Source organism: Pseudomonas sp. B7, from assembly GCF_016735645.1.
Taxonomy (GTDB): Bacteria; Pseudomonadota; Gammaproteobacteria; order Pseudomonadales; family Pseudomonadaceae; genus Aquipseudomonas; species Aquipseudomonas glycinae.
The window spans coordinates 205264-316035 of record NZ_JAERRE010000010.1 but is presented as its reverse complement, the minus strand read 5'-3'; the positions used below and the strand labels follow the sequence as shown (position 1 = coordinate 316035).

Sequence of the window (110772 nt, the reverse complement as noted above, 5' to 3'; positions counted from 1 at the left end):
TAGCGCACGGTGTTGCTCTCCTGCGCGCAGGCGCCGCCGAGGGTGTCGTGGCGGCCGCAGGTGTCGGCGATGATGGTCAGCATCGGTTTGCCAAGGTTGGAATACAAAACGCTGCCGGTGCTCAGGTACACGCTGTTCTGCCGGCGCAAAGTGCGTTGCACGTCGTAGCGCTCGCGGGGATTGGCGAGGCTATAGAACAGCGTATCGACCGCCTGGTTGCCCTCAAGATCGAGGATACGCAGAGTCTGGCCGGCCTTGACCTCCATCAGCCAGGGTTCGCCGGCGGGAATGGTGGCGCGGTACACCGCAGCGTCGGGTTGTTTTTGCGAAGTGGCGATAGCAACTGACATGGCGATGATCCTCAGGCGAACAAACGGTCGGTGTTGATAAAGCCGCGCTCGTTCTCCGGGCGCGAGGTACGGCAGTGTTCGGCGACGCTTGGGTCGGCGTTCATCCAGCTCAGCTTCAGCGGTTTAGGCGCGTAGTCGGGCGACGGGTCCATCGGGTGTTGCAAGGCGGTGAGGACGACGAGGGTGTCCATCGGGGCGTACAGCTCGATGTAATCGCCGGCCTTCGAATGGCCTTCGACGAAATGGAAGCGCCCGGTTTCATCGACGTTGACCCGGCTGAACAGGTTGAGGGTCATCAGCAGGTCGGACAGGCCCAGGCCCCACTTGCCCAGTTCTACCAGCAGGTTGTCGGTGCCGTTGCGAAAGAAGCCGTTGCGCAGTTCCTGATAGCGGCCCTGGCCGTATTTTTCCGCGACCTCTTCAGCGCACAGCACACCGCCGAGGCTGTCGCTCCAGCCGCAGGTATCCGCCGTGATTGCCGCCAGCACGCGGCCCATGTCCGAGTACAGGCAATGGCCGGCGGTCAGCTTGGCGGTGTGTTGGCATTTGAGGCTGTCGGGCAGGTTCAGGCGTTCGGTTTTTTCGTTGGCGTTGAGTAAGGTCAGGCTGACGTTGGCCCCACCGCGCAGGTCGGTCAGGCGCAGCAGCTGGCCGCGTTTCAGGACGAAGGAACGGTGGCCGCCACCGGGCAGGGTTTCCTCGGCGAAGGGTCGAAACAGTTGGGTCGAATCAGTCATGGGAGCAGTCCTCTCAGGCAATACGAAGCGTGCCGGCCAGCTCGGCGGGCAGGGCGTCGACGGCGGCGCGTTGGGCGCGGCGGTCGCTGTTCAAAGGGATGTCGTAGGTGATGCGGGCGCCATAGGCGCCGGGGGCGTGCGGGTCGAGGCGGACCTTGTCGAACACCAGCAAACGGGTGCCGAGGCTGAAACCTTCGGACAGGTCGTGGGTGACCATGAACACCGTCAGTTGCGTCTCGCGCCATAGCTCCAGCAGCAGGGCGTGCATGTCCTTGCGGATGCCCGGATCGAGCGCACCGAACGGTTCGTCGAGCAACAACACGCGCGGTTTCATGATCAACGCCTGGGCGATCGCCAGCCGCTGTTGCATGCCGCCGGAGAGTTGCGCCGGGTACTTGTCCAGCGCATGGCCGAGGCCGACTTTGTGCAGCAGCGCCGAGGCCTCCTCGCGGGCGTCCCGTTTGGCGCCGCCGAACAGACGTCCAAGCAGTGGCGCGCGAGGCAGTTCGAGGCCGAGGGCGACGTTGTCCAGTACGCTCAGGTGCGGGAACACCGAGTAGCGCTGGAACACCACGCCACGGCTGGCATCCGGTTCGTGGGCGAGGGGCTGACCGTCGAGCAGAATCTCGCCGCGACTGGCGGTTTCCTGACCCAGCAGCAGGCGCAGGAAGGTCGACTTGCCGCAGCCCGAGGCACCGACCAGCGTGCAGAACTCGCCCTCGTTGACGTTGAGGTTCAAGCCTTCGAGCACCACTTGGTCGGCGTATTGCTGCCAGACGTTTTTCACCGTGATGAAGCTCATTTGGCGGCCCCCTCATACCAGGGAAATGCCCGACGGGTCAGGTATTTGAGGCCCCAATCCATCAGCCAGGCGAGCAGGGTGATCCAGACCACGTACGGCAGGATCACGTCCATCGCCAGGTAACGGCGCACCAGGAAAATCCGGTAGCCCAGACCGTCGGTGGAGGCGATGGCTTCGGCGGCGATCAGGAACAGCCACGCCGAACCGAGCATCAGCCGCAGCGAGATCAGCAGACGCGGCAACAGTTGCGGCAGCACCACACGCAGCATCAATGTCCAGGTCGAGGCGCCAAGGGTCTGCGCCTTGATCAGCAGTTCGACGGGGATGTCCCGGGCGCGCTGTTCCAGATCTCGGGCCAGGGCCGGGGTGATGCCGATCACGATCAGCATCACTTTCGACAGCTCGCCGAGGCCGAAGACGATGAACAGGATCGGGAGGATCGCCAGTGGCGGCACCATCGACAGCACCGTCAGCATCGGCGACAACGGTGCGCCGAACAGCGGCAGGGTGCCGGCGGCCATGCCCAGGCATAACCCGGCCAGTGCCGCGATGCCGAGGCCGATGGCCAGGCGTCGCAGGCTCGACGCGGTGTCCTGCCACAACAGGTATTCACCGGTGCGGCTGTCGGCGTTGAAGGCCAGGCGTTTCACCGCGTCGGTCATCTGCACCGCGCTGGGCAGCAGTTTGTCGTTGGGATTGTCCGCCAGGCGCTCGGCCGAGCCCATGAAATAGGCGAACAGCACCAGGGCGAACGGCAGGATCACCAGCAACAGGCGACTCGGGCGATCCGGGTGGCGATTGATCAGGCGCATGGCCAAATCCTCCGTGGCTTACAGCTTGGCGTCAGCGGCCATCTGCACGTAGGTCGGATCGAAACGCAGCTTGAGGTTGCCGGTGTCGCCGCTGGTCACGCCGTTGGCGAACGCCATGCCGACCGCGCTGGTGTCTTTCGCGCCTTCACCGAGCAAACCGTGCTGGAACGAAAACTCGGCAACCCTGCGCATGGTTTCCGGCAGTTGCTTGCTGGTGGCGAACGCCAGGGCTTCTTTCGGTGTGGCGAACAGTTTTGTGGTGTCCAGTTGCGCCTGGAATCCGGCCAGGTCGGTGCCCGAGGCCTTGGCCATGTGCTCCAGCGCGGCTTTGCCCGCCGCGTTTTTCGCGTTCATCAAGTCGACCACTTCGAACCACGCGCCGGTCAGCGCCTTGCCCAGCGCCGGGTTGTCTTTGAGGGTGGCACTGTTGACCACCATCATGTCCATGATTTCGCCGGGGATCTGGCTGGAGTTGAAGACTTCGGTCACGCCCGGTTTGGCCTTGATGTCCGAAAGCATCGGGTTCCAGGTGGTGACGGCGTTGACCTGCTCGGTGTTGAAGGCGGCGGAAATGTCGGCGTCGGAGGTGTTGACCACTTTCAGGTCTTTCTCGGTGAGATCCACCGAATCCAGCGCGCGGGCCAGCAAGTAATGCGAGACCGACAGTTCGACCAGGTTGACGTCCATGCCCTTGAGGTCGGCGACTTTCTTGCCTTCGCCCTTGAGGACGATGCCGTCATTGCCGTTGGAGAAATCGCTGACGATCAGCGCAGTGCTGTCGACGCCACCGGCGGCGGGAATGGTCAGCGCATCCATGTTGGTCATGGTGCAGCCATCGAACTGACCGGCGGTGTATTGATTGATCGATTCGACGTAGTCGTTGAGCTGGACCACATCGATCTTGATCCCGTACTTCTTCGCCCATTTGTCGACGATGCCCTGGCTACCGGCGTATTCCCATGGCATCCAGCCGGCATAGATCGTCCAGCAGACGCTGAAGTGGTCTTTCTGCGCGGCGGGCGATTGAGTGCTGATCAGCGCGGCGAACGCGGCGGCGAGCAGGGCGGGCAAACGTAGTCGGGACATGGTGGCTTCTCCAGTTGATCGAGGGCGGACAGGAAGGCAACGCGGCACCGCGAACGGTGGCTTGTCTCCCGGGCTTTTGTCCCGCCGTGTAACCTCAACTGGAGGTCGCCAACTCTCGGACCAGCCACTCGCAGATGCGAGCCGGAACCCTAGTCAGCCATTGCAAATTGTGGTGCCGCGAACCTTTGATGACTCCTGCACGAGTTTGCTAAAGCGAGAGGCGTGCCAAGTCGGGTCGGGCGCTCTGTTACGGGCTTTCGTGACGTTACGGCGGATGGCGAACGCCTGTGGGCGCTTTGTGTTGGTGCGCGGTTGCACCGTCATGCAGCGTCCGCTGCCGCTGATCCGATGCCCCTGAGGGTTGGGCACTCGGTAGCGGTCAGCCAGTCAAATCTGATGTCAGCCGGTCTGTGCCGACTGCTGTCACAGGTCTTTCAGGAGGCCGCCATGCGTATTTCAAAATTGCTGCGTCGGGTGCTGCTGGGAGCAGTGCTCGGTCTAGGGCTGTCCGGCTGTTACTACTACGCCGGCGGCTACGATGTTTACTCCACGCCCTACTACTATCCCGGCTATTACTCGCCCTATTACTACGGTGGTTATTACGGCCCGCGTTACTACGGTGGCGCCCGCTATTACTACGGCGGCCATGGCTATCGCGGCGGTTACGGACGGGGTTATCACGGCGGCGGATACCACGGTGGGCACCACTAATCAGCGGCTGAATGACGGCGTTTCTGCATGAACAAGGTTTCATCAATCACTTGTTTCAAGTTGTTGCAGAAACGCACCGGATGCCGAAATCGCTGTCAGATATTTCGTCAGTCGCCGAATAAAAGACTGACGCCTGCCAGCGTCGCTGGTGTGGCTACCCGCGGTCCAGGAGGCCGCCATGTATCGCCGAATTCTTCTGTTTACCGTGATGCTTTTTTCCCTTGGCGGATGCGTCCCTTATTCCTACGGAGATGGCTACTACAGCTCAGAGGTCTACACATCGCAGGCACCTTCGTACTACAGCGGCGGCACCTACTACAGCGGCGGCAGCACGTACTACTCGGCGCCGCGCTACTACCAGCCAGCACCGCGCTATTACCAACCGGCGCCCCGTTATTATTCAGCGCCCCGTTACTACCAACCGGCCCCGCGCTACTACGAGAACCGTCGCTGGCACGGTCATGATCGCGGACGCTGGGACGACCACCGTCGCGGTGGCTGGGATGACCGCCGGGGTCGTGGCAATTACGACCGTCACAGTGGACGTGGCGATTACGGCCGACACGGCAACCGCTGGTAACCCCCCGCAGAAAAAGCGGCGCATTGAGCGCCGCTTTTTTTGTGCCTGGATTTCAGTAACTGGAGAGATCCGCCAACGGATGCCGCCCCTCCCAGACTTTGTGAAAGTGCGCCTCGACCACCGCGTCCGGCACCCGGGCGATGTCCGGCCAGTGCCAGTGCGGTTTGTGATCCTTGTCGATCAGCCGCGCCCGGACTCCTTCGCTGAATTCCGGATGCCGGCAGCAATTGAGGCTCAGGGTGTATTCCATCTGAAAGACTTCGGCCAGCGACATGTGGCGGGCGCGGATGATCTGCTCCCAGACCAGATGCGCCGTCAGTGGCGAACCTTCGCTCATGGTTTTCGCCGCACGGGCAATCAACAGGTCGTTGCTGTCCCGATGCAGGCTGATGGCTTTCCAGGCGCACGTTACATCGCTGACATCCAACAGATCATCGATTACCTGGCGCCGTGGCAGCCATTGCGCTTCAGGCATCTGCGCCACGGCTTCCTGCTGCAGCGCCTTGAGCAGGCTGTTGAGCTGCATGGCAGTCTGTTCCTGCCAGTTCAACTGCAACAAGCCGTCGATCAGTTCCTGTTGCTGTTCGTCGAGCAGGAAACGGTCGGCCAGGTCCAGATCAATCGCATCGCGACCGTTCATGTGCGCGCCGGTCAAACCAAGGAACAAGCCGAGCTTGCCCGGCAGACGTGACAGAAACCAGCTGGCGCCGACATCCGGGTAAAGGCCGATGCTGATTTCCGGCATCGCCAGACGACTGCTCGGCGTGACGATCCGGATGCTCGCGCCTTGCAGCAGGCCCATGCCGCCGCCGAGCACATAACCATGGCCCCAGCAGATCAACGGTTTCGGGTAAGTATGCAGGCTGTAGTCCAGACGGTATTCAGCGTTGAAAAACTGTGCGGCCAGCGGCGGCACTTCGCCGGGATGGGCGCGACAGGCTTCCACCAGGCTGCGCACTTCGCCGCCGGCGCAGAAGGCCTTGGCGCCGTTGCCGCGCAGCAGCACGCAGACGATTTGCGGATCCTTGGCCCAGGCGTTCAGTTTGTCGCTCAGGGCGTGGATCATCGGCAGGGACAGCGCATTGAGCGACTTTTCGGCATCCAGCGTGGCCACGCCGATGCGCGCGCCGTCGGTGCCGGTGAGTTCTTCGAAGTGCAGATTCATCGTGACCTCGATCGGGAATTTGAACGATCAGTATGATCGCTGTGTGGGAAAGTGCCGGATCTGCGTCAGATCAATTGACAAGCGTGGTCGGCTTTCCTAGGGTTCGCCCCATTGTTTTTGCCGGGTATGACCATGACTGCTGACGACCGTATCAAACTCGAACCGAGCTGGAAGGAGGCACTGCGTGCCGAATTCGACCAGCCCTACATGGCAGAGTTGCGCACTTTTCTGCAGCAGGAGCGGGCGGCCGGCAAGGAAATCTATCCGCCGGGCCCGATGATCTTCAACGCGCTGAATTCGACGCCGCTGGACAAGGTGAAAGTGGTCATCCTCGGCCAGGACCCGTACCACGGCCCGGGCCAGGCCCACGGCTTGTGCTTCTCGGTGCAACCGGGCGTGCCGGCGCCACCGTCGCTGGTCAACATCTATAAAGAGTTGAAGCGCGACCTGAACATCGACATCCCCAACCACGGCTATCTGCAGAGCTGGGCCGATCAGGGCGTGTTGATGCTCAACACCACCATGACCGTCGAGCGTGCCAACGCCAACGCGCACAAGGACAAGGGCTGGCAGTTCTTCACGGACCGGATCATTGAGGTGGTCAGCCAGAAACAACCGCATCTGGTATTCATGCTGTGGGGCGCCCATGCGCAGAGCAAGCAGAAGCTGATCGATGCCACCAAACATCTGGTGCTGACCTCGGTGCATCCGTCGCCACTGTCGGCCTATCGCGGCTTCCTCGGTTGCGGGCATTTCAGCCGCACCAACAAATTCCTCGAGCAGAACGGCGAAGCGCCGATCGAGTGGCGCCTGCCGCCGGTGGTCTGATGCTCAGGGCTGGCGGTTCCAGTATTTGAATAACGGTTCCGCCAGAAACAGCACGAACAACAACCGCATCACCTGCATTGCCGTCACCAGCGGCACCGACAGTTGCAGGGTTTCCGCCGTCAGGCTCATCTCTGCGATCCCGCCGGGCATCATGCCCAACGTCAGCGAGCGCAGGTCCAGATGGGTCAGCGCACTCAATCCCAACGCCGCCAGTGTCGCGATCAACATGGTCAGCGCCGTGCCGATCAACGTGCGCCCCATGAACGATGGCGCGCGGCGGAAGAACTGGCGGTTGAAGTGACAACCCAGCCCACTGCCGATCAGCCACTGGCCGATCTGGCTGCCGCCATTGGGCAGGCCGATGTGCAGATCCCAGCCGATGCTCACCGCCGCGCTGACCAGCAGCGGACCGAACAGCCAAGGGTTAGGTTGACGCAGACGTTGCCAGAGCCAGGCGAGCAGGCCGCCCGCCGGAAAAAGAATCGCCAGCCAGCGCCAATCGACGCTGCCGGCGTGTGAAATCGGGGTGCCGTCACCCAGCAGATATTTGAACGCCGCCGGTACACACAACACCACCACCAGCACCCGCAGACTCTGCCCGGCCGCGACATGGCTGAGCAGCGCGCCGTTGCGGGCGCCGAGGTTGACCATCTCGCCGGAGCCGCCGGGCATGCTGGAGAAAAACGCTGTGGCGCGATCCTCGCCGGTGCGGCGCATCAGCCACACGCCGACCACCGCCGAGAGGCTGGTGACCAGTGCGCCGAAGAAGATCAGGCCGAAGTGGCCGAGTACCTGCTCCATCACCAGCGGGGTGAAGTGTAGGCCGATACCGATGCCGACGATCCACTGGCCGCACTTGCGGCCGCCAGGGATTTCTGTCAATTGCCACGGGGTCAGGCAGCGCACCAGGATGATCGCCAGCAACGAGCCGACCATCCACGGCAGCGGCCAGCCGATCTGGCTGGCGATGAAACCGCCAAGCAGACCGACCAGCGGGGTTCCCCACCAGGTTTTGAGGGAGAGCCGATCAGACATCGGCAACGGCGCGTTGCGCGGCCGAGCGTTTGCGCCAGATGCGCAGCAGCGGCATCAGCAACATGATCGCGGTCAGCACCCAGACGCCGAAGGTGATCGGGCTCGACCAGAGAATCTCCAGCGCACCGTTGGAAATCGACAGCGCCCGGCGCAGGTTCTGCTCCATCAGGCCGCCGAGGATGAACCCCAGCAGCACTGGCGACAGCGGGAAGTCCAGTTTGCGCAGGATGTAGCCGAAGATGCCGATGCCGACCATCAGGAACAGATCGAACGTGGTCGCGTGCACGGCGTAGACGCCGATCCCGGTAATGATCGCGATCACCGGCACCAGTGCCCAGTTCGGCACGGCGAGGATGCGGGTGAAGATGCGGATCATCGGGATGTTCAGGATCACCAGCATGATGTTGGCGATGAACAGCGAAGCGATCAGGCCCCAGACGATGTCCGGCTGTTGCTGGAACAGCAGCGGGCCGGGGGTGATGTTGTACAGCGACAGAGCGCCGATCATCACCGCTGTGGTACCCGAACCCGGAACACCGAGGGTCAGCATCGGTACCAGCGCGCCGCAAGCGGAGGCACCGATGGCGGTTTCCGGCGCAGCGAGACCGCGGGCGTCGCCCTGGCCAAACTTGCCGCTGGCACCGGCGATGCGTTTCTCGGTCATGTAGGCCACGGCGCTGGCGAGGGTCGCACCGGCACCCGGCAACACGCCCATGATGAAACCGAGCAGGCCGCAACGGATGTTCACCACGAACACCGACGCCGCTTCCTTGAAGTTGAACATCATCCGCCCGGTGGCTTTCACCGCTTCCTGGCCGCGGTGGGTTTTCTCCAGCAGCAGAAGAATTTCGCTGACCGAGAACAGGCCCAGTACCAGCACCACGAACTGAATGCCGTCAGTCAGGTGAATGTTGTCGCCGGTGAAACGGTACACACCGCTGTTGGCGTCGATGCCGACGCTGGACAGGAACAGACCGATCAACGCCGCGATAAAGGTTTTCACCGGCCGGTCACCGGCCATGCCGCCGAGACAGACAATCGCGAACACCATCAGTACGAAATATTCCGCGGGTCCGAAGGCAATCGCCCATTTCGCCAGCAGCGGGGCGAACAGCACCATGCCGCAGGTGGCGATGAAGGCGCCGATGAACGAACTCCACGCCGACAACGACAGCGCCACGCCGGCCAGGCCTTTGCGGGCCATCGGGTAACCGTCGAGGGTGGTCATTACGGTGGAGGCTTCGCCCGGAATGTTCAGCAGGATCGAGCTGATCCGGCCGCCGTATTCGCAGCCCAGATAGACCGCCGCCAGCAGGATCAGGGCCGATTCCGGCGGCAGTCCGAGGGCGAACGCGATCGGGATCAGCAGCGCCACACCATTGATCGGGCCCAGGCCCGGCAACAAGCCGACCACGGTGCCGATCAGCGTGCCGGTCAGGGCGGTGACCAGGTTGTACGGACTCAGCGCGACGCCGAAGCCCTGACCCAAATAACCGAGAGTATCCATATCAGTTCTCCAGAACGTCGAGCAGGCCGAGGGGCAGCGGTACGTCCATCACGCGGTCGAACAGCACGTACAGACCGATCGCCATCAGCGTTGTGACGATGACGCTCGGTAACCAGCGCCCGCCATACAGGCGCGCCATCGGAATGCCGATCAGAATGCTGCTGAGAATGAAGCCCAGCGGCTCGAACAAGCCGGCAAACACCAGCAGCAGGGCGACGCAGATCGCGATCTTGGTCAGGGTTTCGCGATCCAGCGGCGGTTCGTCATCGCTGTGTTTGATCGGCGCCGGGCGAAACACCATGTACAGCAGCGCCAGGCTCATCAGACCCAGCATCAACAGAGGGAATGCCCGAGGACCGACCGGTTCGTAGGAAAAAGCCGCCTGATACGGCCACGCCATCAGCGCCAGGCCGGCACAGGCCAGCAACAGCACCGAGGCAAAAATGCGTTGAATAAGCATGAGGGAACTCCTGCCATGGCCCCGCTGAAAGGGCCATGGACGCTAGACCGAGACGATCACTGAATCAGGCCGAACTCTTTGGCCAGTACCTTGTAGTCCGCCACTTGCTTCTTGACGTAGGTGTCCAGCTCGGGACCGGTCATGGCGAACGGGAAGAGTTCACGCTGATCACGCAGCTTGGCGAAGTCTTCCGAGGCCAGCAGTTTGTCGAAGGAGTCTTTCCACCAGGCGTAGTCTTCATCGCTGACTTTTGGCCCGAGGTAGAAGCCGCGCACCACCGGCCAGACGATGTCGTAGCCTTGCTCGCGAGCGGTAGGAATGTCCTTCATTTCCGGCTCGTCCAGGCGTTTCTCGGCAAACACGGCCAGCAGGCGCATGTCACCACTCTGGATGTGCGGCATGGAGTCGGAGATGTCGGTACTGCCGACCTGGATATGACCGCCGAGCAGCGCGGTAGCGATCTCGCCACCCCCTTCGAGGGCGACGTAGCGCAGGTCGCGCGGGTTGATCCCGGCGGCTTTGGCGATCAGCGCAGTCTGCATCCAGTCCTGGCTGCCGACGGTACCGCCGGAGCCGATGACCACGGAGCTCGGATCTTTCTTCAGCGCCTGCACGAGATCATCGAGGGTTTTGTAGGGCGAATCGCTTTTCACCGCGATGGCGCCGTAGCTGGTGCCGACCGCGGCCAGCCAGCGTACGTTGGTTTCATCGAACCGACCGAACTTGCCCTGAGCCAGGTTGAGCAGCGAGCCGCTGGACCACGCCACCAGCGTGCCGGCATCGGCGGGACGCTGCGCTACCACCGCGTTGTACGCTACCGCACCGACGCCGCCGGGCATGTAGGTCACGCGCATCGGTTTGGTCAGCAGTTTTTCGTTGACCAGCGCGCTTTGCGCCAGTTTGCAGGTCAGGTCGAAACCGCCGCCGGGGGAGGCGGGGGCAATGCATTCCGGACGTTTCGGTTCGGCCATCAGTTGGCCGGCGAACAGCACGCAACCGGCGGCGAGGGCGAAACGGCGCAGGGATCGGTTCATGAGTGTCTCCACGGGAGTTGTTGTTTTTGGGGATGTTTCAGGTGCGGCGGTTTCGCGCGCGCAGGCTAACAGGCTCAGACCCGGACGGGTTGAACGCCGCGCAGCCGAGGATGGCGCTGACAAGCGAAAACGGGGAAATTCGAGAGGAAGAATGAAACGGGTCAACCTGAAGCTGTGTCGACAGCATGGTGCAGTACCTCGTTATTGTTCTTATTGGCGAAAACGCATCGTGGCGTTTTTCGAGAGCTACGTTTTGAAGCTACGGTGCAAGTACAGGCAAAACGGCGAAGGTCGGCAGTCGGGACCTTCGGTGAAACGACTCTAACGGCCCAACCTTTCGCTAACCTTTCAGTATTCTTTCGCATGTTTTCGGGCTTCACAGTGGCGGTTGCGGCTGTAAACTCCGCCGCAAAGAATGGCGTCGGCCATCCCTGAATGAGGTAGAGATCCATGCGTGTCCTGCTCGTCGAAGACCATTTGCCGCTGGCCGAAAGCGTTGCCCAGGCGCTCAAGAGCACCGGTCTGACCGTGGACGTCTTGCACGATGGCGTGGCTGCCGACCTGGCTCTGGGCAGCGAGGAATACGCGGTGGCGATCCTTGATGTCGGCCTGCCACGCATGGACGGTTTTGAAGTGCTGGCGCGCCTGCGGGCTCGGGGCAAGAATCTGCCGGTGCTGATGCTGACCGCTCGTAGCGACGTCAAGGATCGGGTCCACGGGCTCAATCTCGGCGCCGACGATTACCTCGCCAAACCGTTCGAACTCACCGAACTCGAGGCGCGGGTCAAGGCCCTGTTGCGCCGCAGCGTGCTCGGCGGCGAACGCCAGCAGCGTTGCGGTGTGCTGGCCTATGACCTCGACACCCGGCGCTTCACCCTCGGCGATGAATTGTTGACGCTGACTTCTCGCGAACAGGCGGTGCTCGAAGCGCTGATTGCCCGTCCCGGTCGGGTGATGAGCAAAGAACAGCTGGCTGCGCAGGTGTTCGGTCTCGACGAAGAGGCCAGCCCCGACGCCATCGAAATCTACGTGCATCGCCTGCGCAAAAAGCTCGACGGCCATTCGGTGGCTATCGTGACCTTCCGCGGTCTGGGCTATCTGCTGGAAAGCCGCGATGCATAAGCCCAGCAGCTTGCGCTGGCGGTTGCTGTGGAACCTCGCGTTGCTGCTGGTGGTGTTGATGCTCGCCAGCGGATTGAGCGCCTACTGGAACGGTCGCGAGGCCGCCGACACCGCCTATGACCGCACGCTGCTGGCCTCGGCGCGGACCATCGCCGCCGGTCTGTCGCAGCGCGATGGCAGTCTCAGTGCCGACGTGCCGTATGTGGCGCTCGATACGTTTGCTTACGACAGCGCGGGTCGTATCTATTACCAGGTCAACGACATCAACCAGAAGTTGATTTCCGGCTATGAAAATCTGCCGGGCCCGCCGCCAGGCACGCCGAGAACCGACAGCTATCCCGCCCTCGCGCGCTTTTACGACGCGAAATATCAGGGGCAGAACGTGCGTGTGGTGAGTCTGCTCAAGGCGGTCAGCGAGCCGAACATGAACGGCATGGCGGAAATCCGCGTCGCCGAAACCGACGAGGCGCGTGTCAGCATGGCTCGGAGTCTGGCCGCCGACACCTTGCTGCGATTGGGCATGCTCGCGATTGGCGCGTTGTTGCTGGTGTGGTTTGCGGTGAGTGCGGCGCTGCGGCCGATCGAACGTTTGCGCACGGCAGTGGAAGAGCGCCAGCCCGATGACCTGCGGCCGTTGCCGTTGGTCGAGGTGCAACACGAGTTGTGGCCGCTGGTGCGGGCGCTCAATCACTTTACCGAACGCCTGCGCGGGCAATTCGAGCGACAGGCGCAATTCATCGCCGATGCGGCCCATGAACTGCGCACCCCACTGGCAGCGCTCAAGGCTCGTCTTGAACTGGGCTTGCGCTCGAACGAGCCGCAGACCTGGCGCGACACACTGGAATCCTCGGCGCAAAGCACGGATCGCCTGACCCATCTGGCCAACCAGTTGTTGTCGCTGGCGCGGGTGGAAAACGGCGCCCGGGCGATCGCCGAGGGCGGGGCGCAGTTGCTCGATCTGAGTCAGCTGGCGCGGGAACTGGGCATGGCCATGGCGCCGCTGGCCCATGCTCGCGGCGTTGCCTTGGCGCTGGAAGCGGACGAGCCGGTGTGGCTGCGCGGCGAGCCGACATTGCTCAACGAGTTGCTGAGCAATCTGGTGGACAACGCACTGGCGCACACGCCGCCGGGCGGCAACGTGATTCTGCGGGTCACTGCGCCCGCGGTGCTGGAGGTTGAAGACGATGGGCCGGGCATTCCGCTGGAAGAGCGGGATCGGGTGTTCGAACGTTTTTACCGGCGCAACCAGCAGGTCGCTGGTTCCGGGCTGGGGCTGGCGATTGTCGGGGAGATCTGCCGCGCGCATCTGGCGCAGATCAGTCTGCACGATGGTGAACAGGCGGGTTTGAAGGTACGGGTGAGTTTTGTCGCCGGTTGATCAGTAGAACATCGACCGCGATTCTTCCAGATCGGTGCACAGCGCCTTGTTCTCCGGGTCGATGCCGAGCTTGCGGAATGCCGGCACGCTGAACGGATCGATGCGGGCCAGCGGGTGATCGGTGTCCTTGTGGCAATACAGGCTGGCCACTTGCACGATGTCGACGTAATCGATCTGCTGCGATTCGCGCTTGAGGTCCTGATACAGCCCCGGCAATTCCACCAGACGCTCCGGAAACTCCCAGACCCGCAGTAATTTGTCGCCGAGCAACGGGTGAATGTGATCGATCACATGGTTGAGGCTTACCGGATCGGACAGCAGTTCGTAGTGATCTTCGGCATAGGTCAGGATCGGCAGCACGCCGATCTGATGAACCAGTCCGCCGAGCGCGGCCTGATCGGGCTTGAGCTGGGTATACCGACGGCACAGGGCGTAGCTGACGCCGGCGATTTCCAGGCTTTTGCGCCAGACTTCGCGCATCTTCTGTTCGACCACGTCGGAACGGGCGTGAAAGATCTGCTCCATCACCAGACCGATCGCCAGGTTGCTGCTGTAATTGACGCCGAGCCGGGTAATGGCGGTGTGCAGGTCGGTGACTTCCTGGGTGGCGCGCAGCAGCGGGCTGTTCACCACTTTGATCAGGCGCGCCGACAGCGCCGTGTCGCGGCCGATCACTTTGCTCAGGTCGCTGACGCTGATATCCGGATCTTCAGCGGCCTTGCGAATCTGCAGGGCCACTTCCGGTAACGTTGGCAGAACCAGGTCATCGTTATCGATGGCCTCAACCAAATCCTGTTGGACCTTATCCGCCAGCTCACTCATGTCGTTTCTCTAGGGTGTTGCAACAAATGCTGCGATCAACGCTGGATTTCGCGGTCGCGATCCAGTTCGTATGGCAGGTCGAGCAAGTGCAGCGCCGGACCTTCGGCCGAGCCCAGATGCAAGTCGCCCGCTTCGGCAGCTTCGGCCTGCAACACCGCCAGCAGTTCAATATTCTTTTCGGTACGGGCGGCCAGCACCACTTCGCCGATCGAACTGCCGTGGCTCGGGGCGAACAGCGCGGTGCCGGGCTCCGGCAACTCAGCGGCATCCAGTTTCACGCGATACAGGCGACGTTTGAGTTTGCCCAGGTACTGCATGCGCGCGACGATTTCCTGGCCGGTGTAGCAGCCTTTCTTGAAGCTCACACCGCCGACGGCCTGCAGATTGAGCATCTGCGGGATGAACAGCTCACGGGTGCTCGGCATGACCTGGCCGATACCGGCGCGGATCTGGCCCAGCAGCCATTGATTGAGTTCGGCTTCGGTCAATTGCGCGCACAGCTTGCCTTTGACGGTGTCGGCCTGATCGGCAGGCACCCAGAGTTCGGCACGATTAGGGGAGACGCGAATCGCGATCAGCCCTTCGTGGCGGGCCACGCTGTCTGTTTCTGCCGGCAGTTCCAGACCCAGGCTGCTCAGGGCCGCATCGCCATGATCCAGACCGAAGCGCACCCAGGAGGCGCTTTCGTCGGTCAGTTTCGATTTGGAGAACACCGCGTACTTCTTCAGATCCGCCAGTTGCGGTTCCAGCAGCGCGCCGGCCATCGCCAGCAGCACGCCGTCGCCTTCAAGCACGATGCGGAAACTCGACTGCATCCGGCCTTTCTGTGTGCAACGGGCACCAAGGCTGGCCTGGGTTTCACTCAGGTAATTGATGTTGCAGGTCAGCTGGCCTTGCAGGAATTTGCCGGCATCCGCGCCGCGAACCGCGAGAACGCCTTCATGAGACAGGGTGCAGAAAAAAGCAGAATCGGCCATGGGTCATCGCAGGGTAAATAGACTGGGGCACATCATAAGGGGGTGGTGTTGAAATGGGTAGTTGATAAAGGATCGATGGCGCCCGACCAAAGCCGACTGTTCGGCCCGCTTCGGGCCTGTATACTTGCGGCCTATTTCAGGAGGGCTCCATGGTCGAACAAGTTGAACTGAATCGCCTCTTTTGGCACAGCCGTCGCGGCATGCTGGAACTCGACGTGTTGCTGGTGCCGTTCGTGAAAGAGGTCTACGCCAATCTGAACGAGGTGGATCGTGCGCTGTATGTCCGCCTGCTCGAGTGCGAGGATCAGGACATGTTCGGCTGGTTCATGGAGCGCAGCGAATCGGAAGATCCCGAGCTGCAACGCATGGTTCGCATGATTCTGGATCGTGTCCAGCCCAAGTAACACGTTCGAATGCCGCTGGCATGCCTCACGGCAGTTGCTGGCGGCGTATCTTCTGGCCCAGGCATTCGCGCTGGGTTCCCTGTTTCTATTGTCGATTTCTTTCTGGGCCGGTTTGCTCGGGGCTTTCGCGTGTCTCGGCCATGCTGCCTGGGTGTTGCCGCGGCAGATACTGCTGAGTCATCCCAAGGCATTTTGCGGATTGCGTCGGGACGCGGATGGCTGGCAGCTGTGGAACAAGGCCGATGGCTGGCAAGCGGTGCAGTTGCGCCCGGACAGCCTGGCGCTGCCACTGATCGTGGTGCTGCGCTTTAGATTGCGTGGTGAACGGCGGGTCAGGTCGATCTGTGTAACGCGGGACTCGCAGGCGGCGGATCTGCACCGACGCCTGCGGGTACGCCTCAAGTTCAGCCGACGTAGGTGGGCGGCACCAGAATAGTGTCGAGTGCTTCGGGCAGCAGGTCTGGGTAGTCGAGTGTGTAATGCAGGCCTCGGCTTTCCTTGCGCTCCATGGCCGAGCGGATCATCAGTTCCGCTACTTGCGCCAGGTTGCGCAACTCGATCAGGTCGCGACTGACTTTATAGTTGCTGTAGAACTCGTCGATTTCATCCAGCAGCAGACGCACGCGGTGTTGTGCCCTTTGCAGGCGCTTGTTGGTGCGCACGATGCCCACGTAGTCCCACATGAAGCGCCGCAATTCGTCCCAGTTGTGGGCGATGATCACGTCTTCATCGGAGTCGGTCACCTGGCTGGCGTCCCAGGCGGGCAGGGCGCGCGGGATCAAGACGTCGGGCAGTTGCTCGAGAATGTCCGCCGCTGCCGATCGGGCGTAAACGAAGCATTCCAGCAGCGAGTTGCTGGCCATGCGGTTGGCGCCATGCAGGCCGGTGAAGCTGGTTTCGCCAATGGCGTACAGGCCGGGCACATCGGTGCGGCCCTGTTGATCGACCATCACTCCGCCGCAGGTGTAATGCGCAGCCGGTACGACCGGGATCGGTTGCTTGGTGATGTCGATGCCGAATCCGAGGCAGCGTTCGTAGACGGTCGGGAAGTGCGATTTGATGAAGGCTTCGGGTTTGTGGCTGATGTCGAGGTAGACGCAATCGACACCCAGGCGCTTCATTTCGTGGTCGATGGCGCGGGCGACGATGTCTCGAGGCGCCAGTTCTGCACGTGAGTCGAAGCGTTGCATGAAGCGTTCGCCGTTCGGCAGCTTCAAATGGGCACCTTCACCGCGCAGGGCTTCGGTTACCAGAAAACTCTTGGCTTGCGGGTGGTAGAGGCAGGTGGGGTGGAACTGGTTGAACTCCAGGTTCGCCACTCGGCAGCCCGAACGCCAGGCCATGGCGATGCCATCACCGCAGGCGCCGTCGGGGTTGCTTGTATATAGATAGACTTTCGCGGCGCCGCCGGACGCCAGAATCACGAAGCGTGCACCGAAGGTATCGACTTCCCCGGTTTTGCGGTTGAGTACGTAGGCGCCGAGGCAGCGTTCGCCTTCCAGCCCCAGCCGACGCTCGGTGATCAGATCGACCGCTACCCGCTGTTCGAGCAGTTCGATGTTCGGGCGTTCTTTGGCCTGGGCCAGCAGGGTCGTGAAGATCGCAGCGCCAGTGGCATCGGCGGCGTGGATGATCCGTCGATGGCTGTGACCGCCTTCGCGGGTGAGGTGAAATTCGAAGCCGCCGTCTTCGGTGCCGGACTGTTCGTCGCGAGTGAACGGCACGCCCTGGTCGATCAGCCATTGGATCGCTTCCTTGCTGTGCTCGACGGTGAAACGCACCGCGTCTTCATGGCACAAACCGCCGCCAGCATTGAGGGTGTCATCGACATGGGATTCGACAGTGTCGGTGTCGTCCAGCACGGCTGCGACGCCACCCTGTGCCCAATAGGTCGAGCCGTTGGCAAGATCGCCTTTGCTCAGTACGGCGATGCGCAAGTGACCGGGCAGGGTCAGCGCGAGACTCAAACCGGCAGCGCCGCTGCCAATCACCAGAACATCGTGTTGAAACTGTTGGCTCATTTCAGGATTCCGCTCAAAGCGACCCGGGTCGGGGTTGGCGCAGGACAGGCGGATGGGCGAGTCGAGACAGCCACACAGCCCACTAGTATATAGAGGGGTTGGGCGGCACAATAGTCGGGCCGATATGGCATTGTGAAACTACCGTGACGAAAAAATACGGACGCTTTGTCGGGAAGTTTTTTTCATCGGTTTTAGGAAAAAGCGACTGTATCGCAGATGAAACACGCTTTTTCAGCTCACGGTTGCACAATGTCGGCGCGGCACGTCTATAAATATTTGGAACTTTTGCCAAAGGCCCAAGATCAATAGACAGTTGCCCGAAACAAGGGACAGTGTCGGCTTCAATGCGGAACCTGCGGTTGGGTTCTTGCCGGCGAGCCGATGACAAGATTATTCGCGCAGCCGGTTCATCCCGCGCTGCGTTTTTCGTGCGTGCCAAATCAGAGCCCGCAGGAAACTTGCTTGGAGGGGGAGAACTTTTGCGAAAAGCCCGAGTCTATGTTTGCAAGTCCGGTCGTTTGGTCATGCAAACCTCCTCCGAGTTTATCGAGGAGTGTTCATGCTAACCCAGGAAGAGGATCAGCAGCTGGTCGAACGCGTTCAGCGTGGCGACAAGCGAGCTTTCGATCTGCTGGTGCTGAAGTATCAGCACAAAATTCTCGGGTTGATCGTGCGTTTTGTGCACGACACCCATGAAGCCCAGGACGTCGCACAAGAAGCCTTTATCAAGGCGTATCGAGCGCTTGGAAATTTCCGTGGCGACAGTGCGTTTTATACGTGGCTGTACCGCATCGCCATCAACACGGCGAAGAACTATCTGGTTTCACGCGGCCGTCGGCCGCCGGATAGCGATGTAAGTTCCGAGGATGCAGAGTTCTATGACGGCGATCACGGCCTGAAAGATCTCGAGTCACCTGAACGTGCATTGCTGCGGGATGAGATCGAAGGCACCGTCCATCGAACCATTCAGCAACTGCCAGAGGATTTGCGCACAGCGTTAACTTTGCGCGAATTCGATGGTCTGAGTTACGAGGACATCGCGAGCGTCATGCAATGTCCGGTTGGTACCGTGCGCTCCCGGATTTTCCGCGCCCGGGAGGCCATCGATAAAGCCCTGCAGCCGTTGTTGCAGGAAAACTAAAGACAGCGGCGACAGCCAAGAGAGGAACGCCATGAGTCGTGAAGCCCTGCAGGAATCGCTGTCCGCAGTGATGGATAACGAAGCGGACGAACTGGAATTGCGTCGAGTGCTCAATGCACTGGACGATGTTGAAACCCGTGAAACCTGGGCTCGTTATCAGATCGCTCGGGCAGCCATGCACAAGGATCTGTTGCTCCCACGTCTGGATCTTGCTGCGGCCGTTTCTGCTGCGCTGGAAGACGAAGCAACTCCTGCCAAAGTGTCCCGCGGCCCATGGCGCAGCCTTGGTCGTCTGGCCGTAGCTGCCTCGGTGACCGTTGCCGTACTGGCGGGTGTTCGTCTGTACAATCAGGACGAAATCGCTGGCGTCGAACTCGCTCAGCAATCCAATCAGCCAGTGCTGGCTACCCCTCAGGTAAAAGGCCCGGCGGTATTGGCAGGCTATAATGAGAGTTCTGAAGCTACTGGCCCAATGGCCAATGGTGTACTGCAAGGTCAGCCAGGCTGGCACGATCAGCGTCTGCCAGGTTACCTGCGTCAACACGCTCAACAGGCTGCCTTGAAAGGCACCGAGAGCGCGCTGCCATATGCACGTGCAGCAAGCCTGGAAAACCGTTAAGGGGGATCATGCGCGCCATACCTCTACTTTCGCTTCTGCTCAGCGGCTGGTTCATTGTTCCAGCCCACGCCGACGAGGCTCAGGACTGGTTGACCCGCCTGGGCCAGGCCGAGCAGCAGCAAAGCTTTCACGGCACATTCGTTTACGAGCGTAACGGTAGCTTTTCTACCCACAACATCTGGCATCGCGTACAGAATGGCCAGGTCCGCGAGCGTTTGCTTCAGCTCGACGGTTCGGCTCAGGAAGTCGTGCGCATTGATGGACATACTCAATGCGTCAGCGGCACTCTGATTGCGGGGCTTGGGGATTCTCCCAATTCCGCCGCTCGCCCTCTCGATCCCCAAAAGCTGAAGAACTGGTATGAGCTTGCCGTCATTGGCAAGTCACGTGTGGCAGGACGCGAAGCGGTGATCGTATCGCTGACGCCCCGTGATCAGCACCGCTACGGCTTCGAACTGCATCTGGACAAGGAAACGGGTCTGCCGCTCAAGTCGCTGCTGTTGAACGACAAGGGGCAGTTGCTTGAGAGGTTCCAGTTCACGCGGCTGGATACTTCTGAAATTCCGTCCGATAAAGACCTGCAAGCCAACTCCGATTGCAAGACAGTCACTCTCGACAGCGACAAGGCTTCTGCGGTCAAGACCGCACAGGTCTGGCGTTCTGACTGGCTGCCTCCTGGCTTCGAACTCACCAGTAGTTCCTCGCACAAGGATCCGGAAACCAAGACCCAGGTCAACAGCCTGATGTATGACGATGGTCTTGCCCGCTTCTCTGTTTTCCTGGAGCCGCTGAATGGCGCAACCGTCACCGATACCCGAACTCAACTGGGCCCGACCGTTGCCGTATCCCGTCGTTTGACTACGCCTCAAGGCGAAATGATGGTGACGGTCGTCGGCGAGATTCCAATCGGGACCGCCGAACGGATTGCCCTGTCGATGCGCAATGATGGCGCTGCAACCAGCAAGCAGTGAGCTGATTCCAGCTATCTCCACTTCGTCGTCGAGACGTGAAATGTTTGCTGAGCATTTTCATTTGCAAAACACCCGAAAATTTTTTATAGGTCAGAGCCTCTCGGCTCTGGCCTTGTTTGTTGTTCCCGGAACAAAAATGCCGGCCTGTGGTTTCCGGTGTTCCTTGCTCCATATCGCTTAACCCTGCTCGTCGTAACGGGAGCTGTATGTCGATACCAAGCTTGAAGTCTTATCTCTCCATTTTCGCCACGGTGCTGGTGCTCGGTCAGGCTGTTCCTGCAGTCCATGCGGCTGAGGCGGCCAGCCCGGCCAACCTGCCGGATTTCACCCAGCTGGTCGAACAGGCCTCGCCTGCGGTGGTGAACATCAGTACCACGCAAAAGCTGCCGGATCGCAAAGTGAACCAGCAAATGCCCGACCTGGAAGGCTTGCCGCCGATGCTGCGCGAGTTCTTCGAGCGCGGCATGCCGCCGCAACAGCGTTCTCCGCGTGGTGATCGCCAGCGTGAAGCGCAGTCGCTGGGGTCGGGCTTTATCATTTCGCCGGATGGCTACATCCTGACCAATAACCATGTGATCGCCGATGCCGACGAAATCCTCGTCCGTCTGGCTGATCGCAGTGAAATGAAAGCCAAGCTGATCGGCACCGACCCACGCTCCGACGTGGCGCTGCTGAAAATCGAAGGCAAGGATCTGCCAGTGCTGAAACTCGGCAAATCCCAGGACCTGAAAGCCGGTCAATGGGTGGTGGCAATCGGTTCGCCATTCGGCTTTGATCACACCGTGACTCAAGGCATCGTCAGTGCCGTCGGTCGCAGCCTGCCGAATGAAAACTACGTGCCGTTCATCCAGACCGACGTACCGATCAACCCGGGTAACTCCGGTGGCCCGCTGTTCAATCTGAACGGTGAAGTGGTCGGGATCAACTCGCAGATCTACACCCGTTCCGGTGGCTTCATGGGCGTGTCGTTCGCCATTCCGATCGACGTGGCAATGGACGTTTCCAATCAGCTGAAAAGCGGCGGCAAAGTCAGCCGTGGCTGGTTGGGCGTTGTCATCCAGGAAGTGAACAAGGATCTGGCCGAGTCGTTCGGTCTGGATAAACCGGCCGGTGCACTGGTCGCACAGATTCAGGATGACGGCCCGGCTGCAAAGGGCGGCCTGCAAGTGGGTGACGTGATCCTGAGCATGAACGGTCAACCGATCGTCATGTCTGCTGACCTGCCACATCTGGTGGGTGCGTTGAAGGCTGGCGCCAAGGCCAACCTCGAAGTGATTCGTGACGGCAAGCGCAAGAATGTCGAGCTGACTGTCGGCGCCATTCCAGATGAAGACAAGGAACTGGATGCTCTGCCGAAATCTGGTGCTGAAACCAACAGCAATCGTCTGGGGGTATCGGTTGCCGAGCTGAGCGCCGAGCAGAAGAAAACCTACGACCTCAAAGGTGGTGTGGTGATCAAGGAAGTGCAGGACGGTCCTGCAGCCCTGATCGGTCTGCAACCGGGCGACATCATCACCCACCTGAACAATCAGGCCATCGGTTCTTCCAAGGAGTTCGCCGAGATCGCCAAGGCGCTGCCGAAGAACCGTTCGGTGTCGATGCGCGTTCTGCGTCAGGGGCGTGCCAGCTTCATCACGTTCAAACTGGCTGAATGATCCAGTTGTCTAAGAAGTGAAAAGAAACCGCCTCGAAAGAGGCGGTTTTTTTGTGTCCGGAATTTGCCTCGGCGCGGGTTAACCCATCATGTCCTTGACCATACGCTCTTGCTCCATCAGCTCGCGCTGACGGGCATCGATACGCGACGACAGCGGGAAGTTGCTGCCCGCCTTGCGCTTGGCGAAGTCCAGTTGCTGGATCGCCTGGCGATAATCGCCGACCAGCGCGAAATATTCGGCACGGGCCTGATGCAGGCCGATGATATTGCCGGACAGCCCGCGAGTTTCTGCGACCTGATACCAGACGTCCGGATCGTCGGGACGCGATTTCAACAAGCCCTCGAGTGCCTTCTCCGCATCGGCGGTTCGGTTCTGTTTCAGCAGCAGATCGACACGCACCTGATTCAGCGGATAGTTGCCAGGATACTGGCTGAGCATCCGGTCAACCCGTGACTGGGCATCGGCCAACTTATTGTTGGTGATGTCCAGATCGACCTGCGCCAGGTTGTAGATGATCTCGTTCGGCGATTTCTCCAGCAGTTGCTTGAGATTCTCCCGTGCTTCGTTCAACTGACCGCCCTTGATCTGGGCGATCGCCAGACCATAGCGAGCCACGTCGTTTTTAGGGTTCTCATCCAGTTGCGCGCGGAAGCGCTTGGCACCAAGGCCCGGCGTTTCTTCATAGGTCAACTGCACCCGCGCCCGGATCAGTTGGTAGCGCTTGCTGTCTTCGATACCGCCGGGTTTAGCCTGTTCGGCGCGGTTGCGGGTGTCGGCGATCCGTGATTCGGTGACCGGGTGGGTCAGCAGGAATTCCGGCGGTTTGGCATCGAAGCGGTACTGGCGCATCAAACGCTCGAACATGGTCGGCATCGAGCGCGGATCGTAGCCGGCCTTTTCCAGGTTGAGGATGCCGATGCGGTCGGCCTCCTGCTCGTTCTGGCGCGAGAAACGTCGTTGTTCCTGAATTGCTGCCGCCTGGGTACCGGCAATCGCAGCAATCCCGGCATCGCCTGCGCCTGCCGCGGCGATCACGATGCCGGCCAGCAGCGCCGCCATCATCGGCACCTGCATCCGCTGCGAAGCCTCGACGCCACGGGCGAAGTGGCGTTGGGACAAGTGCGCCAGCTCGTGAGCCAGTACCGAAGCATATTCGCCCTCGGTCTGGGCATTGAGGAACAGGCCGCCATTGACCCCGACAATCCCGCCCGGTGCCGCGAATGCGTTCAGCTGCGGGCTGTTGATCAGGATGAATTCCAGGCGTCGGTCATTGACCTGGCTGGTTTCCACCAGCTTATAGACGCTGGATTCGACGTAGTCTTTGAGCTGTGGATCGTTGAGCTGCGAAACCTGGCTGCGCAGCAACGCCAGCCAGGCGCGACCCAATTGATATTCCTGTTGTGGCGAGACGATGGCAGAACTGGCGTCACCGAGTGACGGCAGGTCGTCGGCGAAGCCCGGTGAGGCGAGCAGGCAAGCGAGCGTCAGCAGGGTAGGGCGCAGAAATGTCATGCACAAAGCCTTAGTCGACAAAGACCTTACTGTAGCCGGACACCGGGCCTGCGACCAGATATTCTAGGCAGCCTGACCACCTGATCCGGAGTGACGCATGACCGACGCTGTAGCCCATGACTGTGAACTGGACGCCAGTGGCCTGAATTGTCCGTTGCCGTTGCTCAAGGCCAAGATGGAGCTGAACAAGCTGCCTAGCGGCGCGATACTCAAGGTAATTGCCACGGACGCAGGCTCGCAACGCGACTTTCGCACCTTTGCCAAGTTGGCCGGTCATACGCTGCTGCGTGAAGAAGACGAGGCGGGTGTCTACCGTTACTGGCTGAAAAAAGCCTGAAACCGACCGCGTAAATGACCTAAGGAAAATTGATGTTCAAAGTGTTGCGCGACTGGATTCAGCGCTACTTCTCCGATGAGGAAGCAGTGGTGCTGGCGGTTTTGCTGTTTCTCGCCTTCACCGCGGTGCTGACACTGGGCGGAATGCTTGCGCCGGTGCTGGCCGGGATGGTGCTGGCGTATCTGATGCAGGGGCTGGTGGTCACGCTCGAACGTCTGCGCGTGCCCGGAGGGGCGGCGGTCGGTCTGGTGTTTGCGCTGTTCATGGGCGTGCTGATGGTGTTCATCGTCGTGGTGCTGCCGCTGCTCTGGCACCAGTTGATCACCCTGTTCAACGAGTTGCCGGGCATGCTCGCCAAGTGGCAATCGCTGCTGTTGCTGCTGCCCGAGCGCTACCCGCATCTGGTTTCCGACGAGCAGGTGCTGCAAGCGATCGAAGCGGCGCGGGGCGAGATCGGCAAGTTCGGCCAGTGGGCGCTGACGTTCTCGTTGTCGAGCTTGCCGCTGCTGGTGAACATCATGATCTATCTGGTGCTGGTGCCGATCCTGGTGTTCTTCTTCCTCAAGGACCGGGCAATGATCGGCGAGTGGGTGCGCGGCTATTTGCCGCGCGAACGGGCGCTGATCACCCGGGTTGCCGAGGAAATGAACCGGCAGATCGCCAACTACATTCGCGGCAAGGTCATCGAGATCGTGATTTGTGGTGGCGTGACCTACATCGCGTTCGTTGCGCTGGGGCTCAACTATTCGGCGCTGCTGGCCCTGTTGGTTGGCGTGTCGGTGGTGGTGCCGTATGTCGGGGCGGTGGTGGTGACCGTGCCAGTGCTGCTGATTGCGCTGTTCCAGTGGGGCTGGAGCGATCAGTTCATCTATCTGATGGCGGTCTACGGGATCATTCAGACCCTGGACGGCAACGTGCTGGTGCCGTTGCTGTTTTCCGAAGCGGTCAATCTGCACCCGGTGGCGATCATCTGCGCGGTGCTGTTGTTCGGCGGGCTATGGGGATTCTGGGGCGTGTTCTTCGCGATTCCGCTGGCGACCCTGTTCAAGGCAGTGCTGGATGCGTGGCCGCGCAAGGAGCCGGCGGTAGCGCCGCTGCTTTGAAAATGAAACGGCGCCCGCAAGGGCGCCGACAGCATCAGGCCTTGTTCAGCGCCTGAGCAGCAGCCAGCACTGCATCGACATGTCCTGGCACCTTAACGCCGCGCCATTCCTGACGCAGTACGCCGTTCTTGTCGATCAGGAACGTGCTGCGATCAACGCCCAGGTATTCCTTGCCGTAAAGTTTCTTCAGCTTGATCACGTCGAACAGCTGGCAGATGGCTTCGTCCTTGTCGCTGATCAACTCGAACGGAAACTCCTGCTTGCACTTGAAGTTCTCGTGGGACTTCAGACTATCGCGAGAGATGCCGAAGATTTCCGTGTTGGCAGCCTTGAACGCTGTGTATTGATCGCGAAAGCCTTGGCCTTCGGTGGTGCAGCCCGGGGTGCTGTCCTTCGGATAGAAGTAGATCACCACTTGCTTGCCCTTGAGGGCCGACAGGCTGACAGTCTGCCCGCTGGTGGCAGGTGCTTCGAAATCCGTAACCGGTTGGTCGATGACAACGGCCATGTAAAGCTTCCTTACATTGGGTTCTGTGGGCGCCAAGGTTCGATCAGTGCATCCAGGTTCATGGCGTCGGCGAAATCCAGGAACTGGTCACGCAGCCAGCTGATCTGGGTGCCGGCGGGCAGGGTCACGGTGAACGTGGCGTTGAGCATGGTGCCGCCGGTCTGCGGTGCCTGATAGGTATCGCACGTCAGGTTTTCCAGCTCGACGTTGTGATCCATGAAGAACTGGCACAGCTCGTTGATGATGTCCGGACGGTACGCCGAAGACACGTAAGCCACGTACGGCAGGGCTTGCGGACGGTTTTCCAGGGCGGCGCTGCGCACCACATTGACGGTGAACGCATGACGCTTGGCCAGCACGGGCAGGCTGCCTTCAAGGCGAGCCAGGGCGTCCCAGCTGCCGGAGACTTCGAGCACCAGCGCGCTGCACTCGCCGTGGCGGGTCAGGCGCGAGGTGACCACCGCGCAGCGGTTTTCATGGCTGGCGCGGCACAGGACGTTGGTCAGCTCCATGGGATTGGCGCCGAGGGCACTGATGACAAGGAATTGTTCGCGAACTGTGGGGGTGGACATGCAGCATTCCTAAAGCGATGAGCGGTCGGTAGGGAGAGGGCGTTGATTGCCGGGGCAATGCCTGTCCGGAAGACCCGATTCGTGTGGCGCTACGGCTCCATGAACAAGCAAGCGTACGGCAACGACACTGGAACGGGGCCCGGGAGGCCGAAACGGGAGACTGGAACCCGGCGTACAAGCTGATCAGTACCGATCAAAGTCTGAAGGGTAGCGAAAAGCGGCGCCAAGGGGAATGGCGGCACAGTACTTCGCTTGTGCAAGCATCTTGGCGCCAGTACCATTACCGCTCTCTTTTTCCGGCAGGAGCGGTTTCATGATTGCGGGCAGTATGGTGGCACTGGTCACACCCATGGATGCACAAGGGCGTCTTGACTGGGACAGCCTCAGCAAACTCGTGGACTTCCATCTCAAGAACGGCACCCATGCCATTGTCGCGGTCGGCACCACCGGCGAGTCGGCAACCCTTGATGTAGAAGAACACATCGCCGTCATCAAAGCCGTGGTCAAACAGGTTGCCGGTCGTATTCCGGTGATCGCCGGTACCGGCGCCAACTCGACCCGCGAAGCTGTCGAGCTGACCCGCAATGCCAAGGAAGCCGGCGCCGATGCCTGCCTGCTGGTAGTCCCGTACTACAACAAGCCGACCCAGGAAGGCCTGTACCAGCACTTCAAGCACATCGCCGAAGCGGTCGACATCCCACAGATTCTCTATAACGTTCCCGGCCGCACCTCCTGCGACATGCAGGCCGAGACCGTGATCCGCCTGTCCACCGTGCCGAACATCATCGGCATCAAGGAAGCGACCGGCGACCTGAAACGTGCCAAGGCGATCATCGACGGCGTGAGCAAGGACTTCATCGTGCTGTCCGGCGATGATCCGACCGCCGTCGAGCTGATCTTGTTGGGCGGCAAGGGCAACATCTCCGTCACCGCCAACGTCGCGCCACGCGAAATGGCCGACCTGTGCGAGGCCGCGCTCAAGGGCGACGCCGAGACCGCACGGGCCATCAACGAAAAACTGATGCCGCTGCACAAGGACCTGTTCATCGAAGCCAACCCGATTCCGGTGAAGTGGGCTTTGGTCGAAATGGGCCTGATGCACCAAGGCATCCGCCTGCCGCTGACCTGGCTGAGCGCTCCTTGTCATGAAACGCTGCGCTCGGCCCTGCGCCAGTGCAACGTCCTGGTTTAATTGAGGAAGTACAACGCATGAAGCGAATGGCCGGACTTTCCGCACTTGCCTTGATTATCTCCAGCACCAGTGGCTGCGGATGGATCTGGGGCCCGGAAGGTTATTTCCGTGACCGTGGTAGCGATTACCTGGAAGCGCAACAGACTGCACCGATGCAACTGCCACCGGACGTCAGCACCTCCAAGCGCCTGGATCCGCTGCTGCCGATCCCGCGCAACGTGGCCGACGACACCGCCAAGGGTGAATACATCGTTCCGCGCCCTCAACCGCTGTCGACCGTTGCCGATGCCAGCGACTACTCGCTGCAGAAGAGCGGTGATTCGCGTTGGGTCATGGCCCAGCATCCACCGGCCGAAGTCTGGCCAGTGGCGGTGCAATACTTCCAGGACAACGGTTTCCGTCTGGATGAACAGCGTCCGCAAACCGGCGAATTCACCACCACCTGGCAGCATTCCGACGAACTGTCCGCCGCCATGGCCAAGCGTCTGAGCGCCGCCGGCGTCAGCACCGACAGCGAAACCCGCGTGCGGGTACGTATCGAGCCAGGCGTGCAGCGCAACACCAGTGAAGTCTATGTGGTCAGCGCCGAGCGTCCTGCCGGCAGCACTGCCAATGTCGATTTCACCAACCGTTCGGTCAACACCGGTCTCGACGCCGCGCTGGTCGACGACATGCTCGCGAGCATGAGCCGTACCTCCGAGAAGGGTGGTTCGGTATCGATGCTGGCTTCGCGTGATTTCGACACCCCGAGCCGTGTCAGCCTGAGCGAAGACGGCAGCGGCAACCCGGTACTGAACGTCGGTACGGACCTGGATCGTGCCTGGTCGAGCGTCGGTCGTGCGCTGGAACAGGGCGAATGGCGCGTTGAAGACATCAACCGCAGCCTGGGTCTCTACTACATCAACTTGTCCGAAAAGGCCGAGAAGAAAGACGAGAAACCTGGTTTCTTCAGCAGCCTGTTCGGCAGCGCGCCGACCAAGGAAGAAGTTGAAGCTCGCGCCGAGCGTTATCAGGTTCGCCTGAGCAAGGTCGGCGAGAACGTTCAGGTCACCGTCGAGAAAAACATCAACACCGTTGCGCCGGCCGATGTGGCCCGCAAAGTGTTGAGCGTGATTCAGGACAACCTGGGCTGATCCAATGCGTTTTGCCGTTCTCGGCAGCGGTAGCCAAGGGAACGGCACGCTGATCGCCAGTGCTGATACGTATGTGCTGGTGGATTGTGGTTTTTCCCTGCGGGAAACCGAAAAACGCCTGTTGCGCCTGGGTGTGAACCCGGCGCAACTGAGCGCGATACTTGTAACCCACGAACATGCCGACCACGTGCATGGCGTGGGTTTGCTGTCTCGGCGCTACAATCTGCCTGTCTACCTCAGTCGCGGCACACTGCGCGGGATGCGCAAACCGATTGAACCTGCCGGTTTCGTGACCGGTGGCGAGCAGTTGCAGATCGGTGCTCTGAACATCGGGGTCATTGCCGTGGCCCATGATGCACAGGAACCGACCCAGTACGTATTCAGCGATCAAGAGCAGCGGCGCTTCGGCCTGCTGACCGACCTGGGTTCATACTGCGAGCGGGTGCTGGACGGCTATCGGGACCTCGATGCGTTGATGATCGAGTCCAATCATTGTCGCGACATGCTGGCCCGTGGTCATTACCCGTACTTTCTCAAGCAGCGGGTGGGCGGCGAGCTGGGACATTTGAACAACCATCAGGCGGCATTCCTGGTGGCCGAGTTGGGCTGGCAAGGCCTGCAACACCTGGTCCTGGCCCATCTGAGCAGCAAGAACAACCTGCCGCAGCTGGCCCGGCAATGTTTTGTCGACACCCTCGGGTGCGACCCGGACTGGCTGCAACTGGCCGATCAAGATTCAGGGCTCGACTGGCGCCACATCGCCTAGCCCATCTACTTAGCAAGCGGAGCCCATCATGGAAAAACGTGAAGAACTCTACCGCGGCAAAGCCAAATCGGTTTACAAGACCGACGACGCTGACCGCTTGATCCTGCTGTTTCGCAACGACACTTCGGCGTTCGACGGCAAGCGCATCGAGCAGCTCGACCGCAAAGGCATGGTGAACAACAAGTTCAACGCCTTCATCATGCAGAAACTCGAAGCGGCCGGCATTCCGACCCAATTCGACAAACTGCTGGCCGACAACGAAGTGCTGGTGAAAAAACTCGACATGATCCCGGTCGAGTGCGTCGTGCGTAACTACGCCGCCGGCAGCCTGGTCAAGCGTCTGGGCGTCGAGGAGGGCATGAAGCTCAACCCGTACACCTTCGAACTGTTCCTGAAGGACGACGCCAAGGGCGATCCGTTCATCAACGAATCCCACGTCGTGGCCTTCGGCTGGGGTACTGCCGAGCAACTGGCGCGCATGAAAGAACTGTCGCTCAAGGTCAACGAAGTCCTGAGCAAACTGTTCGACGACGCCGGCCTGTTGCTGGTGGACTTCAAGCTTGAATTCGGCGTGTTCAGCGACGGCTCCATCGTCCTGGGCGACGAGTTCAGCCCGGACGGCTGCCGTCTGTGGGACAAGGACACCAAGAAGAAGATGGACAAGGACCGCTTCCGCCAGGGCCTCGGTGACGTCATCGAAGCCTACGAAGAAGTCGCCAACCGTCTGGGCGTACCGCTTTAATCGACGCAAGCATCTGATAGCACGGAAAAAATTTCGTCTGGGGGTTTCCCATTCAGCGAAAGTGTTGTTATGATGCGCGCCGTTGGAGAGATGCCAGAGTGGCCGAATGGGACGGATTCGAAATCCGTTGTACCTTCACCGGTACCTAGGGTTCGAATCCCTATCTCTCCGCCATACATAGAAAAAGCCCCGTAGCTGAGAAGCTACGGGGCTTTTTCGTTTCCGATCCCGCCTAATTCGATACCCCAACTACTTCTGCCCCAAATCCACCACCTCCCAACTATCATCCGGATCAAACCGCTTCATCGCCTTCGCCACTTTCTCCCCATCCGGCCCGAGGTCCTTCTGAAACACCTGGCCTTCATGGCTGATCATGAAGCTCATCACCCCGGTGTCGGCATACTTCGCTGGCCAGGCGATCAAGGCGAACCCGCGGCTCATCTTGTCTCCAATCAGATAGCTGTAAGCGCCGCCCGGGGCTGACGGGCCTTGGGCGTCGAGGATGCGGAAGTGGTAGCCGTGCCAGTCTTCGTCGTTGATGGCCTGGCCGAAGGCGGGGCCGAGGGGGCTGATCTGGCCGCTGTCGTCTTCTGGCCAATAGAGGCCGTCGTGTTTGCCGGGGGAGCTGAAGATTTTCTGTGCGTATTCGAGGGCGCCGTCGCCGTCGCGGTCTTCCGAGGCGTAGTCCATTTGCGCGTCGTGATAGGCCAGCGCCGATTGCACTGCCGCCAGTTCGTTACGGCCGATGCGGCGGGCGCGGATTTCGACCTGGGCGGCGTTCATGTCGAAGCGCCAGCCGGTTTTGTCTTTGATGAGCGGGATGGGCAGCGTCCAGTGATCGGGCCCGACGGAGAGTACGGCCTTGCTGTCGCCGGTCTTTTCCAGGGTGTGCTGTTCGCGGTATTGCTGCAGGAAGGCATCGACATCGCTGCGCTGCACGCCTTCACGGGGAATGAAGCTGTGCCATTCCTCGCCCAGCAATTCCGTCAGGCGTTTTTGGTCGGCGTGTTGCGTGCCGAGGGCTTCGACGAAAGCTTCAGCAGCTTTTTCCGGGGTTGGAAATACCTGCTGGGCCAAGGTGAGGCTCGAAAATGCGAGGCCGGCCGCGAGGGTCAGGCAGCTCCTGAGCAGAGAATGAATGTTCATCGACGGCCACCTCCTCTCTGACGCATGCCCGCGCCGGATGGCCGGCTGATCTGATGTCCGGCGGCACGTGAGGGGTTGGGACGTTGCGCAGAAATCTGGCTGGCCCGGCCGCGATCAGCCTGGACTCGGGTCTGTGACGGGGAGCGCGCGCCGGCGAAGGCGTTGTTCCGTGCGCTGCCTGCTGCGGGTCGGGCTTGAGATGCACGGGTATCACGTTGATTCGCGCCCGGTTGCCGCGCTTCCCGCGTGTTGCCTTGAGCGCGGTCGGCGGCTCTGGGCCGGTCTGCACCACCTTGCATGCGGTTGCCGACATTGGCGGATTGCGCTTCGCGGACTTGATTGCGGGCTTCCCGATTGCTGGTGGCGGGGCGTTCGAAACCGGCCCTGTCCATCGAACTGCGCGCCCGTTCCCGAGCCTGCGCCCGCTGCGCGTTGTCGCCGCGATAGGCGTCACGCTGAGCCGCACCGTCCAGCTGCCGGCCATACTGGGCGCGGCTGCGGTTGTCACGATAGGGCACGCCATCGCGATGCACGGTGTTGTGCTGCCACTTGTTCTGGTTGTTGGTGATGCGGTTATTGCCGTTGATATTGTTGTAACGGTTCACATCGATGTCGATATCGTTGTTGCCCCAATCACAGTCGCCCCACAACGATGCGACGACTGCCACGCCCGTACCGAAGGCCAGCCCGGCTACCAGTGCCTGACCCGGGTAGTAAGCGGGTGGCGGCGGGTAATACACCGGCGGCGAGGCGGGATAAGGCCAGGTGCCATAAGTGGTGGTCGGGTTATAGGTCGGGACGTAGACCACCTGCGGATCGGCGGGCTGAATGATGATGGTCGTGTTGTCGGCCGGCTTGGTTGTCCCGGCAGAGATGGGCGGCGTTACGTTCTGCACTGTCACATTCTGATATTGATTGCTCTGCAGATTGCCCGCCGCCTGGGCCTGACGCCGCAAGCGCTGAACGCCGGCCATGAGTTCGTCAGACTGGGCCAGAAAGGCATCCCCCAGACGCTGTACCCAGACCGGATCCTGACCCAGTGTCGCCAAGACCTGCGGGAACGCCACCAAGGCCTGCACGCTCGGATCCCACGTCTGGCTGGCCACTTGCTTGACCGCATTATCGCCCTTGGCGTCCGGATGCGCCTTGGACCAGGCTGCGGCTTCGGCGACTTCTCCCGGATAGGTGGCGGCCATCAGCACTTGAGCGAGCAGTGGATCGGGATACAGGGCAATCGACGCGAGCATTTGGTCGAGCTGCTCCGTGGTAAACACGGCATCTTTGGCCGGAGCGGTGGTCGCCGCCTGGGCCGCAGGCGCATCGGCGGCCTGCAACAAGAGCGGTGCAGCGCTCAAGGCGAGCAGGAGCGACGCGGCACGCAAGAGCGAACTGTGCATGACCTCTTCCCCACATCCAAATGGCAGGTTTGCATCCAGCGAGACATCCACGGCCAACATCGGACGCTGCGCCGTGAAGGAGGATGGTTGGCGATTGGCGTTCCGTCAAAAACTGCACAGGCTTTTTCGAAATAAGCACGTTGTCTGTGACTTACTGCACGTTTCCTTGCGTTTTGCGATAAATGACTAAACTTTCCGGTTCCAGGTCATGCATTGCCAACGAGCCTGGCTGTCGTTCCAACCCGAGAGGTCTGGTCATGGCAAAGGGAAAGAAGAAAGACTCGCCCCGAGAAAAAACTGACGAACATACAAAACTGTCGAACAAGAACTACCTTGCCGAGCTGCGCCGCCTGCATATCGAACTGGTGAAAATGCAGGAATGGGTCAAGGCCGAAGGCATCAAGATCTGCATCATCTTCGAAGGCCGTGACGGTGCGGGCAAGGGCGGCACGATCAAGGCGCTGACCGAGCGGGTCAGCCCGCGGGTGTTTCGCGTCATCGCGTTACCGGCGCCGACCGATCGCGAGAAGAGCCAGATGTACATGCAGCGCTACTTGCCACATTTGCCGGCGGCCGGCGAAGTGGTGATCTTCGATCGCAGTTGGTACAACCGTGCCGGCGTCGAGCGGGTGATGGGTTTTTGCACGGACAAGGAGGTCGACAAGTTCCTCAAAGCCGTGCCGCTGGTGGAGCGCGCAGTTGTCGGTTCGGGGGTGATCCTGCTCAAGTACTGGCTGAATGTCAGTCAGGAAGAACAGACCCGGCGCCTGGAGGCGCGCATTGTCGACGGGCGCAAGATCTGGAAGCTGTCGCCGATGGACCTCAAGTCCTACAGCCGCTGGTATGACTACTCCCGGGCGCGGGACGACATGATCGAAGCGACCGACACCGATTACGCACCGTGGCTGGTGGCCAACTCGAACGACAAGCGCAGGGCGCGGCTCAATATCATCTCCGACCTGCTCAGTCGCATCCCCTATAAAGAGGTGCCGCGAGAGAAGGTGACATTGCCCAAGCGGCAGAAACCGGGGGGATACAAAGAGTCGGATTATCCCTTCAGGCACATTCCCGAAAGATTCTGAAGCAACTTCAGAAGTCGCCGGAGCTGCCAACTCAGGCAGCCCGGCGTCCTGGACAGTCCTCAGATCTCCTTGACCGGGGTCTCTCCCTGCACACTCTTGATCAACTCGATCACATGCAGACAATCCGCCTTGTTCACATACGATTCGCCACTGGCGACCGTCTCGTGGTTGCCCGCGCGTAGCCGCCAGCGCCATTGGCCCTTGCCGGTGCTCGGGGTGCCTTTGGATTGCCTGTAAATCTCGAAATACATTCAGTTCGCTCCATGCGATTTATGTGCGACAGCCTGTGTGACGCCTCGACGCAAGCCTAGCGGAGCGAGGGTGTTTGGCTATCGGGGATTTGTTTCCAATCGTTCGTGAATGTTTCTGGAAGGCGCGGGCCAGAGCGCAGGGATCGTCCTCCGGATTGGCCGGAACGCCCTCGTTTCACCCTTGCATGACGTTCCGGGCTGCTGCTTAATACGGAGCGGCTCATGGCGTCGAACAGCGTTCGGCGACCGACAATCACTATAAGAAAGAGCAGTCCATTGACCCATCCGCACGGAACGCAACACGCGGGCCCGGTGAAGTTGTCGCTGGTGATCCCCGTATTCAATGAAGAGGACAGCCTCGACGGTTTTCTCCTGCGCATTCGTCAGGTTTTCGAGCAAGAGACGCTGGTCGAACTGGAACTGGTGTTCGTCAATGACGGCAGTTCCGATACAACGCTGGAGCGCTTGCTGAACTGCCAGCAGAGCGACTCGCGCATCCGTATCGTCGATCTGAGCCGCAATTTCGGCAAGGAAGCGGCGCTGTCCGCCGGTTTGCAGACGGCCACCGGGCAAATCGTGGTGCCGATCGATGTCGATCTGCAGGATCCGCCCGAGGTCATCCTGCAAATGATCGAGCGCTGGCGCGAAGGGTTTGAAGTGGTGCTTGGCCACCGCATCAGTCGGCGCAACGACTCCTGGGCCAAGCAGACTTCCGCCGGTTGGTTCTATCGCCTGCACAACAAAATTGCCGAACAGGCATTACCGGAAAACGTCGGTGATTTCCGGCTGATGGATCGCTGCGTGGTCGACGCGCTGCTGACACTGCCCGAATCCCGACGCTTCATGAAAGGCCTGTTCGCCTGGGTCGGATTTCGCACCACCCAGGTCGAGTACGAACGCCCGGAGCGGGCGGCGGGGCAGAGCAAGTTCAATGGCTGGCGGCTGTGGAATTTCGCCCTGGAGGGCATCACCAGTTTCAGCACCGAACCGTTGCGGATCTGGACGTATCTGGGAGCGCTGGTCTCTCTGGTGTCGTTCGCCTTTGCGATGTTCATTGTGGTGCGCACGCTGATCCATGGCGTCGACATGCCCGGTTACGCCTCGCTGATGGTTGCCGTGACGTTTCTCGGCGGTTTGCAGTTGATTGGCATCGGTGTGCTCGGCGAGTATCTGGGCCGCACTTATATCGAAGCGAAGCGCCGGCCGGTTTTCCTGGTGCGCCGCATCTACGAATCCAAGGACTGACAGATGGATCTCAAGGAAACCGACATCCTCGGCGACAGCATCGGCGAACATTGGTATTACTGCTCCAAAGCGGCCGCGACCCGTCGTTTGCTGGGTGAAGCGCCGATCCAACGAATTCTCGACGTCGGCGCCGGTTCAGGATTTTTCTCCCATCATTTGTTGACCCACACGGCGGCGCGCGAAGCGTGGTGCGTGGACATCAGCTACCCGGCCGATTCGAGCGCCATCACTGCTGGCAAACCGGTGCATTACCGCCGGTCCATCGACACCGTGGACGCTGATCTGGTGTTGCTGATGGATGTACTGGAACACGTCGAAGACGACCTCGGCCTGCTCAAATCGTACGTCGACAAGGTACCGTCCGGCAGTCGCTTTCTGATGACCGTGCCGGCGTTCCAGTTCATGTGGAGCGGGCACGATGATTTTCTCGAACACAAACGTCGCTACACCCTGGGGCAATTCGAGGCTCTGGCGGGTGACGCCGGATTGACGGTGGAGCGGGGCGCCTATTACTTCGCAGCGGTCTTCCCGCTTGCGCTGGCGTCGCGCCTGTTACCCGGCGGCGCTCGAGAGGCGGCCCCGCGTTCACAGCTGAAAAAACATCATCCGTTGGTCAATACACTGCTCAAAACCCTGTGCAGTCTTGAGTTGCCGTTGATGGGCATCAACCGTGTGGGCGGTCTGAGTGTGTTCGTGCTGGCGCGCAAGCCGTGACGATACCCCGGAGATCCGCTTTGATTCAGCGCGGCCTGCGCTTCGCCGTAACCGGCCTGTTCGTCACGGCGCTGCATGCTTTGGTGGCGGTGCTGTTCATCAACTTCGTCAGTCCCCAGCCGCCGTTGGCCAACGGCGTGGCTTTTGCCGTGGCGACGGTGGTGTCCTATGTGATCAACACCACCTGGAGCTTTTCTGCGCGCCTGCACGGCAAGACCCTGCTGCGCTTTCTGATGGTTTCGGCGGGCGGCTTTCTGTTGGCGATGTTCGTGGCCTGGGCGGCGCAGATGGCCGGGCTGCATTATCTGGCGGGTATCGGTGCGGTGGCGCTGACGATTCCGGCGTTCACGTTCGTACTGCATAACTTCTGGACGTATCGATGAAGGATTCACGCGAGCAGCCGGCTCTATTTCTATTGCCCTTGTTATTGGGTGTTCTGGTGTTTTTTCTGGTGGTCGGGCCGCAGGCGCTGAACCCCCAGAACATCGCCTGGCTGGAGCAGGGCGATCCGGCGACGCATTATCTGGGCTGGGCATTTTTCCGGCATGCGCCGTGGACATTTCCTCTCGGGCTCAACCCGTACTATGGGTTGGAGCTGGGCAGTGCGATCATTTTTTCCGACTCCAATCCACTGCTGGCGCTGTTGTTCAAACCGTTCAGTGCCTGGTTGCCGGACACCTTCCAGTATTTCGGGTTGTGGCTGCTGGCATGCTGTGTCCTGCAAGCCTGGTTTGGCTGGAAGCTGATTGGGCTGATGACGGCCAATCCCTTGATTCGACTGCTGGGTGCCGGTCTGCTGGTGTTCTCGCCAGTGATGTTCCTGCGCATGGGCGGGCACCTTTCTCTGGCAGGTCATTTTCTGATCCTGGCGGCGCTATACCTTGCGCTGCTGCCGAACCTGCGCCGGCGCCGTTTCGCATGGGGAGTCTTGCTGGCGGTGGCGGCATGGGTGCACGCCTACCTGCTGGCCATGGTTGCGCTGATCTGGGTGGCGGATCTGCTGGGCAAGACTTTCAATCAGTCTTTGAGTCGGCGTCAGGGGTTGATCGAGGGCGGTACGCTTTTCGCTCTGGTGAGCGTGTGTTGCTGGCAGGCCGGTTATTTCAGCATTGCCGATGGTGCGGCCTCCGGTGGATTTGGTCTGTACCGGATGAATCTGCTGTCGCCTGTCGACCCGGCCGGCTGGTCATTGATCCTGCCCGATCTGCCGAAGGGGAGTGGGGACTACGAAGGTTTCAACTACCTTGGTCTGGGCGTTCTCTTGTTGATGCCGCTGGCGTTGATCGCCTGGTTTCGAAATCGCCAACCCTTGCGGGATCAGGTGCGCGAACGTCCATGGCTGTTGATGGCGATGTTCGGTTTATGGCTGTTCGCGCTGTCGAATCAGATCGGCATCGGGGCGTGGAACTTCGGTTATCCGCTGCCGAAAAGTCTTGTCGCGCTGGCCAATATCTTTCGTGCCTCGGGCCGGATGTTCTGGCCGGTTCTGTACGTCTGCATCCTGGCTGCGATTTTTCTGGTGGTGCGCGGTTATCGACCGCGTATCGCCATCGGTCTGCTCGCGGTGGCGCTGCTGATCCAGGTCGCCGATAGCCGCAACGGCTGGATGGGGCTGCGGCAGGGAAAATGGGTGGCGCCTTCGTCGGTCTGGGCCAGCCCGATGACGGATCCTTTCTGGGCAAGTGCCGCTGCGCGTTATGCCAATGTCCGCAGCCTGATGCCACAGAATCAAGGTGAGCGCTGGCAGATGATCGCCGGTTTCGCAGCGACTCACGGGATGAAAACCGATGCGGTCTATCTGGGACGCATGAGCACTTCGGCGCTGGCGCGGGCACAGCAGAAAGCACGCGCGATGCTCGATTCGGGGCAATACGACGCGGACTCTTTGTACCTGCTGGACGACGATGCGCTGGTCGATGCCGCCAGAACCATCAACAGTGAAACTGATCTGCTGACGCGCGTGGATGGGGTCGCGGTGCTGGCGCCGGGCTGGAAACGCTGTGTGCAGTGTCTGTCCGTGGAGGATGAGGGGCGGCGGATGTCACTGATTCCGCTCACTCGCCCGGGGCAAGCGCTGACTTTCAATTATCGAAACCGACAACTGGCCAGCGGCTGGTCGACGCCGGAAAGTTGGGGGACGTGGACGGAAGGGCAACAGGCGAAGATCGAATTGCGGGTGTTGCCGCCGGCGCGTTCGATCGTGATCGACGCATTGGCATTCATCCAGCCCCGGCACCCCGGCCAGCGGGTGATCGTCAGTCTGAACGGCCAGCAGGTACTGGATACCCGTTTGACGCAGTTTCAAGATAATCGCCTGGAAATCCCGATCAGCGCCCAGCTCAGCCAGCGCCTCGGGAACGATGACCGGCTCGATATCGAATTGCAGCTGCCGGATGCCGTCAGCCCGCGGCAACTGGGTATTAACGACGATTCGCGGATCATGGGCCTGGGGCTGAAGACGTTGACGGTGCAATGACGCAGCGTTTCGATGGACGCCGGCCCCGCGGCCTTTCTACACTGCCCGCAATCTGGGGATCGGGGGGCAATGGATGAACCGCAATGAACTACGCAAGGCCGACATCAACCTGATGGTGGTGTTCGAGACCTTGATGCTCGAACGCAACGTGACCCGGGCCGCCGAGAAACTGTTTCTCGGCCAGCCGACCATCAGTTCGGCGCTCAACCGTCTGCGCACCATGCTTAACGATCCGTTGTTCATCCGCGTCGGCCATCGCATGGAGCCGACCGCCCGCGCCGAAGACATTTATCGCCACCTGAAACCCGCGCTCGACTCGCTGTCGGTGGCGCTCAGTCTGACCCGCGATTTCGACCCCGCTGTCAGCACCATGACCTTCCGAATCGGTCTGTCGGATGACGTCGAATTCGGCCTGCTGCCACCGCTGTTGCGCGCCTTGCGCCAGGAAGCGCCGAGCGTGGTGTTTGTGGTGCAGCACGTCGATTACTGGCGGATTCCCGACCTGTTGGCCGCCGGCGACATCACCGTCGGCATCAGCCAGACCCGTGGTCTGCCGGCCAATGCCAAGCGCAAATTGTTGCGACACATTCAGCCGAGCATCCTGCGCGCCGACAAGTCCGACACGCCGCTGACCCTCGATGAATATTGCGCCCGCCCGCACGTGCTGGTTTCCCACACCGCCAATGTCAGTGGCTACGCCGATGAGTGGCTGGCGGACATCGGTCGCACCCGTCAGGTGGTGCTGTCGGTGCCGCAGTACAGTTCGTTGCCGGCGCTGCTGGCCGGCACCGATCTGATTGCCAGCCTGCCGGACTACACCGCCGACGCCATGGCCGCTTCCGGACTGCTGTTCAAGGAGCCGTTCCCGTTCAAGACTCCGACCCTCGATCTGTCGATGGTCTGGCTCAGCCACGTTGACAGCGACCCGGGCGAGCGCTGGCTGCGTTCGCGGCTGGAGCAATTCATGAGTGAGCGGCCGGTGATGTCGTCGCTGGAGTGAGTCAGGCATTGCTGTGTTATATGTACGACCTTTCCGCCGAACCACTGGAGCACCGAGATGCCGCACCTGCACCTGGAATACACCGCCAACCTGCCGCAACTGAACGCCGATGTTGCGTTGATCCGGCTCAACAACACCCTGGTGGGTTCCGGTCAATTCGGGGCGGAATTCGATATCAAGAGCCGTGCGTTCAAAGTTGAAACCTTCAAGGTCGGCACCGCCATGAACGAGCGCGCCTTTGTCGCGGTCAGGCTGGCGCTGCTCAGCGGGCGTTCCCCGGAAATCAAGAAGCAACTGTCGCAGAGCCTGTTGGCGGTATTGCAGGAATTGTGCGAATGGCCGGCCGGGGTCGAGGTGCAGTTGAGTGTGGAACTGCTCGACATCGACCGCGAGTCCTACAGCAAAGTCGCCATCGGCGTGTAGGACTCAGGCCGCTTCCAGCTCCGCGCAGGTCTTGATGACCTGCTCGCGCAACCAGAGGTTGGCGCTGTCCTGATCGACGTTGTGGCTCCACTGCATGTCGAGGGTGAACCCCGGCAGACCGTTCGGCGCCTCGCAGTGATTGAACACCGCGTCGTTGGTCAGCAAACGCTGAATGCGCCGGGGCAGGGTCAGGATGAAATCGGTGCCGGTGATCATCTTCAACGCCGCGCTGTAACTGTTTGAACGGGCGACGATCTGGCGTTTCTGCGCCTGGCGCGCCAGCCAGCCGTCGACCATGTTGGTGGTCGACGTCCACGGTGTCGGGAACACATGCCGGCGTTCGGTGAAGGCTTGCAGGCTGAGGCGCGGCTCAAGCGGTGTGGCGCGTTTGTCGAAGACGCAGACCAGGTCATCTTCCAACAGCATGCGTGATTTCAGGTCGGCGTGACTGCGATGGAAGTTCGGACCGAAACAGATCACCAGATCGAGACTGCCGTCGCGCAACTCTTCGATCGGCACGTCGGTTTCGAACTTGTGCATGTTGACCATCACCGGTAAGTCATCGAAGTCGAAGCGTTTCAACATTCGCGGCAGGATCAGTTGTTCGAAGTATTCCGGGGCGCAGATGTTGAAGGTCACCGGTTGTGCCATCGGGTCGAAGGTCGGGGCGCCGGCGTGGCACAGGTTGATGCTTTCGAGGATTTTCTGCACATGGCCGTACATGCTGCTGGCCTTGTAGGTCGGGCGCATGCCCGTGCGGGTGTTGACGAACAACTCGTCCTCAAAACTGGTGCGCAGTTTTTTCAGGCAGTAACTGACGGTGGACTGGCTGACGAACAGCGCCTCCGACACATCGGTGACGCTGCTTTGCTCATACACGGCGACAAACACCATGAGATCCTGCATGTCGAGCTTTCTAAGCAAGTTACTGTTCAGCATCCGTTCTGTCTCGCTGTGCTCCTTGCGCCGAATCCGCGCAAACGTGTGCGCATGATCGTAACGGAACGATGGTGCCAGGACAAAGCCCTGTAGGACTTTTCACGGTCAGTTGTGGGACAGAAAGTTTTAGTAACACGACGTACACAATCAAACCCGGAAAAGGTGGCCAGAAGCCTTTATCCAGACGGCTCGGCCAGATTAGTCCATGTGTTGCGCGTAATGCCGTGGGTTGAAGCGCAGCACCATCAGCAACATAAGCACCATCACTGCCGTCAGTGACCACCAGGCCCACTCGAAGCTGCCCAGTCGATCGCGAACCACCCCGGCCATGAGCGGCGACAGCCCGGCAATCAGGTAACCGATACCTTGTACGAACGCGGTCAGCCCGCCGGCACGTTGTGGTTCGTCGAGGTGATCGAGGGACACGATCAGGCTCATCGGGAACAACCCGCCGATGCCGAGTCCGAGCAGGCAGGGCCACAACAGGCTCAGGTGCTGCGGGCAGAGGATCAGCCCCAGGAACCCGGTGATGATCAGGCCGAGCAGTGCCCCAAGCACCAGACGTCGGTCACGGCTGCGATTGGCGATGGCCGGCACCACCAGCCCGGAAATCACCTCCATGGCCGTCAGAAAACCCAGCATCAGGCCGGCGTTTTGTTCGTTCCAGCCCTTTTCCACGTAGTACGGCGCCAGCCAGGCGAGCACGCAGGTGTAGGACGCGGTGCCCAGACCGAAGAAGATCGCGAGCAACCAGGCGCGGGAATTCGTGAAGAAAGATTCTTTTCTGACGACGGTCCGGATGGTGTCAGGTGACGTGGCGCGGGTTGTCCACCACACAGGAATGGCGAGCAGTGCCAAAACCGCCCAGACCGCCAGACCTGCCCGCCAATTGCCGGTCTCCACCATCACCCACGGTGCGAACGATGCGGCCAGCGCCGCGCCGCCCATGATCGAAGTGACGTAAAGCCCCATGCACAGCGCCACGTTGTCGGGAAACCGCGATTTGATCAGCGCTGGCATCAAGGCCTGGATCAGTGCAATGCCGATCCCGGCCAGCACGGCGCTGGCGATCAATCCGCCCGCCGAGTCGAGAAACAACCGTGACAGCGTCGCCAAGCCAATGATCAGCAACGACAGCAGTACCGTGCGCTGTTCACCGAGGCGCCGACTGACCTCCATGCCGAAAAACATCGCCAGCCCCATCGCCATCACCGGCAGCAGGGTCAGCAATGCCGCGAGACTGAAACTCAGCGCCATATCGCCGCGAATGGCCGAGAGCAAGGGCCCGACCGCCGCCATCGACGGGCGCAGGTTGAGGGCGACCAGGATGATGCCGAGTATCAGCCAGACAGCGGGGCGGGCAGTGGCGCGTACGTTTTCCATCGTCAGACCTTTGAACCAGGGGCGGTCGATTAGGCGGGCAGGCGAGCGGGGTGGCAAATCAGAAAGTCGGGAGCGGTATCGAGAAATTCGATACGGTCCCTCGTCGCCAGCGACTGAACCACAGCTGAACCATTCTCAAATACTTCAAAAGTTTCATGGTTATTTCATGGGCCAACTAATCGTTGGCTTCTTTTTCACAAAAAATTGATGGTTGCGTGCTTAAAGTTTGTGCGGTCTGAGTCAATGAAATTTTCACAATTGACGACGGCACTTCTATCAAGGAAATCGCCCCTCGCCATGCTCAAGTTAAAAGCCGTGCGCCCGGAATGGGTGACGTTGTTTGCCAGCGCCTTTCTTTTGGCCGGATTCAATTTCGTTCTCTGGCAGCACCTGTTCGATATCACCGCTGCGGACGGCAAGGGCATTGCCCTGCGTATTGCGTTCGGGGTGATGATCTTCGCGGCGTATAACATCGTGCTGACGTTGCTGGCGTTTCGACCCGTGTTGAAGCCGGTGTTGACGTTGTTGTTTATGGTCAGTGCCGGCGTGGATTATTTCATGAGCCAATACGGGGTCATGATCGATGCCGGCATGTTTCGCAACTTTGCCGAAACCAATGCCACGGAAGTTCGCGACCTGCTGTCTTTGAAGTTGCTCGCTTATATCTTTTTTCTGGGTGTCTTGCCGTCCTGGTTGTTGTGGAAAGTTCCAGTCAACTATCGCCGTTGGCATCGCGAATTATTAAGTAAAGTTGTGGTAAGTGTCGCGTCGGTCGCGGTCATTGGCGGCGTGGCGCTGGCCAATTATCAAGGATTGTCGTCGCTGTTTCGCAATCACCACGAAATTCGCTTGATGCTGGTGCCGAGCAACTACATTGGCGCCTCGGCCGGTTATCTGCGTGAGCAGGTGGCCTCGGTGCATCAACCGTTCGTCACAATCGGCGAAGATGCCCAGCGCAACGCCGCCGTGCAGAACCATCCGCGCAAATCCCTGACGGTGCTGGTGGTGGGGGAGAGTGCCCGGGCGGAAAACTTCGGCATCCTTGGTTATGGCCGCGACACCACACCGAAACTGGACAAGGAAGCCGGCCTGATCGCTTTCACCGACGTGCATTCCTGCGGCACGGAAACCGCCGTGTCGGTGCCGTGCATGTTCTCCAACATGGGCCGCAAGAATTACGACGCCAGCAAGGCAAAGAATGAGGAAGGGTTGCTGGACGTGCTTAAACGGGCCGGGATCGACGTGATCTGGCGCGACAACCAGTCGGGCTGCAAAGGCACCTGCGATCGCGTCACCCTGCAGGATGTCAGCAATCTGAAAGACCCGGCGCTGTGCGCCAACAGCGAATGCCGCGACGAAATCCTGTTGCAGGGCCTGCAAAGCTTCATCGATCACCTGGACAAGGACACCGTGCTGGTCCTGCATCAGATGGGCAGCCACGGCCCGGAGTATTTCAAGCGTTATCCGAAGGAATACGAACACTTCACACCGGTGTGTGAGAGCAACGCACTGAACAATTGCAGCCGCGAGAGCATCGTCAACGGTTACGACAATACGCTGGTGTACACCGACCATGTGCTGTCGAGCCTGATCGATGTGCTGCGCAGCAATCAGGACAAGGTCGATACCGCCATGCTGTACCTGTCCGACCACGGCGAGTCGTTGGGTGAGTACAACCTGTTCCTCCACGGCACGCCGTACATGCTGGCGCCGGAGCAGCAGAAACACGTGGCGATGCTGGCCTGGTTCTCCGACAGCTATCAGAAGTCCTACTCGGTCGACACTCATTGCCTGCAAATGAGCCGCGACAAGCCATTGAGTCAGGACAACCTGTTTCACTCGATGCTCGGTCTGCTGGAAGTCCAGAGCAAGGTCTACCAGCCGGATCTGGACATGTTTGCCGGCTGCCGGGGCGCGGTGATCGACGGGGTGTTGGCCAAGGACTGAGCCGGCAGACTCACTCTGTAAGACTATTCTTTCCCACAGGCAGGAGATTTCATCAAGCTCTTGCCCTGTAGAGGCGCGGAAAGCGCCGGTGGCGATATATACTGCGCGCCATTCTTGAAGGGAGAGCCGTGTGGCCATCGATATTCACTGGATTCGCGACAACGATAGCCTCGCGCAGTTTTGCGCCGAGTGGCAGCAGCTGCCGTTCGTTGCCCTCGACACCGAATTCATGCGGGTCGACACCTTCTATCCGATTGCCGGCCTGTTGCAGGTCGGCGACGGCAAACGCGCCTACCTGATCGACCCGCTGACCATCAACGCCTGGCAACCCTTGGCCGCGTTGCTGGAAAACCCGGCGGTGCTCAAAGTCCTGCACGCCTGCAGCGAAGACCTCGAAGTCCTGCTGCGCCTGACCGGCAGCCTGCCGGCGCCGCTGTTTGACACCCAACTGGCCGCTGCCTACCTGAACCTCGGGTTCTCGATGGGTTATTCGCGTCTGGTGCAGGAAGTGCTGGGCATCGAACTGCCGAAGGGCGAAACCCGTTCCGACTGGTTGCAGCGTCCGTTGTCCGACACGCAAATCAGCTATGCCGCCGAAGACGCCGTGCATCTGGCGGAGGTTTTCGTACAACTGCGTCCGAAACTGTCCGACGACAAATTCGCCTGGGTGCTGGAGGACGGCGCCGAACTGGTCGCCAACCTGCGCCGCGAGACCGATCCGTACGAGGTGTATCGCGAGGCCAAACTGGCCTGGAAGCTGTCTCGCGCCCAACTGGCTGTGCTGCGCGAATTGTGCGCCTGGCGTGAGCGCGAGGCCCGCGCCCGCGACCTGCCGCGCAATCGCATCGTGCGTGAACACTCGCTGTGGCCGCTGGCCCGGACCCAACCGGACAACCTCAGCGCGCTGGGCAAGATCGAAGACATGCACCCGCGTACCGTGCGTCAGGACGGCGAGTTTCTGCTTGATCTGATCAAGCGCTCTGGCAGTGTGGGGCCTGATCAATGGCCGCCAGCCGTGCCGGAGCCGTTGCCGATCGAAGCCGCCGCGCTGATCAAACAGCTGCGGGCGCTCGGTCAGGCCGAAGCCGAACGTCTGGGCATCGCGCCGGAACTGATGCTGCGCAAGAAAACCCTCGAAGCGCTGGTCAAAAGCGGCTTCCCCGAGGGCCCTTACCAATTGCCTGATTCGCTGCGTGGCTGGCGCCGCGAATTGATGGGCCAGAAGCTGCTCGACAGCCTGGCCACCGCCGGAGAACAGCCTTGAAACGTATTTGTTCCATTTATCAAAGTTCGAAGAAAAGCGGCATGTACCTGTACGTGCTCAAGAGCGATGCGCTGGAGCGCGTGCCGGAAGGCCTGATGGCGGCGTTCGGCAAGGCGAAGCATTCCTTCGATCTGGTACTGACTCCCGAGCGCAAGCTGGCCAGCGAAGACATCGCCGTGGTCTTGGAAAACCTCGAAAAGCAGGGCTATCACCTGCAAATGCCACCGGCCGAGGAAGAGTACATCGAGCACTTGCCCGAAGAGTTGCTGCGACGCAACGACCCCGTCTGATCCGCGAGGCCCTGTCCTGGGCCTCTGGTAACCCCTGGAACGGTTTTTACGGCGACGGCTGCCACGAAGTGGACGGCCGCCTGCACGGTTTGCGAAAGGTTTGAAGATGCGCGTTCTGATTGCTGAACACGACCACGCGATATACGCCCGACTGCTGCGTCAGGCGGCCCCGGAGCTTGAAGTACTGACCAGCGGCGACTCCGCCGAACTGGCCCGCCAGGCCGTCGATTGCCCGGTGTGGCTGGGCCAGCCGGATCTGCTGGCGACCCTTTTGCGTCAGGGTCATCAGCCCCAATGGCTGCAATCGACCTGGGCCGGGATCACGCCGCTGCTGGCCGACGGCCTGCGCCGGGATTACCGCCTGACCCGGGCGGTCGGCATTTTCGGCCAGGTCATGGCTGAATACGTGCTGACCTACATGCTCGGCCACGAACGCGAAGTACTGGCGCGGCTGGTCAGCCAGGTCGAGCGCAAGTGGGACAACCGCACCGGCCAGAGTCTGGTCGGGCGCAAGGTGCTGATCGTCGGCACCGGTGACATCGGCCAGAGCGTGGCGCAGTTCCTGCTGCCGTTCGGCGTCGAGTTGTACGGCATCGCCAGCAGCGCTCGCGAGCAGGCGCCGTTTGTCGAAGTCGGTTCGATGGCGGACTTGCCGCGTCTGGTGGGCGAGGCGGATTACGTGGTCAACCTGCTGCCCAACACCGAGCACACCCACGACATTTACGATGCGGCGCTGTTCAAGCAATTCAAGCCGACCGGGTTGTTCATCAACGCCGGACGCGGTGTCGCAGTGGTCGATGCGGATCTGGTCGAAGCGTTGAAGGAAGGTCATCTGGCGGGCGCGGTGATCGACGTCTGCCGTCAGGAACCGTTGCCGCAACGGCATCCGTTCTGGACTGCATGGGGCTTGTTGCTGACCGGGCACAGCTCGGCGCCGACCTCGCCGCCGATGATGGTGCAGTTGTTTCTGGATAACGTGCGGGCGTATCAGGCGGGCGAAGCGTTGCGCGGGGAAGTGGATTTCGCACGCGGTTACTGACTAGAGATCGTTCCCACGCTCTGCGTGGGAATGCAGCCCGTGACGCTCCGCGTCACTGGACGCGGAGCGTCCCTTGAGGCATTCCCACGCAGAGCGTGGGAACGATCAAACGGGGCTTAGAGGGTGAAATCGCCTTCAGCCGCCAGTTCGCTCAGCGGACGACGCGGGCTCGGCGTTTCCCGTGCTTGCAGGTAATCCGCCAGGGTTGCCTTGTCACCCAGCTTGCCCACCGCTACGGCGGCATGCAGCGCATAACCTTCTGGAATGTTCAGCTCCTTGCGGGTCAGCTCCTGATCGAAGCCGGCCATGCCGTGGGTGTGCCAGCCGCTCAGGCTCGCTTGCAGCGCCAGATGGCCCCAGGCGGAACCTGTGTCGAAGGTGTGCCACAGCGCCGGCGTTTCCTCGGTCGCGCCCGGTGCGGTGAAGGTGGTTTTCGAAATCACGATCACCAGCGCCGACGCGTGCTGCGCCCAGCTGCGGTTGAATTCATTGAGCAGGCCCAGGTAACGCTCCCAGTTCGGCGTGTCGCGACGGGCGTAGAGAAAACGCCACGGCTGCGAGTTGTACGCCGACGGCGCCCAGCGTGCGGCTTCGAAGAAGCTCAGCAGGGTTTCTTCCGGGATCGCTTCGCCGGTGAAGGCGCGGGGCGACCAGCGATCAGTGAACTGCGGGTGAATGGCGTATTCGGCAACGCGAGGGTTGGCACTCATCGAAAGATTCCTTGCTACGTTTGAGGACAGGTTGGAAGCGAAACCCGGCGGGATCAGTTGGGCTGAACGATGGGGTTGTGGCGCAAGCCTGCAGATCACCGGATGCAACGCGGTCGAGCGTTTATGGCATCCGGCAAAGGCCTGGTGTGACCGGCAAAGCTACTTGGCCGCGCAAAAACTGACAAGCCCCGCACAACCGGCAGTCGCCAGCGCTTGGATCACGGGGCCTTGGGCACTAGACTGGCGGCCTTTTCACCACCTGATGTTGATGCTTGAGCCATGGCCGCCAAAGTCGAACCGTTCTGGATACGCAAAACCCTCGATCAACTCGATCATGAGGAATGGGAATCGCTGTGCGACGGTTGCGGCCTGTGCTGCCTGCAGAAGCTCGAGGATGAAGAGGACAACAGCGTCTATTACACGCGTATAGCCTGCAAACTGCTGGACCTGAAAACCTGCCAGTGCAGCGATTACCCGAACCGCATGAAGTTTGTCCCGGACTGCATCCAGCTCACCCCGGGCCAGGCCGAAGAGTTCAAATGGCTGCCGCCGACCTGCGGTTATCGTTTGGTCAGCGAAGGCAAGGATCTGCCGCTGTGGCATCACCTGGTCTGCGGTGATCGCGACGCGGTGCACCACGAACGGATTTCCCAGTCCGGGCGCATGCTCGCCGAAGGCAGCGTGCCGGAAGACGACTGGGAAGATCACCTGATTTTCCGCGCAGGTTAACGATTGACCCAGGAGCAGGTATGGCGACGGGATTGCGCCGGGCGCTGATCGTCACGCTGCTGGCGCTGAGTGCGCCGGTGTGGGCGGCGAAGAAAGTCGATCTGGATTATCAGGTACGCCTGCTGCCGCAGAGCGATCAGGCCGAAGTGCGCCTGACCCTTGCCAAGGGCGAAGCGGTGCGCAGCCTGGATTTTGATCTTGGCGATGGCAGCCACTACAGCGACTTCAAGGCCGACGGCCAGTGGCAACTGACACCGGGCAAACCGGCGCGCGGGGTGTGGCGCCCGACGGCGGACAAGGCCAGCCTGACCTATCGCGTGCGCATCAGCCACGGCCGCAAGAACGGCAGCTTCGACACGCGCATGACCCCGACCTGGGCGTTGATGCGCGGCGATGAACTGGTGCCGCCGGCCAGGCTTGATCAGCAGGACGGTATCGAACTGGTCGCGCGCCTGCACTTCGAATTGCCCGACGGCTGGAAAAGCGTCGAAACCGCCTGGCCGCGCATCGGCAAGAACAAATTCCGTATCGACAATCCGTCACGCCTGTTCGACCGCCCGACCGGCTGGATGCTCGCCGGCCACCTCGGCAGTCGCCGCACCCGACTGGGGGAAACCGAAGTCACCGTGGCGTCGCCGCAAGGTCAGGGCATGCGCCGTATGGATGTGCTGACGCTGCTGACGTTTGTCTGGCCGCAGGTGCAGGCGGTGTTTCCCCGCCATCCGAGCAAACTGCTGATCGTCGGCGCCAATGACCCGATGTGGCGCGGCAGTCTGGCGGCGCGGGAGTCGATCTACCTCAACACGCGGTTGCCGCTGGTCAGCGAAAGCGGCAGCAGCGCCCTGGTGCGCGAGCTGGCGCAGGTGTTCGGGCGGATCAACGACGAGCAGCGCAGCGACTGGATCAGCGAAGGGTTTGCCGAGTATTACGCCATCGAACTGGTGCGCCGTGCCGGCGGCATGAGTGACGAGCGTTATCAGAGCTTGCAGGCGAAACTTGCGAAGGACAGTCAGAAAGTCACGACCCTGCGCGGCGAGCAGATCAGCCCGGCGCAGCTGTCGAAAGCGGTGCTGTTGTTGCAGGAGCTGGACGGCGAGATTCGCCTGAAGACCCGAAACAAGCGGTCGTTGGATGACGTGCTGCGCGGGGCGATGCACTTGGGGACTGTCGATACAAAAGAATTTGTGCAACTCGCCGAAAGCATTCTCGGCGAGTCGTCCAAAGTCCTTGATACCGGGTTGGTCCGGTAGCGGTCAGCCCCCGGCTTTCGGCGATTTCACCGAGTCATTGCCGGTCACGGTGGCAGTGTTGGTCGCCGCCTCGGCATTGGCCTTGAGCTTGCTCAGTTCTTCACCGGCCCGCTCGATCTTCGCCCGCACGTTGTTCATGTCCTGACGGCTTTTCTCCAGCAGGCTTTTCACCGAACTGTGACCGGTAATGCCGCGGGCCATGGCCACGCCGCCAATCGCCACCTGAATCAGCCCGAATACCCCGCCACGGCGCAGGCCCTTGCCGACCATGATCACGCCGCCGGCCAGCGAGCCGATGCGCTCCCAGCCTTCGACGTTCTGCTCAGGACGGCTCTGGAACGGGGTGGATTCGATACGCTCGACGCGTTTGAGCTCGGTCATGATCTTTCTCCAGGCAATGAGTAATGGATAAACAAGCTGACTGCGCAGGCGGTCAGCTCGTTCCATCGGATGTGCGGCGTTTCAGCGGAATTTCGGTCCGGAGCGGGTATTCAGGCCTTTGGCCATGCGGTCGTAGAGCACAACGTTGACCGTGGCGGCGAGGTTCATGCAGCCGGTGGTCGGGATGTACACGACGTCTTCGCACCAGTCGCGGATCTCCTGATCCAGCGAGCCGTCTTCGGGGCCGAAGATGTACAGGGCGCGATCCGGGTGGGTGTATTCCGGCAGCGGGCGGGCGCCATCGACCAGTTCCACGGCGACCGGGACGCAATTGAGCGGCAGGATCTTTTTCAGGTCGTCGATGCCGATCAGCGGGATGTCGTAGTGCACGCGCTTGGTGTCGGTGACGAAGTCGGCGGCGCGTTCATAGCGCTTGCCGGTATAGAACACGGTCGACACGCCGTAGCAGCCTGCGGCGCGCATCACCGAACCGACGTTTTCCGGTGATTTGGGGTTATACAAACCAATGCAGCTGTACCGTTTGTCTGCCACGAGCGGGGTGCCTTCGGGAAAAAGAGGGCGATTATACGGGGATTGGGGGAGGGCGGGCAGATTCAGGATCTGCGGTGCTGATCGTTCCCACGCTCTGCGTGGGAATGCCTCAATGGACGCTCTGCGTCCGCTTTGGGACGCGGAGCGTCCCGGGCTGCATTCCCACGCGGAGCGTGGGAACGATCGGAGTGGTGGCTCAGTCTTCTTTTTTCATCAGCCCGGCCAGGGCAGCAAACGGGTTGTGCGTAGCCTTGGCGATTTTCGGCGTGCTCAGCGAGCCTTCGCCGAAGTACTGCTGGTCGGTGTAGCGCGAGTGTTCGTTGTCGTGGCAGTACAGACACAGCAGTTCCCAGTTGGAACCGTCCTGCGGGTTGTTGTCGTGGTTGTGGTCGCGGTGGTGCACGGTCAGCTCGCTCAGGCGCTTGCCGGAAAACTCACGGGCGCATCGGCCGCACACGTGCGGGTACATCTTCAGGGCCTTGTCGCGGTAGCCCATTTCCTTGTCGCGCTGGTTGTCGGCGAGGATGCGATCCAGCTTCGAAGTGTTGGTCGGGGTGGACGAACTCATGGGTTCACCTTTTCAGAAGACTAATGACGGTTATGGGGCAAGTTTAGCTCAGCCCTTGAGCTTCTCGGCAATCCAGATCGTGTGGCGCGTGCCCTTGTTGCCGTGGGCGAAGACCTGGACTTCCTCGGCCTTGAAACCGGCCTTCTTCAATTTGTCGGAAAACTGCCGGTCGGCGCTGGCCGACCACACCGCGAGCACGCCTTTGGGCCGCATGGCCTTGGCGCACGCGGCAAGACCGGCGGTGGAATACAGCCAACTGTTGGCCTTCTGGGTCAGGCCTTCGGGGCCGTTGTCGACGTCGAGCATGATCGCGTCGAAGCCGTTCGGCTCGCTTTGCAGCACCTTGGCCACGTCTTCCTGACGGATCACCGTGCGCGGGTCGAGCAACGGACGTCCGGACTTTTCACCGAGCGGGCCACGGTTCCACTCGACCACCCCGGGCACCAGTTCGGCGACCACTACTTCAGCACTCTTGCCCAGATGCTTGAGCGCCGAGGCGAGGGTGAAGCCCATGCCCAGACCGCCGATCAGTACCCGCGAATTCGGCCGGCCGGCGACCTTGCGGCACGGGATCTCTGCCAGCGCGTCTTCGGAGCCGTGCATGCGGGTGTTCATCAATTGGCCGCCGTCGCCGCCCTGGATCTTGATGACGAAATCCTCGCCATACTCGAACAGGCACAGGGCGCCGCCGTTGTCAGGGATCGGCGTGGTGTCGAGCAGAACGAAACGTTTCATGGAAATCTCTACAGGGGGGAAGGCAAGCCGGCGCGTTGGGAGTAGCCTGAAGGCAGACTTCAGGCCAACGGAGCCCTTGATGAAGCGCACCATTCTAACGGTCATTACCCTGGCCGCGCTCTCGATAACTGCCGTACAGGCGCAACAGACGATTCCCGTCAGTCCGACACCGCAACCGGGTTCGCCCGGTACGGCGACGCCAACCCCGTATCCGCAGATCAGCCCGGTGCCGATTCCCAAGGCCGGCCCCGGCAGTGGCGGCCCGCCGCTGGTGCCGATCGAAATGCCCAGCCCGCCGACCAAGGATCAGCCATTGCCGGGCCTGGAACAGAACGACAGCAAACCCAAATCCCCGGGAGGCTAGATCTGCTGGGCGGCGAGCTGGCCGTCGGCCATGCGCAGGCGTTTGGAGAGGGAGACGGCGAGGGCGCGGATGATCTTGGCGGCGATCTTCGGCGCGTCGTTGAGCATTTTTTCCAGCGAATCCTTGCCGAGGTTGAGCAACTGACAGTTGCTCGCCGCCACGCAGGTCGCCGAGCGGCGTTCGCCGTCGAGTACGGCCATTTCGCCGAACGCCCGGCCGCTGCGCAGGGTGGCCATGGTCACGACCTGACCGTCGCCGCCGGTTTTCTGCACGGCCACCTGGCCGGTGTGGATGATGCACATGAAACTGCCGGCATCGCCTTCGCGAAAGATCGCTTCGCCTTCAGCCACGGTACTGATGCTGAAGTAGCCCGAAGCGGCGGCAAAATCCGCCAGCTGCAATTGATCGAACAGGCCGCAGTCCATCAGCCAGTCGCGAATTTCGTTGTTCAGTAGGGTTGGTTCTGACATGGCATGCAATCTTTTTGTTGTGTCGGGTGGCAGGCTCGCCACCGGGGGCCGATCTGCTTATCGGCTCCCGGTGCCCGGAATTAAGACCTGACTGACCGGCGGAGTTCCTCAGACAATGCCCAGAACCTTGAAAACAAATGCATATTCGAGCGCTACGTCACGTAATCCCTGATAACGCCCGCTCATGCCACCGTGGCCGGCGCCCAGTTCAGTCTTGAGCAGCAGCGGATTGTCATCGGTCTTGGTCGCGCGCAATTTCGCCACCCACTTGGCCGCTTCCCAATACTGCACGCGGCTGTCGTTGTAGCCGGCGATCACCAACGTTGCGGGATAGGCCTGCGCGGTGACGTTTTCGTACGGCGCGTAGGCTTTGATCCGCTCGTAGACCTCCGGCTCTTCGGGATTGCCCCACTCGTCGTATTCAGTGACGGTCAGCGGCAGGTCCGGGTCGAGCATGGTGTTGAGCACGTCGACGAACGGCACTTCGGCAATCGCCACACCAAACAGATCCGGACGCTGGTTGAGCACCGCACCGATCAGCAAACCACCAGCGCTGCCGCCACTGATCGCCAGCTGTGGCGCGGTGGTGATGCCGTTGAGGATCAGGAATTCGGCGCAGGCAATGAAGTCGCTGAACGTGTTGTGCTTGTGCTCCTGCTTGCCGGCGCGGTACCAGGCTTCGCCCAGTTCACCGCCGCCGCGCACGTGGGCGATGGCGAACGCCATGCCGCGATCCAGCAGACTCAGGCGGGCGTGGGAGAACCACGGGTCGAGGCTTGAGCCGTAGGCGCCGTAACCGTACAGGTACAGCGGCACCGCTTTGCCGACCATTTCCCGTTTCATCACCAGACTGATCGGCACCTGGGTGCCGTCCGGCGCGGTCGCCCACAGGCGCTGGCTGACGTAGGCGTCGGCGTCGAACGGGCCGAGCACCGGGGTTTCCTTGAGCACAGTCTGCTCGCCGGTGGCGAGGATCAGTTGCCGAACCTGAGCCGGACGATTCAGCGCTTCATAGCGCAGGCGAATGCGGTCACTTTCGAATTCCAGGCTGTTTTGCACGTAGAGGCTGTAGGCCGCGTCCGGTAGTTGCACGCGATAAGGCGCCAGACCGTGTGGGCGAACTTCGATGATCGGCAGACCACCTTCGCGCAGGCTCAGGGTCAGGGCTTCGGCGTTGAGGGTCACGCCATCGAGCATCACCGAATCGCTATGCGGGATCAGGTTCTGCCAGTCGGCTTCGCTGGGTGCGATGCCGGTGTCCGGCGCCTGATACAGGGCGAAGTTGATGCCGTCGCGGTTGGTGCGGATGAACCAGGTCCATTCGCCATCGAGCTTGCCGTGATCGACGTCGTACTCGTGATCCTCGACCCGTGGCGCCAGGCAAGTGAATGGCTGCTGCGGCTGATTGGCATCCAGCGCCCAGACTTCGCTGGTGGTCTTGCTGCCCAGGGACAACAGCAATTGCTGCTCGGAGCTGGCGCGGTAGCAATGCAGGAAGAAACGCCCGTCCGGCTCGTGGAACACCTCTTCGGCGGCGGTGCCGTCCAGGCGGTAGCGGAACAGTTTGTGCGGGCGGTGGGTGTCGTCGAGCACGCCGAAGAACAGCGTGAGGCTGTCGTTGGCCCAGGTCATGCTGCCGTCGCAGTCCTGGAATTCCAGTTCGCTGACGCGCTCGCTGGACAATTCCTTCACGAACAGCGTGTAAATCTCGTCCCCCGAGGCATCGACGCTGTAGGCCAGACGCTGGTGATCCGGGCTGATGCTGAACGCGCCCAGGGAGAAAAAGCCGCCATTGGCCAGGGCGTTCGGGTCGAGCAGCAATTGTTCGCGGCTTTCGTCGAGGGTCAGGCTGTCGTCGGCCGGACGCGGGCAGCGGTAGTGGCGGGCGTATTCGTCACCCGCTGTGGTGCGGGTGTAATACAGGTACGGGCCCCATGGCGATGGCAGCGACAGGTCGGTTTCGAGGATCCGGCCCTTGATCTCTTCGAACAGGGTTTCACGCAGTTCGGCCTGATCGGCGGTCTGCGCCTGCTGATAGTCGTTTTCAGCCTTGAGGTAGTCGAGCACCGCGTCGGTGTCGCGTTCCTGCAGCCAGGCGTACGGGTCGTGACCGGCGGCCTTGTGGGCAATCGGGGCGCTGATGACGTTGGCGGATACGGGCATGGAAAGCTCTCGGACATGACAAATAAGGGCCGCACGGACGGCGGGGAAGCCTGACGTGCGAAAAGTCGTTACTATAAGCGCCTATTTGCCTGCCTTGCCATGGACACCATGACCGAGAACGACTATCTGATCGCCTGGGGCCTTTACGCCTTTGCCGCCGTGGGCTGCCTGCTGGTGTGGATGCGCATGACCCGCTGGATGTGGCGCTGGCTGCGCGAGCCGCTGCGTGTATTGATGGTGGTGCTGCTGTTCAGCCCGACCATCATTGATCCGGTGAAGGAAAAATTCGCCCCGGCTATCGCCATCACCGCGCTGGATCTAGCGTTCAAGGTTGGCAACAACGCCTGGCGCGCCATTTCCGAACTGCTCATGTATGCCATGATCGCGTTCGGCCTGTACCTGATTTTCGTGCTGATCCGTTTCCCGATCGAGCGCGCTTCGAACGCTCGCAAGGAACAGGCCGAAGCGGCTCGCGCAGCCGCCCGTGCCGAAGACGAGCGTGACGCCGATCAACCGTTCGGCGGCGCTGGCGATGACCGCTACGGTCGCCCGCCGGTACCGAGCAATCCGCAGCGCATGCGGGTCGAGCCGCGCCTGTAATCACGAGAGTCCGCACATGTGTGAATTACTGGGCATGAGTGCCAACGTGCCGACCGACATCGTGTTCAGCTTCACCGGGTTGATGCAGCGCGGCGGTCGCACCGGGCCACACCGCGACGGCTGGGGCATTGCCTTCTACGAAGGGCGCGGCTTGCGCCTGTTCCAGGACCCGGCGGCCAGCAGCGAGTCGGAAGTCGCCAATCTGGTGCAGCGTTATCCGATCAAGAGCGAAGTGGTCATCGGTCATATCCGTCAGGCCAACGTCGGCAAGGTCTGCCTGTCCAACACCCACCCGTTCGTCCGCGAACTGTGGGGGCGCAACTGGTGCTTCGCGCACAACGGCCAGCTCGCCGATTTCACCCCGATCAAGAGTTTTTACCGCCCGGTCGGCGATACCGACAGCGAATCGGCGTTCTGCGATTTGCTCAACCGCGTACGTGCAGCGTTTCCGGAACCGGTCGATATAGAAGTGCTGCTGCCGGATCTGGTCGCGGCCTGCGCCGAATATCGCAGCAAGGGCGTGTTCAACTGCCTGCTGAGCGACGGCGACTGGCTGTTCTGCTATTGCTCGACCAAACTGGCGCAGATCACCCGTCGTGCACCGTTTGGCCCGGCGCGGCTCAAGGACGTCGATGTGATCGTCGATTTCCAGGCCGAAACCACGCCCAACGACGTGGTGACGGTGATTGCCACTGAACCCTTGACCGAAAACGAAACCTGGACCCGCTACGAACCGGGCCAATGGAGCCTGTGGCGACGCGGCGAATGCGTAAGCCAAGGCACGACCGAATAAGGATTGCACCCCCATGTTGCTCAGTTATCTACGGCTGGTGTTGTTTGCGGCGGGCCTGTTGATCGGTGTCCAGGTGCCGGGCTTCATCAACGATTACGCCAAGCGGGTCGAAGCGCACCTGATCGAGGCGCAGACCAGTCTGCGCGGCTTCCAGGGCACCGCCGAGCAGTTCTTCAAAGGGGATATCCAGGCGCTGGTCGCCCATTACCGTGCCAGCGAAGATCCGGTGTTTCGCAGCGATGCCGACAGCTTGAGCACTTTGCTCAACCGTCAGCTGGCGCTGGACAAGCAATTCCAGGCGATGCAGGGCCCGTGGTACATCCGCTTCCTGCAGGTGGTGCTGGCCGCCGACCCGGACATCCGCAAGGAAACCTGGAATGGCTACAGCTACCAGATCCTGCTGACGCCTGAGGCGATGATCTGGGGCATGAGCGGCGCGCTGCTGCTGTCGTTCGGCCTGGAGTGCCTGTTCCGTCTGATCGACTGGGTGGTGCTGGGCGGCAAGCGCCTGCGCCAGAGCCGGCCGATCGAAGACCGGGATGTGCGCGGGCTCTAAGCTTCGATGCATCGTTCCCACGCAGTGGGAACGATCAACTTAAAGCGATGTAATCCTTGCCCACCTTGCGCGCATATTCCTCCAGCACCTGCTGACACAGCGTCACAATCTCCTCGACCCATTCCACACCGACCCGCCACGACACCACCACCTGCAGGTTCGGCGGACGCTGTTCGATGTCGAGCAGGGTCAGTTCGCCCCGCGCCAGCTCCTCGGCCACCAGCACCGGCGGCAACGCGCCAATGCCGAACCCGTCGCGTAACAGCCGGGTAATCGCCGACACCGAATTCACACAGTTCAACCGTGGCGCCAACACACCTTGGGCCTGCATCAACGCCAGGATGTCCTGGTGCGGCCGGGAGTTTTTCGAGTAGGTGATGATCCGTTCCTGGGCCAGGTCGGCGAGGCTTTGGTAATCGCGGTTGTAGATCGAGTTGCTGGCGACGATCCAGCCGATGGGGTGGCTGGCCAGTTCCAGGCTGCGCACGCTTTCCTGGCGCACCAGATCGGTTTGCAGGATCAGATCGAGAAAGCCTTTTTGCAGCTGATCGCAGAGGTTCAGCGAGGTATCCGCCACCAGCTCGATTTCCACCCGTGGGTACAGATCGGTCATCTGCGCCACCAGCGGGCTGAGCCAAGTGTGGATCACTGTGTCCATCACCCCGATGCGCACCCGGCCGACCTTGCTCGAACGGGTTTCGATCGACTGCTTCAGCGCCTGCATCGTGTCGAGCATCTGCTCGGCATAGTCCAGCACTTTCAAACCTTCGGGCGTCAGGCTGACGCCGCGTGAATCACGCAGGAACAGCTTCACCCCGAGCTCGCCTTCGAGCACCGCGATCCGGCTCGAGATCGAGGCCTGAGTGGTGAACAGCTTGTCGGCGGTCAGGCGAAAACTTTTCAGCCGGGCGACCCAGACGAAGGTTTCGAGAAACTTCAGGTTCATGGCAACAAATTTTTCTTATGTCTTGGGCGGGTTTTTATTCGTTGGACGCGACCGGGTGACGCACCCAAGAATCGACGCATCCGGTTCCCACGATAGGCGTCGTCGGAGCTTCGAACAAGACCAATAAAAGCCTGCGGAGACATGCCATGAGTGCGCCCGACACCCTCGACCTCCCCAAGACTGCGGCCCGTCCCGGCCCGTTCGACTGGTATCGCAACATCAATCAGCAGGAGCGCCGGACCTTCTGGAGCTGCAAGATCGGCTACGGTCTGGACGGCATGGACACCCAGATGCTCAGCTTCGTGGTGCCGACCCTGATCGCAATGTGGGGCATCACCACCGGCGAAGCCGGCCTGATCCACACCAGCACCCTGATCGCTTCGGCCATCGGCGGTTGGGTGGCGGGAATTCTCTCCGACCGCATCGGCCGCGTGCGCACCCTGCAACTGACGGTGCTGTGGTTTGCCTTCTTCACTTTCCTTTGCGGCTTTGCCCAGAACTACGAACAGCTGTTGATTGCCCGCACCTTGATGGGCTTCGGTTTCGGCGGTGAATGGACCGCCGGTGCGGTGCTGATCGGTGAAGTGATCCGGGCCAAGGACCGCGGCAAGGCGGTGGGCATGGTGCAATCCGGCTGGGCCTTGGGTTGGGGCCTGACGGCGATTCTGTATGCGCTGCTGTTTTCGGTGCTGCCACCGGAAGACGCCTGGCGCGCACTGTTCATCCTTGGCATCGTGCCGGCGGTGTTCGTGATTTTCGTCCGCCGTCTGGTGAAAGATCCGGAGATCTACCGCGAAGCCAAGGCCAGACAAACCCCGGAAAGCCCTTCGAAGTTCTACGAGATTTTCGCCCCCGGCATGCTCTTCACCACGATTCGTGCCTCGCTGCTGACCACCGGCGCCCTCGGCGGTTATTACGCGATTACCTCCTGGCTGCCGACTTTTCTGAAAAACGAACGCGGTTTGAGCGTACTCGGCACCGGCGGTTATCTGGCGATGGTGATCATCGGTTCCTACGCCGGTTATGTGATCAGCGCCTATTTGACTGACCTGTTGGGCCGCAAGAAGAACTTCATCCTGTTCGCCGTCGGCTCGTTCACCATCGTTCTGCTCTACACCCAATTGCCGGTCAGCAACGGCGTGATGCTGTGGCTGGGTTTCCCGCTGGGCTTTTTCGCCTCGGGGATTTTCAGTGGGATGGGCGCGTTTCTCACCGAGTTGTTTCCAACCCGGATTCGTGGCTCGGGGCAGGGCTTCTGCTACAACATCGGTCGGGCGCTGGCGGCTTTGTTCCCGCTGCTGATCGGCCTGCTCAGTCAGAAGGTGCCACTGAGCGTAGGCATCGGTGCCTTTGCGGCGGTGTCCTACGGAGTGGTGATCCTCGCGGCGTTGAGCCTGCCGGAAACCCGTGGCAAGCAACTGGACGCGCAGTAACTGATAACCTGCGACAACGCCCTACGATAAAAAAAGACAAAAGCTACAGGAGTGTTCACCATGAGCCGCCTGCTATTGAACTGTGACATCGGCGAGAGCTTCGGCAGCTGGACCATGGGTCTGGACGCGGAAGTCATGCCCTTCATCGACTGCGCCAACATTGCCTGCGGTTTCCACGCCGGCGACCCGAGCATCATGCGCAAGACCGTCAGCCTGGCGTTGAGCCACGGCGTGAAGATCGGCGCGCATCCGGCCTATCAGGATCTGGTGGGGTTCGGCCGACGTTCCATGGCCTACACGGCCCAGGAACTGCAGGACATCCTGCATTACCAGATCGGCGCTCTCGACGGCATTTGCCGTGCCCAGGGTGGCAAAGTCAGTTACGTCAAACCCCACGGCGCGATGTACAACGACATGATGGCGAACCCGGCGCAGTTGCGCGCGGTGATTCAGGCCGTCGTGGCTTACGATCGCAGCTTGCCGTTGATGCTGATGGCCACCCGCGACAACACGGCAGCCCAGCAACTCGGCGACGAATACGGCGTGACGCTGTGGTTCGAAGCCTTCGCCGACCGCGCCTACGACAGCGCCGGCCGACTGGTCTCGCGACAACTGCCGGGCGCGGTGCACCACGATTGCGAAACCATCATCGGGCAAGCGCTGACCATCGCCCGTGGCGACAACCTCACCGCCAGCGACGGCAGCGCGCTGCACCTGCAAGCCAACACTTTGTGCGTGCACGGTGACAACGCCAGCTCAGTGGCGGCCGTGCAGCGCATTCGTCAGGCCTTGAACGAGCAGAGCGCGCCATGAATCCGCGGGTGGAAGTGGTGGCGCTGGATTGCCTGATGCTGCGCTTGTTCGATGAAATCGCCGAAGCCAACATGCCGTGGATGCTCGCCGCCAGCGAGCGGTTGCGCGCGGTGTTCGGCGAACATCTGATCGATTTGGTGTCGTCGTACACCACGTTGATGGTGCATTACGATCTGACCGCGTTGAGCCCGAATCAGGCGCGGGAGTTGATCGCCGAAGCGCTGATCGACCTGTCGCCGAATGCGCGTATCGGCGGCCAGTGCCATGTGCTGCCGGTGTGGTACGACCTGAGCGTCGGACCGGAATTGAGTTTGCTGTCTCAACGCAGCGGCTTGGCAGTAGAGGAGGTGATCCGCCGCCACAGTGCCCGTGAATATCAGGTGTTCGCGCTCGGATTCGCACCGGGGTTTGCCTTCATGGGCCTGGTGGAAGAAGTCCTCGCGGCGCCGCGTCTGAATACCCCACGCAAGAAAGTCGCCGCCGGCAGTGTCGGCATCGCCGAGCGTCAGACAGCGGCGTATCCGGTGGTGTCCCCCGGTGGCTGGAACCTGATCGGTCGCACGCCGGCAAAGTTGTTCGACCGTGAACGCGATGGCTACAGCCTCATGCAACCCGGCGATACCGTACGTTTCGAAGCGGTAAGCCATGCCGAATTCATCCGCCTCGGCGGTGACGACACGCCTCTGGAGGCGCTAGCATGAGCCGACTGACGATTGAAGCGAGTACGCCGCTGTGCCTGTTGCAGGATGCCGGCCGGTTTGGCGTACGGCATCTGGGCGTGACCCAGGGTGGCGCGGCGGACTGGCGGTCGATGGCCTGGGCCAACTGGCTGCTGGGCAATGGCCTGGACTTGCCGGTGATCGAAATTACCCTCGGCGGGTTCACGGTGGTGGCTGAAGAAGATTGCTTGCTGGCATTGGCGGGTGCCGATCTTGGCGCGCAGATCGACGGTGAGGCGTTAGCGCCGTGGCGCAGTTTCAAACTGCGTAAAGGGCAGACCTTGACGTTCACCCAGCCGTTGCTGGGGGCTCGGGCCTATCTGGCTGCGCCTGGCGGTTTCAGCGCGCCGCCAGTGTTGGGCAGCAGTGCCACGGTAGTGCGCGAAGAACTCGGCGGGCTCGATGGTTTTGGCCTGCCGCTGGCCAAGGGCGCTTCGCTGAGTTATCAGGGCGAAACCTTGCTGGTGCGCGAGGTGCCGGCGGAGCATCGACCGGATCTGCGCCTTGACGCACCGCTCGATCTGGTGCTCGGCGCGCAGATCGGTCAGTTCAGCGGGCAGAGCCTGTTCGATGCATTCAACAGTGCCTGGACGCTGGACAGTCGTGCCGATCGCATGGGTATTCGTCTGTTGGGCACGGCGTTGCAATATCAGGGTAAACCGATGATTTCCGAGGGCATTCCGCTGGGGGCGGTGCAGGTGCCGCCGGACGGGCAGCCGATCGTGTTGCTCAATGATCGGCAGACCATTGGCGGCTATCCGCGATTGGGAGCGTTGACACCGTTGGCGTTGGCCCGCCTGGCACAGTATCTGCCGGGGTCGAAGGTCAGGTTGCGCCCGGTGGTGCAGGAAGTGGCACACCGGGAACACATCGAATATCTGAAGCGCTTTTGATTGTTCCCCCGCCGCTGGCGGGGGAGCCGTTGCGGATTACTTGGACAGAAACCGCATCCCTTCTTCCAGCCCGCGCAACGTCAGCGGATACATCTGATCCTCGATCAAATCCCGCACGATGTTGGTCGACGAGGTGTAGCCCCACGTATCTTTCGGGTACGGATTGATCCAGATGAGCTTCTTGTACTTCTCCATGAAGCGCTGCATCCACACGTAACCCGGCTCTTCGTTCCAGTGCTCGACGCTGCCACCGGCCTGGGTGATTTCATAAGGCGCCATGGCGGCGTCACCGATGAAGATCACTTTGTAGTCGGCGCCGTACTTGTGCAGCAGGTCCTGGGTCGAGGTGCGCTCGGAGGTGCGGCGCATGTTGTTCTTCCACACCGACTCATAAATGAAGTTGTGGAAATAGAAGTACTCCAGATGCTTGAACTCGGTCTTGCAGGCCGAGAACAGTTCCTCGCAGATCTTCACGTGGGCGTCCATCGAGCCGCCGATGTCGAACAGCAGCAACAGCTTCACCGTGTTGCGCCGTTCCGGGCGCATCTGGATGTTCAGCAGTCCGGCGTCCTTGGCGGTATGGTCGATGGTGCCGTCGATGTCCAGCTCTTCCGCCGCGCCCTGACGCGCGAATTTGCGCAGGCGGCGCAGGGCGACCTTGATGTTGCGGGTGCCCAGTTCCACGGAGTCGTCGAGGTTTTTGTACTCGCGCTGATCCCAGACTTTCACCGCTTTGCCCTGGCGTTTGCCGGCATCGCCGACCCGAATGCCTTCCGGGTTGAAACCGCCGGAGCCGAACGGGCTGGTGCCGCCGGTGCCGATCCATTTGTTGCCGCCGGCGTGGCGTTCCTTCTGTTCTTCCAGGCGTTTCTTGAACTCCTCGATCAGCTTGTCCAGGCCGCCGAGGGACTGGATCTGCGCGCGTTCCTCGTCGGTCAGCGAGCGCTCGAATTCCTTGCGCAGCCAGTCTTCGGGGATCAGCGCCTGCAAGTGGTCGTCGAGTTTTTCCAGGCCGTTGAAGTAGGCGCCGAACGCACGGTCGAACTTGTCGAAATGCCGTTCGTCCTTCACCAGAATCGCCCGGGACAAGTAGTAGAACTCGTCCATGTCGGCGAAGGTCACGCGCTGTTTCAGCGCGTTGATCAGGTCGAGCAGCTCGCGCACCGACACCGGTACCTTGGCTGCACGCATTTCATTGAACAGGTTGAGCAACATGGCGTCAGCCTCTTAGCGGGTGCCGCGACGGCTCATGAACGCCAGGCGCTCAAGCAGTTGCACGTCCTGTTCGTTCTTCACCAGTGCACCGGCCAGCGGCGGGATGGCTTTGGTCGGATCGCGTTCGCGCAGCACTGCTTCGCCGATGTTGTCGGCCATCAGCAGTTTCAGCCAGTCCACCAGTTCGGAGGTCGAAGGCTTCTTCTTCAGGCCCGGCACCTTGCGCACGTCGAAGAACACGTCCAGCGCTTCGCTGACCAGGTCTTTCTTGATGTCCGGGTAGTGAACATCGACGATCTTCTGCAGGGTGGTGCGGTCGGGGAAGGCGATGTAGTGGAAGAAGCAGCGGCGCAGGAAGGCGTCCGGCAGCTCTTTCTCGTTGTTGGAAGTAATGATGATGATCGGACGCTTTTTGGCCTTGATGGTCTCGTCGATCTCGTAAACGTAGAACTCCATCTTGTCGAGTTCTTGCAGCAGGTCGTTGGGAAACTCGATGTCGGCCTTGTCGATTTCGTCGATCAGCAGAATGACCCGCTCTTCGGACTCGAACGCTTCCCAGAGCTTGCCCTTCTTCAGGTAGTTGCGCACGTCGTGGACTTTTTCATTGCCCAGTTGCGAGTCGCGCAGACGGCTGACCGCATCGTACTCGTACAGGCCTTGATGGGCCTTGGTGGTGGACTTGATGTGCCAGGTGATCAGCTTGGCGCCGAACGATTCGGCCAGTTGCTCGGCGAGCATGGTCTTGCCGGTGCCCGGTTCGCCCTTGACCAGCAGCGGCCGCTCCAGAGTGATGGCGGCGTTGACCGCCAGCTTCAGGTCATCGGTGGCGACGTAGGCCTGGGTGCCTTCGAACTTCATCTGCTAATCCTCGAACGGTAACGCCGACCTGAACGGGCAGGGCGGGGGCGAAATAATCGGATGCCCGACTATAACGCGCGGCCCGGTCGACTGTGAACGCAGACGGCTTATTCAGTCTCTGAATGGGGCGTCACATGTTGACTCAGTTTCGGCACGAGGCCAGTATTTCAGGTATCGCCGATTTGGCGATAGCCTTCGGGCATGACTACCAAATACCGATTTCGCGAAAAATACCGCATTCAGTTGCGCGAGAAGGATCACCCGCCACCCCATGTTCACCTGACCGGTGGTGGAATGGATGTGATGCTTAGCCTGGAAACCGTCGAGGTCATGATGGGCAAGGCACCGCCACTGATCATCAAGGAAGCGTTGGCGTGGGTTTCGGCCCATCAGACGCAATTGCTGGAGGACTGGAAACGATGTTACCCATGAAGCGGCCACGATTGGCCGCAGTGCAGGCTGCTGGCGATGCTTGCCTGTCGCTGACCTTTATTGATGGCCAACGGCTGAACCTGGATTTGAGCCGCGATCTGCAAACCTATCCTGGGCTCGCTCCGCTACTGGACGCTGAAGTGTTCGCAAGCGCTGAGTTGGGTGACGACGGCTGGAGCGTGGAGTGGCTGGAGCCGGATATCCAGATTGGTGCCGATACCTTGTACCGGGACGCGCTCGCGCAAAATGCGCCCGACGAAAACACACGGATTTTCATGGATTGGCGCGCTCGCACCGGTCTACCGTTGAATGAGGCGGCCGAAGCGTTGGGTGTCAGCGCCCGCAGCATCAGTCGCTACAGTAATGGTCGGGAAGCGGTGCCGCGATCATTGGCCCTGGCCTGTCTGGGTTGGGATTCGTTGCAGGAGAAGCCTGCACTGATCGCGGCAGAGGATACCGGGCACTACATCGTCAACCGAAAAACTTAGCCCGCATCCGGCTTCGGCCGTTCATACCGGGCATTGAAGGCCTGGATGAACCCATTGCGCAAAATCTGCAAAAACGCTTCGAACGCGTTGATATCTTGCTGGTGCACGCTGCCGCTGAGTTCGACCCGGGTGGCAAACTGGTTTTTGCCCTGGTTTTTCAGCACGGTTTCGGTGCCCCCGACCAGCGCTTCCCAGATCGAGCGGAAGATCCCCTTGTTCTTGTTCTCGACATCCTGGTGCCAGTTGAAGACGTCGACGTCGCGCAGCAGCGGTTTGATGTAGCCCTTGAGCTGGCCCTTGTTGGCGGCGGCTTCGATGACCACGTCGCCGCGGCCGGCGTTGAAGTCGAATTTGCCGTAGGTCGAGGCGAAGTCGTTCATGCGCTTGAGTTCAATGTCGCGGGCCCGCAGGCGAAATTCGAAGTCTTCGAAATTGCTCAAGGGGTCGAAGGTGGCTGTGGTTTCCAGCGGGGCATGCCCCAGCAGCAGAGCCTTGCCTTCGAAGCGAGCGTCGCGTTTGCCCTCCTTGTCGACCACGTTGGTCAGGTTGTAAATGCTGGCGTCGACGTTGGTTGCATTCATGTTTACCGGTGGTTTGGAGTTGAAGTTGCGAAAGCTGATCCGCCCATCGCTGATCTGCACTTCGTCGAGCGTGATAGGCAACAGTTTGCCCAGTTGCTCACGCCAGTCGGTGCCCTGACCGGTCTGGGAGTTCTGCTTGTTGGCACCACCATCGACGAAGTTCACCTGAGGTTTAAAGAATTTCACCTGTGCCACAACAGCATGGTCGTACCAAAGCGAGTGCCAACTGACAGACAGGTCGATAGCCGGCGCATCGACGAATGGCACCGGCACCTTGCCGTCGGCCTTGACGATTTTCAGGCCATTGATCTTGTAGGCCCCGCGCCAGAGCGCTAGGTCCACGTCGGTGATCTGGCCGCGGTAATCGCCCATGTTGGCCAGTTTGTCATTCAGATAGTCGTGCACCAGATAGGGCAGGGCGATGTGCAGGGCGATCAGCAGAACAACGGCAGTGGCAATAGTCCACAATGGCCAGCGGTAGCGACGCTTCATGGCAATAGATCCCGAACGGTATAAGGCGGTTGACTGCCGCCTGCCGCAGACGTTCGACCGAACTGGACTGAAAAAGGCAACAGGCTTACCTTGGAGAGCTGAATTCAACGCTGCACAAGGACCCAGCCATGAGCCGTATTTTTGCTGACAACGCCCATTCCATCGGCAACACGCCGCTGGTGCAGATCAACCGCATTGCGCCCCGTGGCGTGACCATTCTGGCCAAGATCGAGGGTCGCAACCCGGGCTACTCGGTCAAGTGCCGGATTGGCGCCAACATGATCTGGGACGCCGAAAGCAGCGGCAAACTCAAGCCGGGCATGACCATCGTCGAGCCGACCTCCGGCAACACCGGCATCGGTCTGGCCTTCGTGGCGGCCGCTCGCGGTTACAAATTGCTGCTGACCATGCCGGCCTCGATGAGCATCGAGCGGCGCAAGGTGCTCAAGGCGCTGGGTGCCGAGCTGGTGCTGACCGAACCAGCCAAAGGCATGAAAGGCGCTATCGAAAAGGCCAACGAAATCGTAGCCAGTGACGCGGGCAAATACTTCATGCCGGCCCAGTTCGATAATCCGGCCAACCCAGCCATTCATGAAAAGACCACCGGCCCGGAAATCTGGAATGACACCGATGGCGCCATCGATGTGCTGGTGGCGGGCGTCGGGACCGGCGGAACCATCACCGGCGTGTCGCGGTATATCAAGAATACGGCAGGCAAACCGATTCTGTCGGTGGCGGTGGAACCGGTGTCTTCGCCGGTGATTACCCAGGCGCTGGCAGGTCAAGAAATCAAGCCGAGCCCGCACAAGATTCAGGGCATCGGTGCCGGGTTCGTGCCGAAGAACCTTGATCTGTCGATGGTTGACCGGGTCGAGTTGGTGACGGATGACGAGTCCAAAGCCATGGCCCTGCGCCTGATGCAGGAGGAAGGGATCCTGTGCGGTATTTCCTGCGGTGCGGCCATGTCGGTGGCGGTGCGTCTGGCGGAGACGCCGGAAATGCAGGGCAAGACCATTGTGGTGGTGCTGCCCGACTCCGGTGAGCGTTATCTGTCGAGCATGCTGTTCAGTGATCTGTTCACCGATCAGGAGAACCAGCAGTAAGTGGCGTGTTGATTCAGGTCAGCCAGGGTTCAGGATCGTTATGTTAATAAGTGCTTTGTTGCGCAATTCTTAACACTGAATCTTGAGTCGGGCGGGTTTTTCCCGGAGCCGGTAGTGTTTATCATGGCCGGCCGCCATCTCGGGCAAATGACATGGCGTGGCGTTGTCTTATTTCAAGGAGTTGTTGATGACCTTTTCGTTAGCCGCCAAGGTGTCGGTGTTGCTGCTGTTTGTGGGCAGCATCCTCTACGTGCATTTGCGCGGCAAGGCGCGTTTGCCGGTGCTGCGGCAGTTCGTCAACCACTCGGCGCTGTTCGCCCCGTATAACGCCTTGATGTACCTGTTCTCGGGCGTGCCGTCCAAGCCGTATCTGGATCGCAGCAAGTTTCCGGAACTGGACGTTCTGCGCGATAACTGGGAAACCATTCGTGACGAAGCCATGCACCTGTTCGACGAGGGTTATATTCGCGCCGCCGAGAAAAACAACGACGCCGGTTTCGGCTCGTTCTTCAAGAAAGGCTGGAAGCGTTTCTACCTCAAGTGGTACGACAAACCGCTGCCTTCGGCCGAAACTCTGTGCCCGAAAACCGTGGCGTTGGTCAGTGCCATTCCCAACGTCAAAGGCGCGATGTTCGCGCTGTTGCCGGGTGGCAGTCATTTGAACCCGCACCGCGATCCGTTCGCCGGTTCCCTACGTTATCACCTGGGCCTTTCGACGCCGAACTCCGACGACTGCCGGATTTTTGTCGACGGTCAGGTCTACGCCTGGCGCGACGGTGAAGACGTGATGTTCGACGAGACCTACGTGCACTGGGTTAAAAACGAAACCGAACAAACCCGCGTCATCCTGTTCTGCGACATCGAGCGGCCGTTGAGCAACCGCCTGATGACCCGCATCAACCGCTTCATCAGCGCCTGGCTGGGCCGTGCCACGGCACCGCAGAACCTCGACGACGAACGTGTTGGCGGGATCAACCAGGCTTATGCGTGGAGCAAGAACTTCAGCGACAAGTTCAGTGGTGCGGTCAAACAGTGGAAACGCCGCAATCCGAAGGCCTACCGCGTAATGCGGCCGGTGCTGGCGGTGGTGGTGTTGACGTTGCTGGGGTATTGGCTATTTGGTTGAGGCTGGATTTAAAAGCATAAAAAACCGCTCTTTTGAGCGGTTTTTTATGCGGGGAAGGTAAAGGATGCGCCGGCGAGAACACCTCCCGGCTCCTCCGCTGCTGGATTAGCCAATGCCTCTCTGATTCGGAGTAACTCCTTTTCAGATAATTCTCCAGCAGAGCGCTTTCCTTTGGCCCTGGTCAATTTGGCGCCTGGCGCTTTGTTCTCAGCAACAGCTTTCATGGCGTCTCCGGCGTTGATCATTTAATGAACAGTGATCCGATACTAGACTTAGTCAATGGGCTTCACAAGACGACCTTCCGAGTCCAACTCAAACCCCAGTTGCCGATAAAGCGGTATTACTCCGGGAACAGGCTCCTGAATTTCGATTTGCTTGCTGCCTACGATTCGCGCGAAGTGCGTCACGGCGGTCAATGCAAATGTTGCGATTCGGCTCTTGAGCGGGTGATCGTTTCCCGGCTTTCCTTCCAGGCGCACGATTTTTACTCTCAATCGGCTCTGGTTCGGATTCGCAAAGCAAAGTCCGCATAGCTCATGATCAAACCAGATTGCTAAATCGAATCCCAGTGGTTCTCTGGCCTTCCACCTGACAACTTCCTGCCAGGAGAAATAAGGGTCCAGCCATTGTTCATAGGCATTCAGTGCCAAAGCGTCGATAGCTTCGAAACGAACTCTGGAGTGATCGACATCTACGATCCCTTTTTGCTTCAGGTCTTCCTGCAGCTTTGCGAAGGTGATGCCCGCGTACTTCCTGGCTTGCGATTTGTACAACTGATACCGCAGATGATTACGTTCCCTTGGCATATGATCTCGCGCATTCCATGTCCCCCATCAATGGTCGTTGCAATTGCAAACGAGCCTATGCGCCTGCCTCCTGCCTGTCGCTACTGGCCCTTTGTCCAATTCATTGCAATCCATGTCGCGGGCTGGTTATAGTCGGCGCTCGTGAGTCCCACGACTCACCTTTCAACCCTTCAAAAAAGATCAGCCCAGATGCCTGCATCCCTCATCAACGCGGTAGTCGATTCAGCGGTCAACGCTGGCGTCGTGCCGTGCGGGAATCAGCAGCCTGTGCAGATCAGTCATTACCCTCCACCTGTCAGTAGCACGCCGGTGTGCGCAGTCGTATCACCGCCGGGCGTTGGTGTTTCGGGCTGATCAGCGTTTCCTGCTGACCCCTGTGCCCGCCTGAAAAAAAACCTACTGAATTTCAGCTTCGGCTGAGTTGGCTATTTGCCTGACTACAGGTGGTATTCATGTTTGTCCTTTCGAAAAAGTCCGCGCTCGCGGCGGCGTCCACGAGCCTGTTCGTTCTACTGTGGAGCAGCGGGGCGATCTTCTCCAAGTGGGGGCTGGCCCACGCTTCGCCCTTTGCCTTTTTGCTGATCCGTTTTGTCATTGCCCTGTGCGGGCTGGTGCTGCTGGTGCCGTTGCTCAAGCTGAAACTGCCCAAGGGCGGCAAGCCGATGCTGTATGCGATGGCCACCGGCGTGGTGCTGTTGGGGGCTTATCAGATCTTCTATCTGCTGGCGCTGGATCTGAAAGTCACGCCCGGAGTGATGGCGACCATCATGGGCGTGCAGCCGATCCTCACGGTGGTGATCATGGAGCGGCAGCGCTCGGCGAGCCGGATGTTTGGTCTGGCGTTGGGATTGGCCGGTCTGATCATGGTGGTTTACCAGGGCATCGGTCTGGCCGGGATGTCGCTGGCGGGGATGCTGTTCGGGCTGCTGGCGCTGGCGAGCATGACCTTCGGCTCGATCATGCAGAAACGCATCACCGACAATCCCCTCGGCACGCTGCCGGTGCAGTATCTGGCCGGTCTGCTGCTGTGCGGGATTTTCGTGCCGTTCCAGCCGTTTAACTTCGAGCACAGCGCCGGTTTCATCGTGCCGGTGTTGTGGATGGGGCTGGTGGTTTCCGTGCTGGCGACGTTGCTGCTGTATCGACTGATCGCGCGGGGCAATCTGGTAAATGTCACCAGTCTGTTCTATCTGGTGCCGGCCGTGACGGCGGTGATGGACTACCTGATCTTCGGCAATCGCCTGGCGGCGTTGAGCGTGCTGGGGATGCTGTTGATCATCGTCGGTCTGGTGTTCGTGTTCCGTAAATCGGCGTAACCGCCGCGCATGAAAAGGCCCGGGAGGAAACTCCCGGGCCTTCGTGCATCTGCAAATCAGCGAGTGGCGATTTCTGCCGGTTTCACCGCCGCCGGTTTCAACACCAGCCACAGCGCAATGGCGATCAACACCCCGCCATACACGTGGGCCATCGACAGCGGCTCATCGAGAAACAGCGCCCCCCACAACACGCCGAACGGCGGAATCATAAAGGTCACGGTCATCGACTTCACCGGCCCGATGGAGCTCAGCAGGCGGAAGTAAATGATGTAGGCAAACGCGGTGCAGCCCAGCCCTAGGCCCAGCAGCGACAACCAGACACTCCAGCCGCCCCAGCTCACCGGCGGCGCAGTGATGACGCTGTAACCGAACAGCGGCAACAGAAACAGGGTTGCTCCGAGCATGCTGCCCAGCGCCGACAGACGGCTGTCGAGCCCGCCGGCCTGATCCAGCCAGCGTCGGGCGAGGAACCCGGCGAAGCCGTAGCAGGTGGTTGCGAGCAGACAGGCAACCGCACCCATCAGCAGCTGCAGATCGAAGGCGACCGGGCCGGCGCGAGTCAGCACGCCCACCCCGAGCAGGCCGAGGAACACCCCGGCGAGTTTGGCCAGCGTGAGTTTTTCACTGAAAAACAAACCGCCGATCAACACACCCATCAATGGTGTGGTGGCATTGAAGATCGCCGAATAACCGGCGGGCAGCACCTGGGCGGCGACGGAGTACAGCGTCGCCGGCACGCCGGAGTTGATCACGCCCAGCAGCATCACGGTCTTGAGCTTGCCTTTGAAATCCCAGCTGATGCGCATCAGCCCGAGGATCACCAGCAGGCCGACAGCGGCAATCGAAACGCGGAAGAAACCGGTCGGAATCGTACCGATCGCCGGAGCGATGATGCGCATGAACAGGAAGCTCGCGCCCCAGATGGCGGCCAGCGACAACATGCGGAATATATCGACAGGGCTCACGGGCCACTCCTTCCTTGATCGGGACGAGAGTGTTGCCGAGGGCCCCGGCGATGGCAACCGTTAATCGGGCATTTAATTTTCTGATCAGATCACGAAGCGCGTCACCAGCCCGTTGAGGTCTACGGCCAGTCGCGACAGTTCCTGGCTGGCGGCAGACGTCTGGGTGGCGCCGGCAGCGGTCTGGGTCGACAGGTCGCGGATGGTCACCAGATTCTGATCGACTTCCCGCGCCACCAGCGCCTGCTGCTCGGCGGCGCTGGCGATCACCAGGTTGCGCTGGTTGATCTGCGAGATCGACGCGGTGATTTTCTCCAGGGCCTGGCCGGCGCTGTTGGCCCGGCGCAGGGTGTGGCTGGCCTGCTCGGCGCTGGATTGCAAAGCGCCGACGGTGGCGCTGGTGCCTTGCTGAATGCTGCTGATCATCAGCTCGATTTCTTCGGTGGAGTTCTGCGTGCGCTGGGCCAGCGAGCGGACTTCATCGGCGACCACCGCAAACCCTCGTCCGGCCTCGCCGGCCCGCGCCGCTTCAATGGCGGCGTTGAGTGCCAGCAGGTTGGTCTGCCCGGCGATGCCGCGAATCACCTCCAGTACCTTGCTGATGTCCTGGGCCTGAGTCGCCAGGCCCTCGGCCTGTTCGGACGCACCCAGCACTGCGCTGACCAATTCCTGAATCGAACTGATGGTCTCGCTGACCTGCACATGCCCGTGCTTGCTGTCCTCGTTCGAGGCTTCGGAGGCTTCGGCACTGGACACCGCATTGGCGGCCACCTCATCGACCGCCGTGCTCATCTCGGTGACCGCCGTGGCAGCCTGTTCGATCTGGTCATTCTGCTGTTGCAGGCCGCGGGTGCTCTGTTCCATCACCGAACTCATTTCCTCGGCGGCGGAGGCCAGTTGCTGGGCCGACTCGCTGATGCCGCGAATGGTCGAGCGCAGATTGCTCTGCATCTCGGCCAGAGCGATCAGCAACTGCGCCGCTTCATCCTTGCCGTTGCTGTCGATGCGACCGCTGAGGTCTCCCGAAGCAATCCGTCGTGCCACGTTCAGCGCCTGATTGATCGGCGCGGTGATGCTGCGGGTCAGCAACCAGGCCAGCAGCAACGTGGCAATCAGCGCAATGACGATGATCATCGCGACGATCCACAGCGCCTGCTGGTACATCGCCGCCGCGGACTTGGCGGCGGTATCCGCGCCTTGTTGGTTGAGCGTGATCATTTGCTCCAGCGTTTTGTCGAGCACCGTGCCCTGGGGCGCCAGTTCATTGGTCAGGCGCGCGTAGGCCTGATCGTTTTGTCCGGCGTCGATCTGTTTGATGATCTGGTCAAGGATGCTCAGGTACTTGGCGGTGTCCGCGCTCAGTCCTTCCAGCATCGCCTGTTCCTGATCGTTGGCGATCAGGGCTTTGTGATCGTCGAGGCGCTTGAGCAACTCCTGGCGTTGCACCGTGAGAAGGCCTTTGCTGCGTTCGCGCACGGCAGCCTGGGTGCTGGTGATCAGGCGCAGGGATTCGAGACGGATGCTGGCGATGTTCGCCGCTGTGTCATGGATGCTTTCGATGCTGGGCATCCATGCTTCCTCGATCACCGCCGCGCTCTCGCGCAGGGTTTTCATCTGGCCCAGACCGAACAGGCCGACCACCACCAGCAGACTGGCCAGAACGGCAAAACACAAACTGGCGCGCAAACCGATGCGCAGATTCCGGATAGTCATCAATGTGCTCCTTGGGCATTTGGGGAGAGGTCGTCCTCGTGAGCCGAGGATCTTGTTGTGAGGCGGGTGATGGCGGGCTGTATATCAAAGTGCCACTATCTTGGTAAGACCAGTCATTGGCTATTGGCAGATGGAATGGACAGGAATGAACAAGCCGGGCAAAAGTGCAAGCTAGAGATGTCGCCGTTGAGTTGGATCCGAAACCCAGAGAAATCGCGGGCTGGCGCCCGGCGCTGGGGAGCACCTGAGGGGATGTTTATTGACCGAACGGTCGATTAAAAAAACTTTGATAAAAACTGTGTCGTTGTACAACCCGCAAGAGGATTTGGCCGAAATTGCGCTTCTCCTGCAGCCGCTTCCGTGGCTAAGCTCAGGCCTTCGAGCACAGATTCTCCAATTCCCGCAGAGGTCTCATCTATGCCGCAGCAATGGCCAGCCACCGACATCGCCCGCCTGATCCTCGATGGGTTTGACGATTACCGCGAGCATTTCCGGCGGATCACCGACGGCGCCCGGGAGCGCTTCGAGCAGGCCCGCTGGCAGGACACGCAAACCGCGTCGGCGGCCCGGATCAACCTCTACGAAGAAAAGGTCGGTGAAACCGTCGCCCGTCTGCGCGAGTACTTCGAGCCGGACACCTTGATGGATGTCACCTGCTGGCCACTGGTGAAAAGCGCCTACATCAGCATCATCGACCTGCGCTTCGACGATGAGCTGTCCGAGACCTGGTACAACTCGATTTTCTGCAGCCTGTTCAGCCACGACCTGATCAGCGACGGCTGCATGTTCATCCACACCACGCGCCCGAGCCTGCGTCGGGCACGGGCCGCGCAAACCCGCACCTACAAGCCCCAAGGGCAGATCTCGGGCATGCTTGCGAGCATCTTTGCCGATTACCGCTTCAGCGAGGCCTACGCCGATTTGCCCGGCGACTTGCTGCGTCTGGAAGCGCAACTGCGCGAGAACCTGCCGGACTGGGTGTGCAAGGACCCGGAGCTGAGCGTCGAGCTGTTTTCCTCGGTGCTGTACCGCAACAAGGGCGCGTACCTGGTGGGGCGCATCTACACCAACGACGATCAGTGGCCGTTGGTGATTCCGTTGCTGCACCGCGAAGGGCGCGGGATTCAGATCGACGCATTGATCACCGACGAAGCGGAGGTGTCGATCATCTTCTCCTTCACCCGTTCGTATTTCATGGTGGATGTGCCGGTGCCGGCGGAGTTCATCGGTTTCCTCAAACGCATCCTGCCGGGCAAGCACATCGCCGAGCTGTACACCTCGATCGGTTTCTACAAGCACGGTAAATCGGAGTTCTACCGCGCCCTGATCAATCACCTGGCCAACACCGATGACCAGTTCATCATGGCGCCGGGCGTGCGCGGCATGGTCATGAGCGTGTTCACGCTGCCGGGCTTCAACACCGTGTTCAAGATCATCAAGGACCGTTTCTCCCCATCCAAAAACGTCGACCGCGCCACGGTGATCGAGAAGTACCGACTGGTGAAAAGCGTCGACCGCGTCGGGCGCATGGCCGATACCCAGGAATTCGCCGACTTTCGTTTTCCCCTGAGCAAATTCGAGCCGGCGTGCCTGGCGGAGCTGCTGGAAGTCGCGCCGTCCACGGTGTCGCTGGAAGGCGAAACCGTGCTGATCCGCCACTGCTGGACCGAGCGCCGAATGACGCCGCTTAATCTCTATCTGGATAACGCCAACGAAGCCCAGGTGCGCGAAGCGCTGGAGGATTACGGCCTGGCGATCAAGCAACTGGCGGCGGCCAACATCTTTCCCGGCGACATGCTGCTGAAGAACTTCGGCGTCACCCGCCATGGCCGGGTGGTGTTCTACGACTACGACGAGATCTGCTTTCTCACCGAAGCCAACTTCCGCCACATTCCGGCACCGCGTACGCCGGAGGACGAAATGGCCTCCGAACCGTGGTATTCGATCGGGCCACTGGATGTGTTTCCCGAGGAATTTCCGCCGTTCCTGTTTGCCGATGCAGCGCAGCGCAAGCTGTTCGATCAGTTGCATGGCGAGTTGTACAACGCTGATTACTGGAAGGGGCTACAGGAAGCGATTCGGGCGGGGAAAGTCATTGATGTCTTTCCGTATCGGCGCAAAGGCCTGGATAACGAATAAAGCAGCCGCAAGCCGCAAGCCGCAAGCAGCAAGCAGCAAGCTACAAGCAGCAAGCTACAAGCCTCAAGTCAAACGCCGCTTTCAACTTGCGGCTTGTAGCTTGCCGCTTGTAGCTGCTTTTCTGCGACAATCGCGTCCTTGCGCCACTAGACGACCGAATTGCGTACCCGATGACCGACGAATCGCCCTCCATCGACAAACTGCTGAAAAACCTCGATCACGCCATGCTCGCCGACCGCCACCGGCTGCGGCGACAGTTGCTTGAGCTGCGCAAGAAACCCGACGAGGCCAAGCTGGCCCAGTGGGTGGCGCGGATGCAGGCGTCCTGCGATCAGGTGCTGGCACGCAAGGCCAGCCTGCCGGTGATCCGTTACGACGACAGCCTGCCGATTGCGGCCAAGCGTGACGAAATCAAGAAGGCCCTGGAAAAGCACCAGGTGCTGATCATCGCGGGTGAAACCGGCTCGGGTAAAACCACCCAGTTGCCGAAAATCTGTCTGGAGATCGGTCGCGGCCAGCATGGTCTGATCGGCCACACCCAGCCTCGGCGAATTGCCGCGCGCAGCGTGGCCAGTCGGGTTGCCGAAGAACTCGGCACGCCGCTGGGTGCACTGGTCGGCTATCAGGTTCGATTCGAGGATCAGAGCGATTCCAATACGCTGATCAAACTGATGACCGACGGCATCCTGCTGGCGGAAACCCAGAACGACCGGTACCTCGAGCGCTACGACACGATCATCGTCGACGAAGCCCACGAACGCAGCCTCAACATCGACTTCCTGCTCGGTTACCTGAAAACCCTGCTGCCGCGTCGTCCGGACCTGAAAGTCATCATCACGTCGGCGACCATCGATCTGGAGCGTTTCTCCAAGCATTTCGATGACGCGCCGATTGTCGAGGTTTCCGGCCGTACCTTCCCGGTGGAAACCTGGTATCGCCCGCTGACGCTTGAGCAGGACGAAGAGGGCAACCGTGTCGAAGACGACCTGACCGTGGATCAGGCGATCCTCGCCACCCTCGACGAAATCGCCGCCTATGAGCGCAGCGAACGGCGCAGTCCTGGTGACGTGCTGGTGTTCCTGCCGGGCGAGCGTGAGATCCGCGACGCCGCCGACATGCTGCGCAAGGCCCAGCTCAAACACACCGAAATCCTGCCGTTGTACGCGCGCCTGTCGCCGGCTGAACAGCAGCGGATTTTCCAGTCGCATCCGGGCCGTCGCGTGGTGCTGGCAACCAACGTCGCCGAAACCTCGCTGACCGTGCCGGGCATCCGTTACGTGATCGACAGCGGCACCGCGCGCATCAGTCGCTACAGCTACCGCGCCAAGGTCCAGCGGTTGCCGATCGAAGCGATTTCCCAGGCCAGCGCCAACCAGCGTAAAGGTCGCTGCGGTCGGGTCGAGCCGGGTATCTGCGTGCGCTTGTACAGCGAGGAGGATTTCCTCGGTCGCCCGGAATTTACCGATCCGGAAATCCTGCGCACCAACCTCGCGGCGGTGATTCTGCAGATGCTCCATCTGCGCCTTGGCGAGATCACTGATTTCCCGTTTATCGAGCCGCCGGACGGCAAGGCGATCAGCGACGGTTTCAACCTGCTGCAAGAACTCTCGGCAGTGGATCGCAACAGTCAGCTGACCCCGCTCGGCCGCCAGTTGGCGCGCCTGCCGGTGGATCCGCGCATGGGCCGCATGCTGCTGGAAGCGGCGAAGCTCGGCAGCCTGCAGGAAGTGCTGATCGTCGCCAGCGCCATGTCGATTCAGGACCCGCGCGAGCGTCCGCCGGAGCGTCAGCAAGCCGCTGACCAGGCCCACGCGCAGTGGAAGGACGCCGATTCGGACTTCGCTGCGCTGGTCAATCTGTGGCGTGGCTTCGAAGAACAGCGCCAAGCGTTGACCGCCAGTCCGCTGCGCAACTGGTGCCGGAAGAATTTCCTCAATTATCTGCGCCTGCGCGAGTGGCGCGATTCCCATCGCCAGTTGAGTCTGATCTGCCGCGACTTGCAGCTGAGCCTCAATAAAGAGCCGGCGGATTATCCGAAGCTGCACAAAGCGGTGCTGGTCGGCTTGCTCAGTCAGATCGGCCAGAAAACCGAGGACGGCGATTACCTTGGCGCCCGTCAGCGGCGGTTCTGGATTCACCCGTCTTCGGGCATCGGCAAGAAGCGCCCGCAGTGGGTGATGACCGCCGAACTGGTGGAAACCACCAAGCTTTACGCGCGGATGGTGGCGAAGATCGACGCCGACTGGATCGAGCCGCTGGCCGGGCACTTGATCAAGAAGAACCACTTCGAACCGCACTGGGAGAAGAAGCGCGGCCAGGTCGTGGCGTTCGAGCAGATCACCCTGTTCGGTCTGATCGTGGTCGGTCGCCGACCGGTGCACTACGGCCCGGTGGATCCTGTGGTTTCGCGGGAGCTGTTCATCCGCGAAGGTCTGGTGCGGGGCGAGATTCAGTCCCGGGCCAAGTGCCTGACCGCCAACAAGCAGTTGCTGGAACAACTCGATGAGCTGGAAGCCAAGGCCCGTCGCCGGGACATTCTGGCCGACGAGGAAACCCTCTACGCGTTCTACGACGCGCGACTGCCTGCGGAGATTCACCAGACCGCGACGTTCGACAGCTGGTATCGGGTCAACAGCCAGAAAGACCCGCAACTGCTGATCATGCGCGAGGAAGACGTGCTGGCTCGCGAAGCCAGTGAAGTCACCGCCCAGCATTACCCGGACACGCTGCACATCGGCGATCTGGAACTGGCCCTGAGTTACCACTTCGAACCGAATCACCCGCGCGACGGTGTGACCCTGCGCGTGCCGGCGCCGCTGTTGCCGATGCTGCCGCCGGAGCGCCTGGAGTGGCTGGTGCCGGGGCTGATCGAGGCCAAGTGCATTGCGCTGGTGCGCAACTTGCCCAAGGCCCTGCGCAAGAACTTCGTGCCGGTGCCGGACTTCATCAAGGCCGCGCTGCAACGCATGACGTTTGCCGAAGGTTCGTTGCCGCAAGCGCTGGGCCGCGAACTGCTGCGCATGACCGGTGCGCGGGTCAGCGATGAGGCGTGGGCGGAAGCGGCGCAGCAGGTCGAAAGCCACCTGCGGATGAACCTGGAAATCGTCGACGGCCAGGGCAAGTTCCTTGGCGAAGGACGGGATCTGGCGGAACTGACCGCACGTTTCGCCGAAGCCAGCCAGGCTGCGTTGGCCGTGCCGCAAAGTGCGAAAAGTCAGCAACCGGTGGAGGCCAAGGTCTTCGCGCCGGTGGCGGAAAAGACTCAGCAGAAGATCGCCGGGCTGTCGATGACGGTCTATCCGGCGCTGGTGGAAGAGGGCGGCACGGTCAAGGAAGGTCGTTTCTCGACACCGGCCGAAGCCGAGTTCCAGCACCGTCGCGCCTTGCAACGCCTGCTGATGCAGCAACTGGCGGAACCGGCCAAGTTCCTGCGCGGCAAGTTGCCGGGCCTGACCGAAATGGGCCTGCTGTACCGCGAACTGGGCCGCGTCGATGCGTTGGTGGAAGACATTCTGCTGGCCAGCCTCGACAGCTGCATTCTCGACGGCGAAGACCCGTTGCCGCGTGACGGCGCAGGGCTGGCGGCACTGGCCGAGCGCAAGCGCGGCAGCTGGACCGAGCACGCCGAGCGCGTGGCACGCCTGACGCTGGAAATCCTCAAGCTCTGGCACGGTCTGCAAAAACGCTTCAAGGGCAAGATCGATCTGGCTCAGGCCGTGGCGCTCAACGACATCAAGCAGCAGCTCAGCCATCTGGTGTATCCGGGCTTCGTCAGGGAAACGCCGATGCTCTGGTTCAAGGAGTTACCGCGCTACCTGAAAGCGGTCGAGCAGCGTTTCGAGAAGCTGGGCGCGCAGGTGCAGAAGGATCGGGTCTGGAGCGGCGAACTTGCCGGCCTTTGGACGCAATACCAGACCCGCGCCGCCAAACATGCTCAGGAAGGCAAACGCGATCCGCAGCTCGAGCTGTATCGCTGGTGGCTGGAGGAGTATCGGGTTTCGCTGTTCGCCCAGCAGTTGGGCACGAAAGTGCCGATCTCCGACAAGCGCCTGAACAAACAATGGACGCAGGTCGAGGCATGACCATGGGGGACGAAATTCCCCTTGTGGGAGCAAGCGCGCTCCCACATTGGTCAGGCGTTGTACTTGGGAATGGGGCCAAAACCTTGGGTTTATGGCAAACTTCGCCACCATAAATGCCGTTTTCGCGTCCCAGAGCCTTTGCCGGGCCGCGCAGCGGAATAAAGCGATGCCTGGTTTTTGCGTCCCTTGATACGGGAATGGACCCTTTGCGTGTTGGCACGTCGGTGCCAGCACTTTCTGCCTGAACAGATTAGAGAAACGACCATGCATAACGTCGTCATCAGCGGCACCGGCCTGTACACCCCGGCCAACAGCATCTCCAACGAAGAGCTGGTGCAGTCTTTCAATACCTACGTCGCCCAGTTCAATGCGGACAACGCCGAAGCCATCGCCAGCGGCGAAGTCCAGGCCCTGACCGAGTCCAGCGCCGCGTTCATCGAAAAAGCTTCCGGCATCAAGAGCCGCTTTGTCATGGACAAGGATGGCATCCTCGACCCTGCGCGCATGGCGCCACGCCTGCCGGAGCGTTCCAACGACGAATGGTCGGTGCTTTGCCAGATGGCCATCGGCGCTGCCGAACAAGCCCTGCAACGTGCCGGCAAGACTGCCGCCGACATCGACGGCGTGATCGTCGCCTGCTCCAACCTGCAGCGTGCCTACCCGGCCATCGCCATCGAAGTCCAGGAAGCGCTGGGCATCCAGGGTTTCGGTTTCGACATGAACGTTGCCTGCTCGTCGGCGACCTTCGGCATCCAGCAAGCGGCCAACACCGTGCAACTGGGCCAGGCCCGGGCGATCCTGATGGTCAACCCGGAAGTCTGCACCGGTCACCTGAACTTCCGCGACCGCGACAGCCACTTCATCTTCGGTGACGCGGCCACCGCCGTGATTATCGAGCGCGCCGATCTGGCAACCTCCAAGCACCAGTTCGATGTGGTCAGCACCAAACTGCTGACCAAGTTCTCCAACAACATCCGCAACAACTTCGGCTTCCTCAACCGCGCAGCGGAAGAGGGCATCGGCGCCCGCGACAAACTGTTCGTGCAGGAAGGCCGCAAGGTGTTCAAGGATGTTTGCCCGATGGTGGCCGAACTGATTGGCGAGCATCTGGAAGAGAACAAGCTCAATGTCGGTGACGTAAAACGCTTCTGGCTGCACCAGGCCAACCTGAGCATGAACCACCTGATCGTGCGCAAGCTGCTGGGCCGCGAAGCCACCGAAGAAGAAGCCCCGGTGATTCTCGACACCTACGCCAACACCAGCTCCGCCGGTTCCGTGATTGCGTTCCACAAATATCAGGACGATCTGGCGGCCGGTTCGCTGGCGGTGCTGAGTTCGTTCGGTGCCGGTTACTCGATTGGTAGCGTGATTCTGCGTAAACGCTAACAGCGGGTTCATTTCCTCTTAATCGCGCTGACGTTTCCTACATCCGAATCGGCGCGAACGCTGTAATTTTCGAAAGTGGCGGCAGGCGAAGTCCTGCCGCTATCATTTTCGAAGTCAGGAACAGGGGATTGATGGATGGCAGTTGACGACACCCGATTGCTTGAGCGGCTGCTCGCCGGTGAGCAGAAGGCTTTCAAGGAGCTGGTCAGCACCTATCAAAGCCCCATGCGCGCGGTGGCCTACGCGATTGTCGGCCAGCGCCATGTCGAAGAAGTGGTGCAGGACGCCTGGCTGTCGGTGGTGCGCAATATCGGCCGTTTCGAGGGGCGCTCCAGCCTCAAGACCTGGCTGCTGACCATCACCGCCAACTCGGCCAAGAGCCGCTACAAACTCAATCGTCGCGAAGTGCTGCTGGATGATCTGCCGTCCCCCCACGGCACCATCGATGACGATCGTTTTTCTCCCGGCGACGGCCACTGGCTGGTAGCACCGTTCGCCTGGCACCAGGACACACCCGAGGCATTGCTGACCGAAGGCGAGCTGCGTGAATGCCTGGAGCATACGTTGCTCAGCCTCTCCGAACTTCAGAGCAGTGTGCTCACGCTGCGCGAGCGCCAGGGCCTGGAGCTGGAGGAGATCTGTAATCTTCTGGAGATCTCGCTCTCCAATGTCCGCGTGCTGCTGCACAGGGCACGTTTGAAGGTCTTTGCGACCGTGGAGCATTTTGAGGAGACGGGAGAATGTTGACCTGCAAGGAGCAAGTGGCGCGATCCAGCGATTATCTCGATGGCCAGTTGAGCTTTCGCGAAAAACTGATGGTGCGTCATCACCTGATGTTCTGCCGCAATTGCCGGCGTTTCATTCGCCAGATGCGTTTGATGCAGGCGACGCTGCGGGCGATGCCGCAAAAGCCTGAAGAGGGCGTGGACGCGTTGGCCGAGCAGTTGGCAGAGCTGCGGCGCAAGGACAGTCCCTGAAAACACAGACTGGCGCGGCCGCAGCGAACGGATGATGGGGATCGCTGCGGTCGCGCCAGTCTGTTGAAGCCTCTTCAAACGATGGAACCGGATGTACAACCCATCGTTTGAAGTCTGTTGCCGGGTTGCTTAGAACTTCGCTTCCGCGTCCAGCTGCAGGGTGTTGGTGTCTGCATCACGCTGGGTACGGCTGGAGAAGTCGGCCTTGGTCAGGAAGTAAGTCGCACCAATGGCGAAGTTCTTGTCGATGTCGTAACCGACCTTGAACTTGTGGCCACGGGAACCGGTGGTGCCGTTGGCGAAGTCCGAATCGGTGAAGGCGCCGACCACAGCGTTGCGCTGCACATCACGATAGTTGTAGTCGAGGTTCAGGCCGAAGACTTTCGACTTGGCACCCACCAGCCATGCGGTGTCCTGATCGGTCACTGCATCGTTGTTCTTCACATACTGACCGTAGAACGACAGCGGCATTGGCAGGCCGCCGATGTCGACCTGGCTGAAGCCTTCGTACAGACGGAATTCGTTGTTCGCCGAGTTGCCGTTGACGGCCAGGGCGCACGGCGTGGAGGTGCCGGTGCAACGGCTGTCTTCGTCGTTCTGGTAGGCGTAGACGCTGCCGCCCAGGGTCAGTTTCAGGTTGTCGGTGATGGCGAAGCGGCTGCCCAACTGGCCGGCGGTCAGACGCAGGTCATGACGGAATTGCACGCCGTCGCCATCCACGTTGTCCTTGAGATTGTAGTTACCCAGGCTGCCGAACAGCTCCACGCTGCTGCCCAATGGATACTTGTAGGTAACGGCCAGACCTTCCGGGTTGATGTCGCTGTCCCAGATCACGTCGCCCATGCTCACCCACGGTTGCAGCATCTTGCCGCCGATGATGTGCAGGTTCTTGATCTGATCCGGGTGGTAGTCGATGTAGCCCAGGTCGAGCCAGATCTGCTTCTTGTCGAAGTAGTTGTCCTGGTCCTGGTTGGTCGAACGGGCGTCGTCGCCGCCGCCGGTGGCGATACGGATGCCGGTGTCGACTTGCGGGTTGATCTCAGTGTACGCACCCAGACGGGCACGGATACGCTGGCGATCCTTGTCGCGGCCGCCGTTGTTCGGTTCGCCGTCGATCTTGATGGTTTCCTGACGGATACGCACATCGCCCTTGAACTGGGTCTTGGCGGCCCAGGCCAGTTTCTGGTCGAAACTGCTGAGCTCGTTGGTTTTCTTCGCGGTCGCCGCGATTTGCTCGTTGGTCTCTTGCTGCGCCTGCTGCGCGATTTGCTGGGCCTTCTGATCCTTGGCCAGTTCAGTTTGCAGTTCAACGTACTGCGCCTGGGAAATCGAACCGTTAGCCTTGAGCATGTCGAGCAGTTTGGCGTCGACTGCGGCACTGGCCGGTACACTCATGGCCAGCAACAGGCCACCGCACAGGGCCGCCGCAGTTTTCGTGGAAGCAAGACGCATAGCAATCTCCGAAGATGAAAAGGGGATGGCTGAACCATCCTGGGCACAACCGACGGTTTGACGGTCGGAAAACAGTGTCCGGGGTAGAACCCGGCGCTCTAAAAACAGGCGCCAGTATCGCGATGGTTTATGACAGAGCAGTGGCACGATGATGGCAGGTTGATGACGATACAAAACTGCCGTGAACTATTGATCTAGAGCGCTGTCGCGCATTCGGGCGTGGGCAACGCCCGGCCGATCAGCGATACTCACCGGGCGTTCACGCCCGAAAGTGGAGAGGAAAATGCCGCTGCAACGTCTGCACAAACTGTCGGAAATTCCAGCCTCCGACTGGGATGTTCTGGTCCCGCAAAACCAGCCGTTTCTGCGCCATGCGTTTCTTTCTGCGCTGGAAGACAGCGGCAGCGTCGGCCCGCACACCGGTTGGCAAGCGGAGCATTTGCTGCACGTCGAGGCGGGTCGCGTGATCGCTGCGCTGCCCGGTTATCGCAAGTGGCATTCCTACGGCGAATACGTGTTCGATCACGGCTGGGCCGATGCCTGCGCCCGGGCCGGCATCGATTACTACCCCAAGTTTTTGAGCGCGGTCCCATTCAGTCCGGTCAGTGGCCCACGGTTGCTGGCAGCGAATGTCGAGGACGGATTCGAACTGCTCAAGAGCCTGCCGGGGTATCTGGAAATCGATGAGCTCTCCAGTGCTCACATCAACTTCACCGACGCGTTCACCGATGCCGCCATGGCCGAGCAGCCGGGCTGGCTGCAGCGCATCGGCTGTCAGTATCACTGGCAGAATCGCGGCTACCGCGACTTTCAGGACTTCCTCGACGTGCTCGCCTCGCGCAAGCGCAAACAGATGCGCAAGGAGCGCGAGCAAGTGGCGGGGCAGGGCTTCGAGTTCGAATGGCTGGAAGGCCGCGAGCTGGACGAGGCGCAGTGGGATTTCGTCTACGCCTGTTACGCCAACACCTACGCGGTGCGTCGGCAGGCGCCGTACCTGACCCGGGAATTCTTCAGCCTGCTGGCCGAGCGCATGCCGGAATCGATTCGCGTGGTCCTGGCCCGACAGGACTCACGGCCGGTGGCGATGGCGTTCAGCCTGGTGGGCGGCGACAGTTTTTACGGACGCTACTGGGGATGCCTGGCCGAGTTCGACCGGCTGCACTTCGAGACCTGTTTCTATCAGGGCATGGACTATGCGATTGCCAATGGATTTCAACGTTTCGATGCCGGTGCCCAGGGCGAACACAAACTGATTCGCGGCTTTGAACCGGTGATCACCCATTCCTGGCATTACCTGCGCCATCCCGGTTTGAAAGCTGCGGTCAAAGACTTCCTGCACCAGGAGCGCGCCGGTGTGCTGGCCTATGCCGAAGAGGCGAGGAACGCCTTGCCGTATCGGCAAGCCTGATCCTCGCCGGCTCCTTCAGTTGTCTTCCTTGCCCAGCCAGCGATAGAGCACGCCGCCGACCACCGCACCGAGCAGCGGCGCGACCCAGAACATCCACAACTGGGCGATGGCCCAGCCGCCGACCATCAGCGCCGGGCCCGTGCTGCGGGCCGGGTTGACCGAGGTGTTGGTCACCGGAATCGAGATCAGGTGGATCAGCGTCAGGGCCAGGCCGATGGCGATCGGTGCCAGTCCTGCCGGGGCGCGCTTGTCGGTGGCGCCGAGGATGATCACCACGAACATGGCGGTCATCACCAGTTCGGTGACGAAGCCGGACGCCATCGAGTATTTGCCCGGCGAGTGTTCGCCATAACCGTTTGAGGCAAGGCCCGCGGCGATGTCGAAACCTTCCTTGCCGCTGGCGATGTGGTAGAGCAGGGCCGCTGCCAGAATCCCGCCGAGCACCTGGGCGATGACGTAGGCAGGCAGTTCCTTGGCCGGGAACCGACCGCCGACGACCAGACCGACCGACACGGCCGGGTTGAGGTGACAGCCGCTGATGTGGCCGATGGCAAACGCCATGGTCAACACCGTCAGACCGAACGCCAGGGCGACCCCCAGCACGCCGATTCCCAAGGGTGAAGACGCGGCAATGACCGCACTGCCGCAGCCGCCCAACACCAACCAGAACGTACCCAACAACTCAGTGACTGAACGTTTGAAAAGAGACATGACAGAGTCCTTGATAGGCGTGCTATCGAGACTGCATCGAGTGATGCTTCCCTGCAGATTTACGACAGGTTCCGTTCCGGAGCCTTCGCTGATTACAGCAGGGTTTCAGGGGATTTCCAGCAGGCGATAAAAAACCGCCAGAGCCCGTGGTTAAAGGGCTCTGGCGGTTTTTACGTTTTGACGCAGGATCAGTCGATGCCGACAAACCCTCCGGTCTGGTGCGCCCACAGCCGCGCATACAATCCGCCATGGGCCAGCAGTTCGGCATGGTTGCCGCTTTCGGCGATCTTGCCGTTCTCCAGCACCACCAGTCGGTCCATGCGGGCAATGGTCGAAAGGCGGTGGGCGATGGCGATCACGGTCTTGCCCTGCATCAGGGTTTCCAGGCTTTCCTGAATCGCCGCTTCGACTTCCGAGTCCAGGGCCGAGGTCGCTTCGTCCATGATCAGGATCGGCGCGTCCTTGAGCAGCACCCGCGCAATCGCGATCCGCTGACGCTGACCACCGGACAGTTTCACCCCGCGTTCGCCGACATGCGCGTCGAATCCGGTGCGCCCCTCGGCGTCCGACAGCAGCGGGATGAACTCATCCGCGCGGGCCTTGCGCACCGCTTCCCAGAGCTCCGCTTCAGTGGCGTCGGGCTTGCCGTACAGCAAGTTGTCGCGGATCGAGCGGTGCAGCAGCGAGGTGTCCTGAGTGATCATGCCGATCCGTGCGCGCAGGCTTTCCTGGCCGACTTCGGCGATGTTCTGGCCGTCGATCAGGATCCGCCCGCCCTCGACGTCGTACAGGCGCAGCAGCAGGTTGACCAAAGTCGATTTGCCGGCGCCGGACGGGCCGATCAGACCGATTTTCTCGCCGGGTTTGATGGTCAGGTTGAGGTCGCCGATGATGCCTTTCTTCTTGCCGTAGTGAAAATCCACGTGCTCGAAACGCACTTCGCCACGGGCGACGGCCAGCGGTTTGGCCTGCTCCCGGTCGGTGACGCTGACCGGTTGCGAGATGGTCTGCAGACCATCCTGAACCATGCCGATGTTTTCGAAGATCCCGGTGACCACCCACATGATCCAGCCGGACATGTTGACGATGCGGATCACCAGACCGGTGGCCAGGGCGATCGCGCCGACGCTGATCAGCGATTGCGTCCACAGCCACAGGGCCAGCGCCGTGGTGCCGACGATCAACAGGCCGTTCATGGTGGTGATGGCCACGTCCATGCTGGTGACCACGCGGCCGGCCAGCTGGGCTTTTTCGGTCTGTTCCTGGATCGCTTCGCGGGCGTAGTGCTGTTCGAAATTGGTGTGGGCGAACAGCTTCAGGGTGGCGATGTTGGTGTAGCCGTCGACGATCCGGCCCATCAGCTTCGAGCGCGCATCGGAGGCTTCCACCGAGCGGTTCTTGACCCGTGGCACGAAGTAATAGAGCGCGCCGATGTAGGCGGCGATCCACGTCAGCAGCGGGATCATCAGGCGCCAGTCGGCCTCGGCGAACAGCACCAGCGAACTGATCGCGTAGATCAGCACGTGCCACAGCGCATCCACCGCTTGCACGGCGGAATCGCGCAGCGAGTTGCCGGTCTGCATGATGCGCTGGGCAATGCGCCCGGCGAAGTCGTTCTGGAAGAAATTCAGGCTCTGCTTGAGCACGTAACTGTGGTTCTGCCAGCGAATCATGCTGGTCATGCTCGGGCTCAGGGTCTGGTGCACCAGCATGTCGTGCAGCGCCAGGAACAGCGGGCGCAGCAGTAACGCTACCACCGCCATCCACGCCAGTTCGACGCCGTGCACCTTGAAGAAGTCGACGTTCGGCGTACCCTGGGCGAGGTCGATGATGCGACTCAGGTAGCTGAACAGCGCCACTTCGATCAGTGCACCGAACAGGCCGACGATCAGCAGGGCGGCGAAACTCGGCCAGACCTGCTTCAGGTAATAGGTATAGAAGGGCAGAACGCGGTCCGGCGGAGACGCCGTCGGGGCGTCGCGGAATATGTCGATCAGTTGTTCGAAACGGCGATAGAGCATCAGATAACCGCCCGGAGCACGGGCTCTCCTTTTATCAGTGTGAGCGGCGTGACATCAGGTCAGCGCCGCTCGATATGCCCTGTAAAGCTTAGTCGATGCGCTTGGCCGACTTGATGATCACAGGGTCGACCGGCACGTTTTGCATGCCCTGTTTGGTGGTGGTCTGGGAGTTGACGATGATGTCGACCACGTCCATGCCCTTGACCACTTTGGCGAACACCGCGTAACCGGCGTCACGGCCCGGATCGAGGAAAGCGTTGTCGGCGACGTTGATGAAGAACTGGCTGGTGGCCGAATCCGGGTTGGAAGTACGGGCCATCGACAGGGTGCCACGAACGTTATGCAGGCCGTTGCTGGCTTCGTTCTTGATCGGCGCCTTGGTGTCTTTTTGCTGCATCTGCTGGGTGAAGCCGCCGCCCTGGGCCATGAAGCCCGGGATCACGCGGTGGAAAATCGTGTTGTTGTAAAAGCCGCTGTCGACGTACTCGAGGAAATTCTTGGTACTGATCGGCGCCTTGACCGGGTCCAGCTCGATTTCGATCTGGCCGTTGGTGGTGTCCAGCAGCACGTGCGGTGCTTTTGCCGGCGTGGCAGCCATCAGGTTGGCAGCGAACAGCACGGTGCCGGCGGCGAGGGCGAGTTTTTTCAGCATGGGTCAGTGATCCTGAGGGTGATTATCGGCTGTGGCGAGGAACTCCAGCAGCGTTTGATTGAAGCGTTCGGGCTGATCGAGCGGGGTGGCATGGCGCGAGTCGGCGATCACCACCAGCCGCGCATCGGGCAGCAGTCTGACATAGGTTTCTTTCAGCGAAACGGGGGTGTAGTCCCGGTCGGCGCTGACGACGAGGGTTGGACAGGTGACCCGGGAAAGTCGTTCCTGGACGCCCCAGCCAACAATCGCATCGAAGCTGGCGAGATAAGCACGTTTGTCGTTTTTTGCCCAGCGTTCGGCCATCTTCTGACGCAAATCGGCCTGCTCCGGTTTGGGGAACAGCTTGGCGCCAAGGGCCTTGCCGATGGTGGCGAGGCTGAGCAGGCGCATCAGGCTCCAGCGTTTGAACCACTGCCAGTAATCGTCGCGGCTGCGCACCTTGACCTCGGGCGCGCTGTTGACGATGGTCAGGCTCTTGAGCATCCGCGGGTGATCGACGGCGAACTGGAAGCCGATCATGCCACCCATGGACAGCCCGGCGTAGTGCACCGGGCCGAGTTTCAAATGCTCGATCAGGGCGACGATGTCGGCGCTGAAACCGGCGATGCTGTAGCGCTCGCGGGGCTTGTCGGAGCGGCCGTGACCGCGCACGTCCGGGACGATCACCCGGTAATGCGCGGCCAGGGCGGGAATCTGCATTTCCCAGTCCAGGGTGCTGGAGCCCAGACCGTGAACCAGCAGCAACGGATCGCCGTGGCCATATTCCTCGTAGTGCAGGTTGCAACCTTCATGCTCGAAATACGCCATCGGTGAACTCCGTGTCAGGCTTGTTCGGGGGCGGCGAACGGTGCGTCCAGCGGCAGGGTGTCGAAGGTGCGCAGCAGTTCGATCAGGATTTGCGTCGCTGGGCCCAAGGGTTTGTCCTTGTTCGAATACAGATAGAAACTGGAGTTGCGGTTGCCGCCTCTGTCCAACGGTAGCAGCTTGAGCGAGCCGTCTTTCAGTTCCCGCTCGATCATGTGGCGTGGCAGCCAGGCGAATCCCAGGCCGCTGCTGACGAACGTCGCGGCCGTGGCGAGGCTGCCTACGGTCCAGCGCTGCTCGGCGCCGAGCCAGCCGACGTCCCGGGGTTGCTGGCGGCCGGAGTCGCGGATCACCACTTGCATCTGGGTTTCCAGGTCCTGAAAGCTCAGCTCGCGGTTGAGCCGGTGCAGCGCATGGTCAGGATGGGCGACGGCGACAAATTCGACATCGCTCAATTCCGCGCCAAGGTAACCGGGAATGCTCAGGCCGGTGATGGCCAGGTCGGCCACGCCTTCGAGCAGCACTTCTTCGACGCCCGACAACACTTCCTCACGCAGCCGCACCCGGCAGCCGCGACTCTGCGGCATGAAAGCGGTCAATGCGCGCACGATACGGGCGCTCGGGTAGGCGGCGTCGACCACCAGCCGTACTTCGGCTTCCCAGCCCTGCTCCATGTGATGGGCAAGGTCTTCCAGCTGGCTGGCCTGTTTCACCAATTGCCGCGAGCGGCGCAGCAACACGCCGCCGGCTTCGGTCAGCACAGCCTTGCGACCGTCGATGCGCAACAGCGGCACGCCGAGCTGATCCTGCATGCGGGCGACGGTGTAGCTCACCGACGATTGCGAACGGTGCAGGGCCTCGGCGGCCTGGGCGAATCCGCCGTGGTCGACCACGGCCTGCAACGTTCGCCATTGATCAAGGGTCACGCGGGGCGCTTTCATCAATAGCTCCTCTTGTCCTAAGCTGGCGGTCCCTCATGGAGACTGCCGAATGAAAAAATTCTGTTGTGTGTTGCTGGTGCTGCTTCCGCTGACTGCGTTCGCGTACCCGATCGATGTGGAAAAGGACCTCAACGGCCTGAAGATCGACTACAACGCGTTCGACACCGATAACGACATCGGCTCCATACAGGTCAACAACTACGGCGACGTCGACGCAACCTGCAAGGTGGTATTCACCAACGGCCCGGAAGCGCCGCGCACGCGCAACATCGAAGTGGCCGCGGGCAAGCATAAAAACGCCACGGCCAAGTTCACCCGGACCATCATCAAGCTGCGCATCAAGCTGAGCTGCACCCCGAAATAGCGTCACGGCCCTGTGGGGGGCGGGCTCCTACAGGGTTTGGCTTGCATCTAAACGAATTTTTCGATGCTTTGCAGCAATTATTTGCGCTTTTTCATCGATACGACACTGTTTAACCTTCACTCCATCGACTTACAACATTCTCGGATGGAGGCTACACACCATGTCCCGCGTTCTGATCATCGAAAGCAGCGCCCGCCAGCAAGACTCGGTTTCCCGTCAACTGACCCAGACCTTTATCGGTCAATGGAAAGCGGCGCATCCGGCCGATCAGATCACAGTACGTGACCTCGCCGTGAACCCGGTACCGCACCTGGACATCAACCTGCTGGGCGGATGGATGAAGTCCGCCGAGCAGCGCAACGACAGCGAGCAGGCCTCGCTGGACCGTTCCAACGAATTGACCGATGAATTGCTGGCCGCCGACGTGCTGGTGATGGCCGCCCCGATGTACAACTTCGCCATTCCGAGCACCCTGAAGGCCTGGCTCGACCACGTACTGCGTGCCGGCGTGACCTTCAAATACACCGAAACCGGCCCGCAAGGCCTGCTCAGCGGCAAGCGTGCCTACGTGCTGACCGCCCGCGGCGGCATCTATGCCGGTGGCCCGGCCGATCATCAGGAACCGTACCTGCGTCAGGTGATGGGCTTCATCGGCATTAATGACGTGACCTTCATCCACGCCGAAGGCATGAACCTGGGCGGCGACTTCCAGGAGAAAGGCCTCAACCAGGCCAACGCCAAACTGTCCCAGGTCGCCTGATATGTTAATCGCCAGATAATCGCCGATTGTTCTAGTGACCTGGCGCAACCCCTTCAAGGCTCTACGCGCATCGAACCTCCCTTTGCACTTGTTGCTCCTGAGTGCTGTAGCCCGATTGAACGCTTTAGCGAGATCGGGCTTTTTTTTGCCCGGGATTTAGCGATGGCCGGCAAAAACCGCTATCGTCGCCGCCATTCGAAATCGAGGCGAGCATGGGCTATCTACTTTTTGTCACGCTGATCCAGGCGTTTTCCTTCAGTCTGATCGGCGAATACCTGGCCGGTCATGTCGACAGCTACTTCGCGGTGCTGGTGCGTGTGGTGCTGGCCGGGCTGGTGTTCATCCCGCTGACGCGCTGGCGTTCGGTGGAGCCGGCGTTCATGCGCGGCATGTTGCTGATCGGCGCGTTGCAGTTCGGCGTGACCTACGTCTGCCTGTACTTGAGCTTCCGGGTGCTGACGGTGCCGGAAGTTTTGCTGTTCACCATCCTCACGCCCCTGCACGTTACGCTGATCGAAGATGCGCTCAACCGACGCTTCAACCCGTGGGCGCTGATCGCGGCACTGGTGGCGGTCGCAGGCGCGGCGGTGATTCGCTACGACCGGATCAACCCGGACTTCTTCATGGGCTTTTTGCTGCTGCAACTGGCCAACTTCACCTATGCCGCCGGGCAGGTGCTGTACAAACATCTGGTGGCGAAGCACCCGAGCGATCTGCCGCACTACCGACGTTTCGGTTTCTTCTACCTCGGTGCACTGGCGGTGGCGCTGCCGGCGTTCCTGCTGTTCGGCAAATCCAACTTCCTGCCCGAAGCGCCGCTGCAATGGGGCGTGCTGGTGTTCCTCGGTCTGGTCTCCACTGCACTGGGCCTGTACTGGTGGAACAAGGGTGCGTGCCTGGTCAACGGCGGCACCCTGGCGGTGATGAACAACCTGCACGTGCCGGTGGGGCTGCTGCTGAATCTGCTGATCTGGAATCAGCATGAAGAACTCGGGCGGTTGTTCCTCGGTGGCAGCGTGATTCTGGCGGCGGTGTGGATCAGCCGGTTGGGGATTCGCCAGTCGGCGCCAATTGCTCCACCAGAAACGCGATAAACGCCCGAGTCTTCTGCGGCACTCGTCGCGCTGACGAATACACCGCGTTGATGGTGATCGCCGGCGCCTGCCATTCGCACAGCACCGGCACCAGCCGCCCGGCCGCCAGTGCCTCTTCGACGATGAAGTCCGGCAGCAGCGCAATGCCCATGCCGGCCTCGGCCGCTTGCGCCAGCAGGTCGCCGTTGTTGGCGTGCAGCGGCCCGGTCACGTTGACCCGCTGCGTTTCTTTGCCGTTGCACAGTTGCAGGCTGACGCCACTCTGCAGATAGCCGTAGTTCAAGCATTGATGCGAGCGCAGATCCTGCGGGGTCTGCGGCGTGCCCGCGCGTTCGAGGTAAGCGGGGGAGGCGACCATGATCCGTGGGGCCGGCGCCAGTTGCCGGGCGATCATGGTCGAGTCGGGCAGGCTGGCGATGCGGATGGTCACGTCGAACCCGCCGCGCACCGGATCGACCTGCTGGTCGCTGAGCACCAGTTGCAGTTCGATGTTCGGGTGCTGCTCGTGAAACAGCGGAATCAGCTTGCCCAGCCGCCGCAGGCCGAACGACATCGGTGCGTTGACCCGCAACACACCACGCAATTCACCCACCCCGTCCCGCGCCCGCTGCTCGGCCTCGTCCAGTGCCGCAATCACTTCCCGCGCCGCTTCGAAATACTCGGCACCTGCTTCGGTCAGGTGCAGGCTGCGGGTGGTGCGTTGCAGCAGCTGCACACCGATGGCTTCTTCCAGCGCCTGAATCTGTTTGCTGACTTTCGAGCGGGGCACGTCCATGGCCCGGGCGGCGGCCGCGAAGCCGTTCTCGCCGACCGTCACCACGAAGGCGCGCATGCATTCGATGCGATCCATGATTGTCCCTATTTTAGAATCAATGATTCTCGATTTTAGGGAATTGTCCCTTTATCGGCCAGCCCCTAAAGTGACATCCAAGCCGAGACAACAACGCCGCAGATGGCAAAGCGACTCGACTCACCAATACCTGATCGAAACTTTGAATCGACATCAAAAGGAACTCGCCATGTCTATCCGTGAACTGCTGAACCCAACCAACTCCGCCCTGATCCTGATCGACCACCAGCCGCAAATGGCTTTCGGCGTGCAGTCGATCGACCGTCAGACCCTGAAGAACAACACCGTCGGCCTGGCCAAGGCAGCCAAGATCTTCAACGTACCGACCATCTACACCTCGGTCGAAACCGAAAGCTTCAGCGGCTACATCTGGCCGGAACTGCTGGCGGTACACCCGGAGCAGAAGCCGATCGAGCGCACCTCGATGAACTCCTGGGAAGACAAGGCGCTGGTTGACGCGGTGAAGGCCACCGGTCGCAAGAAACTGATCATCGCCGCGCTGTGGACCGAGGTCTGCCTGACCTTCCCGGCTCTGGAAGCTTTGGCTGAAGGCTACGAGGTGTACATCGTCACTGACGCGTCCGGCGGCACTACCAAAGAAGCCCACGACATGTCGGTACAGCGGATGATTCAGGCCGGCGCGGTGCCGGTGACCTGGCAGCAAGTGCTGCTCGAGTACCAGCGTGACTGGGCGCACAAAGATACTTATCAAGCGGTGATGGACCTGGTGCTGGAACACAGCGGCGCGTACGGCATGGGCGTCGATTACGCCTACACCATGGTGCACAAGGCACCGCAGCGGCAGGCCTGATAAATCGGCGGGAAAAAAAAGACGCAACCAAGGTTGCGTCTTTTTTTGCATTTGAAGAAAGCGCTACATCAGATGTTTTTCGGCTTCTGGAATGTGGCTCGCGCCAAGGACTGCCGGCAACAACCCCGACCGCAAATCCCCACCGCTCGGCTGCTGATACAGGCTCAGCCCGAACTCCGGCAGCACCGCCAGCAGGTAATCGAAAATATCCCCCTGGATCCGCTCGTAATCGGCCCACACCGTGGTGGTGGTAAAGCAGTAGATTTCCAGCGGAATGCCCTGGGCGGTGGTTTGCATCTGGCGGACCATGCAGGTCATGTTCGGCTGGATTTCCGGATGGCTCTTCAGGTAAGCCAAGGCATAGGCGCGGAAGGTGCCGATGTTGGTCATGCGCCGGCGGTTGGCCGACATCGCCGCGACGTTGCCCTGGGCTTCGTTCCAGGCCTTGAGCTCGGCTTTCTTGCGCCCCATGTAAGCGGTCAGCAGGTGCACCTGGGAGAGTTTTTCTTCTTCGTCGTCGCGGATGAAGCGCACACCGCTGGCGTCGATGAGCAGGCTGCGCTTGATCCGCCGCCCGCCGGACTGCTGCATGCCGCGCCAGTTTCTGAACGACTCGGACATCAGGCGCCAGGTCGGGATGGAAACGATGGTCTTGTCGAATCCCTCTAATAGTGAGTTAAGAAAAAAATGGACAGCTGAGAGCCCACTAAATCAACGCTTTGGGATCAAATGGCCTTGTCCATTTTTTTTGGTATGAGATGGACACATCAAATTCGATTGGTTTCAGATGAGGTCTGGGCGAATGATCTACTTGAGGCCACGCCAGCACCTACACATTGCTACGAGGGGAGTGAAGACTGGTGCGGAGAGTTTCCGCAGAGGGGGGGCAGGAGCGGCCTCTGATTTTTTAACGCCTTACTCTACGGAAAGTTTAGCTTTTCCTAGCGAGCGGCGGTGATTGCTTAGATCACGGTGATGAAGCTAAAAATTCACCTATCAGAGATTCGCTGACGCGCTCCATTCCATATTGAAACGTTGATGGATAAGGCGATGATCAGGCGCTTCGTGGTAGAGGCTCTGCCTTTAAGGGCTTATTCCTTTTGCCAGTACCGTTGAACTGTCGATGTGGGCAACCCTAGTTCCCGCGCAGCTTCCGCCTGTGTCAGGCCCCGCTTTTTCAGTTCAACAACGGCACTCACCCTCTGAGCATCCGCTCGAGTTCCTCGAGAGCGCTTTTTCAATGCTCCGTCCTGAATCTGATCCTCCATGATTTTTAGGCCGCCCGACTCGATGAAGCCTTGAAGCTCTTTCTGCGCATTTTTTATCAAATGTTCAGGAGCCTCTTTGTCACGGATCGCTAAGCACAACGCCAATAGAGTCAGAAGGTTGATGTCGAGCGTTTCGGCGATCTTGACGAGGGTCGGTAGCGTCGCCTGGATTTTCCCTTGCTCGAGCAAGCTAAGGTTGCTCTGGCTGATGGTTCCCGCCAGGGCCTCATAACCCACTCCTTTCATTTGCCGGATGGCGCGCAGCGTGACGGCTAGCTCTTCCTTCACGTTCAATTTCTCAAAATGAAGGATAGAGCCATACTCGCAATGGCCCACCAAATATCTCTAATTGTTAATGATGGGATATTTGCTTATGATGGCCATTCAACAGGATGCATAGCGCCAAGGAATCGCGTGCCTTTCGGCAGCATCCCTATCCGGTTGCCAGAAGCATGAGCAGGGTCAATCGAAGGCTGCCTTACGCTGAGCTTATTCAGAGCTTGGCAGGGTTTGAAATAGGGTTTATCCGCAGTGTTTGTAACCAATAGCAGCAATTTGCAGGGGCAATTTAGAACTCCAGACGGCATTCGAATGCTCTGGAAATCCATGGATATCAGTCGGTGCGAGTACTCGTTTCTGATTGAGGGAATGGGGTTAGAGGATGGTGGCTTTAGTCCGGTTGCTCACCTAGTTTCGGATGTGGAAACCGTTCAGTTGATGCGTGCAGCAGAGCAGAGTGAATTCCTGATAGTGACGAACATCCATCTCATACTTCCACCCACAAAGTGCGAGCAGGCGTCATACGCAATGGAGCTTCTCTCTGAAATTCGCATCCAGCCTGGCACCGAGGAAAACCCCGTCTACGAGTTCATCACCGGAACGGGCCATATCTACACCAGTGCACGCACATGATGGTTCAAACACTGGAGGCGCCATGTCAGTAACACTTGATGAGATTGCTCATTTTTTTTACGGAAGTGGGGAAGTCGTTCATGGTTGGCATGGTGCGCAAGAAGAAATAATAGGGCTCGCCGAAAAGACTTTTCCGGGGAAGCCTTTCTGCCTAGTGAGGCAATGGATCATCGCTGATCTCCAGCTCACTCCGGCGGAGCAGGATCGACTCGCATCAATGGGGCTGCTACCAAGTGCTGTCTACTCCCATGAGATCGTCCTGGACAGCCGCCGACGTTTTTCTCCCGGCCACTGGGTGCGCACCAATTTCGGAATTTCGCATGACCACCCATGCTTGTTTGAAACCAAAAGCACGGTCTACCTATTACTTGGTGATGGTTTAAGGAAGCCAGCAGCACTTAGTACCGTTTTTTCGTTTCGAGCGTAACTGACTCAACACTTTCACCCACGCTGCCATTCAGGCAGTGCGATTAGCTACGCCTTAAAAAATTGCAGGAGCATCGTTTTGATTCGATTTGATTGCCGGCAGGTCACTGGAGTGATCGAGAAGCCACGAGTGATTGCAACTGAGCAGGGGACTGTGACCGCGCGCATCGTTATCGATGGGCACGTGTTGCCGAATGTATTGCTGCCAGGAAAGATTTTTGAAGAGATTGAGGCGGGGGAGCAAGTGACCCTGTATGGCATCTTCACGAAGAAAAAAGACAAGACTGAGAACAAAGCCATCATCTACGCAGTAAAGGGTTCGAGCGGCAAGCTTGTCGCGGCGAAGCAGTACCAGATCAAAGTACCGGTTCTAATGCTAGTTGCAGCGGTACCCTTGATGGTTGCGGTGGCCGTTGCTGGTTGCTTCATTTCGCCTTATCCGATCCACCTCGTAACGGGTAGCGTCAACCCTAGTTATCTCGTTCCGGCGACGTTTAAGGCTGCGGCTTGGGAAGGAGTCGCTGCGGGCGTGTTTATGGTTGGTTGCGCGATCAACTTTATTCGGAAAAGTAGCCAACCGGAAAGCTGGGCAGTGATCGATGCTGTGACTCTTTCCCAACGCTTCAGTAAGGCGTTTAAGTAAATACGTCATAGCCAAGCTTTCCCTTTGGTGGAGGCTTTCTAAGCGAAGGAGAGGTGGCACGTGCAGACCGATGATTTCGAGCGAGAACGACGTCGCAAGGCAGTGGCTGAGGTTCTTGCTTGTCAGGTACTCGATGGTGTGAGGCCTTCCTCTTCGCACCTTGCTGAGATGCAGCGATATGCGGATGGCCTAGTCAGTCTTGACGAGCTACTGACGGAGTTGATTGAGTGCATCTGGCAGTGCTCTTCAGGGGAAGCAGATTGCTTTCAGGAGGGCCGGCTTTGAGAGTTCTTTACCATGCTTGATTCGAACGGCCCGACAAGCAGCCGTCTGACGCCGAATGATCGAGTTCTATTTCTCGATTTTGATGGAGTGCTGCACCCAGACGACGTTTACCGTACTCAGAGTGGTCTGGAGTTGCGTGCACCCGGGCAACTCATGATGCATGCCGTAATCCTGGTCGAGATTCTGAAGGAGTTTCCTCAAGTCAAAATCAGCTTATCGACAAGCTGGGTGCGCATCCTCGGTTACCGTCGTGCACGCGCTGCCTTACCGCCAGAGTTGCAGACTCTCACCGTGAGCAGTACATGGCACTCAAGGATGCCCAGGGCGCCTCTTGAGGGGTACGACATGCACAGCCGCTATCAGCAGATCCGTGCTGCAGTAACCAGGGCAGGCCTGAGGAATTGGATTGCCCTGGATGATGATCCTTTTGACAGCTGGCCAGATCACGATCGACGGTTGGTTCGCACTGATCCTGTCCTGGGCCTTAACTCAGCGCCTACCCAAGAGGAGCTACGAGTCAAGCTGAGAGCCTTGGTGGGGACGTAAAAACATTCTCCGAGACGCTTTGGGATTGCTGCTAAGGCGTGAGTTTATTTCTTCAGTAACCGTACTCTTTCAGCAATTTGTGTAGGAATTCACGCCGCCTTTGAGCGATGCACAGAATTACGTAATCACGCTCGTGGTCTTTGGTCGAGAGGTGCCCGGCATCTACAAGGCCGTGGATGTAGCCTTCCGCTTTGCCTCTCGCTTCGAGCAGTGCCTTTATTGTGGTGCTTTGAAAAATGTCTTCAGCTAGTAGTCGCCACCGTTTCTTCTGGCGCTGCCCGACTGGGTCGTCGGAAAACTTCGGTGCGTTGATCAGGTTGTTGAAATCGACACTTGCGTCAGGTGCGTTCAAAGGCGAATTCTCAATATTGATAACTGAGCGAACCCTATCATGCGCATGTTAAGTCGCTTGCTGTTGGCTGGCTTTCGTAGGCGCTGGCGCGAAGGGACGATTGCAATGACGGTGCGCGCGATCGGTTGCATTTAACCCGGAGATCAACATGGGACACCTCAGTCTTGAGGACGTCTATCCCGACGACGTAGAAAGATATGGCCACCTGCGGGTAGGATTGACCGACCTCTACGTGAGAGAGAATTACGCCATGTATGGTGTGGTTACACGCGGTGAATACCGCGAGCTGACCAGCAGATTACTGCGCGACGAAGCGGTGCAAATGATCATCAGCGCTAAGCTCGCAGCGTTGCCCGATGACTACGATCCATGGATCAGGCGAATCGAGCGTAATCGCGCTTTACGCGCTAGATATGGGGACAAATTCTATCCTTGGAGTGACGACTGAGAGCCCCCCACTTTCAATCACAATGCGTTCTACGTTGAGCTGACGGATACCTATTCGGTCGGGGACTGCAGTGATTTAGTCATCCGGAACGTCCTACCGCATCTGGATTGTCTGCGATATGGACAGTCGCTCGTCGAGGCCCGAGCCTCGATTCGAAGATTCATAAGCAGCTTCGACGAGGAGCTTGAGGTGTGTTCCGATGCGCCACATTGGGATTGGGGATTTTTCTGTGATCTCGCTTTCGCGGGTCATCAGTCCTGGCCAGACAAGATAATGAATCAACCGATCAACCTAACGATCCTCTTCGCCCACGTAGATGCTGAAGTTCTTGAACAGGTAAAACTGTCTGATCTGCCACACCATGCGTTGCTAAATGCGCGAGAGCTTGCAGAGCTTTTCAAGATCTTGGCCTCCCGGTTTGTTTTGTCACCATAGAGTCGCATCACGACGTAGGTCGACCAGCTTTGGACGGTGTACTGCATGTGATTCGAGTTTCACCACCGGTGGTGAAGCGGCAAAACTGGATTATTTCAAATTATGGCTCAGCAATGATTTCTACTTCAAAGGACATCGAAGCATCGCATCGTCATCAAAACAGGAGGGGAATGCTATAAGTTCTCCGGAATGCTGGGGTTGATAGAGGATGTCACAACGCCTCGTTTTTCTCAGGTGTCGAGCATGTCCCACTCCTCATCCAGTACTCACCGCAATGCGGAAAGCTTTCCGTTAAGCATCCCCCATTCGAAATCGCTCCGATGCCCGGTGTCTTCGTATTGTTCTCTAACGCGTTGAGCGGCAGCCTTAGCCCTGATTAAGACATCCTCGTGGATCACGCCATTGCCGTAGTGTGGTGTGCCTGCCGGGACGATTTCTGTTTCCCCTTCCTCGATGTGGTACATCGTTTAAATGTGTAGGTTGTACCAGACCTTTTCGAACAGCTCGTCCATGGCCGACATTATCTCTTGAAGACCACGAGTCTCATCCTCCCAGGCAAAGTTGTGCTCATAATGGAATTCTTCAAGGTCTAGTAAATTCCTCGATGGCGGGGCTGGTCGAGTTGAAGAACAGCGAGGTTTTGTCATCAAAGATTTCTGCAAAATCATCGTGTGGTTTTCGGTGATCTTTTGCAGAAAAGTCGGTGACATTGTGAGTGACAAAACGGAAGCTCTCGTATTCATCCGCGTGTTGTGTGCGGAATTCCTAGAAGGCCTCAACCAGTACCGCGTCAGCAACGCTATTCTTCTGTTTGGGAAGGAGCCCGCTTGGCGATTGCTGCCTCTGCAGCCCTGATCTTCGAGGTATCTGAAATCTGAAATTCAATGGTGTTCTCGAACCGCTTCAGAACACGGTTCACTGTCACTTGAGTCGCTGCCGATAGGATTGGCAATCTTTGATTCATGTCATCCAGGACGTCGAGCGCAGCTTCTTTCCCATACCATCGAATGACTCAATCACACCTGTCACCTCCCGGAACTCGTTAGCGAGATGCTTACGTGTGGCTTCGATAAGCCTGTCCTTGTTTCGCTCATAACCAGGTCGGGCAGCAAGATATTAATTGCGTCATCGCGGACTAAGTGCTCCAGGGCGGTAAGCATAGGAAGCTCGACCTTTTGTGATGACTTATCAAGCCATACGCAAGTGTCGAGCATCACTAGATGCATTGAAGCTCCTTTTCAGCTTGCTGATTGCTAGACTTAGCCTTGACCATCACCGGATAATGGCCCAATACCTTACAGGAGCTCCAAATGTCTCGTCTCGCAGAATTCCGTGCCCTTGAGCAGCAGCTCGCCGCTCAACTGGCCGAGCTCGAAACCCTAAAAAATGATGATGGCCTGAAGCGCGAAATCGAGTTCGAGCAGAAGCTTCGTAACCTGCTGGCCGAGTACGGCTACAGCCTGCGCAACATCATTGCCATTCTTGACCCTCAGGCCTCGCGCCGTGCTCCTGCAGCCATCGAATCCAAGGCAGGCACCCGCAAGCCACGCCAAGTCAAAATCTACAAAAATCCGCATTCCGGTGAGGTCGTCGAAACTAAGGGCGGCAACCACAAGATTCTGAAGGACTGGAAAGCTGAATACGGTGTCGACACTGTGGAATCTTGGTTGGCTAAGTAAGACTGTTTGAGTACAAATCAGGGCCCTGCGGGGCCCTTTTTAATGAGATATGGATATGTTCGAATTTCTGAAGGATAAGTTTGAGCGGAAATTATGTGCCTGGGCGACCGTGGCTTTAGTTTGCCTCTGTGTGGTCAAAATTAAGCTTACGGCCAGCGACTACATGCTAATCAATTGGCCCGGGGTCGTGATGTTCATCCAGTCGAAGGCTTTCGAAGATATTGTTGGAGACCTTCTGACAGGTTTTATTGCAGCGTACTTCTTTTATGTGGTGATCGACGTCGTCCCACGGATTAGGAAGGAAAAGCAAAATATGGAGGTCTTGAATCGCTTGGTTGCCTCCATCGTCGACTCCTACGCTAAGGCTCACTGGTTCGGTCACACAATGGCTATCACCCAGTTAAACCTTGAGCTACTGGCACTCGACAACCTCGACAAGTTGATTGCAGAGGTAAAGATGGAGAACCCTAACTTCGGGAAGCTGAAATGTGCGCTTTTCACAGCCCATTCAAGGTATTCAGATTTTTCTGCAACCTTGACCATTGCTTCGTCGATTAGCTCTGAGCGTGCTCTCCAGTGGCTCGTGCTAACTGATAAGGTTCGGCTTTTGGTCGACAACTACGGTCAAGACCCCAAGAGCACGGATTACGGCCCTATTCACGTGTACGGGAGTGGTCGCTCAGAAGTAGACGAAACTGCAGTCGATTTTCTGCATTACGAGTCTGCCCTGGATGGGTATAGGGGCAGTCTGCAGCTTGGTGTTCTGGAGTACCTGGAGCAGGCTAGAAACTGGATCAGCCCTGTACCGGCTAGCGATCCTTCAAACGCGCCTACAGATCTCGAAGGTCAGGACACTGAGGCTTCACCCGGCTCCGCCGCTGGCTGACGAGACCGTGATGGCAGTATTATATTGGTTTGAGTGCAAATGGGCCCTGCGGGGCCCTCTTTTTATCAAAGGAGTGATTAAATTGATTCCGCCTCGTATTTCTATTGAAAAACTCAAGGGCATCATTGAAGAGGGTAAACATTTATCCAATGACTATGTTGAGGCTCTGGCGACCCCTGTAATCAAAGAGCTTACGGAGTGGGCCAATGATGTTGTTTTCTCCAAACACAATGGAAATCTAACTTGGGAAATACCCTTAAATCCAAGCGCAAATGCTTCAGCGGTTACCAAACTTTCTGACCCGATGAGCCCTGTCGTAAGAATTAATTTGGGAATGCTAAGAGAGATTTACAGGGATGCATTCGTGTTTCCGATGGTCTCCCAGCAGATCGCCGAAGAAACATCGCATGTTAAAAATCTAAACAACTTGTACCAGAATAAAAGTTTCGTGTTTGACACCGGCGTACCACCAATACCTTCAAGTCAATATACCGAAGTTTTTCAACGCTATAAACCACTCTACGATGAAAGTAGGCACGAAAAGCTTACGGATGACCTGCTTGCCGCCAGGTTCCTGATGTTTGAATTAATGGTTGTATGGCTTTATTTTCATGAGCTAGGTCATTTGCTGCAGCGTCACTACTTATTTCAGGTTGTAGGTGGTGACGAGGAGGATGTTGTTACTGTCGATGAGTCTCAGTCAAAATTTGTACTTCACTCGGAGCATACTGATGAGAATTTTTTACTGAAATCGCAAGCGCGAGAGATCTTGGCTGATCTAGAGGGCGTGAGTCTCGCAATAACTTACATGGTAAAGAAAAACCTATTTCAAATGCCTGGCATCTATATGTTGATGTGCGGTCAGGAAATTATGTTTCATAGGTTTTTTCAAATATACGCAGATGATTTCAGCATTCCAGACTTAAAGCATCCTAATCCGCTTGTTAGGAGTGAATTTGTTCAGGCTTATTTCACTCGTCTGATTATAGAGACATGTTTTCAAAGAAAACTCGTTCCGTCTAGGGAGAGTATCTCTATTCCAGCGGTATATTTGAGTTCTAGATCCTCTACGATGGCGGGCCTCTATTGGGCTATTCGTTATGAGAGGCTTGACGAAAACCAGACCCCAGCCTTTATTCGGCTCAGTGAGAAGGAATATCACGAGCCCAAGGCGCAATACATAACTACGATGAACTTCTGGATAAGTCAGCAGATTGAGGAGATTAAGGCGAATCACCTAATGAGTAAAAATTTCATCGAGTATTTCGAGAGCCTGCAACTATTCAAACAGTCTGATGTCTCGCCAACTGGTTGATCGACGACAGGAACTGCCATCCACCCATCGTGCCGTCAGCGGCTCGAAATTTGTTTGCGGGTTTCCCGGTGATGTAGTGCTTACGAGAAACACGCTTACGGTCACGGTCGAATAAGGGAGGAGGCATGGGATTCAACTTAGCACTGCGGGCCAGGGTGACAGTAAAGTTTGCAGGGCGTCAATCAGGGGGGGATGTCTGTCATTTGATTGGCTGCTTGTGACGAGCATACATCACTGCCGTGCCACCTGATGTGCCTCTGGCCTGTAGTTCAAAGGCGTGCGGATAGCCTTTGATTAGGTCACTCAGTTTTTTGTAGCCATGAGTGCGTGGATCAAACTCCGGACGTAGTTTCGTAATGTTCGCGCCCAGCGCGCCTAAGTGTGCCCATCCATCCTCGTCAGCAATGTCGTCCAAGATTTTGGCGATGAAGCCCACCGGTGCTTTAGGCTTTTTGGATGGCTCAGCAACTACTGGCTTGGCCACATCAAGGGGCGCAACAGAAGCCATACTAGTCTCACCATTGATAGGTGCAATGACCTCCTCGCGGAGTAACTCGATGTAAATGAATTTGTCGCATGCGGCCACGAAAGGCTTGGGTGTTTTCTCTTCGCCGAACCCGTAAACAGTCAAACCCTCTTCGCGTAATCGAGAAGCCAATCGAGTGAAATCGCTGTCGCTCGATACTAAGCAGAACCCGTCGAAACGGCGGGTGTATAGCAAGTCCATGGCATCGATGATGAGCGAACTGTCAGTGGCATTTTTGCCTTTGGTGTAGGCGAATTGCTGGATGGGTTGAATCGAGTGATCAAGTAGGACTTTCTTCCAGCCGCTGAGATGAGGGCCAGTCCAGTCGCCGTAGATGCGCTTCACGCTCGCGACGCCGTACTTAGCAATTTCTTCAAACAGGCCTTCGACGATTGCCGCAGGGGCATTGTCGGCGTCGATCAACACTGCGAGTCGTTTCTGGGCGTTATTGGAGGTATGTGTGGTCATGGTTCATCCTTGAGTGAGTGCGTCACCATATCTGCAAACGAGGCTTCGGCCGCTCGTATTCATACCCGTTGGGGGGCACTTTATTCTGGAGGAGACGATGCCTGCTAAAGGCGTGAGGATTAATAAATCGATGTCCCAGGATTTCCTCCCAACTTAGCAATCCCCTGCTTGATATGCCCGGCATTCTCCCCAATCTTTTCCAGTGCAACACGTGCATTGTCGCAAGCTTCAGATGACCCGCGCTGCTCCTCCAGCAGGACGAGTTCCATCAGTGCCGCTTCGATCGCTAGTTGGTTTTCGTACATTCTTGCCAGTACGTCTGGAAGGGAATATTGCTCGGCCATGACTCGGCTCCGTTCGGGTGGAGAGCAAAGCGTAGCAGGGGTTTTATGATGACCTGGAAGGGAGTGTTCGCTCCTTCGGGCCAATGGGCCCGGCTCACTTGTTACCCGAGCATCTCCTTAATGATGGATGCAACGTTTTTGGCATCGTCTATCTCACGGTGATAGGTACCTTGCCAAACCAAGCCCTAAGACTCTGCCGTTTGCTTAAGTGATTTCGGTCGATCGTCATATAAGCCTGCATGCAATTTTTTGGCATTGAAATGAGTCAGACCGGCGAGCAGGGAAGGGCACGCAGCAGGCTAGCGGGGTTCGGGTTCATTAGATATCTGCAGAGAGACTTAGTAATGTTTATGCCGGACGCCTTTATTGAGATCTAACCTCTTTGTTAGCGATGAAAACCCTGGGGCAGACGTGATAAGGGATCGTTTTCCGGATGCGTGAATTCGCCGGATGAGCTACTGCCTGATTTGTGTGGAAAAAACATACCAACTTAGCTGGGCCAGCTACGCTTTAGCGTGAATTCGCAAGACAGGGATCGTCATCACGTGAAGCGACTACTTCTTTTGAGTGGCCCGATTGCCGGTGGTAAGACGTCAGTTTCTGCCTCGCTACAAGAACGCCATGGGTTTGTCACCATCAGCAGTGGCTTTTTTCTGCGGACTCAGCTGGCTGCCCAGAATGAGCCAATTGATCGTCGTAACCTCCAAGAGCTCGGTGACTCTCTCGATAGAGCAACTGACTTTTCCTGGCTCATAGAGTCTGTCGCAAGTCCGGCCATTGAAGCTCGACCAGATGCTCATAGTTGGTTGCTGGATGCAGTCCGCAAACCCCAGCAAGTCGCGTTATTCAGGCTCCGTTTCGGAGATGTAGTGAGGCACGTGCACATCGTTGCGCCAGAGTCTGTTCTGGAGCAACGGTGCGTTGCGCGTGGTTTAAGTCATATCGAAGACTACCAAGCAAGCGTACTCCACCAGAACGAGCAAAGTGCCCGTTCGTTGGCCGGTTTTGCGGACAAAGTTCTGGACACCAAACAGTACACACCCTTGGAAATCGCAGATCAGATCATGAATATCTGGGAGAGGTAGTACATGGAAACTCGGCAGATTGTGGTGATTAGCGGCAAAACCTGTAGCGGCAAGAGTGGATTGGCTAGTTTGTTGAAAAAGGAATTTAGTTTCGCCGTGGTCAGCAATCGCCGATTCATTGATGACTCCCAGTGGCGTCTGAGGATGGAACAACCAGAGATGCTTGATCGGCGACGCGAACTCAATGATGCCGACTTCGACCAGTGGATACTTCTGGAAACCCATGCAATGTGCGAGAGGGAACAGGATGGTCGACCGTTAGTCGTTGATCACCTGAATACGCTCGAACAGGTGCTGAAGTTTCGACAGGCCTTCGGAGCCGACCTCGTGCATGTCCACCTGTACGCCAGTGACCCAACGCTTCAAGCGCGCTACGCGAAACGAGTTGAGGGTGAAGCCAATTCCCTGCCTTATGACGATGTCAATCAGCTGAGGGATGATGCCGAAATTCAGGCGCTCAAAGATGATGCTGACGTGCGCGTATACACCGAACGCTCGGATTCGAATGACACGCTTGTGCGGGTCGCCGCCCGTTTGCATCTGTACACACCACCTGAAATCAGGTGTGTCGATGTGCTCATTGGTGGGCAGTACGGAAGCGAGGGCAAAGGCAATATCGTTGCGTACCTCGCGCGTGAATACGATGTGATGGTTCGCGTCGGTGGCCCCAACGCAGGGCATACCGTGGCGAGTGCCGTCGGCACGTTTACTTATCATCACTTGCCTTCAGGATCGCGTGACGTGACAGCGCGACTGCTTCTAGGCCCCGGCATGACCATTCATTTACCAGGGCTTTTGAAGGAGATCGATGCTTGTAGTATCGGCCCAGATCGCTTATTCATTGACCCCCAAGCAACTATCATTGAAGAGGCAGACCGTGACGCAGAACAAGTGCATCTGGTCTCGACCATCGCCTCGACCGGCAGTGGAAGCGGTGCTGCGGCTGCACGGCGCATTTTGAGTCGGGGCAAGGCGACGATCAGGTTGGCCAAGGATGTTGATGAGCTGCGACCGTATGTGGGCACTCCGGGAAACTATCATGGCTCTACATCCGACCGTCTGGAGGAGGCTTACCGCAGTGGTCAATCCATCCTACTGGAAGGTACTCAAGGCAGTGGGTTGAGCATTTTCCATGGCGACTATCCGTACGTGACCTCTCGGGACACCAACGTTGCAGGATGTCTCGCTGAGGCAGGGATATCCCCCAGCAGAGTCCGAAAAATCCTCATGGTGATTCGACCGATGCCTATCCGTGTTGGCGACCCCGATGGCAGCGAGGGCCACATCTCGGGAAGGCTCAAACATCCGACGACTTTTGATGAAATTGCACAATTTGCAAATCTTGAGGCAGACGCTTTAAACGCAGCCGAGAAAACGTCTACAACAAACCGTAACCGGAAGGTTGGCTGGTTCGAGTGGGATCAATTCCGAAAAGCGTGCGCCCTCAACGCACCGACGGACATCGTCCTGACCTTTGCGGATTACCTCAAGGCTACAAACCGTAACGCTCGTCGGTTCGAACAGTTGCATTCAGATACGATCAAGTTCGTGGAGGAGCTTGAACGCGTATCCCAGGCGCCCGTTTCGCTAATCAACACGCGGTTTACCCGAGACCCAGACCCGAGTGATTTGCGATCGCTGATCGATCGACGCAACTGGACTGCACGTTCCGACAGGAGATAACAGATGGATCTGGACAAGCTGATTGAGCTCTATCCTAGGGTTTACCACATGGCTGAGCGCGGAGCTTGGGAAAGTATTCGTGCCCACGGGCTGATGAGCGCAACGGCCGTCCTTGATCATCTCGCCATCGAAGGTGGTGACCGCGTCCGGTTCGAGAGCGAGCACCGTAACCAGAAAATGGATGTGAGGGCAGGGCACCCTTCCAACATTGTGCTTCGTGATCAAAAGCCTATGCCTGAGGGCAGATTGATACAGGCCCTCACGGATGGGACAACACCACGACAGTGGTATGAGTTGATAAACAACAAAGTCTTTTTCTGGGCTGAAGAGGAGAGGCTACATCGTCTGCTTGGCGCTCGTGACTACCGTAAGCTCGAACATGATGTCCTGACGGTAGATTCAGCGAAATTTATTCCGGCCTTCGCCGAGAGTATATGGCTGTGCCGTATGAACTCGGGCAATACTTGGCCCATGCCGCATCATCGCGATACGCAGATCTTTCGTAGAATTCCAGATTACCCAGTGAAACGTTCCGGCAAGCCGGAGAAAGATGTCGTCGAGTTGGTAGTTGATTACGCCGTTCCAAACATCGCTGACTATGTAGTCGAAGTCCGGCGCATGAAGGGTAGTGAAGTCTTGGGCGTAATTGAGTAGTGCTTATCTGCCCGATGGGGAAGGGTATGCCACGACGCCGTTCAGCTTCACGGATTTTGCTCGTTAGCTCGTCTCAGCGGCTATTGCTTTTCAAGATCTGCTACAAAACGGGGGCTATGGCTGGAAGGTGCTACTGGGCCACGCCTGGTGGCGGGCTACGTAGTGGTGAGTCTTTTGAGGCGGCAGCGTTTCGTGAGCTTTATGAGGAGACAGGCTTTCGCACTCAGTCGGTGGGTCGTTGTTTGGCACATAAGGAGTTCATCTGGCAAATGCCGGACGGAGAGCGTGTGCTGGCAGTTGAAAATTACTATGTGGTGCGTACAGCTGTTGAGCAATGTTCGACAGCACGGTGGAGCGCCCAGGAGCGAGAGGTCGTATGTGAGATCAGATGGTGGGCGGAAAATGAGTTAATGGCTAGCACTGAAGAAATTCTGCCGTCAGATCTGCCTATCTTATTTGCCCAAGCCTTGCTTATATCGCGTCCTAACGACGGCTAGGTAGTGGCCATTTGGGAGTTGAAAAGACAAGTGGGGCCGCACTCACTAGGATGAATAAGGGGGCGGAAAAGCTAAAGCAGTCTTGGGCCCGCTTGTAACTGTCATTTGAGTATCTGTAGTGATCAGCCATGAAGATGTGCTTACCACTTAATGTCCAGCCGCGCTTAGCCTGAGCTCGCCTAGCTAAGCTAGCCTGCCTTATCGGGCCGTTCACTTGGTTTTCGACCTGTTCAGGGGTTTTACCGATTACTGTGGTGGCTTGAAGTGCAGTAAGTGATGGTAGATGCTAATTTTTTTGCCATTGATTTGTCGGGTTTCTTCAAAATATTCCGCATTTACACTTGGGATTTTTGGTTTTCTTTGTCTCAAACCGCTGTTGTGTCCTGGCTCGAAACCTTCATATTCAAGTTTCTCGACATGTTCTTTATAGGCCGCACATAAGCTTTTAAATTCATTGCAGGCGGCATATACCACGATGAAGATTGGGCTCATACCTGCCGAGTTGTAATTGCTGACTTTATGCAGGTGCTTGTTGATTACAGTGGTGTCGATGTAGTGTCCGAGGCGGAATGCCTCAAATAGAAAAACCTGATTGCCCCTACCGTCCTTTACCCATCCATCAGTTTCACCAACGCTTTTTTCAGTTGCAGAGCGCCCAATGCGTGACTGATCTTTCATAGTCCATCCAACAAAATTCATGCGTTGGCAAACGAGCGATACAAACCAGTCGTTAATCATGTCCTCGTCGTCCAACAGTATGGTTGTGTTAGAAGGCGAAGTGATTTTTTTTCGCTGGAGGTTTCCATTACGCTTCAGCAATTCTAGGCCTACCTGCTCCACTAGCTCAAGAAGGTAGTTATCAATTTGTTCAGTGGGGTGCATGAAAATTTGGCTTTGATCGTACGCGTCTAAATCGCGAATGCTGAGCCATGCAAGACGGAGCTTATCTTGGTAAGAATCAATCTCAGGCGTCGCAGGTGGCTGTTGCTTAGTGATCACCACAGCACCGTCAATCATCAGACCTTCTTCTATAGCTGAGAGTTCCTCAAGTGCATCTTGAGGTAGAGATTGATGAATTTTGCGAAGCTCTTGAAGGTATGCAAGCGATTTCTCGTGACCCACCGTGCGCTTCAGGTATTCCGCTCTCAGCGGCGCAAGTTCATAGGCCATTCGCTGCTGGTTTGATGCTAGGCTCCAAAATCGTTTGAAATCGTCAAGGTGGGACGTTGCTAGGCAAAGCTGTAGAATGTAATTGAGTTCTGCGTCGTTGAGTTGAACTTTGAGATCTGAGTCCAGCGTTGCTTCGTAGGTGTCCAGCCAGCGTTTTAAATAAAACTCAAGCGGGGCAGGTAGGTCTAGTATGTTCTGCCACGATAGCACTACTCTGATCAGGCCTGTAGCATTCTGCAATGTGCGCTCCGTATCCAGTGCTTTGCTGAACATCTCTAGAGCTTTGGCCTGATCCACGTTAATGGTCAGTGAAGCTATTAGGTATCGCTTGAAACTTTGCACCTCATTTATAACTTGGCGTTCTTCACTGTTAATGGAAAATTGGCGCAGGTTGTTAATTTTTTCTTCATTTGACAGATTCTTGTTGTCAAATATATCTTTTAAGTCAAGTTTTGCGGATATTTCAGCTGTTTTGTTTTCGAAAGTTCTGTGTGCATGTGATTTTACGAAGCTGAGGTATTCTCTAGCTATTTTCATTTGTCCGTTGTTGGCGGCTTTCAAAATGATGTTGAAGGCTTCAGGAATCCAATTAGGTGATGCGGCTTCGAGGTTACGTTCAGCTATCAAACCTATAGTAAGTTGTTTGTTTCTGAAAGGGGCGGTACCTTCGAGCAAGACGAATAGAGCGCTCAGAGGGGCCTCCTGCCAACGCAGAGTGGTGATCAGTTTCTGAAACTCTTCCGGGGTGAAGCTATTTGCTGCGCTACACAAAGCTGGCCACAGCCTGACAGGGCTGTAGTCCGAGTTATCATGCAGGTAATCAAAGACTCCAGAGTATCTTCCCGGGCCAAAGCCGAATTGTTTGATAATTGTGATAACTTTTTCTGCAAGTCGGCGTTTTTCTGCTTCATGCTCTACGTGATTGTAAAGTTTTAATAGCAATCGGAAATGCATGCGTGCCGCAAATATGATATCTCTGGATTTTTTTAAGTCTTTTGATACCTCAATGGCTTCTTGATTATCCAATGCGTTGATCCATCGCTCGCGGTGTTCTGGCGAAGTGCTTTTGTATACCTTGTGCCATTCAAACTCGTCAAACGCTAGCGGATCATCGATCGCGTTTGCATCACCTTTAACTCGTTCATTAAGAATACTCAGATAGCTATCAATCAAAACGTCACAAGGTTCAATCGTGCCATTTCTGGTTTCATTTTGCAGGTTGGTTGAACCCAGCGCCCAATCCATACACCAAAACAGAGTGAACCATTCACCTAGGGGGATCTTTCCGTTGGCTAGACGGGTGTTCGAAAGGCGGTGGATGACCCTGTTACAGAATAAAGTGTAGTAGTCAGCGACGAGGTTTTTAAAAGATCCTGATTCATTAAAATACATAATTGCACTTAGTGCATTTTTTAGACTGGGAAGGCGGGTGTCGTCGATCAATTTGTGACGGGCGTTGTCTCCAAGCTCATGAGAGGCAAACCAAGCCAGCATCTCACACAATTGATCAACTGTGCTAGGAATAGCTGAAATGTGGAGGTTTTCATCGTAACTATTGTTAAAGACTTCGAGTGCTTCGGCCCATACAATGTCGCTCCACATCTTTTCGTAAGGAGCTTTTTCCGAAACTGGGCGCTGATGTCGATCTAGATCGTGATAGATTCGTATCAGACCAAGGTGATTGGTCTCAACGTTTGAGAGTAAGAAGCAAAGGTAGGGAGGGTAAGTCGTATCACTAAAGAGCGCGCCAGCTATCTTTGGTGAGCGGAAAGACATTTTGATCAGCTTGCGGGTTACAGGAAAGCTATCGCGAGGACTATACAGATTAAGTTCATGGTGGATGATCAAACTGATCAAATGCTCACTTGCAGTTTCACGCCTTGCGTAGCGGTAATCTCCAGTCTCTCTCCACCATTCTGCACTTTCTAGCAAAGTAGTGGGCGGTCGACTAGCTAAGTTAAAAATTATGCTATTTGCGAGCGAAATATCGAGCGCTTCACAGTAGCGCTCTGTCCGTTGGCTAACTTCTTTCGGCAGGCTTGGTTTCACGGGCAATTCAATTGGAGGCCATATTTTGATGATTGAGTCTATGCGGTTGTGATTGATGGCCACATCAGCTGCGCACTCTTCCCAGCTTTCAGAAAGAGTTTTATCTGACGCGATAAAGTTAAAAGCGCATTCAAGGTATTGCTGGATATCGATGTCTTGATCGAAATCGATTTCGAAGATGCACGAATGGCCCACAGCTAACCG

114 protein-coding genes, 1 tRNA gene, 1 pseudogene and 1 riboswitch (2 of these 117 cut by a window edge) are annotated in these 110772 nt (G+C 59.2%); of the genes and pseudogenes, 67 read left to right on the top strand and 49 right to left on the bottom strand.

Annotated elements, in window-relative coordinates; translation table 11 throughout:
* The 5 genes in view from JKA62_RS22930 to JKA62_RS22910 are tightly spaced (at most 18 nt apart) and all read right to left on the bottom strand, a layout consistent with a single transcriptional unit that may run on beyond the window.
* A protein-coding gene (locus JKA62_RS22930) for an urea amidolyase associated protein UAAP2 (protein WP_201819592.1) crosses the window boundary here: on the bottom strand, positions 1–350 show its 5' portion. Its footprint begins 292 nt before the window's first position; the window shows 350 of its 642 coding nt (coding positions 1–350); the start codon lies at positions 348–350; its stop codon lies off the left edge, out of view.
* An 11-nt stretch (positions 351–361) separates the two neighbouring features.
* Positions 362–1087: an urea amidolyase associated protein UAAP1 gene (locus JKA62_RS22925; protein WP_201819591.1), complete on the bottom strand. Its 726-nt coding sequence runs from the start codon at positions 1085–1087 to the stop codon at positions 362–364.
* Between the two features lie 13 nt (positions 1088–1100).
* On the bottom strand, positions 1101–1889 hold the full coding sequence (locus JKA62_RS22920; protein ID WP_201819590.1) for an ABC transporter ATP-binding protein: 789 nt from the start codon (positions 1887–1889) through the stop codon (positions 1101–1103).
* The gene (locus tag JKA62_RS22915) at positions 1886–2701 is read right to left on the bottom strand and encodes an ABC transporter permease (RefSeq protein WP_085611623.1); all 816 of its coding nucleotides are present in this window, start codon (positions 2699–2701) and stop codon (positions 1886–1888) included. Before JKA62_RS22915 ends, JKA62_RS22920 begins: the two co-directional genes overlap by 4 nt.
* 18 nt (positions 2702–2719) lie before the next feature.
* Positions 2720–3787, bottom strand: coding sequence for a putative urea ABC transporter substrate-binding protein (locus tag JKA62_RS22910; RefSeq protein ID WP_085655521.1), 1068 nt, complete (start codon positions 3785–3787; stop codon positions 2720–2722).
* A 63-nt stretch (positions 3788–3850) separates the two neighbouring features.
* Positions 3851–3951, bottom strand: a riboswitch (guanidine-I (ykkC/yxkD leader).
* A gap of 283 nt (positions 3952–4234) precedes the next feature.
* Between JKA62_RS22910 and JKA62_RS22905 the strand changes: the two genes are divergently transcribed.
* The gene (locus JKA62_RS22905) at positions 4235–4498 is read left to right on the top strand and encodes a hypothetical protein (protein WP_064383076.1); all 264 of its coding nucleotides are present in this window, start codon (positions 4235–4237) and stop codon (positions 4496–4498) included.
* Positions 4499–4676: 178 nt separating this feature from the next.
* The gene (locus JKA62_RS22900; RefSeq protein ID WP_011332890.1) at positions 4677–5078 is read left to right on the top strand and encodes a hypothetical protein; all 402 of its coding nucleotides are present in this window, start codon (positions 4677–4679) and stop codon (positions 5076–5078) included.
* 52 nt (positions 5079–5130) lie between these two features.
* Here the strand turns inward: JKA62_RS22900 and JKA62_RS22895 are convergent, their stop codons facing one another.
* Positions 5131–6243 carry an enoyl-CoA hydratase/isomerase family protein gene (locus JKA62_RS22895; protein ID WP_201819589.1) on the bottom strand — a complete coding sequence of 371 codons (1113 nt, stop codon included), beginning with the start codon at positions 6241–6243 and terminating at the stop codon, positions 5131–5133.
* A 132-nt stretch (positions 6244–6375) separates the two neighbouring features.
* Here JKA62_RS22895 and ung point away from each other — a divergent pair, with 132 nt between their 5' ends.
* A complete protein-coding gene (ung, locus tag JKA62_RS22890; protein ID WP_201819588.1) occupies positions 6376–7071 on the top strand; it encodes a uracil-DNA glycosylase in 696 nt (231 codons plus the stop codon).
* A gap of 3 nt (positions 7072–7074) precedes the next feature.
* On the opposite strand, the gene JKA62_RS22885 is transcribed toward ung, so the two are convergent.
* From JKA62_RS22885 to JKA62_RS22870, 4 genes are read right to left on the bottom strand one after another with little or no spacing between them, the layout of a single operon-like run.
* Entirely contained in the window at positions 7075–8106 is a 1032-nt protein-coding gene (locus JKA62_RS22885) for an AbrB family transcriptional regulator (RefSeq protein WP_201819586.1), read from the bottom strand.
* Entirely contained in the window at positions 8099–9613 is a 1515-nt protein-coding gene (locus JKA62_RS22880; protein ID WP_011332894.1) for a tripartite tricarboxylate transporter permease, read from the bottom strand. Before JKA62_RS22880 ends, JKA62_RS22885 begins: the two co-directional genes overlap by 8 nt.
* A gap of 1 nt (position 9614) precedes the next feature.
* Positions 9615–10073, bottom strand: a complete 459-nt coding sequence (locus tag JKA62_RS22875) for a tripartite tricarboxylate transporter TctB family protein (RefSeq protein ID WP_011332895.1) — start codon at positions 10071–10073, stop codon at positions 9615–9617.
* 56 nt (positions 10074–10129) lie between these two features.
* The gene (locus JKA62_RS22870) at positions 10130–11107 is read right to left on the bottom strand and encodes a Bug family tripartite tricarboxylate transporter substrate binding protein (protein WP_011332896.1); all 978 of its coding nucleotides are present in this window, start codon (positions 11105–11107) and stop codon (positions 10130–10132) included.
* 450 nt (positions 11108–11557) lie between these two features.
* Between JKA62_RS22870 and JKA62_RS22865 the strand changes: the two genes are divergently transcribed.
* The gene (locus tag JKA62_RS22865) at positions 11558–12229 is read left to right on the top strand and encodes a response regulator (protein WP_007957980.1); all 672 of its coding nucleotides are present in this window, start codon (positions 11558–11560) and stop codon (positions 12227–12229) included.
* Positions 12222–13607, top strand: a complete 1386-nt coding sequence (locus tag JKA62_RS22860; protein WP_011332897.1) for a sensor histidine kinase — start codon at positions 12222–12224, stop codon at positions 13605–13607. The genes JKA62_RS22865 and JKA62_RS22860 overlap by 8 nt, the downstream gene beginning before the upstream one ends.
* On the opposite strand, the gene JKA62_RS22855 is transcribed toward JKA62_RS22860, so the two are convergent.
* Both JKA62_RS22855 and ygfZ read right to left on the bottom strand, forming a co-directional pair.
* Positions 13608–14429, bottom strand: coding sequence for an HDOD domain-containing protein (locus JKA62_RS22855; RefSeq protein ID WP_011332898.1), 822 nt, complete (start codon positions 14427–14429; stop codon positions 13608–13610).
* 35 nt (positions 14430–14464) lie between these two features.
* Positions 14465–15406 (bottom strand): CAF17-like 4Fe-4S cluster assembly/insertion protein YgfZ, encoded by a 942-nt coding sequence (gene ygfZ, locus JKA62_RS22850; protein ID WP_011332899.1) that lies wholly within the window; start codon positions 15404–15406, stop codon positions 14465–14467.
* 149 nt (positions 15407–15555) lie between these two features.
* Here ygfZ and JKA62_RS22845 point away from each other — a divergent pair, with 149 nt between their 5' ends.
* Together JKA62_RS22845 and JKA62_RS22840 are read left to right on the top strand one after the other, a co-directional pair.
* Complete coding sequence (locus tag JKA62_RS22845) at positions 15556–15810, top strand: FAD assembly factor SdhE (protein WP_007957989.1); 255 nt, start codon at positions 15556–15558, stop codon at positions 15808–15810.
* Positions 15794–16246: a protein YgfX gene (locus JKA62_RS22840; protein WP_011332900.1), complete on the top strand. Its 453-nt coding sequence runs from the start codon at positions 15794–15796 to the stop codon at positions 16244–16246. Before JKA62_RS22845 ends, JKA62_RS22840 begins: the two co-directional genes overlap by 17 nt.
* On the opposite strand, the gene nadB is transcribed toward JKA62_RS22840, so the two are convergent.
* Entirely contained in the window at positions 16215–17831 is a 1617-nt protein-coding gene (gene nadB / locus JKA62_RS22835; protein WP_011332901.1) for an L-aspartate oxidase, read from the bottom strand. The two genes, JKA62_RS22840 and nadB, sit on opposite strands and share 32 nt — an antisense overlap.
* Positions 17832–18390: 559 nt before the next feature.
* On the opposite strand from nadB, the gene rpoE reads away from it, so the two are divergent.
* The 4 genes from rpoE (at position 18391) to JKA62_RS22815 (ending at position 22217) form a co-directional block, all read left to right on the top strand.
* Positions 18391–18972, top strand: a complete 582-nt coding sequence (gene rpoE, locus JKA62_RS22830; RefSeq protein ID WP_003172477.1) for an RNA polymerase sigma factor RpoE — start codon at positions 18391–18393, stop codon at positions 18970–18972.
* A gap of 31 nt (positions 18973–19003) precedes the next feature.
* Entirely contained in the window at positions 19004–19591 is a 588-nt protein-coding gene (locus JKA62_RS22825) for a sigma-E factor negative regulatory protein (RefSeq protein ID WP_011332903.1), read from the top strand.
* 8 nt (positions 19592–19599) lie between these two features.
* Complete coding sequence (locus JKA62_RS22820) at positions 19600–20562, top strand: MucB/RseB C-terminal domain-containing protein (protein WP_011332904.1); 963 nt, start codon at positions 19600–19602, stop codon at positions 20560–20562.
* 206 nt (positions 20563–20768) lie between these two features.
* Positions 20769–22217: a DegQ family serine endoprotease gene (locus tag JKA62_RS22815; RefSeq protein ID WP_011332905.1), complete on the top strand. Its 1449-nt coding sequence runs from the start codon at positions 20769–20771 to the stop codon at positions 22215–22217.
* Positions 22218–22295: 78 nt separating this feature from the next.
* Here the strand turns inward: JKA62_RS22815 and JKA62_RS22810 are convergent, their stop codons facing one another.
* On the bottom strand, positions 22296–23729 hold the full coding sequence (locus JKA62_RS22810) for a M48 family metalloprotease (RefSeq protein ID WP_011332906.1): 1434 nt from the start codon (positions 23727–23729) through the stop codon (positions 22296–22298).
* A 97-nt stretch (positions 23730–23826) separates the two neighbouring features.
* Here JKA62_RS22810 and JKA62_RS22805 point away from each other — a divergent pair, with 97 nt between their 5' ends.
* Together JKA62_RS22805 and JKA62_RS22800 are read left to right on the top strand one after the other, a co-directional pair.
* Positions 23827–24066, top strand: a complete 240-nt coding sequence (locus tag JKA62_RS22805; RefSeq protein WP_011332907.1) for a sulfurtransferase TusA family protein — start codon at positions 23827–23829, stop codon at positions 24064–24066.
* 32 nt (positions 24067–24098) lie between these two features.
* The gene (locus JKA62_RS22800; RefSeq protein ID WP_011332908.1) at positions 24099–25169 is read left to right on the top strand and encodes an AI-2E family transporter; all 1071 of its coding nucleotides are present in this window, start codon (positions 24099–24101) and stop codon (positions 25167–25169) included.
* 34 nt (positions 25170–25203) lie between these two features.
* Here the strand turns inward: JKA62_RS22800 and JKA62_RS22795 are convergent, their stop codons facing one another.
* Together JKA62_RS22795 and JKA62_RS22790 are read right to left on the bottom strand one after the other, a co-directional pair.
* A complete protein-coding gene (locus tag JKA62_RS22795; RefSeq protein WP_201819583.1) occupies positions 25204–25677 on the bottom strand; it encodes a peroxiredoxin in 474 nt (157 codons plus the stop codon).
* A gap of 11 nt (positions 25678–25688) precedes the next feature.
* Positions 25689–26249 carry a glycine cleavage system protein R gene (locus JKA62_RS22790; RefSeq protein WP_007958014.1) on the bottom strand — a complete coding sequence of 187 codons (561 nt, stop codon included), beginning with the start codon at positions 26247–26249 and terminating at the stop codon, positions 25689–25691.
* Between the two features lie 313 nt (positions 26250–26562).
* On the opposite strand from JKA62_RS22790, the gene dapA reads away from it, so the two are divergent.
* The 5 genes from dapA to JKA62_RS22765 all read left to right on the top strand — a co-directional run bounded on the left by dapA (position 26563) and on the right by JKA62_RS22765 (position 30256).
* Positions 26563–27441 (top strand): 4-hydroxy-tetrahydrodipicolinate synthase, encoded by an 879-nt coding sequence (gene dapA, locus JKA62_RS22785; protein WP_007958015.1) that lies wholly within the window; start codon positions 26563–26565, stop codon positions 27439–27441.
* A 17-nt stretch (positions 27442–27458) separates the two neighbouring features.
* Positions 27459–28574, top strand: a complete 1116-nt coding sequence (bamC, locus tag JKA62_RS22780) for an outer membrane protein assembly factor BamC (RefSeq protein ID WP_011332910.1) — start codon at positions 27459–27461, stop codon at positions 28572–28574.
* Positions 28575–28578: 4 nt separating this feature from the next.
* A complete protein-coding gene (locus JKA62_RS22775) occupies positions 28579–29340 on the top strand; it encodes an MBL fold metallo-hydrolase (protein WP_011332911.1) in 762 nt (253 codons plus the stop codon).
* A 28-nt stretch (positions 29341–29368) separates the two neighbouring features.
* On the top strand, positions 29369–30082 hold the full coding sequence (gene purC, locus JKA62_RS22770; protein WP_007958019.1) for a phosphoribosylaminoimidazolesuccinocarboxamide synthase: 714 nt from the start codon (positions 29369–29371) through the stop codon (positions 30080–30082).
* A gap of 84 nt (positions 30083–30166) precedes the next feature.
* Positions 30167–30256 (top strand) — tRNA-Ser (locus tag JKA62_RS22765).
* A gap of 75 nt (positions 30257–30331) precedes the next feature.
* Here the strand turns inward: JKA62_RS22765 and JKA62_RS22760 are convergent.
* Together JKA62_RS22760 and JKA62_RS22755 are read right to left on the bottom strand one after the other, a co-directional pair.
* Positions 30332–31228 carry a DUF2950 domain-containing protein gene (locus JKA62_RS22760; protein WP_011332912.1) on the bottom strand — a complete coding sequence of 299 codons (897 nt, stop codon included), beginning with the start codon at positions 31226–31228 and terminating at the stop codon, positions 30332–30334.
* Positions 31225–32625 (bottom strand): DUF3300 domain-containing protein, encoded by a 1401-nt coding sequence (locus JKA62_RS22755; RefSeq protein WP_201819580.1) that lies wholly within the window; start codon positions 32623–32625, stop codon positions 31225–31227. Before JKA62_RS22755 ends, JKA62_RS22760 begins: the two co-directional genes overlap by 4 nt.
* A 257-nt stretch (positions 32626–32882) precedes the next feature.
* Between JKA62_RS22755 and ppk2 the strand changes: the two genes are divergently transcribed.
* Positions 32883–33707 carry a polyphosphate kinase 2 gene (gene ppk2, locus JKA62_RS22750; protein ID WP_011332914.1) on the top strand — a complete coding sequence of 275 codons (825 nt, stop codon included), beginning with the start codon at positions 32883–32885 and terminating at the stop codon, positions 33705–33707.
* Positions 33708–33766: 59 nt separating this feature from the next.
* On the opposite strand, the gene JKA62_RS22745 is transcribed toward ppk2, so the two are convergent.
* Positions 33767–33958, bottom strand: a complete 192-nt coding sequence (locus JKA62_RS22745) for a YegP family protein (RefSeq protein WP_011332915.1) — start codon at positions 33956–33958, stop codon at positions 33767–33769.
* A gap of 276 nt (positions 33959–34234) precedes the next feature.
* On the opposite strand from JKA62_RS22745, the gene JKA62_RS22740 reads away from it, so the two are divergent.
* The 6 genes from JKA62_RS22740 to JKA62_RS22715 all read left to right on the top strand — a co-directional run bounded on the left by JKA62_RS22740 (position 34235) and on the right by JKA62_RS22715 (position 39816).
* A complete protein-coding gene (locus JKA62_RS22740) occupies positions 34235–35203 on the top strand; it encodes a glycosyltransferase family 2 protein (RefSeq protein WP_041475168.1) in 969 nt (322 codons plus the stop codon).
* Positions 35204–35206: 3 nt separating this feature from the next.
* The gene (locus tag JKA62_RS22735) at positions 35207–35917 is read left to right on the top strand and encodes a class I SAM-dependent methyltransferase (RefSeq protein ID WP_011332917.1); all 711 of its coding nucleotides are present in this window, start codon (positions 35207–35209) and stop codon (positions 35915–35917) included.
* Positions 35918–35937: 20 nt separating this feature from the next.
* On the top strand, positions 35938–36300 hold the full coding sequence (locus tag JKA62_RS22730) for a GtrA family protein (RefSeq protein WP_011332918.1): 363 nt from the start codon (positions 35938–35940) through the stop codon (positions 36298–36300).
* Entirely contained in the window at positions 36297–38393 is a 2097-nt protein-coding gene (locus JKA62_RS22725; RefSeq protein WP_011332919.1) for a DUF6311 domain-containing protein, read from the top strand. Before JKA62_RS22730 ends, JKA62_RS22725 begins: the two co-directional genes overlap by 4 nt.
* Positions 38394–38466: 73 nt before the next feature.
* A complete protein-coding gene (locus JKA62_RS22720; RefSeq protein WP_011332920.1) occupies positions 38467–39393 on the top strand; it encodes a LysR family transcriptional regulator in 927 nt (308 codons plus the stop codon).
* Between the two features lie 57 nt (positions 39394–39450).
* Positions 39451–39816, top strand: coding sequence for a 5-carboxymethyl-2-hydroxymuconate Delta-isomerase (locus JKA62_RS22715; RefSeq protein WP_011332921.1), 366 nt, complete (start codon positions 39451–39453; stop codon positions 39814–39816).
* A 3-nt stretch (positions 39817–39819) separates the two neighbouring features.
* On the opposite strand, the gene JKA62_RS22710 is transcribed toward JKA62_RS22715, so the two are convergent.
* Both JKA62_RS22710 and JKA62_RS22705 read right to left on the bottom strand, forming a co-directional pair.
* The gene (locus tag JKA62_RS22710) at positions 39820–40755 is read right to left on the bottom strand and encodes a LysR family transcriptional regulator (RefSeq protein WP_011332922.1); all 936 of its coding nucleotides are present in this window, start codon (positions 40753–40755) and stop codon (positions 39820–39822) included.
* A 198-nt stretch (positions 40756–40953) separates the two neighbouring features.
* Complete coding sequence (locus JKA62_RS22705; RefSeq protein WP_201819577.1) at positions 40954–42138, bottom strand: cyanate transporter; 1185 nt, start codon at positions 42136–42138, stop codon at positions 40954–40956.
* Positions 42139–42435: 297 nt separating this feature from the next.
* Between JKA62_RS22705 and JKA62_RS22700 the strand changes: the two genes are divergently transcribed.
* The 4 genes from JKA62_RS22700 (at position 42436) to JKA62_RS22685 (ending at position 46678) form a co-directional block, all read left to right on the top strand.
* Entirely contained in the window at positions 42436–44085 is a 1650-nt protein-coding gene (locus JKA62_RS22700; protein WP_201819574.1) for a phosphoethanolamine transferase, read from the top strand.
* A 130-nt stretch (positions 44086–44215) separates the two neighbouring features.
* The gene (rnd, locus tag JKA62_RS22695; protein ID WP_007958043.1) at positions 44216–45349 is read left to right on the top strand and encodes a ribonuclease D; all 1134 of its coding nucleotides are present in this window, start codon (positions 44216–44218) and stop codon (positions 45347–45349) included.
* Positions 45346–45639, top strand: a complete 294-nt coding sequence (locus JKA62_RS22690) for a YcgL domain-containing protein (RefSeq protein ID WP_007958052.1) — start codon at positions 45346–45348, stop codon at positions 45637–45639. Before rnd ends, JKA62_RS22690 begins: the two co-directional genes overlap by 4 nt.
* 106 nt (positions 45640–45745) lie before the next feature.
* Complete coding sequence (locus tag JKA62_RS22685; RefSeq protein ID WP_011332925.1) at positions 45746–46678, top strand: D-2-hydroxyacid dehydrogenase; 933 nt, start codon at positions 45746–45748, stop codon at positions 46676–46678.
* Between the two features lie 116 nt (positions 46679–46794).
* Here JKA62_RS22685 and JKA62_RS22680 read toward each other — a convergent pair whose 3' ends face one another.
* On the bottom strand, positions 46795–47388 hold the full coding sequence (locus JKA62_RS22680) for a nitroreductase family protein (protein ID WP_011332926.1): 594 nt from the start codon (positions 47386–47388) through the stop codon (positions 46795–46797).
* A 279-nt stretch (positions 47389–47667) separates the two neighbouring features.
* Between JKA62_RS22680 and JKA62_RS22675 the strand changes: the two genes are divergently transcribed.
* A complete protein-coding gene (locus JKA62_RS22675) occupies positions 47668–48117 on the top strand; it encodes a YcgN family cysteine cluster protein (RefSeq protein WP_007958058.1) in 450 nt (149 codons plus the stop codon).
* 20 nt (positions 48118–48137) lie between these two features.
* Positions 48138–49367 (top strand): hypothetical protein, encoded by a 1230-nt coding sequence (locus JKA62_RS22670; protein ID WP_201819571.1) that lies wholly within the window; start codon positions 48138–48140, stop codon positions 49365–49367.
* A 3-nt stretch (positions 49368–49370) separates the two neighbouring features.
* Here the strand turns inward: JKA62_RS22670 and JKA62_RS22665 are convergent, their stop codons facing one another.
* The 4 genes from JKA62_RS22665 to JKA62_RS22650 form a co-directional block, all read right to left on the bottom strand.
* Complete coding sequence (locus JKA62_RS22665; RefSeq protein ID WP_011332928.1) at positions 49371–49748, bottom strand: YgaP family membrane protein; 378 nt, start codon at positions 49746–49748, stop codon at positions 49371–49373.
* A gap of 81 nt (positions 49749–49829) precedes the next feature.
* Positions 49830–50300, bottom strand: a complete 471-nt coding sequence (locus JKA62_RS22660) for an RNA methyltransferase (RefSeq protein ID WP_007958066.1) — start codon at positions 50298–50300, stop codon at positions 49830–49832.
* Positions 50301–50496: 196 nt separating this feature from the next.
* A complete protein-coding gene (locus tag JKA62_RS22655) occupies positions 50497–50868 on the bottom strand; it encodes a YajD family HNH nuclease (protein WP_007944009.1) in 372 nt (123 codons plus the stop codon).
* Positions 50869–50916: 48 nt separating this feature from the next.
* The gene (locus tag JKA62_RS22650) at positions 50917–51603 is read right to left on the bottom strand and encodes a spermidine synthase (RefSeq protein WP_201819569.1); all 687 of its coding nucleotides are present in this window, start codon (positions 51601–51603) and stop codon (positions 50917–50919) included.
* 79 nt (positions 51604–51682) lie between these two features.
* Here JKA62_RS22650 and JKA62_RS22645 point away from each other — a divergent pair, with 79 nt between their 5' ends.
* On the top strand, positions 51683–51967 hold the full coding sequence (locus JKA62_RS22645) for a hypothetical protein (RefSeq protein WP_039772629.1): 285 nt from the start codon (positions 51683–51685) through the stop codon (positions 51965–51967).
* On the opposite strand, the gene JKA62_RS22640 is transcribed toward JKA62_RS22645, so the two are convergent.
* Complete coding sequence (locus JKA62_RS22640) at positions 51964–52437, bottom strand: cyclic nucleotide-binding domain-containing protein (RefSeq protein WP_007956482.1); 474 nt, start codon at positions 52435–52437, stop codon at positions 51964–51966. The two genes, JKA62_RS22645 and JKA62_RS22640, sit on opposite strands and share 4 nt — an antisense overlap.
* A 108-nt stretch (positions 52438–52545) precedes the next feature.
* On the bottom strand, positions 52546–54600 hold the full coding sequence (locus JKA62_RS22635) for a S9 family peptidase (protein WP_011332931.1): 2055 nt from the start codon (positions 54598–54600) through the stop codon (positions 52546–52548).
* Between the two features lie 99 nt (positions 54601–54699).
* Here JKA62_RS22635 and JKA62_RS22630 point away from each other — a divergent pair, with 99 nt between their 5' ends.
* From JKA62_RS22630 to JKA62_RS22620, 3 genes are read left to right on the top strand one after another with little or no spacing between them, the layout of a single operon-like run.
* Positions 54700–55200 (top strand): hypothetical protein, encoded by a 501-nt coding sequence (locus JKA62_RS22630; RefSeq protein WP_011332932.1) that lies wholly within the window; start codon positions 54700–54702, stop codon positions 55198–55200.
* Between the two features lie 16 nt (positions 55201–55216).
* Entirely contained in the window at positions 55217–55993 is a 777-nt protein-coding gene (locus tag JKA62_RS22625) for a class II glutamine amidotransferase (RefSeq protein ID WP_201819566.1), read from the top strand.
* A 13-nt stretch (positions 55994–56006) separates the two neighbouring features.
* A complete protein-coding gene (locus JKA62_RS22620; RefSeq protein WP_201819563.1) occupies positions 56007–56549 on the top strand; it encodes a DUF2937 family protein in 543 nt (180 codons plus the stop codon).
* A 34-nt stretch (positions 56550–56583) separates the two neighbouring features.
* Here JKA62_RS22620 and JKA62_RS22615 read toward each other — a convergent pair whose 3' ends face one another.
* Positions 56584–57495, bottom strand: a complete 912-nt coding sequence (locus tag JKA62_RS22615) for a LysR family transcriptional regulator (protein ID WP_201819560.1) — start codon at positions 57493–57495, stop codon at positions 56584–56586.
* Between the two features lie 146 nt (positions 57496–57641).
* Here JKA62_RS22615 and JKA62_RS22610 point away from each other — a divergent pair, with 146 nt between their 5' ends.
* Genes JKA62_RS22610 through JKA62_RS22595 form a run of 4 tightly spaced genes read left to right on the top strand, consistent with a single transcriptional unit; the run spans position 57642 to position 61353 of the window.
* Positions 57642–58928 (top strand): MFS transporter, encoded by a 1287-nt coding sequence (locus JKA62_RS22610; protein WP_102685983.1) that lies wholly within the window; start codon positions 57642–57644, stop codon positions 58926–58928.
* A 60-nt stretch (positions 58929–58988) separates the two neighbouring features.
* The gene (locus JKA62_RS22605; protein ID WP_011332937.1) at positions 58989–59741 is read left to right on the top strand and encodes a 5-oxoprolinase subunit PxpA; all 753 of its coding nucleotides are present in this window, start codon (positions 58989–58991) and stop codon (positions 59739–59741) included.
* Complete coding sequence (locus JKA62_RS22600; RefSeq protein WP_201819558.1) at positions 59738–60442, top strand: 5-oxoprolinase subunit B family protein; 705 nt, start codon at positions 59738–59740, stop codon at positions 60440–60442. The genes JKA62_RS22605 and JKA62_RS22600 overlap by 4 nt, the downstream gene beginning before the upstream one ends.
* Positions 60439–61353 carry a biotin-dependent carboxyltransferase family protein gene (locus JKA62_RS22595; RefSeq protein ID WP_201819557.1) on the top strand — a complete coding sequence of 305 codons (915 nt, stop codon included), beginning with the start codon at positions 60439–60441 and terminating at the stop codon, positions 61351–61353. The genes JKA62_RS22600 and JKA62_RS22595 overlap by 4 nt, the downstream gene beginning before the upstream one ends.
* Before the next feature lie 36 nt (positions 61354–61389).
* Here JKA62_RS22595 and JKA62_RS22590 read toward each other — a convergent pair whose 3' ends face one another.
* Together JKA62_RS22590 and JKA62_RS22585 are read right to left on the bottom strand one after the other, a co-directional pair.
* Positions 61390–62568 (bottom strand): vWA domain-containing protein, encoded by a 1179-nt coding sequence (locus JKA62_RS22590; RefSeq protein ID WP_007956512.1) that lies wholly within the window; start codon positions 62566–62568, stop codon positions 61390–61392.
* Between the two features lie 12 nt (positions 62569–62580).
* Complete coding sequence (locus JKA62_RS22585) at positions 62581–63426, bottom strand: AAA family ATPase (RefSeq protein ID WP_007911294.1); 846 nt, start codon at positions 63424–63426, stop codon at positions 62581–62583.
* A gap of 201 nt (positions 63427–63627) precedes the next feature.
* Between JKA62_RS22585 and JKA62_RS22580 the strand changes: the two genes are divergently transcribed.
* Both JKA62_RS22580 and JKA62_RS22575 read left to right on the top strand, forming a co-directional pair.
* Complete coding sequence (locus tag JKA62_RS22580; protein ID WP_201819556.1) at positions 63628–63858, top strand: DUF4160 domain-containing protein; 231 nt, start codon at positions 63628–63630, stop codon at positions 63856–63858.
* On the top strand, positions 63846–64346 hold the full coding sequence (locus tag JKA62_RS22575; RefSeq protein WP_041475170.1) for a helix-turn-helix domain-containing protein: 501 nt from the start codon (positions 63846–63848) through the stop codon (positions 64344–64346). Before JKA62_RS22580 ends, JKA62_RS22575 begins: the two co-directional genes overlap by 13 nt.
* Here the strand turns inward: JKA62_RS22575 and JKA62_RS22570 are convergent.
* Positions 64343–65419: a DUF748 domain-containing protein gene (locus tag JKA62_RS22570; protein ID WP_201819555.1), complete on the bottom strand. Its 1077-nt coding sequence runs from the start codon at positions 65417–65419 to the stop codon at positions 64343–64345. The genes JKA62_RS22575 and JKA62_RS22570 overlap by 4 nt on opposite strands.
* A gap of 128 nt (positions 65420–65547) precedes the next feature.
* Between JKA62_RS22570 and cysK the strand changes: the two genes are divergently transcribed.
* Complete coding sequence (gene cysK / locus JKA62_RS22565) at positions 65548–66522, top strand: cysteine synthase A (RefSeq protein WP_011332943.1); 975 nt, start codon at positions 65548–65550, stop codon at positions 66520–66522.
* Positions 66523–66709: 187 nt separating this feature from the next.
* Positions 66710–67648: an aspartyl/asparaginyl beta-hydroxylase domain-containing protein gene (locus tag JKA62_RS22560; RefSeq protein WP_011332944.1), complete on the top strand. Its 939-nt coding sequence runs from the start codon at positions 66710–66712 to the stop codon at positions 67646–67648.
* A 44-nt stretch (positions 67649–67692) separates the two neighbouring features.
* On the opposite strand, the gene JKA62_RS22555 is transcribed toward JKA62_RS22560, so the two are convergent.
* On the bottom strand, positions 67693–67872 hold the full coding sequence (locus tag JKA62_RS22555; protein WP_146615304.1) for a hypothetical protein: 180 nt from the start codon (positions 67870–67872) through the stop codon (positions 67693–67695).
* 48 nt (positions 67873–67920) lie between these two features.
* The gene (locus JKA62_RS22550; protein ID WP_011332945.1) at positions 67921–68454 is read right to left on the bottom strand and encodes a hypothetical protein; all 534 of its coding nucleotides are present in this window, start codon (positions 68452–68454) and stop codon (positions 67921–67923) included.
* Between the two features lie 452 nt (positions 68455–68906).
* Here JKA62_RS22550 and JKA62_RS22545 point away from each other — a divergent pair, with 452 nt between their 5' ends.
* A complete protein-coding gene (locus tag JKA62_RS22545; protein ID WP_201819554.1) occupies positions 68907–69770 on the top strand; it encodes a DMT family transporter in 864 nt (287 codons plus the stop codon).
* Positions 69771–69826: 56 nt separating this feature from the next.
* Here JKA62_RS22545 and JKA62_RS22540 read toward each other — a convergent pair whose 3' ends face one another.
* On the bottom strand, positions 69827–70735 hold the full coding sequence (locus tag JKA62_RS22540) for a DMT family transporter (protein WP_011332947.1): 909 nt from the start codon (positions 70733–70735) through the stop codon (positions 69827–69829).
* Positions 70736–70819: 84 nt separating this feature from the next.
* On the bottom strand, positions 70820–72445 hold the full coding sequence (locus JKA62_RS22535) for a methyl-accepting chemotaxis protein (protein ID WP_201819553.1): 1626 nt from the start codon (positions 72443–72445) through the stop codon (positions 70820–70822).
* Positions 72446–72862: 417 nt separating this feature from the next.
* On the opposite strand from JKA62_RS22535, the gene aceK reads away from it, so the two are divergent.
* The 5 genes from aceK to JKA62_RS22510 all read left to right on the top strand — a co-directional run bounded on the left by aceK (position 72863) and on the right by JKA62_RS22510 (position 81029).
* Positions 72863–74584 carry a bifunctional isocitrate dehydrogenase kinase/phosphatase gene (gene aceK / locus JKA62_RS22530; RefSeq protein WP_011332949.1) on the top strand — a complete coding sequence of 574 codons (1722 nt, stop codon included), beginning with the start codon at positions 72863–72865 and terminating at the stop codon, positions 74582–74584.
* A gap of 170 nt (positions 74585–74754) precedes the next feature.
* Positions 74755–78666, top strand: coding sequence for an ATP-dependent RNA helicase HrpA (gene hrpA, locus JKA62_RS22525; RefSeq protein WP_201819551.1), 3912 nt, complete (start codon positions 74755–74757; stop codon positions 78664–78666).
* Between the two features lie 264 nt (positions 78667–78930).
* Complete coding sequence (locus JKA62_RS22520) at positions 78931–80052, top strand: beta-ketoacyl-ACP synthase III (RefSeq protein WP_011332951.1); 1122 nt, start codon at positions 78931–78933, stop codon at positions 80050–80052.
* Between the two features lie 135 nt (positions 80053–80187).
* Positions 80188–80799, top strand: coding sequence for an RNA polymerase sigma factor (locus tag JKA62_RS22515; protein ID WP_011332952.1), 612 nt, complete (start codon positions 80188–80190; stop codon positions 80797–80799).
* Positions 80793–81029 carry an anti-sigma factor family protein gene (locus tag JKA62_RS22510; RefSeq protein ID WP_011332953.1) on the top strand — a complete coding sequence of 79 codons (237 nt, stop codon included), beginning with the start codon at positions 80793–80795 and terminating at the stop codon, positions 81027–81029. The genes JKA62_RS22515 and JKA62_RS22510 overlap by 7 nt, the downstream gene beginning before the upstream one ends.
* Before the next feature lie 129 nt (positions 81030–81158).
* Here JKA62_RS22510 and JKA62_RS22505 read toward each other — a convergent pair whose 3' ends face one another.
* A complete protein-coding gene (locus tag JKA62_RS22505; RefSeq protein WP_011332954.1) occupies positions 81159–82481 on the bottom strand; it encodes a putative porin in 1323 nt (440 codons plus the stop codon).
* 283 nt (positions 82482–82764) lie between these two features.
* Between JKA62_RS22505 and JKA62_RS22500 the strand changes: the two genes are divergently transcribed.
* Complete coding sequence (locus JKA62_RS22500; protein WP_201819549.1) at positions 82765–83889, top strand: GNAT family N-acetyltransferase; 1125 nt, start codon at positions 82765–82767, stop codon at positions 83887–83889.
* A 15-nt stretch (positions 83890–83904) separates the two neighbouring features.
* Here JKA62_RS22500 and aqpZ read toward each other — a convergent pair whose 3' ends face one another.
* The 5 genes from aqpZ to JKA62_RS22475 form a co-directional block, all read right to left on the bottom strand.
* Complete coding sequence (gene aqpZ / locus JKA62_RS22495; RefSeq protein WP_201819546.1) at positions 83905–84600, bottom strand: aquaporin Z; 696 nt, start codon at positions 84598–84600, stop codon at positions 83905–83907.
* 188 nt (positions 84601–84788) lie between these two features.
* Positions 84789–86621, bottom strand: a complete 1833-nt coding sequence (locus JKA62_RS22490) for an ABC transporter ATP-binding protein (protein ID WP_201819543.1) — start codon at positions 86619–86621, stop codon at positions 84789–84791.
* Between the two features lie 88 nt (positions 86622–86709).
* The gene (locus JKA62_RS22485) at positions 86710–87273 is read right to left on the bottom strand and encodes a peptidylprolyl isomerase A (RefSeq protein WP_011332958.1); all 564 of its coding nucleotides are present in this window, start codon (positions 87271–87273) and stop codon (positions 86710–86712) included.
* A gap of 3 nt (positions 87274–87276) precedes the next feature.
* Positions 87277–88080 carry an alpha/beta fold hydrolase gene (locus JKA62_RS22480; RefSeq protein ID WP_201819540.1) on the bottom strand — a complete coding sequence of 268 codons (804 nt, stop codon included), beginning with the start codon at positions 88078–88080 and terminating at the stop codon, positions 87277–87279.
* A gap of 14 nt (positions 88081–88094) precedes the next feature.
* Entirely contained in the window at positions 88095–89018 is a 924-nt protein-coding gene (locus JKA62_RS22475; protein ID WP_011332960.1) for a LysR family transcriptional regulator, read from the bottom strand.
* 49 nt (positions 89019–89067) lie between these two features.
* On the opposite strand from JKA62_RS22475, the gene JKA62_RS22470 reads away from it, so the two are divergent.
* From JKA62_RS22470 to JKA62_RS22460, 3 genes are all read left to right on the top strand, one after another.
* A complete protein-coding gene (locus JKA62_RS22470) occupies positions 89068–89382 on the top strand; it encodes a hypothetical protein (RefSeq protein WP_064383185.1) in 315 nt (104 codons plus the stop codon).
* A 160-nt stretch (positions 89383–89542) separates the two neighbouring features.
* The gene (locus JKA62_RS22465; RefSeq protein WP_064383187.1) at positions 89543–90142 is read left to right on the top strand and encodes an FMN-dependent NADH-azoreductase; all 600 of its coding nucleotides are present in this window, start codon (positions 89543–89545) and stop codon (positions 90140–90142) included.
* Positions 90143–90354: 212 nt separating this feature from the next.
* Positions 90355–91236 (top strand): carboxylate/amino acid/amine transporter, encoded by an 882-nt coding sequence (locus JKA62_RS22460; RefSeq protein WP_102685997.1) that lies wholly within the window; start codon positions 90355–90357, stop codon positions 91234–91236.
* Here the strand turns inward: JKA62_RS22460 and JKA62_RS22455 are convergent.
* Positions 91181–92086, bottom strand: coding sequence for a LysR family transcriptional regulator (locus JKA62_RS22455; protein ID WP_011332964.1), 906 nt, complete (start codon positions 92084–92086; stop codon positions 91181–91183). The two genes, JKA62_RS22460 and JKA62_RS22455, sit on opposite strands and share 56 nt — an antisense overlap.
* Before the next feature lie 169 nt (positions 92087–92255).
* On the opposite strand from JKA62_RS22455, the gene JKA62_RS22450 reads away from it, so the two are divergent.
* Positions 92256–92897, top strand: a complete 642-nt coding sequence (locus JKA62_RS22450) for a hydrolase (protein WP_007956548.1) — start codon at positions 92256–92258, stop codon at positions 92895–92897.
* A 63-nt stretch (positions 92898–92960) separates the two neighbouring features.
* On the opposite strand, the pseudogene JKA62_RS22445 reads toward JKA62_RS22450, so the two are convergent.
* Positions 92961–93566: pseudogene (locus tag JKA62_RS22445) on the bottom strand (mechanosensitive ion channel family protein); the annotation flags it as partial.
* A 422-nt stretch (positions 93567–93988) separates the two neighbouring features.
* Positions 93989–94453, bottom strand: a complete 465-nt coding sequence (locus JKA62_RS22440) for a helix-turn-helix transcriptional regulator (RefSeq protein ID WP_330932853.1) — start codon at positions 94451–94453, stop codon at positions 93989–93991.
* A gap of 243 nt (positions 94454–94696) precedes the next feature.
* Between JKA62_RS22440 and JKA62_RS22435 the strand changes: the two genes are divergently transcribed.
* The 5 genes from JKA62_RS22435 to JKA62_RS22415 all read left to right on the top strand — a co-directional run bounded on the left by JKA62_RS22435 (position 94697) and on the right by JKA62_RS22415 (position 96977).
* Complete coding sequence (locus JKA62_RS22435) at positions 94697–95077, top strand: hypothetical protein (RefSeq protein WP_201819534.1); 381 nt, start codon at positions 94697–94699, stop codon at positions 95075–95077.
* Between the two features lie 22 nt (positions 95078–95099).
* Complete coding sequence (locus JKA62_RS22430; protein WP_201819531.1) at positions 95100–95504, top strand: DUF6957 family protein; 405 nt, start codon at positions 95100–95102, stop codon at positions 95502–95504.
* A gap of 78 nt (positions 95505–95582) precedes the next feature.
* Positions 95583–96146, top strand: a complete 564-nt coding sequence (locus JKA62_RS22425; RefSeq protein WP_201819529.1) for a hypothetical protein — start codon at positions 95583–95585, stop codon at positions 96144–96146.
* Positions 96147–96206: 60 nt separating this feature from the next.
* Positions 96207–96431, top strand: coding sequence for a hypothetical protein (locus JKA62_RS29260; RefSeq protein ID WP_201819528.1), 225 nt, complete (start codon positions 96207–96209; stop codon positions 96429–96431).
* Positions 96432–96443: 12 nt separating this feature from the next.
* On the top strand, positions 96444–96977 hold the full coding sequence (locus JKA62_RS22415) for an HAD domain-containing protein (protein WP_201819526.1): 534 nt from the start codon (positions 96444–96446) through the stop codon (positions 96975–96977).
* A 52-nt stretch (positions 96978–97029) separates the two neighbouring features.
* Here the strand turns inward: JKA62_RS22415 and JKA62_RS22410 are convergent, their stop codons facing one another.
* On the bottom strand, positions 97030–97329 hold the full coding sequence (locus JKA62_RS22410; protein WP_201819524.1) for a hypothetical protein: 300 nt from the start codon (positions 97327–97329) through the stop codon (positions 97030–97032).
* A gap of 148 nt (positions 97330–97477) precedes the next feature.
* On the opposite strand from JKA62_RS22410, the gene JKA62_RS22405 reads away from it, so the two are divergent.
* From JKA62_RS22405 to JKA62_RS22390, 4 genes are all read left to right on the top strand, one after another.
* Complete coding sequence (locus JKA62_RS22405; protein WP_201819522.1) at positions 97478–97777, top strand: hypothetical protein; 300 nt, start codon at positions 97478–97480, stop codon at positions 97775–97777.
* A gap of 1745 nt (positions 97778–99522) precedes the next feature.
* Positions 99523–99891, top strand: a complete 369-nt coding sequence (locus JKA62_RS22400; protein ID WP_201819520.1) for a histone-like nucleoid-structuring protein, MvaT/MvaU family — start codon at positions 99523–99525, stop codon at positions 99889–99891.
* A gap of 55 nt (positions 99892–99946) precedes the next feature.
* Entirely contained in the window at positions 99947–100777 is an 831-nt protein-coding gene (locus JKA62_RS22395; protein WP_201819519.1) for a hypothetical protein, read from the top strand.
* Between the two features lie 10 nt (positions 100778–100787).
* A complete protein-coding gene (locus JKA62_RS22390; RefSeq protein ID WP_201819516.1) occupies positions 100788–102092 on the top strand; it encodes a hypothetical protein in 1305 nt (434 codons plus the stop codon).
* Positions 102093–102291: 199 nt separating this feature from the next.
* Here the strand turns inward: JKA62_RS22390 and JKA62_RS22385 are convergent, their stop codons facing one another.
* Together JKA62_RS22385 and JKA62_RS22380 are read right to left on the bottom strand one after the other, a co-directional pair.
* On the bottom strand, positions 102292–103086 hold the full coding sequence (locus tag JKA62_RS22385; protein WP_201819514.1) for an NYN domain-containing protein: 795 nt from the start codon (positions 103084–103086) through the stop codon (positions 102292–102294).
* 119 nt (positions 103087–103205) lie between these two features.
* Positions 103206–103430 carry a hypothetical protein gene (locus tag JKA62_RS22380; RefSeq protein WP_175553617.1) on the bottom strand — a complete coding sequence of 75 codons (225 nt, stop codon included), beginning with the start codon at positions 103428–103430 and terminating at the stop codon, positions 103206–103208.
* A gap of 545 nt (positions 103431–103975) precedes the next feature.
* Between JKA62_RS22380 and JKA62_RS22375 the strand changes: the two genes are divergently transcribed.
* Genes JKA62_RS22375 through JKA62_RS22360 form a run of 4 tightly spaced genes read left to right on the top strand, consistent with a single transcriptional unit; the run spans position 103976 to position 107349 of the window.
* Complete coding sequence (locus tag JKA62_RS22375; RefSeq protein WP_330932851.1) at positions 103976–104515, top strand: AAA family ATPase; 540 nt, start codon at positions 103976–103978, stop codon at positions 104513–104515.
* A 3-nt stretch (positions 104516–104518) separates the two neighbouring features.
* Positions 104519–106198: an adenylosuccinate synthetase gene (locus tag JKA62_RS22370; protein WP_201819512.1), complete on the top strand. Its 1680-nt coding sequence runs from the start codon at positions 104519–104521 to the stop codon at positions 106196–106198.
* 3 nt (positions 106199–106201) lie between these two features.
* Positions 106202–106852, top strand: a complete 651-nt coding sequence (locus JKA62_RS22365) for a DUF7002 family protein (RefSeq protein ID WP_201819510.1) — start codon at positions 106202–106204, stop codon at positions 106850–106852.
* Between the two features lie 14 nt (positions 106853–106866).
* A complete protein-coding gene (locus JKA62_RS22360) occupies positions 106867–107349 on the top strand; it encodes an NUDIX hydrolase (RefSeq protein WP_201819509.1) in 483 nt (160 codons plus the stop codon).
* 246 nt (positions 107350–107595) lie between these two features.
* On the opposite strand, the gene JKA62_RS22355 is transcribed toward JKA62_RS22360, so the two are convergent.
* Positions 107596–110772, bottom strand: partial view of a hypothetical protein gene (locus JKA62_RS22355; protein ID WP_201819508.1) — the 3' portion only. The gene runs 603 nt beyond the window's last position; only the last 3177 of its 3780 coding nucleotides appear in the window; the start codon falls outside the window, past its right edge — the gene reads right to left on this strand; its stop codon occupies positions 107596–107598.

What these genes read in the sequence shown, in the direction of transcription:
- JKA62_RS22925 (WP_201819591.1), bottom strand. Translation starts at nt 1,087, where the DNA reads ATGACTGATTCGACCCAACTGTTTCGACCCTTCGCCGAGGAAACCCTG.
- JKA62_RS22920 (WP_201819590.1), bottom strand. Translation starts at nt 1,889, where the DNA reads ATGAGCTTCATCACGGTGAAAAACGTCTGGCAGCAATACGCCGACCAA.
- JKA62_RS22915 (WP_085611623.1), bottom strand. Translation starts at nt 2,701, where the DNA reads ATGCGCCTGATCAATCGCCACCCGGATCGCCCGAGTCGCCTGTTGCTG.
- JKA62_RS22910 (WP_085655521.1), bottom strand. Translation starts at nt 3,787, where the DNA reads ATGTCCCGACTACGTTTGCCCGCCCTGCTCGCCGCCGCGTTCGCCGCG.
- JKA62_RS22905 (WP_064383076.1), top strand. Translation starts at nt 4,235, where the DNA reads ATGCGTATTTCAAAATTGCTGCGTCGGGTGCTGCTGGGAGCAGTGCTC.
- JKA62_RS22900 (WP_011332890.1), top strand. Translation starts at nt 4,677, where the DNA reads ATGTATCGCCGAATTCTTCTGTTTACCGTGATGCTTTTTTCCCTTGGC.
- JKA62_RS22895 (WP_201819589.1), bottom strand. Translation starts at nt 6,243, where the DNA reads ATGAATCTGCACTTCGAAGAACTCACCGGCACCGACGGCGCGCGCATC.
- ung (WP_201819588.1), top strand. Translation starts at nt 6,376, where the DNA reads ATGACTGCTGACGACCGTATCAAACTCGAACCGAGCTGGAAGGAGGCA.
- JKA62_RS22885 (WP_201819586.1), bottom strand. Translation starts at nt 8,106, where the DNA reads ATGTCTGATCGGCTCTCCCTCAAAACCTGGTGGGGAACCCCGCTGGTC.
- JKA62_RS22880 (WP_011332894.1), bottom strand. Translation starts at nt 9,613, where the DNA reads ATGGATACTCTCGGTTATTTGGGTCAGGGCTTCGGCGTCGCGCTGAGT.
- JKA62_RS22875 (WP_011332895.1), bottom strand. Translation starts at nt 10,073, where the DNA reads ATGCTTATTCAACGCATTTTTGCCTCGGTGCTGTTGCTGGCCTGTGCC.
- JKA62_RS22870 (WP_011332896.1), bottom strand. Translation starts at nt 11,107, where the DNA reads ATGAACCGATCCCTGCGCCGTTTCGCCCTCGCCGCCGGTTGCGTGCTG.
- JKA62_RS22865 (WP_007957980.1), top strand. Translation starts at nt 11,558, where the DNA reads ATGCGTGTCCTGCTCGTCGAAGACCATTTGCCGCTGGCCGAAAGCGTT.
- JKA62_RS22860 (WP_011332897.1), top strand. Translation starts at nt 12,222, where the DNA reads ATGCATAAGCCCAGCAGCTTGCGCTGGCGGTTGCTGTGGAACCTCGCG.
- JKA62_RS22855 (WP_011332898.1), bottom strand. Translation starts at nt 14,429, where the DNA reads ATGAGTGAGCTGGCGGATAAGGTCCAACAGGATTTGGTTGAGGCCATC.
- ygfZ (WP_011332899.1), bottom strand. Translation starts at nt 15,406, where the DNA reads ATGGCCGATTCTGCTTTTTTCTGCACCCTGTCTCATGAAGGCGTTCTC.
- JKA62_RS22845 (WP_007957989.1), top strand. Translation starts at nt 15,556, where the DNA reads ATGGTCGAACAAGTTGAACTGAATCGCCTCTTTTGGCACAGCCGTCGC.
- nadB (WP_011332901.1), bottom strand. Translation starts at nt 17,831, where the DNA reads ATGAGCCAACAGTTTCAACACGATGTTCTGGTGATTGGCAGCGGCGCT.
- rpoE (WP_003172477.1), top strand. Translation starts at nt 18,391, where the DNA reads ATGCTAACCCAGGAAGAGGATCAGCAGCTGGTCGAACGCGTTCAGCGT.
- JKA62_RS22825 (WP_011332903.1), top strand. Translation starts at nt 19,004, where the DNA reads ATGAGTCGTGAAGCCCTGCAGGAATCGCTGTCCGCAGTGATGGATAAC.
- JKA62_RS22820 (WP_011332904.1), top strand. Translation starts at nt 19,600, where the DNA reads ATGCGCGCCATACCTCTACTTTCGCTTCTGCTCAGCGGCTGGTTCATT.
- JKA62_RS22815 (WP_011332905.1), top strand. Translation starts at nt 20,769, where the DNA reads ATGTCGATACCAAGCTTGAAGTCTTATCTCTCCATTTTCGCCACGGTG.
- JKA62_RS22810 (WP_011332906.1), bottom strand. Translation starts at nt 23,729, where the DNA reads ATGACATTTCTGCGCCCTACCCTGCTGACGCTCGCTTGCCTGCTCGCC.
- JKA62_RS22805 (WP_011332907.1), top strand. Translation starts at nt 23,827, where the DNA reads ATGACCGACGCTGTAGCCCATGACTGTGAACTGGACGCCAGTGGCCTG.
- JKA62_RS22800 (WP_011332908.1), top strand. Translation starts at nt 24,099, where the DNA reads ATGTTCAAAGTGTTGCGCGACTGGATTCAGCGCTACTTCTCCGATGAG.
- JKA62_RS22795 (WP_201819583.1), bottom strand. Translation starts at nt 25,677, where the DNA reads ATGGCCGTTGTCATCGACCAACCGGTTACGGATTTCGAAGCACCTGCC.
- JKA62_RS22790 (WP_007958014.1), bottom strand. Translation starts at nt 26,249, where the DNA reads ATGTCCACCCCCACAGTTCGCGAACAATTCCTTGTCATCAGTGCCCTC.
- dapA (WP_007958015.1), top strand. Translation starts at nt 26,563, where the DNA reads ATGATTGCGGGCAGTATGGTGGCACTGGTCACACCCATGGATGCACAA.
- bamC (WP_011332910.1), top strand. Translation starts at nt 27,459, where the DNA reads ATGAAGCGAATGGCCGGACTTTCCGCACTTGCCTTGATTATCTCCAGC.
- JKA62_RS22775 (WP_011332911.1), top strand. Translation starts at nt 28,579, where the DNA reads ATGCGTTTTGCCGTTCTCGGCAGCGGTAGCCAAGGGAACGGCACGCTG.
- purC (WP_007958019.1), top strand. Translation starts at nt 29,369, where the DNA reads ATGGAAAAACGTGAAGAACTCTACCGCGGCAAAGCCAAATCGGTTTAC.
- JKA62_RS22760 (WP_011332912.1), bottom strand. Translation starts at nt 31,228, where the DNA reads ATGAACATTCATTCTCTGCTCAGGAGCTGCCTGACCCTCGCGGCCGGC.
- JKA62_RS22755 (WP_201819580.1), bottom strand. Translation starts at nt 32,625, where the DNA reads ATGCACAGTTCGCTCTTGCGTGCCGCGTCGCTCCTGCTCGCCTTGAGC.
- ppk2 (WP_011332914.1), top strand. Translation starts at nt 32,883, where the DNA reads ATGGCAAAGGGAAAGAAGAAAGACTCGCCCCGAGAAAAAACTGACGAA.
- JKA62_RS22745 (WP_011332915.1), bottom strand. Translation starts at nt 33,958, where the DNA reads ATGTATTTCGAGATTTACAGGCAATCCAAAGGCACCCCGAGCACCGGC.
- JKA62_RS22735 (WP_011332917.1), top strand. Translation starts at nt 35,207, where the DNA reads ATGGATCTCAAGGAAACCGACATCCTCGGCGACAGCATCGGCGAACAT.
- JKA62_RS22725 (WP_011332919.1), top strand. Translation starts at nt 36,297, where the DNA reads ATGAAGGATTCACGCGAGCAGCCGGCTCTATTTCTATTGCCCTTGTTA.
- JKA62_RS22720 (WP_011332920.1), top strand. Translation starts at nt 38,467, where the DNA reads ATGAACCGCAATGAACTACGCAAGGCCGACATCAACCTGATGGTGGTG.
- JKA62_RS22715 (WP_011332921.1), top strand. Translation starts at nt 39,451, where the DNA reads ATGCCGCACCTGCACCTGGAATACACCGCCAACCTGCCGCAACTGAAC.
- JKA62_RS22710 (WP_011332922.1), bottom strand. Translation starts at nt 40,755, where the DNA reads ATGCTGAACAGTAACTTGCTTAGAAAGCTCGACATGCAGGATCTCATG.
- JKA62_RS22705 (WP_201819577.1), bottom strand. Translation starts at nt 42,138, where the DNA reads ATGGAAAACGTACGCGCCACTGCCCGCCCCGCTGTCTGGCTGATACTC.
- JKA62_RS22700 (WP_201819574.1), top strand. Translation starts at nt 42,436, where the DNA reads ATGCTCAAGTTAAAAGCCGTGCGCCCGGAATGGGTGACGTTGTTTGCC.
- JKA62_RS22685 (WP_011332925.1), top strand. Translation starts at nt 45,746, where the DNA reads ATGCGCGTTCTGATTGCTGAACACGACCACGCGATATACGCCCGACTG.
- JKA62_RS22680 (WP_011332926.1), bottom strand. Translation starts at nt 47,388, where the DNA reads ATGAGTGCCAACCCTCGCGTTGCCGAATACGCCATTCACCCGCAGTTC.
- JKA62_RS22675 (WP_007958058.1), top strand. Translation starts at nt 47,668, where the DNA reads ATGGCCGCCAAAGTCGAACCGTTCTGGATACGCAAAACCCTCGATCAA.
- JKA62_RS22670 (WP_201819571.1), top strand. Translation starts at nt 48,138, where the DNA reads ATGGCGACGGGATTGCGCCGGGCGCTGATCGTCACGCTGCTGGCGCTG.
- JKA62_RS22665 (WP_011332928.1), bottom strand. Translation starts at nt 49,748, where the DNA reads ATGACCGAGCTCAAACGCGTCGAGCGTATCGAATCCACCCCGTTCCAG.
- JKA62_RS22655 (WP_007944009.1), bottom strand. Translation starts at nt 50,868, where the DNA reads ATGAGTTCGTCCACCCCGACCAACACTTCGAAGCTGGATCGCATCCTC.
- JKA62_RS22650 (WP_201819569.1), bottom strand. Translation starts at nt 51,603, where the DNA reads ATGAAACGTTTCGTTCTGCTCGACACCACGCCGATCCCTGACAACGGC.
- JKA62_RS22645 (WP_039772629.1), top strand. Translation starts at nt 51,683, where the DNA reads ATGAAGCGCACCATTCTAACGGTCATTACCCTGGCCGCGCTCTCGATA.
- JKA62_RS22640 (WP_007956482.1), bottom strand. Translation starts at nt 52,437, where the DNA reads ATGTCAGAACCAACCCTACTGAACAACGAAATTCGCGACTGGCTGATG.
- JKA62_RS22635 (WP_011332931.1), bottom strand. Translation starts at nt 54,600, where the DNA reads ATGCCCGTATCCGCCAACGTCATCAGCGCCCCGATTGCCCACAAGGCC.
- JKA62_RS22630 (WP_011332932.1), top strand. Translation starts at nt 54,700, where the DNA reads ATGGACACCATGACCGAGAACGACTATCTGATCGCCTGGGGCCTTTAC.
- JKA62_RS22625 (WP_201819566.1), top strand. Translation starts at nt 55,217, where the DNA reads ATGTGTGAATTACTGGGCATGAGTGCCAACGTGCCGACCGACATCGTG.
- JKA62_RS22620 (WP_201819563.1), top strand. Translation starts at nt 56,007, where the DNA reads ATGTTGCTCAGTTATCTACGGCTGGTGTTGTTTGCGGCGGGCCTGTTG.
- JKA62_RS22615 (WP_201819560.1), bottom strand. Translation starts at nt 57,495, where the DNA reads ATGAACCTGAAGTTTCTCGAAACCTTCGTCTGGGTCGCCCGGCTGAAA.
- JKA62_RS22610 (WP_102685983.1), top strand. Translation starts at nt 57,642, where the DNA reads ATGAGTGCGCCCGACACCCTCGACCTCCCCAAGACTGCGGCCCGTCCC.
- JKA62_RS22605 (WP_011332937.1), top strand. Translation starts at nt 58,989, where the DNA reads ATGAGCCGCCTGCTATTGAACTGTGACATCGGCGAGAGCTTCGGCAGC.
- JKA62_RS22600 (WP_201819558.1), top strand. Translation starts at nt 59,738, where the DNA reads ATGAATCCGCGGGTGGAAGTGGTGGCGCTGGATTGCCTGATGCTGCGC.
- JKA62_RS22595 (WP_201819557.1), top strand. Translation starts at nt 60,439, where the DNA reads ATGAGCCGACTGACGATTGAAGCGAGTACGCCGCTGTGCCTGTTGCAG.
- JKA62_RS22590 (WP_007956512.1), bottom strand. Translation starts at nt 62,568, where the DNA reads ATGTTGCTCAACCTGTTCAATGAAATGCGTGCAGCCAAGGTACCGGTG.
- JKA62_RS22585 (WP_007911294.1), bottom strand. Translation starts at nt 63,426, where the DNA reads ATGAAGTTCGAAGGCACCCAGGCCTACGTCGCCACCGATGACCTGAAG.
- JKA62_RS22580 (WP_201819556.1), top strand. Translation starts at nt 63,628, where the DNA reads ATGACTACCAAATACCGATTTCGCGAAAAATACCGCATTCAGTTGCGC.
- JKA62_RS22575 (WP_041475170.1), top strand. Translation starts at nt 63,846, where the DNA reads ATGTTACCCATGAAGCGGCCACGATTGGCCGCAGTGCAGGCTGCTGGC.
- JKA62_RS22570 (WP_201819555.1), bottom strand. Translation starts at nt 65,419, where the DNA reads ATGAAGCGTCGCTACCGCTGGCCATTGTGGACTATTGCCACTGCCGTT.
- cysK (WP_011332943.1), top strand. Translation starts at nt 65,548, where the DNA reads ATGAGCCGTATTTTTGCTGACAACGCCCATTCCATCGGCAACACGCCG.
- JKA62_RS22560 (WP_011332944.1), top strand. Translation starts at nt 66,710, where the DNA reads ATGACCTTTTCGTTAGCCGCCAAGGTGTCGGTGTTGCTGCTGTTTGTG.
- JKA62_RS22555 (WP_146615304.1), bottom strand. Translation starts at nt 67,872, where the DNA reads ATGAAAGCTGTTGCTGAGAACAAAGCGCCAGGCGCCAAATTGACCAGG.
- JKA62_RS22550 (WP_011332945.1), bottom strand. Translation starts at nt 68,454, where the DNA reads ATGCCAAGGGAACGTAATCATCTGCGGTATCAGTTGTACAAATCGCAA.
- JKA62_RS22545 (WP_201819554.1), top strand. Translation starts at nt 68,907, where the DNA reads ATGTTTGTCCTTTCGAAAAAGTCCGCGCTCGCGGCGGCGTCCACGAGC.
- JKA62_RS22535 (WP_201819553.1), bottom strand. Translation starts at nt 72,445, where the DNA reads ATGACTATCCGGAATCTGCGCATCGGTTTGCGCGCCAGTTTGTGTTTT.
- aceK (WP_011332949.1), top strand. Translation starts at nt 72,863, where the DNA reads ATGCCGCAGCAATGGCCAGCCACCGACATCGCCCGCCTGATCCTCGAT.
- hrpA (WP_201819551.1), top strand. Translation starts at nt 74,755, where the DNA reads ATGACCGACGAATCGCCCTCCATCGACAAACTGCTGAAAAACCTCGAT.
- JKA62_RS22520 (WP_011332951.1), top strand. Translation starts at nt 78,931, where the DNA reads ATGCATAACGTCGTCATCAGCGGCACCGGCCTGTACACCCCGGCCAAC.
- JKA62_RS22515 (WP_011332952.1), top strand. Translation starts at nt 80,188, where the DNA reads ATGGCAGTTGACGACACCCGATTGCTTGAGCGGCTGCTCGCCGGTGAG.
- JKA62_RS22510 (WP_011332953.1), top strand. Translation starts at nt 80,793, where the DNA reads ATGTTGACCTGCAAGGAGCAAGTGGCGCGATCCAGCGATTATCTCGAT.
- JKA62_RS22505 (WP_011332954.1), bottom strand. Translation starts at nt 82,481, where the DNA reads ATGCGTCTTGCTTCCACGAAAACTGCGGCGGCCCTGTGCGGTGGCCTG.
- JKA62_RS22500 (WP_201819549.1), top strand. Translation starts at nt 82,765, where the DNA reads ATGCCGCTGCAACGTCTGCACAAACTGTCGGAAATTCCAGCCTCCGAC.
- aqpZ (WP_201819546.1), bottom strand. Translation starts at nt 84,600, where the DNA reads ATGTCTCTTTTCAAACGTTCAGTCACTGAGTTGTTGGGTACGTTCTGG.
- JKA62_RS22490 (WP_201819543.1), bottom strand. Translation starts at nt 86,621, where the DNA reads ATGCTCTATCGCCGTTTCGAACAACTGATCGACATATTCCGCGACGCC.
- JKA62_RS22485 (WP_011332958.1), bottom strand. Translation starts at nt 87,273, where the DNA reads ATGCTGAAAAAACTCGCCCTCGCCGCCGGCACCGTGCTGTTCGCTGCC.
- JKA62_RS22480 (WP_201819540.1), bottom strand. Translation starts at nt 88,080, where the DNA reads ATGGCGTATTTCGAGCATGAAGGTTGCAACCTGCACTACGAGGAATAT.
- JKA62_RS22475 (WP_011332960.1), bottom strand. Translation starts at nt 89,018, where the DNA reads ATGAAAGCGCCCCGCGTGACCCTTGATCAATGGCGAACGTTGCAGGCC.
- JKA62_RS22470 (WP_064383185.1), top strand. Translation starts at nt 89,068, where the DNA reads ATGAAAAAATTCTGTTGTGTGTTGCTGGTGCTGCTTCCGCTGACTGCG.
- JKA62_RS22465 (WP_064383187.1), top strand. Translation starts at nt 89,543, where the DNA reads ATGTCCCGCGTTCTGATCATCGAAAGCAGCGCCCGCCAGCAAGACTCG.
- JKA62_RS22460 (WP_102685997.1), top strand. Translation starts at nt 90,355, where the DNA reads ATGGGCTATCTACTTTTTGTCACGCTGATCCAGGCGTTTTCCTTCAGT.
- JKA62_RS22455 (WP_011332964.1), bottom strand. Translation starts at nt 92,086, where the DNA reads ATGGATCGCATCGAATGCATGCGCGCCTTCGTGGTGACGGTCGGCGAG.
- JKA62_RS22450 (WP_007956548.1), top strand. Translation starts at nt 92,256, where the DNA reads ATGTCTATCCGTGAACTGCTGAACCCAACCAACTCCGCCCTGATCCTG.
- JKA62_RS22430 (WP_201819531.1), top strand. Translation starts at nt 95,100, where the DNA reads ATGTCAGTAACACTTGATGAGATTGCTCATTTTTTTTACGGAAGTGGG.
- JKA62_RS22415 (WP_201819526.1), top strand. Translation starts at nt 96,444, where the DNA reads ATGCTTGATTCGAACGGCCCGACAAGCAGCCGTCTGACGCCGAATGAT.
- JKA62_RS22405 (WP_201819522.1), top strand. Translation starts at nt 97,478, where the DNA reads ATGGGACACCTCAGTCTTGAGGACGTCTATCCCGACGACGTAGAAAGA.
- JKA62_RS22400 (WP_201819520.1), top strand. Translation starts at nt 99,523, where the DNA reads ATGTCTCGTCTCGCAGAATTCCGTGCCCTTGAGCAGCAGCTCGCCGCT.
- JKA62_RS22395 (WP_201819519.1), top strand. Translation starts at nt 99,947, where the DNA reads ATGTTCGAATTTCTGAAGGATAAGTTTGAGCGGAAATTATGTGCCTGG.
- JKA62_RS22390 (WP_201819516.1), top strand. Translation starts at nt 100,788, where the DNA reads ATGGCAGTATTATATTGGTTTGAGTGCAAATGGGCCCTGCGGGGCCCT.
- JKA62_RS22385 (WP_201819514.1), bottom strand. Translation starts at nt 103,086, where the DNA reads ATGACCACACATACCTCCAATAACGCCCAGAAACGACTCGCAGTGTTG.
- JKA62_RS22380 (WP_175553617.1), bottom strand. Translation starts at nt 103,430, where the DNA reads ATGGCCGAGCAATATTCCCTTCCAGACGTACTGGCAAGAATGTACGAA.
- JKA62_RS22370 (WP_201819512.1), top strand. Translation starts at nt 104,519, where the DNA reads ATGGAAACTCGGCAGATTGTGGTGATTAGCGGCAAAACCTGTAGCGGC.
- JKA62_RS22365 (WP_201819510.1), top strand. Translation starts at nt 106,202, where the DNA reads ATGGATCTGGACAAGCTGATTGAGCTCTATCCTAGGGTTTACCACATG.
- JKA62_RS22360 (WP_201819509.1), top strand. Translation starts at nt 106,867, where the DNA reads ATGGGGAAGGGTATGCCACGACGCCGTTCAGCTTCACGGATTTTGCTC.